Raw genomic sequence first — 115343 nt, forward strand, 5'->3', positions numbered from 1 at the left:
ATTTGCTGAGGCCTTATTGCCTCTGCTCCATGACGATGAAGCAGAAGCAATCAAGTTAGCTGAGGATGCAATCCGTGGTTTTGCCGAGCAGTATTACAGCCATTGGTTGGGAGGAATGAGGGAAAAACTGGGGATTTTTGGCGAACATGCAGAGGATGAATCCCTCATTAAGAACCTACTCAGCATAATGCAGAAATACCGCGCAGACTATACGAATACCTTCTGTTCGTTAACGATGGGTACAATGGAGGATTCAGTCCTTCAAGGCACTCCTGAATATGCCCAGTGGTATGAACAGTGGCAGGCGAGATTAGAGAAGCAAGAAGAAACAAAAGACGCCTCGCATCAGTTGATGCGCAGAAGGAATCCAGCGATTATTCCTCGCAACCATAGGGTTGAAGAGGCGCTGAAAGCAGCAGTGCAGCAAGGTGATTATAGCGTGATGGAGCGGCTTCTTTCGGTTCTTGCGAATCCTTATGCCTACTCTCCTGAACAGGCTGATTATTCTACTTTACCAGTTCCGTCTAGCCAGCCTTATCAAACATTCTGTGGTACTTGACCTGTGACAATGCAGCCATTCACAAAAAAAGTTATCGAAATTATAAGTAGCATTCCGGCTGGTTATGTCATGACCTATGGTCAAATTGCTAAGCTAGCTGGAAGTGCAAGAGGCGCAAGGCAGGTCGTACGGATTTTGCATTCAATGAGCGAATCTTATAATCTGCCGTGGCATAGAGTTGTTAATGCCAAAGGAGAAATTGCAATTAAAGATGATGAGTCTCGTTTCAAGCAGACGTTATATCTAAGCGATGAGGGTGCTATACCCGATGAGAATGGGATAATAGATCTGAATAAATACCGATATAGGCCAGATGACGTTGATCTGCAAGATGAGGAATTTTAAACGTAGCGAATAGATGAGACATGGACAACAAGTATTCATTATAAATAAACCTTAAAGCATCCATCGGATGCTTTTTTCTTGGATTAATCTAAAAATGGTTATGAAATACATAGTTAACATGTTTAACTTTACTTATAATATGAGCTTAGCGTAATGTTCTACATAGAACCCAAAAACTGCATTTAGACATTTAGTAGTAAAAGGTTGAAAGGAAGTTATCCCCTTGTTAGAGACTTTACTGTTGAATTTCTTGTTTTTACTGTTTCCGGTTGTCATATTTTTAATTTTTTTTGAAAATAAAGCATATGCCTATAATAAGAGGGTACTTGTTTTACTGTCGGCTGTGGCAATGTGCCTTTGTATGGCCAAACCCATTAAACTTGAAATTGGATTTATATTCGATTTAAGATATGTTCCTATGATCATTGTGGCTCTCTTTGGAGGATACAAGAATCTTTTTCCTTTATATTTCATCTTGAACATGTATCGATTCTACGTAGGGGGAGAGGGTACGTTCCGTTCCTTCGTTTATTCATCGGTTATCTTCATTGTAGTTCCTATTCTCAGTAAGTGGTTTCTGAGACTAAGTTCTAAAGGGCGAATTATCACTGCTTGCTTGACGTCATTACTAAATATCCTCATTTATCTATATACGTTAACCTCCTTCATGCCATTAGATCGGAAATTCTGGATGTTCACGCTTAATGCTGTGATGACATATGTTGGGGTAATGTGCGTCATTATGATATTAATTGAAAAGATCATTACGAATATTAAAAATCGTGACCGGATTCTTCAATCGGAACGACTAAATGTCGTTAGTGAACTCGCGGCAAGTGTATCCCATGAAATCAGAAACCCACTCACGGTAACAAGTGGATTTCTACAGCTATTAAATAAATCCAAAAACATCACACAATCGGAAAAAGGATTTATTGAATTATCTTTGCAGGAACTTAAACGAGCGGAGAAAATAGTCAGTGATTATCTCTCTTTTGCCAAACCACAATCCGAGAATATGGTGTATTCGAATATGAGTGAGGAAGTCGAGTATACCAAAAATATTATTATGCCATACGCCTCTATCCATAAAGTAGAGGTCATATTTAGTTTTAATAACTCGTTAAAGAAACATTATGATCGGAACCAAATCCAACAATGCCTCATTAATTTATATAAAAATGGTATTGAAGCGATGAAAGACAACGGCGGAGGCATATTGTATATTGAGATATCAGAACGAAAGCAACATATTATCATCAGTATTCGGGACACCGGAATTGGAATGACAAGGGAAGAAATATCACGTCTCGGTAAGCCGTATTACTCTACCAAAGAGGAAGGAACGGGCCTTGGCATGCTCATGGTATACAGTACAATTAATAAAGTGAAGGGAACCATTGAAGTCGATAGTGAAAAAGGTAAAGGTACCACATTTTTGATATCGATTCCGACCTAATAAAAAACAGAGCCCAAGCGATCCTATCGCTTGGGCTCTGTTTTTTACCGAAACCGTCGCTTTACCTATTTAATGAAGCAATTTGAAGCAATGTCTTAAGCAAAGATGCAGATAATCAGGTGCCGGTGCCTTTTTACCAAATGTTAACGAAATGTTATCGGAATGTTATCGGAATGTTATCGGAATGTTTAAGCTTCGTTAAAGGTTCGAGTATTAAGCTATAGAAATGGACGGCGAGAACAACCTGCACAAGCGAAAGGAGCGAGCTTATTTATGGCCATTGAAGTATTTAACCGTTATGAGAACAAGTATCTCATGGACTCGAAGGCATTCTACAATATTTACAACGATCTGATGAAATATATGGAACCGGATGAGCACAACAAGGATGACAAGTTCTATACCATTAGTAACCTTTATTACGACACAGAGCATCATTCGCTTATCCGCACCAGTTTGGCTAAGCCTAAATATAGGGAAAAGCTAAGAATCCGTTCATATGGTGTGCCGAGCAGTGAAGACAAGGTATATCTGGAGCTAAAGAAAAAGGTATTTGGACTAGTCAACAAAAGGAGAACTCCGCTGAGATTGAGTGAAGCCTACGATTTTGTCCAGACAGGTCACGCCCCTACTTACAGAAACGGAATGAACAAACAGGTCATCGATGAAATCGAGTATTTTCTGAGTCGGTATGAGCTGCAGCCGATGGTTTATCTAACATATGACCGGATCGCTTTGTTCTGTAAGGGGAACCGAGATCTACGAATTACGTTTGACACAAACATCCGATCTCGACGTCATGATCTTACATTGGAAGCCGGAACCTACGGCGAACAATTAATGGAGCGTGGGCAATGGCTGATGGAAGTGAAAGCCGAGAAGACCATTCCGGTCTGGCTATCCAAGATGCTGTCTGAGCATCAAATGTATCGCACAAGCTTCTCTAAGTATGGTAATGAATATAAAAAATCGATTCGAAATGCATCTGTCATTGAAAGGGAGAGAATTGTTCTATGATCGAAACTATTTTTAATACATCTGCTGTGGATAGCACCCTATCCTTATCACACGCGCTTTTGACTTTGGCGACCGCCATTATACTAGGAGCTATCATTAGTTTTACGTATATGAAGACACAGCCAGCTTATTCTCAAAGCTTCACACTGACTATGATCGTGCTTCCTGCGATTGTGGCGATCATTATCATGCTGATTGGTAGCAATATTGCTAGAGCATTTAGTTTGGCGGGGGCATTCTCCATTATCCGTTTCCGGAGCGCGCCGGGCGATTCTAAGGACATTTCCTACGTCTTGTTCTCCATGGCAGCCGGACTGTCCGCTGGTGTTGGTGCTTTCGGGTATGCGATTCTGTTTACGATTATCCTTTGTTTGATGATGTATGTACTCAAGCTAATAAATTTTGGCGTGAAAAAAGATGCCATGAAAACATTGAAGATAACCATCCCAGAAAATTTAGGGTATGAAGAAGCATTCGAAGAGGTATTCAACAAGCATAACGTTGATTATGAGCTGAGAAAGGTTAAGACAGCCGAACTAGGCAGCCTTTATGAAGTGGTTTATTCGGTCAGTATGAGTCCAAATACTAATCAGAAGGAATTTTTAGATGCCATTCGGACGCGTAACGGAAATCTGGATATTACACTCACAATGAATCCTGCGTTGCAGGAATATTAAGAAAAGAGGTTAGCATGATGAAGAATGTATATAAAACAAAAGTAGCCGCGCTTCTGACCGTATCTGCGATGTTGGCAGCGGGATGTAGCACCAGTACTTCAGGCTCTGTAAAGGATACAAGCAGTTCATCTACGGCTACTACAAATACGTCCTCAACCGACGCCAATAAGGCAAATGCGCAGTTAGCTGGTCTCAAACTGGATGATCTGGTGAAGTACGATGCTGATGATACGAAGGTGAATTGGGATGCGGAAAAATCGACTTCCATTACGCTGAGCGGTGCGGGAGCTAATGTTGTGAAAGGTTCAGGAGCTAAGGTGGATGGTAGTGTCATAACGATCTCATCGGCCGGCACCTACGTGCTGAGCGGCAAACTCAGCGACGGCAGTATTGTGATTGATGCGGGTGACGATGATATCGTGCACTTGGTGTTAAATGGTGCGCAGATTCAAAGTTCCACGAGCTCTGCGATTCATGTTAAGGGAGCGGGTAAAACCGTACTTACTTTATCTGAAGGTACTGAAAATGTTATATCTGATGGTAAAACGTATACTGGGCAAGAATCCGCCAAGGATGGACCGACCGCAGCCATTTATAGCAAAGATGATTTGACGATAAATGGTACGGGTAAGCTGAGCGTTCAAGGGAACTTCAAGGATGGAATCACCAGTAAAGACGATTTGAAAATTGTAAGCGGCACGCTGAATATAACGGCAGCCGACGACGGCATCGTCGGACGTGATTTGACTGCGGTTAAAGAAGGCAATATTACGATTCAAGCCGGTGGTGACGGCATCAAGTCGACAAACGATAGTGGGACAGACAAGGGGTATCTTGTTATTGGGGCAGGAGCGTTTGTCATAGATGCAGGTAGCGACGGATTACAAGCGGCTACCTCTATGCTAATTAACGGCGGCTCTTACAACTTGCGGACAGGCGGAGGGAATGCTAAGGCGGAGCCTCATAAAGAGGAACAGCCGCCGCAACGTCCTGATGCCCAAGGGCAAACAAAATCCAAGGAGAATGAGCAGGCCACGCCTTCGACAGCAAACACTTCAAAATCTACAGACTCCGCGCAAGCCGACTCTGAGGATAGTGAAACGCCAAGCACGAAGGGACTTAAAGCGGCATCTGGGATTTCTATAACAAACGGTATATTTAATATTGATTCGGCCATGATACGGTACACAGTAACGGCAGTATAAGTATTACGGGCGGACAGTTTAGATTGGCCACGGGCGATGATGGCATCCATGCCGATACATCCATTGCGATTTCAAATGGTATCATCAATATTACTAAAAGCTATGAAGGTATTGAGAGCGCAGATATCGCCATCTCTGGCGGCGAAATTCATGTCGTTTCCAGCGATGATGGCCTTAATGCCTCCGATGGAACAAGTAATACGCCTGGTGCTGGAGGTCCGGGACAGTTTGGAGGGCAAGGACAGCCTGGATCTCAGGGGAAAACAGGTGATCAAACGCAAACAGGTAATCAAATCAAGACCGGTGATCAAGTGAAGACTAGTGATCAAACACAAACTGGAGACAGTAAAACCCAATCAGAAGGAGATAAATCACAAGCAACTAATCAGGCCCAACCTCAAGGCGATGGCCAGGCACCAACCGGAGGGCCAGGAATGTCAGGAGGACAAGGTAGTTCCAGCAATGCGAAGCTGGCGATTAGCGGAGGATATATTACGGTTGATGCTGCAGGTGACGGACTCGACTCTAATGGTTCGATCGCCATGTCAGGCGGCACCGTGCTAGTGAATGGACCTACGATGGACGGTAACGGAAGCCTCGATTATGATGGAACGTTCGAACAATCTGGCGGGTTACTTGTAGCAGCCGGAAGCTCAGGCATGGCGCAGGCTCCATCCGAAACCTCCGCACAACGCGCTGTACTAATGAAGTTTCCGAGCAAGCTAGAGGCAGGAACCCTAGTTTCGCTGGTGGACAGCGCAGGCAAATCGATCGTAAATTTCACTCCTGCGAAATCTATTCAGAGTATTGTGGTTTCAACGCCGGAGCTTAAGGCGGGTGAAACGTATACCATTTACACAGGAGGAACTTCTGCAGGTACGCCGAAGGATGGCCTCTATGAAAGCGGCAAGCTGGAGGGCGGCACAAAAATCGTCAGCTTTAAGCTTGGTGATACCGTCACTTATGTAAATGAGTCGGGCGTAACAACCGGTGGTGGCGGCTTTGGCGGCGGCCGAGGACCAGGAGGTCCAGGTGAAGGTAGAGGCAAGGGAGGACCAACAGGAAATGGAGGTTCTGGTAGCCAAAGCGGTACTACAAATCAAGATGGACAAAATGCAGGAGTAGGTAACGCGAACGCGAAAAATACAGAAAAGGATACGTCTAACTGAAGGTGAGAAGGTTGGGCTAGCATCGATGGTGCCTCATAAGGTATTCGTTAAGAAAGCGATGAATTTTACACCCCAAACGAGTAATAATAAGTTATATATAACAATATATGGTACAATGAGGATCGAAACGAAAGAAATCCATTTAAGGTGGGTGGAAATGAAGAGACCTCTTGGAGTATCCTTAATTAGTTACTTTTATATGTTTGGTGCCGGCGTAATGATTCTCACTGCAATATTCTTTAATGCAAATGCAGATGAATTTGGCATCGCAGAGCGGTTTGGTATACCGAACGTTCCAGAACGAATATTTAGGATGATCGTGGCTATGGGCTCCCTTCTTATCATATATGGTTATATGCGTTTAAAAAGATGGGGATTTTGGTTGATGATTGTATACTCATTAGGATTTGGCGTCATAAGTTATGGTCTGTTATTCTCACACGATAAACAACCGTTTATAGGCAATCTTATATGGTCAGTCATCGTTTTAGTTTATACACTTTGCGTCAGAAGGTCCTTTTTCACTAGAGAAAAGAAGTATTACGAACATTAAATTCTTATCCATTAGCAAGCGAAAGCGATAGAACGAGGAACCTAACTCATTCAATCGTTTTCGCTTCTTTGCATATGCCGTTCATTCGATATCTAAAGTTGTTGTTATCAAGACATTGCCCTTGAATATGTGCTAGCTATTTTTTAAGATGTACTCTAAAATATAATTATTAAAACCCAGTTTCACTTAGTGAAACTAACGTTTGTAGAATGACTCAGTCTTTACATTTATTATTTGATAGGGAGCGTGGTTATTTATGAATAACAAAGAACGTTTTACTGATCGAGTGGAATCGTATGTAAAGTATCGCCCGAGTTATCCTGAAGAAGCTATTGATTATTTATACGACATTATTGGATTGCATTCAAATGGTTTGGTAGCCGATATCGGTGCAGGCACAGGTATTTTTTCGGAATTACTACTGGAACGAGGAAGCCTTGTTACGGCTGTTGAACCGAATCAAGAAATGCGGGAAGCTGCGGAGAAAAAGCTTGAAGGTAAAACGGGGTTTCGTGCGGTTTCTGGGTCTGCTGAGGTGACGGGATTGCCCGATCAATCCATTGATTTTATCGTTTGTGCTCAAGCGTTTCACTGGTTTAATCGTAGTGCCGCGCAAGCTGAGTTTAAACGAATTCTGAAACCAGGCGGGAAGGTTGTTTTGTTATGGAACTCCCGTCTCACTAAAGGAACACCATTTCGGGAAGAGTATGAGCAACTACTTCAGACATTCGGCACCGACTACCAACAGGTTAATCATAAAAACATTTCAGATGACATATTGGATTCTTTTTTCAAAGGTGGGAACATGCAAGAAGCGCGGTTCATGAACCAACAAGTATTTGATTTTGAAGGATTGAGTGGTCGCTTGCAGTCTTCATCATACAGTCCCGTATCTGGAGACCCTCGTTACGAAACGATGATGAATGAACTACGAAATCTATTTGAACGGAATAAAGAGGATGATAAGGTGTTTTTTGAGTATGAGACCGAAGTATATTGGGGCGAGGTTTAATATAAGGAAGTAACAATTGAACAAATGGATTGAATCACCCGGGTTTGTCTAATTGGAATTCTGTTTAATACTAGAGTGAAGACTACTTGATGCTGAGGCATAGTACACTTTTGTGCAGGATATGGATCAACAATAAACCAATGAGGTGATGACATGTTAAATACACATGAAGCAAACCAAGAGGCTATTGAAACGGTCAGAGATATTATCAAAGGTATTGATGTTGCCATGCTCACAACCATGAGCAGTGAGGGGTTAGTATCCCGTCCCATGAGTACTCAGGAAGTGGAATTCGACGGAGATCTGTGGTTTATGACTAAGAAAGAAACAAGTGTATATCAAGAAATTCTACAACAATCGAACGTGAATGTAGCATATGTACATAAATCCTATGTGTCGATTCGCGGCGAAGCTGAAATTGTGGAGGATCAAGCGAAATTAAAAGAGTTTTGGAACGATTCATATGCCAAATTCTTTGGCGGATCGTACGACGATCCGAGTCTAGTCTTGATCAAAATCAAGGCCGAGACCGCTGAGTATTGGGAAACGGGTAATAAAACGAAGATGGTCAAGAGTCTGTTTAAGAAAATGACAGGTAAAGGATCTGACGATATAGATTTGAACGAAACCGTGGATTTGAAATAGGGCACATAATGGAACAATTCATAAGTGTTAAAAGCCAGCTCCTTAAATAAGGGGCTGGCTTTTTAACGTTTAAGTTATTCTTTTGATCATTAGTTTATAGGGAATCTGCTTGTATTACTTAAAAATTTGGCGTGTGTAAAACCTTAATTCAATTGGTTTTATTTTGCGATGAGTACGATACGATTGAGAGCAGCAAGATTTTCTGAAGAATCATAGTTGGAATCTAATTTCCTAATTATGGAGTTTTATTACCATTAAATTGGGTAATTAGGTAATTAGGCCTCCACACCACTGTGGAAGCACTCTATTTATTTAGGAGGGTGAGCGAATGAACTATAGTTCAGACAAGATAGGAAGAGACACGGATCCTCGGTACGGAAGATCCTATATTGCGAGAAATTCAGCAGTGGCTACACCAAGTAACTTAGCTACTATAGCTGCCAACCAAATATTAAATAAAGGTGGCAGCGCAGTGGATGCAATGGTAGCAGCAAACTCCGTATTAAGTGTTGTTTTTCCCCACATGACAGGTGCGGGTGGAGATGCATTCTGGCTCATCTATGATGCCAAAACAGGAAAGCGACATTCTTTGAATGCTTCGGGAAGGTCAGGCTCAAAGGTATCAAAGGATTGTTACTCCAAGGAACATGGGATTGATGTTCGAGGACCCAAATCAGCTAATACCGTACCCGGTGCGGTGAGTGGTTGGACGGAAGCACACCGAAAGCTCGGCAAGCTTCCTCTTTCTGAATGTCTCCAGCCTGCCATAGATTATGCTAGAAATGGATTTCCGGTTGGCGATTCCTTAGCAAAATTCTCTGAAATTGCGATAGACCTACTGAGAACTTATCCAACAACTGCTGAGACTTTCCTCAAGAATGGCGTCGCTCCTTATATGACGGGCGATATCATGAGAAATCCAAAATTCGCTAATACGCTGGAAAGCATCGCACAAGGTGGATCTGATGCCTTTTATAAAGGTGAAATTGCCTCCGAGATTTGTAGCTTTCTTCAGGATCAGGGAGGGTTTCTAACAACTGAAGATTTCGCCAATCATCAAGCCGACTGGGGAAGTCCTTTGGAGATTGATTATCGTGAATGGAAAGTCATTGCCCCACCTCCAAACTCTGCGGGCTTTGTCACTTTACAAATTCTTGGCATGATGGAACATATGGACATTAAGAACATGGCTGGGGACGATAGTGATCTCATTGATGCGTTCACACGTGCTACAGAATTCTCCTTTATCGACCGTGACAACTACTTAGATGATCCAGCTTTTAATGAGATCCCTATGGATACGTTGTTAAGCAAGGATTATCTCCATGATCGCGTAAAAAAATTGCATGATTCCACTTTGGGCCCACCTGAGAAGGGATTTGCCAAAAAAGGAGATACCACCTTCAGTTGTGCAGTCGATGCTGAGGGAAACTCAGTTGGCGTAATCCAGAGTCTTTACTGGGAATGGGGTTCCGGATTAGTAGCTGGAGGTACAGGGATGCTTCTGCAGAACAGGGGGACTCATTTTTCTCTAGATCCAACATCGCGGGATAGGCTTGAACCCAATAAGCGTCCTGCTCATACTCTAACCTGTTCGATGGTTATGAAAGACGACAAGCCAGAGATGGTTGTTGGCGCGATGGGCGGCGACGGGGAACCGCAGACTCAGGCCATAATTATTATGCGAGTGCTTGACCAAGGATATTCCGTTCAGGAAGCAATCGACGCACCTAGATGGCTTTTAGGGAGAACTTGGGGTGATCAAATTAGAGGTCTGAGACTCGAAGGAAGATATGATGAATCCATAGCTAAAAGGTTACAAGAACTCGGTCATGAGAATGTTGAAATTATTGAGAACTTTAGTGATCTTATGGGGCACGCTCAAGCCATTCGAATTTGGCCAGATCGTCTCGAAGCGGGTGCTGATCCGCGTGCAGATGGGCTAGCTATCGGTAACTGAACCTATGTAATAAATATATGATCTACGAATAAGAAAGGAGATCTAAGATTATGAATAATACTAACCAAAAAACTAATCCACAACCAATAAAATGGGATAAAGGAGGCGAAATTTGGGGAGCTCGCAATGTACCTAGAGACCTCCAAAGTCCTGATATTCTTGTCCCGCCAGATACGGATCATGGAACCATGCCTAACCTGAAGTATGCCTTCGCTGATTCTCATATGCGTGTCGAGCACGGCGGTTGGTCTCGCGAAGTTACCATTAGAGAACTACCGGCTTCAAAGACCATTGCTGGTGTGAACATGCACTTAGAACCTGGTGGTGTACGTGAACTTCATTGGCATAAGGAAGCTGAATGGTCCTTTATGATTAAAGGTAAGGCAAGAATTACGGCCATTAATCCGGATGGAAGAGAGTTTATTGACGATGTGGAAGCTGGTGATCTATGGTATTTCCCATCGGGTATTCCTCACTCCATCAAAGGCCTCAGTGAGGGCTGTGAATTTATATTGGTATTTGATGATGGAGCCTTCTCGGAAAATAGTACATTCTCCATCACAGATTGGTTTGCTCATACCCCGAAAGACGTTTTGTCAGCGAACTTTGGTGTACCCGAAGAGAGTTTTGATTTAATACCTAAGCATGAAGTATACATGTATCAAGGAGAGGTTCCTGGTCCAATTGTTCAGGAAATGGCGACCCATCCGAATAAATCTGTAAATATTCCTTTCAGTTTCAAGCTAATGGATCAAGAGCCGATTGTAACAAGCGGCGGAAAAGTGCGTATCGTAGACTCCAATAGCTTTAAAATTTCTAGAACTATTGCTGCCGCTCTAGTTGAAGTTGAACCTGGTGGGATCCGCGAGCTGCATTGGCATCCTAACCAAGATGAGTGGCAATACTATTTAGAAGGTCAGGGAAGAATGACCGTATTTGCTTCTGGTGGAAAGGCCCGTACTTATGATTACCAAGCAGGGGATGTAGGCTATGTACCTTTTGCTATGGGACATTACGTTCAGAATACAGGTGACAAACCGCTTAGATTTCTTGAAATGTTCAGAAGCGACCATTTTGCTGACGTGTCTCTCAATCAGTGGATGTCTCAAACTCCGCCTCATCTGTTGAAGGAGCATTTACATCTAGACGATTTATTTATAGAGAAAGCTCTTCATAAGGACAAGCGGCCTAACGTGAAATTTTAGTTGAGCAATCATCCGTATTTTAGATTCAATAGAAAATAAACAATATTTAAAGGATTGAATCCTAGGTCAAATCAAATAAATTGGAGTTTAAGGTGCTGAGTCTATCAGCACCTTTTTATTATGCCATGTAATCCATGAATGGAGTCGAGCTATTCTTCATAGTGCTGTTTAAAAAATTTGAATATTTAATAAATTCATGGTGTTCGTTTGTTTTCCCTATATATCAAATATTAAGATGTAGCTATAGCATGTTTACTTGAAAATAGCAGAATAATAGTTCAATATAAAGATATATGGTATTAAAGTTTTTTGGCTTTCTAGAGGTTGATGGAGGAAGCGTCTAAATAGGAGGGACTACCCGTGGAAATTGGTATTAGTACGTTTGTAGAAACAACGCCGGATGTTCAAACAGGTGAAGTGATGAGTCACGCACAGCGTTTGCGCGAAGTGGTCGAGGAAATTGTTCTTGCCGATCAGGTGGGACTTGATGTGTTTGGTGTAGGTGAGCATCACCGAGAAGATTATGCGGCATCTTCTCCAGCACTTGTGCTGGCTGCAGCCGCATCACAGACAAAACGGATTCGGTTGACCAGTGCGGTGACGGTGCTCTCGTCTGCTGATCCAGTGCGGGTATTTCAGGATTTCGCTACGCTGGATGGTATTTCAAACGGACGTGCGGAGATTATGGCGGGTAGAGGTTCCTTTATCGAATCGTTTCCGTTGTTTGGTTATGACCTCAATGATTATGATGAACTGTTTGATGAGAAGTTGGAATTGCTCCTTAAGATACGGGAGTCTGAAAAAGTAACTTGGGAAGGTAAGCACCGCCCAGCGATTCACCATTTGGGCGTGTATCCACGTCCCGTTCAAGATCCTTTACCGGTATGGATTGGTAGCGGCGGCAATCAGGAGTCGGTGATCCGTGCAGGCTTGCTTGGACTGCCGCTGGTGCTTGCGATTATTGGTGGAAAACCGACCCAGTTTGCTCCGCTTGTAGAGCTGTATAAGAAAGCGGCAGCACACGCGGGTCATGATGTATCAAAGCTTGCGGTTGGTTCACATTCGCATGGCTTTATTGCGGAGGAAACAGAGCTTGCAGCTAATAAATTCTTCCCTTCTACTCAAGCAAGCATGAGTAAGCTTGGTAAGGAGCGGGGATGGGGACCTTATACCCGTTCTACCTTTGATGCTGCACGCAGCTTTGAAGGGGCGCTGTACGTTGGCGATCCGGAGACCGTTGCGAAGAAAATCATTCATCTTCGTAAAAATGTGGGTGTTACACGCTTTATGCTGCATGTACCGGTGGGTACGATGCCGCATGCTGATGTCATGAGAGCCGTTGAATTGCTAGGAACCGAGGTAGCTCCTAGAGTTCGTGAGGAAATTGCCAAGTGGGAAGCAGAGACCGGAGGACAGAAGTAAGAAATAAATGAAGGCGCCTGAATCAGGCGCCTTTTTATTTTACCCTTAGCGTGGTCTGGGCGATCCCATTCATAAGAGTCGCGGAATCCTTTAAAGAGCTAGTTTAGCAAAGTATTGTATAACATGTTTTTGGAAGCTTTGAGCAGCCAAAGATAAATAGTGTCGATTTGACCAGCTTAACCCAATGGTTCTTTGGCAATTAGGCTCAGTAATTTTCAGACGGGCTAACGTCGGCCTAGTACTCTGTTGTATGGAGAGAGCGGGGATAAAAGCAATGCCGAGCCCTTGTTTCACCAGTCCTCCAATGGTTTCTGGGTCATCTCCCTCAAAAGCGATATTCGGTGTGAAGCCTGCCTCCTTACAAAATTCGTCCGTTAGGTCTCTGAAGCCATAACCTGCGTTCATACCAATAAACGCTTCATCCTTCGCTTCAATTAAACGGATCGCTTCTCGTTTCGCCAAGGAATGTTCGGGGGGAGTAAGGAGGTATATCTCTTCTGTCATGAGTGACTGCCATTCGAGTTCATTCCCTTCAATAGGGAGAGAGGTGATGCAGAAATCGACCTCGCCGTTCTCGAGTAAACGTTTCATGGATGATGTAGATTCGATACGCTGATGAAAACTGACATTTGGGAATTCTCTTAGAAATGATCCGAGCAAGTCAGGGAGTAATTTAGGAATAGATACGGCTAAGGAGATACTTCCTCTATCGAGGCTAGCGAGATCCTGAAGTTCACGTCTTCCCTCCTGAAGTTCCATGAATATATGGTCTACACGCTCAAGAAAGGCCTTCCCATAGCTATTTAGTTGCAATTGCCGACCATGGCGGTCGAACAAGGGTACACCTAGATCTGCCTCCAGACGGCTAATCGTTTTACTAAGTGAGGGCTGGGAAATATGTAATTCCTCAGAGGCTTTGGTCACATGCTCTGTTCTTGCTACAGTTTGAAAATAGCGCAGTTGAAGAAGTTCCACGCGAGTGTTACCCCCTTGAATTTTTTTATATAGACCAGAGTCTATATATTTATAGATTATTATGTATTATACATTATAAGTCTCGCTCATTATAATCATTCAGTGACTTTATTATATTGTGGACAGAATGGAGCGAGCTCGTGAAAGGATTACATTTATTTTTAAAGGACTGGCTTCATATTATTAAACATAAGCAAGCCAGAATTGCCGTCATTATTCTGTTAGTGATTCCGCTTTTGTATGCGGGAATGTTTCTAATGGGTTATTGGGATCCCTATGGAAATCTAGATAAGTTATCTGTAGCGGTTGTAAATTCGGACAAAGGTGCGCAGATGAATGGGAAGCCTATTCATGTCGGGGAGGATCTAGTAGACAATTTAAGTACAAATAAAACGCTGGATTTTCATTTTGTATCATCAGACAATGCGGAGAAAGGCTTAGCGAACGGGCAGTACGCGATGCTTGTACGCATCCCTGACGATTTCTCTCAGAAAGTAACTACGCTAATGGATGAAAGTCCGAAGCCGGCTGATCTCATTTACAAGACAAATCCGGGAAACAATTTTATTGCAGGCCAAGTCGGAGCAACTGCAATTACTAAGCTGAAGGATGAGATCAGTAATGAAATTACCAAGTCATACACACAAGCGGTATTCGATAACATTGGAAGCATGTCGGACGGATTCGCTAAGGCAGGTAATGGTGCAACGGAGTTAAGTGATGGAACTAAAAAGGCAAATGCGGGTCTACATTCGGTGCAGGATGGAATTGATACGCTTGCGGATGGAGCAACGAAGTTGTCCAAAGGGGCAGCGCCTCTGGCTCATGGTGCAGAGCAGCTTGATCAAAGTATGAACCGCTTGAAAGGTGGAGCCGCAGCTTTATCAACAGGAATAGATCAGCTAAGTGCGGCACATCGACAACTGGAGCAAGGGGATAAGGCTGTAGACAAAGGCCTCGGTTCGTTGGATGCAGGATTAGACAAGATGGCTGGTATTACATCTCAGGCTCAAACCGATGCGAAGAGTCTGACCAAGCAACTGAGAACGTATTTGCAGAACCATTCAGGAGTACAGCAGCAAGAACCAAAGCAGGACCCACAGCAAGATGAACAACAAGAAAAGCAGCCACAGCAGCAACCCAAGCAGGATCAGGAGCTAAAGGCCATACTAGACAAAGCTGAAGCATTGACCAGTCAATTAAATGCAATTCATAATGGTCAAACCCAGCAAATCAAGGGCATGAATACATTGCAGTCAGCATCCAATCAGGTATCTAATGGTTTGAATCAGTTTGGTACCAAGCTCGCTCAAGCAGGTGTAGGAGCCAGTCAGCTTAAGACAGGTGCCTCACAAATGACAACGGGTATGGATACCTGGAAGAAAGGGTTTAATCAAATTCGGGTAGGGATTGATGGACTTGCTGAGGGTAGTGGACAACTACGAACAGGATCACAATCCTTAGCTGGGGGTATGCTTAAGCTAGTGGATGGCAGTGAGAAGTTATCGAATAGTCTGAGCGGGGCTGCCAAAGAGACTGCAGGCGTTCATAGCACAGACGCCACGCTAGATATGTTCTCACGCCCGGTACAAGTAGTGGAGAAACAGATTAACCCCGTATCTAATTATGGTACGGCCATGACTCCTTATTTTCTAACCTTAGGATTGTTCGTGGGAGGACTTATTGCGGCGAATATTATTCACTATAGTAGAACAGCAAAAGAGGGAGTATCCGGTTGGAATCATTTTGTAAATAAATTAATGCTGATTTTATCGATTTCCGTATTACAAGCTCTTATCGTGGATGCTGTGATTCTGTATGGATTCGATATCCACGTCTTTAGTATTCCGAAGTTCATTTTCCTTAGTCTAATCGCAGCATTTACCTATTCAACTTGTATCTTTATGCTTATCGCGGTGTTTGGATCTCTAGGTCGTCTAGCCGCCATATTCTTACTTGTTATGCAGCTGGCATCCTCTGGGGGGACGTTCCCCTTGCAAATGTCATCACCATTCATTCAATTTATTAGTAAAATCTTACCCATGACCTATGCGGTAGACGGATTCCGCAGCGTTATTTCTACAAATGATTGGAGTCAATATTGGCATAGTACGGGTGCATTAATCGGCTACATCGTTGCCTTCGTTATTGTGGCCATGGCGATTATCTTATTTAGCAATAAGAAAAACCAATCGGCAGTTCAAACACCGTCTGCTTCGATATAAGAATAAGAATATTAATATGTATAATAAAAGAGAGCCTGTACCGTATTCCAAGGTACAGGCTCTTGATTTTATTAAAAAAGCGTAAGTAATTTGAAACCGCCTTTGACCGCTGCATAGACAGTAACGCCTATGAATGTCGATGGTTTGCTGCTAAGCATCCACACTTAGTAAATGGGCGGGAGCATCTTTTGCAATACCAGCATTTGCGAATAAAATATTGAGTTTGCCGTATTTGCTTACGGTTTCAGCAATCCGAGCACAGCTTCATCACCAAATTGCAGCATGAACTGTAAGTCAAACTTATAGTTATGCTATTATACGGAAGAGTTACAAACGAAGGAGGCTGGGTAAGTTTCATGATAAAGAAGACTTTAAAGTGGTTAGGCTGGATTGTGCTCATTCCCGTGCTTATTATTGCCCTATTTCTGATCTATATTACAGTAGATGATTATAAGCCCGCCGCACAAGTAGAGCTACAAACCAGTAATAATAAAGGTGAAAACCTTAAGCAGGGGGAGCCCTTCACGGTTACTACCTTCAATATTGGTTATGCTGGGCTAGATCAGGGTCAGGATTTCTTCATGGATGGTGGAACCATGTCTCGGTCGAGTAGCAAGAAGCAAACGGAAGCGAATCTATCTTCTATTGGAGATATATTAGAGGATACGGGCTCAAATCTATATTTACTACAGGAAGTTGATGTGAATTCCTCGCGTAGCAATCATATTAACGAAGTCGAAGAACTAACGAATCGATTCCCAACATACAGCAGCACATTTGCCATTAACTATAAGGTGCCTTGGGTACCTATCCCTGTGCTGCATCCGATGGGCTCGGTACATAGCGGATTACTGACCTTATCTACGCTACATAGTGCATCAAGTACTCGATTTGATCTGCCAGGTAAGGAAAAGTGGCCTGTACAGCAGAATGAGCTTGATCGTGCATTTATTGCCAGCAGATTTCCCGTAAACAATGGCAAGGAACTGGTACTGATTAATTTACATTTGTCAGCGTTTGATAAGGGAGGTAACATTCGCAAGCAGCAGCTTGATTTTCTAGCGAGTTTCATTAAGCAGGAGATGGAAAAAGGGAGCTATCTGATTATGGGTGGGGACTGGAATCATTCTCTTCCGGGAACCGATTCTAGCCAATTCAAGACGACGCAGGGCTGGCCAGAATGGCTGCAGGCTTTTCCTGAAACCTTCACACCTAAAGGGTTCCAATGGGCCAATGATCCGTCTACGCCTAGCGTGCGGACATTAGATGTATCTTATCAGGCAGGCGTTAATTTTCGCGCTGTTATCGATGGTTTTCTTATATCTCCAAATATCGAGATTGTCAGTGTACAAGGGCATGATCTGAGCTTCAAGAACAGTGATCATAACCCTGTCACAGGTAGCTTTATTTTGAAATAAGGATGTGAGGAAATAAATAATTAGGATGGGATGAATGAGAGATGTCCACGATGATTGTTTTCATCTGTATTATTCTGGTATTCATAGTCGTAACACTTCTATTTCTGAATTTTTATCCACCATTTGGTGGCAATCCATCCAAGGAGAAGCTTCGTCAATATCGTAATTCTCCAAACTTCAGAAAGAATACGTTCTTGTATCCAGAGCCTACGAAGTCATTTGAGCCTCGGCTGAAGAACGTTACATCGTTACTGCGAGATTATATGAAAGGGAATCCAAAGGTAAAGCCTGACAAGAGCATTCCAATGGATTATTTGGATCTACATGATTTAGATGGGCAAACACGGCCCACCATCACTTGGTTTGGTCATTCGGCTTTGTTACTCCAAATCGAAGGCACAAAAATACTGCTAGACCCCATGCTTGGGCATTACGCTTCGCCCGTTCAGAAGTTTGGCAGTAAAAGATATAGCAAAGAATTGCCGTTCGAACTTGAACAGTTGTCGACTATTGATGCGGTTGTTTTGTCACATGATCATTATGATCATTTGGACTACGGAACCATTATGAAGCTGAAGGATAAGGTGACACAGTTCATCGTACCTTTAGGTGTTGGGATTCATCTGGAACGCTGGGGTATCGATCCCAAGAGGATTAGCGAGCATGACTGGTGGGATGAATATGAGTTTCAGGGGCTAAAATTTGCTTGTACGCCATCAAGGCATTTTTCGGGAAGAAGCTTGTTTAATGGCGGCTCAACGCTATGGTGCTCATGGGTCATTGAAGCTAAAGAGACAAAAGTGTTTTTTAGCGGAGATAGTGGATACGGCCCTCACTTTGAGCAAATTGGAGATAAGTATGGTCCGTTTGATCTAACGTTAATGGAATGCGGTCAATATGACGCAAGATGGTCTAATATTCATATGATGCCAGAAGAATCGGTACAGGCTCATATGGACGTCAAGGGACAAGTGATGATTCCTATCCATTGGTCTGCGTTTACCTTGGCGCTTCATGATTGGACCGATCCGATCGAGCGCGTGACCCTTGCGGCTAAGAAGCGGGATGTTCACATCTCAACGCCAAAAATCGGAGAAACCGTGTTGATCGGATCGAATGAATATCCATCATCGATTTGGTGGAAGTAAAGGAATCATCATTTGGCGGGCGACCAAGACTACGGAATCTCCGTTGGTGCTAAGAAATCAAAGATAGGAATATTCCGCAGCAGCCCAAATGCAAGGGTTACGATCAACATTACAGCCATAATTCCATTGCTCGTACGATTCATTTGCTTCTTCTGTGTAATAAAGTACATCACATACAAAGGAAGTAAGATAAACACCAAGGGATTATATCTAAATGCCTGAACCCCATCGAGTCTCAATAGCGAAAGAATGACTCTCGTCATTCCACATCCAGGGCAATAGAGCCCTGTTAACTCATGGAAAACACACGGAATACCGATGTTTGTCACGGGTAGCCATACTTTGAGATACAATAATGCCCCAACGCCAAGCGAGCCACCCCAAAATAGTTTGGGGTGGCTCTTTGAATTCCTCTTAATATTTAGCAAGTCGATTAACATCCGATTGAACTAAAGCATACGTGACAATACTCAGACCAAAGAAATTAATTACAAGGTAAAGAATTGAATTATCCGATACGATATGGCCACGTTGCCTTTGCGCCTCAGCAACTTGCTTACCTACTTGATAGGACCAGATGTAGCTCCATATGCCACATGTGACCAAGGTTAAGAGGAAATGCTTACCTCCTGTAAATGAATAATCCCCACTTGCTTGGCCGACCTCATTGGTTAACACAATAAACCAATAGATCCCATAAAATCCACATGTTACGATGGTTAAAACTATGGCTAATGCAACACTTCTCTGACTATTCATTACACACCGTCCTGTTAATCTATGTATTATTGTACTCTCTAAAGCAGTTTCTGACAGGATATGAAAAAAACCGACAATATTATCATATTAAAATATGAATATATATACAATACAAAAATTTACAATACTGAGTTTGATTGAACTTAGCCATATTTCATTCAAATTTAGTTTAATTTTCTTCATAAAATGAATAGAATTAACCTTGATATTTATATGGCGTACATTCAGAATGAAGAGAAAGCTTTTTAATAGAGGGAGTTATATGGAATGATTGATATCATTGCTCGTAATAACGTAAACGTAATAGGAGAAGGTGATCGTATCATTATGTTAGCGCATGGATTTGGATGTGACCAAAGCATGTGGCAATATATTACGCCTTCATTTGTGAATAAGTATCGTATCGTTCTTTTTGATTATGTAGGCTCTGGAAAGTCAGACTTATCAGCATATACGACAGAGAAATATAGTACATTTGGTGGCTATGTACAGGATGTTCTGGATATCATTGAGTCGCTAGAGCTCACCAATGTTATTTTTATAGGGCATTCGGTTAGTTCGATGATTGGGATGCTTGCATCTATCGAGCGGCCTGACTATTTTGATCGATTGATTATGATCGGACCTTCCCCGCGCTATTTAAATGAGGGTAAGGATTACGTCGGGGGTTTTGAGAAAAGTGATATTACAGAACTACTGGATATGATGGAGATGAATTTTGCAGGATGGGCTAGCTTTCTGGCGCCGCTTGCTATGAATAATCCAGAGCTTCCTATGCTATCGAAGGAGCTGGAACGAAGCTTTATTTCGGCAGATCCAGTGATTGCTAGAGAGTTTGCCGAAGTTACTTTTTTATCAGATCATCGGTCGTTTTTATCAAAAGCTACCATTCCTACACTCATTATGCAGTGCTCGGATGATAGTATCGTTCCAATAGAAGTAGGAGATTATCTACATACCCACCTAAAGAATAGTACGTTACGATTAATGGAGCAAAGGGTCATTACCCTCATATTAGCCATCCAGAAGAAACGGTTCGTTTAATTCATGAGTATCTTCAATAAAACGGACGAGATACTGCTGCACCTGAGAGGATATAAGAAAATGGATGAGAGACTGAATCATGCGCCATGCGGTTATATTTCCATTACACATGAAGGAATCGTTAGGGATGTGAATCAAACATTCCTGGATAAGATGGGGTATAAGCACGAAGATCTGGTAGAAAAGCATTTTGAATCGATCATGTCTACGGCCAACAAACTCATATTTCATTCATATTTTTACCCTTTTATTAATTTGAATGGACATGTGGAAGAGTTGTTCATCAATTTAAAAGATAATACAGGACAGTCGATTCCTCATATATTAAATGGAAGACGTTTTGTGCATGAAGGCGAAGAGGTTATTGATTGTGTGCTTGTACAGATGGGTAAACGTATTGATTATGAGCTAGAGCTGCGCACGGCTAAGAAACAGATAGAGGAAGCTTACTGGGAGAAGGATCAGGCCCATGCGAAGCTGAAACAAATTCATAAGGAAATTGAACATAAGCAAAAGGAACTAATGAATATGAATTCCATTCTTGTAGAACTGTCTACGACAGATAAGCTTACAGGTCTAAGGAATCGAAGATTTTTTCAAGAGAAGTTAGAAGAGCATATTATACAATTTAGCACGACATCAGAGCCTTTTTCATTACTCATCATTGATATCGATCATTTTAAACAAGTGAATGATACTTGGGGACATCAAACGGGTGATGATGTATTAGAAAATCTTGCGAGTATCTTACAGTTACATTCTCGTGCAGATGATATTGTGGCAAGGTATGGCGGGGAGGAATTTGTGCTCATTTTGCCTCATGTGGGTGTGACTGATTCGAAGATTATAGCGGAGAGGTTAAGACATGCGGTAGCCCATGCGTCTTGGAAAACAGGGAATTTAACGGTAAGTATAGGCATAGCTACAATGGACTCAAACGATTCTGATGTAACCTTATTAAAGAAGGCTGATGAGGCGCTTTACTTTGCCAAAGAACATGGCAGGAATCGCGTAATACACTGTATCGATATGAATGAATAAAGACAAAACTCGCTTCCATGCATTCACAGCATCGGGCGAGTTTTTTTATTGTTTTCCCCGATACAAATCGGCAATCGTAACAATTTCTGTTATCGTTATTTTTTTGAAATCTTTTTTGCCCATAAGCAAAATCAAAGCATGTTTTAATTCTTTCCGTGATTTGCTCGTTCTTCGATTATGTTTAATCAACAAAATCAAGAAAAAGTGGCAGTTGTAACAGGAGCAGCATCAGGCATGGGAAAGGCGATTGCTGAATTGTATGCTAAAGAAGGAGCCAAAGTCATTGTAGCCGATCTTAATATAGAAGGTGCAGAAGAAGTTGCCCAAGGAATTATAAATAACGGTGGAGTAGCCAAAGCATTGCAAGTAAATGTGGCCAAACTAGAAGACATCGAGAACATGATTGATACAGCAGTAAGTGAATACGGAACCCTTGATGTATTAGTGAATAATGCTGGTATTATGTATGGATTTGAAGCGGTTGGTGAGGTTAATGATGAGAGATGGGATCTAGTATTCGATATAAACACCAAGAGTGTCATGCGTTCTATTCGTAAAGCACTACCGATCTTTCTGGAAAAAGGTGTGGGTTCATCCGAAGAAATTGCTAAGGTTGCTTTATTCTTAGCTTCCGAAGATTCTAGTTTTGTAAACGGAACCGTGATCACTGCCGATGCTGGTTGGACTTCTGCATTTTAATAGAATGACCATAAAAACAGCCGCTACTTCCGAAGATTCGGATGAAGAGGCTGTTTTTGTGTTGCATAGATAGGATGAAACAATTCTAAAATACTCTCCGAGCAGTAACGAACCGTTTCTTCCACTGGCTGTCGAAGGTTTCCACATGCACACCAAGTTCTTTGGAATAGGTGTGCAAAATCTGATTGTTACCAGCATAGATGGCAACATGTCCTATGTCCAGTTTACGTGCACTGAAGAACAATAGATCACCTTTACGCAGTTCGCCAATTCCTACTTCCTTGCCTACTTTGGCTTGATCATAGGATACACGTGGAAGATCGATGGATAACGTATCTTGGAATACGCGCTTCACAAAAGAAGAGCAATCAAAGGTAGCTGTCTGATCAGGTGATGCACCGAATACGTATGGAGTTCCTAAATACTTTTTTCCATAAGCGAGTAACGCATCTCCTTGCTGTTCAATAAGGGCAGGGCTCGAGTAATCGGTATATTTCGGTTTCGCCGATATGTAGCCGGTTTGATGGTCTTCTGTACGCACTTCTAACCATAAAGCGTCGACCTCACGGATGACATGAACTTTTGCGCCCGCAGATAGCATCTCTATGTTTGTAGAGACACTTGTGGAGTCGGGTGAGCTCCGTAGATTAACACCCCAAAGAATAGACGTTTCATAGTTAATGGATGATGAAATTTGGACCGAATGATTGCTGGCATCCCATGTAACGGTGCTTCCGAGTGCTTCACTGACAAAACGAAGTGGAATTAAGGAATAGCCATTCGAAATTTGACCTGGAACCGATAAATTGATGGTTTGTCCATTTAGATTAGCTGTATGATCCCCAAGGCGATAGGTTAGCGTGGTTCGATCCTTAGTCGCTGTAACAGTTTTATTCGTGTTATTCCAAGTCAGCTTAGCTCCCTGAGCTTCAAACAAACCACGCATAGGAACGAGTACGGTACCCTTTACGTTGAGTGGATTTGCTTCAGGTTGAAGCTGGCGTCCGTCTAAATAGATGGTTATCGGATTAGAGGACATCTGTTTTTGTGGTGTCGTTTCAGCATGAGCAGAAGCCGAGAATAATAAGGACGTACCTAGTAGAAAAAGAAGTGCACTTTTACTTTTTGTCATACGTTATGTTCATCACCTTGTTGTTAGATTTGTTCATATCAATAGATAGAACTAGTTCACCCTATAATAGTTGGACGAAGAGGAGACAAAATGGTTTTGTACCAATTATTGGCAACTTAATTCAAGTGGTTGCGAGCAGGGATTTCTGAGTGTTCTTTAATGTATAAATAAGTCTAAAGTAACAATAAGTAACCTAGTTATATGTAAAAAGATAATCTTAATTACCCATGCATATATCCAACCATTTATTCATGTCGAAATATGTATAATTATGTTACTGTTTGAATGTAATTTGAAACTTTATAGGCAAACCTATAGAAATGTAGGGACGCAAAGCTAAAGGGACTAATGTCTTAAATGACGATGTCAGCCAGCTGCCAGAGAGTGTATATCGCTTTTTGTTATTTAAGGTTTAGTAAAAATGAAATCTTAATTTTTATGCGAACTTTATACACAACGAAGCTACTCTTTTGGGTAGTTTTTTTTACGCCTTTTTTTGGGGTATCGGTCATAAAAAATAATTGATCTGGGGGAAAAATGATGAAGAAAATGATTGCCATTGCAACATCCGCAGCCATGCTTGTCAGCTTTTCAAGTGAGGTAGGTTCTGTATTTGCAAGTGATATTCAGAATACAAATGTAGCAAAGAATGTCTTGGCAAGTCGAGCGGTGACAACAAGTACGGCGTCTGTTGCTCCGTTTGAGTTATACGGGAAGGACATTTTGAATGCGTATAACGATGTCTTTAAAATGAATCGCGTACATATTAAATCGATTACGAATAATGGCGGGAACTATTCGAGTTCTTCAATTGATAAGGCCATCGATGGTGATATGAACACGCACTGGGAAACAGGCAAACCGAATACGGCAACATTTACAAATGAAGTTATTTTTAAATTAGACCAAGCCACTACTTTAAATAGAATTGTGTATGCAGCTAGACAATCCAGTGTTACGGGTAAGGGATTTGCGCAAGAGTTCGATATTTATGGCTCAGATACAGATGATGGCGATAACTTCGCGCTCGTTTCATCTGGAGAATATAAAGGATCAACAGGTAGTATAGTTGCCATTCAGTTTGCACCAACGACATTTAAGAGAATTAAATTTGTATTTAAAAAGGCGAATCAAGATTGGGCGAGTGCAGCTGAATTTTCCTTTTATAAAGAAGACGCTGTATCCGATAAGATGAAGAATTTATTTACAGACGCTACCTTGAGTCAAGTAAGTACAGAATATAATACGTTAGACAAGCTAACTGCTTTAGAAAATGAAGTAAAGACGCACCCACTGAACGCTCAGTTTAAAGCAGATATCGAGAATGCAAAAATACTTATTGAGAATCACCAATTAACCTCATCTACTGCGAAAGTTTCTACATTAAAAGGATATGGTACCGATTATGATGCCGCTTATGGTGAAGCGTACCGGATGCCTAATTCGAATGTATCCAAAGTAACAACAAACGGCGGAAGCTATTCGGGTACGAAGCCAGAATATATGCTAGATAATCTACCTAATACACATTGGGAAACGAATAGAAACAATGATGCTAACTTTACGAATGAAGTCGTATTTGAATTAGAGCAAGCGGAAGTGCTGGATCGAGTGGCTTTTTTGGCTAGAGATAATCGAAAAGGTTTTCCTGAGTCATTTGAGATTTACGCATCTGAAATGAGTAAAGGAGACACGTTCCAACTTGTTTCTAGCGGAACCGCAAGCAGCACGAATGACTTCATGCAATTTAAATTTGAACCAACGAAGTTTAAAAGAATAAAATTCAAATTCACCAAGGCCAATATCGATCGACCTTTTGCTGCAGAGTTTAGATTTTATAAAGAAGATAAAGTCAGTGAAGCGGTAAGTGGCTTATTTACAGATGGCACGATGAGTGCGGTCGTACCGGCGTATAATAGCATATCTAAAATTAATGAACTAGAGAAACAAGCGATGACACATCCGTTATATCCGATTTTCAAAGACTCGCTAGACTTAGCAAAGAAAATTGTGAATGGCGAAGTGAACATGGAAGGGAATATTATCGAGGCTGAGCAACACGGAGATATGAAGAAGCATGCGCAGCAAAATTTGCGATTCGGCTTCGGTACGAATAATCAGCCTACAGGGCTCGTGGCTATGCCAGGACAACAGATCAATGTATACGTAGATGTCGATTCGAATGATAAGCTACCATCGTTAATCTTCTCGCAGCAAGAGGGATCTTGGTCCAGCTGGGCAAGAGGAGTACAATTACGTCCCGGGAAAAACACAATCACTGTGCCTGATATTCCTAAGGACGGAAACTACGCCCATAATGTAACCAAAGGTGGGTCCGTATATATTGTTAATCCGTACACGGCTGAAGAGCAAGGCAAGGCTCCAATAATCCGCTTTGAAGGTCTAGTAAACACGCCGCTTATGACCAAGGATACAGATCCAGCTAAATTCAAAGCTGCATTAATCGCGTACAAACAAAAGCTAGATCAAGACAAAGCGGATCATCCCAATGTTGTAGATCGACAACTGATTGATGTCGCTGAAATCGCAAGTGACCGGATTATTTTCACAGGGACAGCTACGGAAGCTTACAATCGATTTATTACGCAGGATAACAATCCGATGGATACCGTAACGGGTTATGATGTATGGATTAGTAAAGTATTTGAGCTTTATGGTCTCGATGCACACAGCATAAGCATGATCCAAAGCTCATTCGTGAGAATATAAGACTGATGCAGCCGTTTGGTGCGATGTATGCAGCGGGTGATCATACCGGGATACAAGATGGAACGGTTGGTTTGATGTTTGATGATTTCAGCAAGGCTTATCCAGGCTGGGGACTCAATCATGAGATTGGACATCGATTGGCAGTGGGTGAACGGGAATATGGTGAAGTGACGAACAACATGGTGTCCATGCTGATGTCTGTCGCTTCTCAATCGATCGATGATCGCATTCCATATGAATCGGATATTTATAAGTATGTCATTGAAGAAAATAAAGTCGTGATGGATCAACAGGGACTTTTTGCGAGATTGGGAGCATTCTGGCAACTAGAGCTAGCTCACCCGGGATATTGGACAGAGCTGAATACGCTGTATCGGGATCGGAAGGTTTCTCTAGCGAATGGTGACAACTCGAAGCAGCAATACTTGATCGATTTCTCCTCGGAAGTGCTGGGAATGGACTTGAGTAGCTTTTTCGCAAGACATGGTTTCACCGTGAATCCAGAAACCAAAGTGAAGGTAAGCAAATATCCTGCGTCCAAACCGTTATGGTACTTGAATAACTCGCTTATTAACTATAAAGGAAACGGCATAGAGGACAAGAATACCCCGGTAAAAGTTAGTGTGAGCTAATGCGACAGCGAAGTCGAATACGCTGAGTTTCAGTATAGATAACCGTTCTAAGAAGGATCTTCTAGGCTACGAAATCTATCGAAATGGTGTCCTTGTAGGCTTTACGGGTAACGACCAATTCGTGGATCAGAATGTAGATGCGGCTTCGAACTATACGTATAAAGTGGTTGCTTACGATAAGAAATTAAACACGCTGAAACCCGTGGAGTTTAAAGCGTTTAAACCGACCTTATCTGTAGAGGATCAAGTGACATTGAAGCTGGGTCAAACATTTGATCCTATGAGCTACGTGAAGGCAGCTAATTATCAAGGGAATGATATTACAAGTGAAGTTGTGATTAAATCGAATAACGTTAATACCTCGCAAAAAGGAAGCTACCAAGTCGTATATGAAGTGAAGGGCGGCGGAGTATCGGAGAGCAAAACAGCAAACGTTACGGTAACGAGTAATTTTGTGTATGTATCTGATCTGAATGCCAAGTCCGTATCAGTCGGCTGGGGTGAATTAAAGAAAGATAAAGCTCCTGCGGAAACTGCAATTACGCTAGTTAGACAAGGATTGCCTGCAACGTATGCCAAAGGAATCGGTGTTCATGCGAACTCAGAGGTTGTGTACGATATTGAGGGCAAAGGGTATGACTTCTTTGAAAGCTATATCGGAATTGATCAGGCCGTAAAGGGACAAGCATCCTCGGCCACGTTTGAAGTATATGTGGACGGAGAGAAGAAGTTTGAGAGTGATGTGTTTAAGGCAGGTACAGAGCATGAATTCGTAAATATACCGGTTACAGGGGCGAAAGAGATTAAGCTTGTGACTACAGATGCCAAGGATAATGGAATTTCGTCGGACCACACGGTCTGGGCAGATGCCAAGTTTACGAATACTTCAAGTAAGCCTACCATCACGCTACCGGAAGAAACGACATTTGTGAAGCTCAATCATGATTTCAATGTACTCCAAGATGTTGTTGCCGCGGATAAAGAAGATGGGGACTTAATTGGACAAGTTGAAATCAAGACGAACGGGTTTAATACAAGCAGAACAGGAACGTACAATGTAGAGCTTTCAGTTACAGATCGTGATGGAAATACAACCACTTCCACTAGAAAAATTGTTGTGTATAGTGCTAGTAAGTATCTGACTGATATGAACTGGCAATCGGCGAGAACCGATTATAATGTGGTTCGTAAGGACAAGTCCAGCTCGAACAATACGATTAAGTTACTCGTTAACGGTATAACGAAGGATTTTGCTAAAGGAATCGGTACGCATGCAAACTCTGAAATCGTGTATAACGTTGCGAATACGAACTACGAGTATTTCGAGACTTATGTCGGTGTCGATCGTAATATTGCTGATCAAACTAACTCTAGTGTTATTTTCAAAATTGTAGCCGATGGTAAAGAAGTGTATAACAGTGGTTTGATGAAATATGGTACAGAAGCTAAACTAGCGCGAATTCCCGTTAAAGGTGTCAGCGAGCTGAAGCTGGTTCTTGATAATGCTGGCAACGGAAATGCTTCGGATCACGGAGATTTTGCAGATGCGAAGTTCCTTATTCTGAATAATACGCCAGAACTGACGATTCCGAAGTCTGTATCCACTAAGGTGGGTCAAGAAATCGCTTTGAATGACAGCTATTCGGCTTCGGATTCGGAGGACGGTGATTTAACTGCACAGGTACAAGTCACAGGAGCAGATCGAGTTCATTTTAATAGAACTGGCAAGTACCCAATTACGTATACGGTAACGGATAGCGATGGAAATACATCGACCCAAACGAGAACGATAGCGGTTGTTGATATGAACGATTACAAGTATCTATCCGAGTATGACTGGAGTTCTACTCAAAATAGTTATACTGCACCGAGGAAGGATATTGCGATCAGTGATAAGGCTCTGCGATTAACCGATGAGAACAATCGTGAAGTGGCATATGAAAGAGGCATTGGTGCGCATTCCAACTCCACCATTGTATATGATTTAACGGATAAAAATATGGATTATTTCACTTCATTTGTAGGTGTAGATCGCCACATGTATGGTACCATCGGTTCCGTAAGCTTCGAGGTATATGTGGATGGAGAGAAGAAATACGATAGTGGACTCATGAATTCTAGAGACCCGCAGAAGTTCATCGAAGTCGATATTAACGGAGCGAAGGAACTGAAACTAGTAGTTACGGACGGCGGAAATGGTAACGGATCAGACCACGCTACATGGGGAGATGCAAAATTGCATTTTGCTAATGCGGAGAAGCTTTATAAAGGGGATCTAGAACAGGCCATTATAGAAGCTAAGGCTAAGGATCGAGAGGGGTATACATCGGAAAGCATGGCCTCTTTAACGGCTAGCATTGAGCAGGCGGAAGAACTTTTGGCTAATCCATCCGTTTCGCAGAGCGAAATAGACGCAGCTATTGGAATGATAAAAGCAGCAACAGATGGTTTAGTTGAAATTGACCTGACTCAAGTCATTACGGTCAAAGACCGTTATTTAAATGATTCCATTAAGAAAACACTTGGCATTACGGGTAATATTACGCTAGGTGATATGTATAAGCTTACAACATTAACAAGTGAAACGAGAAGGGCTAGATCGCTTGATGGTCTGGAATATGCTAAGAACTTAGTGACGCTCGATATTACTGGGAATGAAGTCACTAATTTTGCCCCCCTACAAGGACTAAAGAAATTGGAAAACCTACTGATTGATCCTCAGGTGGTTGAAGTGGGCACATTAAAAGGACCCATCGCTATTGTAGACAATCTAGTTACGGGATTAGACGGAAATAAGGTAATTCCTTATATAGCGGCGGCTAGAAATAATAAAACGCTAAAAGAGGTCACATTAGATGTAAACGCTTGGGCAGAGAACCCTAATCAGTTTACAGCAGATCTGTCGAATGAAGCGAAAGGTCTATACACACTCGTTTTAGCCTACAAGGTTAATGGTAATCTCGTGCAATTAATATATATGGTTAATAATTAATTATTCATTGAATCAATTAGAGCGTCAGCAGATAAATTAGGTTATCTGCTGACGCTCTTTATTTTTAAATATAGCATAGCAAACTAATAAAACACCTTGCGCTGAAGAAGCTCAAGTGCATGTTCGATCTCCTGTAATTCTTGCTCGGAAACTTGTGCAATTCGTTCAATAAATTGAGACTCCATATGCTTAAAGACCTCGTTCATCATCGCTTGTCCTTCTTCTGAAAGCCGGATACTTTGCTTGCGTCGGTCGTCTTCATCCGTCATTTTCTCGCATAATTTCTTCTCGCTTAACTTTCTTAACTCCCGACTCGTATTGGGCATAGACATATGCATGCAGTCACTTATTTCGCTAAGCGTAATCGGTTGACTAACTGCGATGTATTCGAGAATTTTATATTGAACAGGGGTAATCCCTTCTAATTTCACTTCTTTGGTCATCTCATTTGTAATTTGATGAACAGCGGCCGTAAAGGTCACAAATTTGTGGAACATGACATTCTTGTCCATACAATCACCTCTATTGCCACCATATCAAAGTTATTATCATTAAACAATTATCAAATTATAATTATCAATTGACAATTAAATTACGGGTATGCTACTCTTTTGTTATCAAATGATAATTAAAGGAGTTGTTTTGATGAAGATGCTCATAATCTATACCCATCCGAATCATCGGAGCTTAAGTTATTCTTTTTTGCAGGAAGTCATTAATGGAAGCAAGGAGAACGCAAATATACAAGAAGTACAAATCCTGGATCTATACGAAGAAGATTTCAATCCTGTCTTGGTTTTTAATGAACATAAGCGTAGAAGAGATATGTATACCGAGCCAGGACTTGCGAAGTACAGAGACCAGCTTACCTGGGCCGATAAAATTGTATTCGTCTATCCCATTTGGTGGGGACGACCACCGGCGATGCTGCTCGGATATATCGATCAGATGTTTGCTTCGGGATTTGCGTATAAGGATACAGGTGGACTTTTGCCAGAGGGCCTCTTACAAGGAAAATCAGTGATTTGTATTTCCACAATGAAAGGGCCTACTCACTATCCATTACTATGGTTATATAATGCTCACAAAGTATTAATGCGCAAAGCGCTATTCAATTACGTTGGGATTAAAAAAGTAAAGTTCTTCGAATTTGGTAACATGGAGAGTCCGAGTGGAAAGCATAAAGAGAAACTAAATAAGATACATCGCTACTTCCAGTCGTTGAATGGTTAGTAAGAGATAGACCAAAGTAGACCAGAATAGCGACGACAGCAATAAAACAGAGGAGTAACCAAGATGCTAGTTTCATTCGATGCTAAACCTGCCTTGATTCTTGTACTCTTCCATCTTGGTGGCTTACTTCCTTGATTAAATTCATTACTTTATTGGCTCCTCCGCCATTCTCATGCTGTTTCATTGTATCCCTGTAGGTAAACCGATTCTCATATAATTTCATAATGGCGTTGATGAAGCTTTGATCAGACATCTCTTCTTGAAGTAACATCTCAGCGTAGCCAGCTTGTTGGAAAAGCTGGGCATGGGCAAGCTGACCAGATCTGCTCCCCCCATTGGTATGTGGAATGAGTAACATCGGTTTCAGTAAAGTAAGAAGCTCCATAATGGAGTTAGAACCTGCACGTGATACGACGACGTCCGCCATGGCCAATAGATCCGGCATTTCGCTGCTTTTGACGAATTCGTAGGATTTATATTCAAGCGTAGATAGGGATGGATCCACCTTACCTTCGCCACAGATATGAACCACTTGAAATGTATTTACTAACTCATGGAGTACATTCTTCACAACTTGGTTGATGCCTTGCGCACCTAAGCTTCCACCCATAATAAGTAGAACCGGCTTAGCGTAAGTAAAACCGCAGAAGGCGAGTCCTCTTTGTTTATCGGCTAATGTAAAGCCGTCTTTCAAGATGGGTCCGACATAGATGGCTTTAGAGGGCGCATTTTTTTGGGACGTTTCTAGAAAGGTGGTACTCATACGACGGGCAAAGGGAAGTGAGATTCTATTCGCTAATCCGAGGTTCAGGTCGGGTTCATGAATAATAATCGGCACTTTATTTAGCTTTGCCCCAAGTACTACGGGTACGGAAACAAAACCACCTTTTGAGAAAATAACATTTGGTTTTATGTTTCGAATGAGTTGATAGGATTGAAAAATGCCTTTCATAACCCGAAACACGTCGGTCACATTTTTCCAGGCGAAATAGCGTCTCAGTTTGCCTGTCGAAATCGTATGGTATGTCACTTCCTTGTGGTCAGACACGAGTTTTCGTTCAATTCCTTGTTCGGACCCGATATAATGGACATCCCAGTTCTCTTCTAGAAACTTGGGTATTAATACAAGATTACCGGATACATGACCTGCGGTTCCCCCACCTGTAAATACAATGGTTGCACTCATTGCAAGAACCCACCCTTTTGCAGCATGTCCTTTATCGCTGTTTTACTCATTAATGCATGATCCGAATCGTAGCTATGGAAATCGACTGGAATGCAGGATGCATACGCTTCGTGTAACCCTTCTATGGCGTAGGGGGGTAGAATTACATAATGGTAATCATCCAGATTGAGGGAATGTACGCTCTCGAACTCGGAAATAAGGGCTTCACTCAGACTTTCACCTGGACGGATTCCTGTCTCATGGATTTGGATAGGCTCCGTGGCCAGTTCATCAATAAGTACATGCGCAAGATCCTGAATGCTACAAGCAGGCATCTTGCTAACATATACTTCGCCGCCTCTGCTTTCCTCTGTCGCTTTCAATAGAAGGGTAATTGCATCATCTATGGTTAAGAAAAATCGACTCATTCGAGTATCCGTTAGCGAAATATCGAGCCCGTTCTCAATTCTTTGTTTGAAAATGGGAACTACGCTTCCCGTGGACCCAAGCACGTTCCCACTTCTCACACACACGAATCGGGTGCTTGTTTCTCTGAGATTAGCATGAACGACTAGCTTCTCCCCGAGTGCCTTGGTCATTCCGTAGGTACTCGATGGATGAGTGGCTTTATCCGTGGATACGTATATCATTTTCTTCACATGATGTTTAATAGCTGCTTGAATGACATGTTGAGTGCCGAGTACGTTCGTTTTCATCGCGCTGTCTGGCTGTTGTTCACAGATCGGTACATGCTTTAAGGCAGCTAAATGATAGATATAATCGACCTGCTGACAAGCTTGCATAATCTCATGTTTATCTCGTATATCTCCAATAATAAAAGTTAATTTAGGGTTATGATGGAACTCTTGCTTCATTTCTACTTGAAGGGACTCATTGCGCGAAAATATACGGATTTCCTTAGGTTCTTCCTCGAGTAATCTGGCTACGAGTGCTCGCCCCCAAGATCCAGTTCCTCCGGTAATTAATATCGTTTGATTCTGCAATTTCTTTCCTCCCATGCAAATCTTCATTCTTGAACTCATGCAATGCTTTGGTACAACATCATCATAGTGTTGGTATGTTACGCCAATATGGCAAAATAAAAAAAGGATATACAACCTAGAGAAAGATGAAAGATCAAAAGAGTAGTAGATATGTATATGAGTGGAGTTCTGGATGTAGAAAATGTAAGAGATTAAGAACTAATACGGGGATACTATTGTTCCAGATAGTGGAATAAGACATTAATATATTGTCAAAAAAGAGTGGATTCGTCAATATATGATCTTTTTTTACAAGAGCGTTTGTCTACAGGAGAAGATTATGACAGTATATAAGAATCTTAATTGATGAATCAACAGAAAATTTAAACTGAATGAATGGAGCTTATAATCATGTCTAGCTTACCAAATTGCCCGAAATGTAATTCAGAATACACATACGAGGATGGAAGTCTTCTAGTCTGCCCAGAGTGTGCTCATGAATGGTCACGAGTATCGGAATCTGGCAATAGTGAAGATGAGAAGGTCATTAAAGATGCCAATGGGAATGTCCTAAATGATGGCGACTCCATAACGATCATCAAAGATCTTAAAGTAAAGGGAAGCTCATCGGTCTTAAAAATCGGAACCAAAGTAAAGAATATACGCTTGGTTGATGGAGATCATGATATTGACTGTAAAATTGATGGTTTTGGAGCTATGAAATTAAAGTCTGAATTTGTGAAGAAGATATAGAAGAGTGTTTATGTATCCTATACAAAATGCGGCAGTCCAGGTCTTGTAAATAGACCTAGACTGCCGCTGCTGTTTTATATATATCTGTACAGGATCGTTAATAGATATTAACGTTGCACAGTCTCTCCGCTAAATACTTTAAGCTCCATCGGTGCTGCCATGAAAGCTGGGGCTTCCTGCATAAAGGCAGTGAAATGAGCACTTGAGTTATGCGAAGCAGTCGCCTCAACATCTTTCCATAGTTCGATCATGGTGTAATGATGTTCAAGCTCCGTGTTTTTCATGAGATCATAGCTAATGTTGCCTTCTTCTGTTCTGGTTTGAGGAATCAACGTTTTCATAACTTCTAAAAATGCCTGTTCTTGTTCGGGTTTTACTTGAAGGTGAGCATGTATAATAATCATCGGGTTCATCATCCTTTATCATCTATTGTGTATCATTAGGATATAACGGTGGGTTATATCCTAAAATTCTTGGATGTTATGCTGCATTCGGCCAAGCATTTTGGATAAAACATCTAGTTCCTCTTTGCCGAAATCTTGTAGCATTTTATTTACAAAGGTAACTTGCTCTTTCTTGGAGGCTACTATTCGTTTGCGACCTTCCTCCGTTAAACGAACAAGGGTAACTCGGTTATCTGAAGGGATTTTGCTTCTTACGACCATTCCGTCAGATTCAAGCTGTTTCAAATGACGGGTAATGGCTGCACTATCAATTTTAACAACTTTTTGCAGAGTGGACTGATTCACTTCATCGACTTGGTATAGATGGTACAACAGTTCATATCGCGATGAGCTAATGCCTGTGCAACGTTCAAACTTAGGACTGATTTGGTTGTTCAGTGCTTTAAGTAGATGAAAAATCTGTTCTTGATCTGAAAAAGTGCATTGCATCATTGACCTCCGGAGTACTTTGATGGATATACATACGAATCGTGTGTCAGATTATTATTTCCATGTTGTGATGGTTTCAATAGGTAGTCGGTACGATGCGTACCCTTCACTAGCTGCTTTACCAATGGAAATCAACATAATAGGAATGTAACGATCTTGATCCAAGCCATAGACTTGTGCAATTTGTTCCTTTTCATATCCACCCATAGGGTTGGTGTCATAACCGTGTGCTCTAGCAACAAGCATGAGCTGCATGGAGACGAGGCCAGCATCAAGAATGATTGCTTCTCTCATCTTTGTATCCGACATGGTTTCATAGAGAGGCGTAAATGCATTCAATTGAAGGTCTTTCATTGCCTGCGGCATATATCCAAGCTCAACCGCTTTACCGAAAATTTCTTCGGCATAGTCAAAGTTCTTCATATCTGCAAAAATAGCGATGACCGCTGATGAACTCATGACCTTATCCTTATTGAATTTAGCAAGATGACTAAGTTCTTCTTTTCCTTCTTCGCTATCAATGACAACAAAACGCCAAGGCTGCATATTCACTGAAGATGGTGCGAGAGTAGCTGCGGTTAACATTTCAGTCATTTCCTCATGGCTGATTTTTACGCTTGGATCATATGTTTTAATGGAACGGCGTCCATATACAATCTCGTTGAAGTCATTGGTTTTTTGAAAATTACTCATGATGGTTACCTTCCCTCTGCCTTTATAATTGACACCTCAATAATTGATGCCTCAATTAATATAATGCATTTTAATTATGAACACAATACAGAGAAATATTTACCATTAATTAAATGAATCTAATTCTTCACGTAGTTTATACACAACGTTAGTTGTACGTCGAAAAGGCAGTCCCAACGTGGACTGCCTTGACGTACAACATGTATGTTTATGAAATTATATAATCAATCCATCTTTCATGGTAATGATGTGATCGGCATAAGGAAGCATCTCTTCATCATGAGTCACAATTAAGGTTGTAATGTTGAGCGTATTGGTGAGATCGCGGATTAACTTCATAACATCCTTGGATCGTTTCGAGTCAAGACTTGCTGTAGGCTCATCGGCAAACAAAATTTTCGGTTTGTGGATAATGGCACGAGCAATGGCAACACGCTGTTTCTCCCCACCGGATAGCGATGCGGGATAAGCATCTTTTCGATGATCCATGCCGACCAGTTTGAGAATTTTGAATACTTCTTCTTTTTGCTCATGTTTGCTCATTTTTATTTCTGAAACATCTAGCATAAGCATTAACTGCTCCGAAACCGTGAGAAAGGGAACGAGATGAGAGGATTGAAAAATAAATCCGAATTTGCTTGCCCGTACTTTTCGAATATCCTCCTGGCTCATATCCGTCATGTCTTTACCTTCGAAAATCACTTGCCCGCCAGACGCACGCTGAAGACCTGCTGCAATGGTAAGTAATGTGCTTTTACCAGATCCTGAGGCGCCAACTAGAGCTGTTATTTCTCCTTCTTGCAGGGAAAGATTGATCCCGTTTAATACTTGTTCTTCCACTTCGCCATTGGTAAAAGACTTCTTAACTCCATCAATTGTGAATGTTGTCATATTACATCTCTCCTTGTTGGATGGCTTGTAATGGTTCAACTTTTTTAATTTGAATACCAGACAGCGTAGCACCAATAAAACCGATAATGACAAATATAATGGATAGCTCAATAGTTGTTGCAAGGGTTAGGCTGAAAGGCATTCCTTTTGGTGCAATCATATTGAAGCCCTGGCTAAGTGCAATAGATAAAATAAGTGCGATGGCTGTAATAAAGATCATTTGAGACCACATCATGCGGAAGAGTGCACTTGTTTTTACACCGATGGCCTTCAAAATGCCGTATAATCCGATTTTTTGCACATTCATCATGTAGAAGAAGATGGCGAACAACATGCCGCTGATGGCGACGAGGAACCAGATAATCATATTAAGGGACAGCTGTTCTGCACTGTAACTGGCGATGGTATTCAGGAAATCCTTATTGGAGAAGGAATCTAATCCATTAATCGCTTGAGGCTGATCCTGTCCAGGTATGAAAATCAGCTGCATGTTTTTGACACCATAAATTTCTTTGTAGTTGTCCATATTAATGAAAGCTACAGGCGCATGGCTATACTTCTTTTGATCCACGAATGCTGTGACTTTAAATTCACCTTTGAACTGATTATTCGTAAGGATATCACCAACTTTAAGACCATCGTCTTCAAGGGTTTTATCTAAGACAATTTCGCCGGGAGCCACGTTCTCGAATAAATTGGAATCGGTTGAGGTTACAAAGGCAACACTATGTTGTTTGTCCTCGGCATCGTTCAGGAATCCCATTTGAATGGATAGTGCCGCAGCATCTGGATGCTCCGTCAAAATCGTGTTCTGCACACTTGCATCTATCTTCGAGAGGTTATAGGTTTCATTCGCATCGGCATTCATATAGAAATGACCTTTGGGTAAATCCTTGATTAAAGCTGCGTTGTCTTGGGATAAACCATTTGCGAGTCCGGATATAATAAATGTTAAAAAACTAACGAGAAAAATAATGGAACCTAATATCGCAAACCGCATTTTACTTTTCTTAATTTCTTTCCATGCCATATTCATCTCTACGCCTCCGTTTCTTGGTTACAGATACGAGTATAATCCTCTACTATGAACGGAGCGTGAACGACAAAGATGAATAAGATTAGTCAGAAGGCAGAGAAGGCGTCGGATCGAAGCCAGCAAATGAAATCAAGCAATACGAAGGATACGAAGGCATTTATCGAAGGTACCATTGATATTCGGATTTAAACCATGATGCACTACCCCTGAAATTAAAGCATCTTAATGAAACTACGATGGAGTAGATTTATTAAGGTGCTTTTTAATGTAAAATGATCAAAAAAGCTGATTTCGTCAATATATAACTTTCTTCGACTGAACATGCGATATAATGAAGGTCTTGCCATCCGTTACCGTTTACGCAAACGCGGGGGCAATGTATCATAATATCAGCGACTATACCTCATCAAGCATCAAGAAAGGGCATCTATGAAAAAACGCATCTTAGATATTGTTGTCATCATGATAGGGGCATTACTGTTCTCATTGGCCATTAATCTGTTTGTCATTCCAAACGACCTTGGCGAAGGTGGAGTAACGGGAATCACCATTATCCTGTATTACTTATACCATTGGTCTCCGGGGCTTGTAAGCTTAATTCTCAACGCTATATTACTGATCATAGGTTATAAATTTTTGGATAAGACCACGACTGTGTATACGATTATTGCGGTTGTCTTTAATTCGTTATTCCTACATCTGACGGAGAGCTGGCATATTGAAACCGATGAGATCATCATCAACGTTATATTTGGTGGTATTTTCACAGGGGTAGGAATCGGTATGATCATTCGGGTTGGAGGTACGACAGCAGGTTCAACCATCATTGCGAGAATATTACATAAGTATTTGGATTGGAATGTGAGCTATGCGCTTCTGCTTATTGATTTAATTGTCGTTTTCGCCTCTTATTTCATTATTGGTGCGCAAAGTCTCATGTTTACGATTGTCATCCTCTATATCGGAACGAAGGTAATGGACTTCATTATTGAAGGAGTCAACCCGAAGAAGGCGGTTATGATTGTATCCAAAGAGCAGAATAAAATAGCCGAGCAAGTCAACGTGATCATGGAAAGAGGGGTTACCATTCTCTATGGGCGGGGATTCTATACCAACTCACCTCAAGAGTTACTCTATATCGTTATTAGTAAACAGGAAGTGAGCATGCTTAAGAAGATTGTAAGATCGGTAGATAAGGAAGCGTTCATAACCATTCACGATGTAAGAGATGTGTTTGGAGAAGGGTTTGTGGATATTTAGAGGTGATATGAGGGTGCCGTTATTGCTATAGTTTTCGCAGATCCAATATTCATGAACGACATTCCTCTCTTCTCTAAATATAAAAATTCCAGTGTATGTCATGATATAAATGCCCTACTCTGGATAAACTACATAAATCTTTAGATCAGAGAAGTACGTTTTGAAGTCTTTCCCTATAAAATTATAGACTATTTTATTGTTGAGTTTAATGTAGTTGTTTTCTGCGGTTCTGTTTAGAAATGGGTACATAGTTACTTACTATTTGACAGTGAATACGTTTCGTGATATATTTATCTTAAGTTAAAGATACTTTAAATTTAGGCAATTTATAGATGATAAGTAGACGTACATCAATGACGACGTATTAGGTTTTTTTATAACCATTACACTTTGCATAGAAATCTGAAAATTAAAATGGAGGTCAATTCACATGAACGGATTAAAAGGAATTCACCACGTAACGGCAATTACAAGTAGCGCAGAAAAGAACTATGAGTTCTTCACTTATGTATTGGGTATGCGATTGGTCAAGAAGACAGTAAATCAGGATGATATTCAGACGTATCACTTGTTCTTTGCAGACGATAAGGGTAGTGCAGGAACAGACATGACTTTCTTTGATTTTCCCGGCATTCCTAAGGTATTCATGGTACGAATGAAATATCTAAAACTTCCTTCCGAGTACCAACGGATGCGGCTCTGACGTATTGGGAGCAACGCTTTGATCGTCTAGAGGTAGCGCATGATGGAATCCAAGAGATGTTTGGTAAAAAAGTGCTTTCCTTCGTGGACTTTGATGACCAGAAATACCAGCTCATCTCAGATGAGAACAACACAGGTGTAGCTTCCGGCACACCATGGCAAAAGGGACCGATTCCACTTGATTATGCGATTACCGGTCTGGGCCCAATCTTTGTTCGGATCGCCAAATTTGATTACTTTAAAGAAGTGTTAGAGAAGATTTATGAGTTCAAGGAAATTTCACAAGAGGCTGCCTTCCACTTGTTTGAAGTCGGAGAAGGTGGAAATGGTGGGCAAGTGATTGTCGAGGATAGCCCTAATCTTCATCAAGCACAGCAAGGGTTCGGTACGGTTCACCATGTGGCTTTCCGTGTGGAAGACAGTGCGGCTCTCCAAGAATGGATTGAACGTTATGATATGTTTAGACTCCCATCGTCTGGCTATGTAGACCGTCACTTCTTCGAATCTTTGTACGCTAGAGTAGCACCACAGATTCTGTTTGAACTGGCAACGGATGGACCGGGCTTCATGGGCGATGAGCCTTATGAAACGTTGGGAGAAATGCTATCGCTGCCTCCATTCCTAGAACCAAAACGTGCTCAGATTGAGAAGCTCGTTCGTCCAATCGATACCGTACGCAGTACCAATGAATTCATTAAAGAATAATGAAGGTGGTGGCCCCGCCATCATATATATCAAAGGAAAGAGCACCCTCGTAGGTGCTCTTTTTGTATGACGAAAAGCAATTAAGGATATCGAAACCTCTACAATGATCCTAAAGCGCAAACGCGAATTCGGGATACTAAAAGCGACAGGGTACACCACGTTTCAGCTTATGACCCAGATTGCAATGAGCTTTGTTCCGATTGTGATTATTGGCTATGTTCAAATGTGCATAGGTTGATAACCTATTATATTAATGGTTAAATTTATTCATGGAATATCTTCGTTAAGGGAAGATTATTCACATCAATCTACTACACACTTCCGAAGTGTACGAAGGTCGCTAGAACTTTCTCTGGCATGGCTTTTCTTTGAAAGGAGCAACACCCTAGATGGAACTTTTTATAATGATATTGGTACTTCTCGCTCTTATCGGGGTATCCAATGTCATTAATCGTCAGCTCCCCTCTGTTCCCGTGCCACTTATTCAAATTGCTTTGGGTAGTGCCATCACATTTATTCCGTCCGGTTTCCATATGGAGCTGGAGCCTGAGCTTTTCCTTGTCTTATTCATTGCGCCACTTCTCTATAATGATGGGAAGCATACACCTCGCAGCGAACTTTGGCGTCTTCGCGCACCTATCTTTCTGCTGGCTATAGGTCTTGTATTCGCGACTGTATTTATGATTGGGTATGCTATTCATTGGATGATTCCTTCCATACCGCTTCCAGTTTCATTTGCGCTCGCGGCTATATTGTCGCCTACTGATGCTGTAGCTGTAGGAGCACTCGCAGGTAGAATCGGTCTGCCTAAGAGCTTGATGCATTTGCTCGAAGGTGAAGCGCTAATGAACGATGCTTCGGGACTCGTCGCCTTTAAATTTGCGCTTGCTGCTGCTGTCACCGGATACTTCTCCTTGTCCGAGGCAAGTGTGAGTTTCCTAATTATTGCTATTGGCGGCGTGATTATTGGTGTGATCTTAGCTTCACTTATTACGGGACTACGTTTCTTATTACGTAGATCCGGTCTTGAAGATGAGACACTGCATATGCTTATACATATATTGACGCCATTTGCTTTGTATCTGATTGCAGAAGAATTCGGCTTGTCAGGCATACTCGCTGCAGTTGCAGGCGGTGTGATGCACGCGGTCGAACGTGATAAGTCCAATAAAGCTAGACCACGAACGCATGAATTATCGGATAACACATGGTCGGTTATTTTATTTCTGTTAAATGGTCTCGTGTTTGTTCTTCTAGGCTTGCAGCTCCCTGAAGTATTTAGAACTATATTCAAAAGTCCTGACTTCAATAATTTTCAGGCCATTGGATATGCCCTTATTATCTTTATTATGCTTATTGTACTTCGATTCTTATGGACATTCGCCTTCTCCAGAGGGGGCAAAGTATTTGGGGGACTAAAAATAAGGATGAAATGTCCTTTAAGGTCTTGGCCATGACTGCGATATCAGGCGTTCGCGGAGCCGTTACATTAGCGGGTGCATTCTCCATACCGCTTGTCATAGCGAATGGTGATCCTTTTCCGGAGCGCAGCTTGGTTATTTTCCTAGCAGCTGTCGTGATCTTACTATCTCTGATTACAGCAAGCATCGTGCTTCCTCTATTAGCAAAAACCGATAAAGGGAATGCCGAAGCGGAGCTTGAAGAGAAAGAGCGCCAAGGACAATACAAGATGATGAATGCAGCAATCCAAGCGATCAATCATGCTAAGAATGAAGAGAATGAGGTTGAGACCGAGGCTGTACTAAGGGATTACAATCGTTGGATTAGGCAATTCCATCCTCGTGCACGTAGACAAGGGAACCTGCGCATTCATAAAAAGGAAGCAGGTCTACGTATTGCTGCACTTGAGATTGAGCGCGAGAAAACGCGGGAAATGCTTGCGAGCGGTGACATAACCAAAGAACAGGCTGCATTATTCTTAAAAGCTTTAGAACAAATTGAACTGACCTTATCGAGGTCAACGCATCTCTGGGTCATTATTATGAAAACGGTGGCTAGAAAAATAAAAGGGGTCTTCTTCAAAAAAGAAGTGAAGCCAACGTACAAGCTATCGGGTTTTGATAGGGAAGTCATGAGGAGCATTAAACTTCAGACAAGCAGCGCTGTAATAGAAGCTCTGGAGAAGAAGAAGTCAGGTCCCAATAAGAATGAGGTCACGGATATCGTTAACCATTACCATCTCATTATAGAGAGGCTTTCGAAGCCTTTTCAGGGTAGGCATCAAGATCAAAGTGAAGGAAATGAAGAAGTACGAAGAGATCTACACTGGATCGCCATCCAAGCGGAGCGAGATGAGGTTCAGCGTTTATATGAACGCAGCGAGATTAGCCGAGACATTGCTAATGAGCTTAGACGAATCATTCGTGATCGCGAAGCATCTATTCTGGAGCAAGAATAAAGGAAAGCCCTTATGTAAGACCAAGTAATGGGTTTATCGTATGAGTCATTTCACTCCGATTAGATATGTGATACGATATATACCTATATCGAATGAGGACGTGAATAACCATTGATTAATATTACTCTTCCCAATGTGGATGTTTCGATTACCAAGCAGGCTAATCCTGTACTAAGTCATATTTATGGATTTACAGATTTTATTCAAATTCCAAGAGATTATGGCGGCATATTTATGTTCTACAACGACGATGAGGAATTGCTGTTTGTGGGTAAAGCGAGAAAGCTAAGACCCAGAATTAAAAAACATTTTGAGGATACCGTATCCCCAATGAAAATGCATCGTGATGAGGTCACTAGAATTGATGTATCGCTGATCGAGAATCCGGTTCATAGAGAAATCTATGAAACGTATATCGTGAATGAGTTCAAGGCCAAATACAATGTAGATAAAGTCTTATATAAATAAGATGGATATGAAAGAAGAAGCATCGAGTCATGAACATGTCTCGATGCTTCTTCTTTATACTTCGTTAAACTCTTTGAATTGCAAGATTAGCAGTTCCACTGCTCACATCTATAAATAGAACATAGTTAAGACCGTCTGTGCCTTGTAGCAGGAGACCCGGTTGATTCGATGAGCCTGTAGGATAAAATATTACCTGTTGAACAGAGGATGTACCCCCTGGAAGCGTTGGCTGACTCCATACACCCAACCGAAATAATGTATTCACGCCTTGTCCTGAAGTAATGGTTCCTCCTACGGCTAAATGATTGTTAACTGTTTCACTTCCGTTAACATTGAGCGACTGTGCAATAGTTTCATTACCTCCCACTTGAAGGTCCTGTTGAACCGTCGCACTCCCCGTAACTTGAATACTATCAAATGTTGGCAATTCAATCACACTCCTTTCTAGTGTTACACCTTATTCTATGTGGACAACATCAATTGGTAATGGTATATTTACACATTTTCATATAAAAGAGAGAGCCCTATTATATGACATAGGTTCATACGCAGACTTGCCACGCCTACTAATTATGGTTAAACACCTAAAGGCAAAACAAAAAAATGAAGCATATAGTAGCTTAAAGCCGACAAACCATCCTGTAATCATACAATCAGAGCAGAAAGGAGGAGGCTTATGAAGAAAACGATCAAAAAAAGATTAAACTCCAATGAACCACAAAATAAATTGATTATTAATCAAGTGAAAAGAACACTAAATGAGAAGCTAAATGAAAAGTTGAACCCCTTATTAGATGCCATATCGCTTTATCAGAGCAATGTGCAGAGTGGGATGCTGTTGATGCAAGATTTTTATAAAACGCAAGACAGGAGAAAGGTGTTCTATAAGCGATTAAACCTCTTGTTGGTTGTGCCCACCCTCAAAATAAGTAATACCTTAAATGAAATCATTCTTGAAGAGCAACTTAGGCATTTAGTTAAGAATGTACATGCCGTTAAATATGCTCATCATCTTGAAGAGTGCCTGTCCCAACAAGAGTTTGACTTGATATTGGTTCTTGGCAGTGAGGAGAAGCTTCCCACAGAGAGCTTGAATATACTGAAGCAATCTAATATTAAAAAAGCCGTGTGGTTATCAGATGAACGTGGGGTAACCGAAGTTGAGTGGCAGCTTGCTCCCTTATTTGATTATGTATTTACGCAAAGCACCGCTAATATCCCTGCCTATAAAGCGTTACAGTGCAAGCACTGTCACTATATGCCGTTTGCATCGAATACCAGCATCTATTTTCCTAAGGCAGTAGAAAGTCGGTACCAGTCTGATGTTCTACTCATTGGCGATATCCGTTTAAATACGGTTCTGCGTGCATGTATACAATCAGAAGTATTATCGGGTAAAAAGGTTGTTAGTTATGGAGAGGCTGGGAGAATATATCGTCTGTTCTTTCGGTGTCTCCAGAGGAAGATGTTGCAGACTATTATAATGGCGCCAAAATGGTCATTAATTGCAGCCCGCTGAAGCAGCGGATGCTAGATGTATCTGCTTGTGGAACGTTCCAGCTGATTCAGGAGCATCCGGATGTCGTTCCTCATGCTGAAGCTGGAGAGTTTCTAGTATCCTTTCGTGAAGTGGATGACCTATTAGAGCGGTTTAATCACTATTGGCTTAACATTGATCATCGAAGATTAGTAGCCTCCCGGGCACTAGCGGACAATAAATATAATCATTCCTTTCTCCAAAAGGGAATGGAGCTACTCGATATTGCGCTTAATTAGCATAAGTAGCAAAAGGCTATCCGGTGCTATGCTTAGCTAAGAAGGGAGATCAAGAGTTGAAGCTGATTGCCTTTTTATTACCTCAGTTCCATCGTGTTGCGGAGAATGATGCTGGTGGGGCGAAGGATTCACGGAGTGGACGAATGTAAAAAAGGCAGTTCCATTATATCCAAGTCATGTACAGCCTCGAGCGCCGATGAATCAGTATTACTATGACCTTACGGACCCGGAAGCAAGAATGTGGCAAGCTGAAACGGCCAAGGCATATGGGTTTATGGCTTTTGCTATTACCACTACTGGTTTAAAGGGAAGAAACTACTTGAAAAACCGCTTCAGGAAATTCTCAAGTATAAAACGCCCGATTTTCCCTTCTGTCTATCATGGGCGAATGAACCTTGGACGCGAAAATGGGATGGCATGGAATCAGATGTACTCATGGCGCAGGATTATGGAGATGAGAAGGATTGGAGTTTGCATTTTTATTCGCTTTTAGATGCTTTTATGGACCCCCGCTATATTCGAGTAAACGGAAAGCCCTTGTTTCTCATCTATAGACCGGTAAGCATCCCTCGTTGTGAAGAAATGATTGTTCACTGGCAAAAGCTAGCACTGACCAATGGATTAAAGGGTATTCATATGGTTCGGACACTTGGAGGCTTTTCAATAGGTGAGCAACAGGGGTTCGATGCCAGCATGGAATTTGAACCGCATTATACATTCGCTCACGGGAATTTGAAGCAACCTTGGAGTCGTTTCTCTGTTGAAGGAAGAGAGCATCTGGTCATGGATTACGATAAAGTATGGCAGTCTATTCTAGAGCGAACACCTCACAGAGATGGTGAACAAATATATCCTGGCGCGTATGTCAATTGGGACAATACACCTCGTAGAGGTTCTTCTGGTCAGAGTAGCCTGGGCATGACGCCACAGAAGTTTGGATGGTACTTATCAAAGCAAATCGCGAGAGCCAAAGAGGCGTATAAAAGCGAATTCGTGTTTATTAATGCATGGAATGAATGGGGCGAGGGCGCCTATCTAGAACCGGACATTGAGTATGGATACCAATACTTGCATGCCGTCAGGAGAGCCTTAGATCAAAATACGAAACAAAATTTGCCTTGAATGATCATCGAAGCTAACCTCATAGCTTCGATTCTTTGTTTATTTGATGTGTAAATCGATACATAGCTATCTCATTTCTGATGAAATGCTATAATATACGTGGTCATCATCGTGAAACATGTTGTGGAGGATAATATGAAATCAATCATTAGATTCTTAACCTTCGGCTGGCTCCAAGCCCGCTCATGTATTTTTCCGGCCGTTATTTTTATTACGCTGGCTATCTCGAAATATGTAACTATACCTTTTCTGTCACGTTATGATTTCATATTACTAGTATGTGTGCTTGCACAACTACTAATGATATTATTTAAACTGGAAACATGGGATGAGCTCAAAGTCATTTGTATGTTTCATGTCATCGGACTCATGTTGGAATTATACAAGGTACATATGCTCATGGAGTTACCCGGGAGAAGGCTGGAGCAAGATCGGCGGAGTTCCTCTGTACAGTGGGTTTATGTATGCTAGCGTTGCTAGTTATATATGCCAGTCATGGCGAAATATGAAGCTTCAAATTGTGGGCTGGCCTCATCCAATTCTAACCGTAGGGATTAGTCTACTTATTTATATGAATTTTTTTACTCATCATTATCTTCCCGATCTACGCTGGGTGCTGATGCTATTACTTCTTATTGTATTTATTAGAACCTTTGTTTCTTTCGAAGTACTGGGCAAAAAATATCGGATGCCAATGGTGCTGTCTTTCTTTCTGATCGGTTTCTTTATTTGGATCGCAGAGAACATCTCCACTTTTCTAGGCGCATGGCGATATCCTGATCAAGATCAGGCTTGGAGAATTGTACATATTGGCAAGATCAGCTCATGGTTTTTGCTTGTAGTCATCAGCGTTATCATTGTGGGTCAGTTGAAACGAGTGAAAAGCACAGATCAGGAAATTTCAGATAAGGATAATTCATAACTTTTTCAATAGACCACAATCGAGAACGTAACTCGATTGTGATTTTTTTAATTTCAAAAAATATATATCTGCAATTCATATTTCTTATATTAAATGTATTGCAAATGGAGTTAAAATAAGGAAAATAGGAAATTGTGGCGAATAGTATGATATAGAAGTTACTTGTATAAAACTAGGCAAGTCCATACGCCTTATAGATTTAATAATTTATTATCTAGCAGGCTTCATACAACTATGTTAAACGGAATGATAAATGGAGGGCGTGTGAAGGATGAAAGAACAAACGAGGTATTCTAGGCTCGCGAATATAACAAAATTGATCAATACAAAACTTGAGTTACGTGAGGTATTGCAGCATGTAACTACGGCTATATCGGAAGAGATCGTTCAATGTGATTCCGTAGGTATTTATCTGCCACAGGAAGATGGAACATTCAGAGGTTACGTTGGCAAGCCGGAGCTTATGAATGGAATGACTCTAGATATGCATATTATTGAGACGGAGTATGATTTATTAGCGAAAGAAGTCATCGAAACGCAAAAAACAATTTATATTCCTGATACAACCAAGGATAACCGTCCGGACCCTAGGGCTGTAGATGGTTTTCATATTAAATCTTTATTGGTACTTCCAATCTCTTATGAGAACGAGCTGTTTGGTCTTGTTTTTCTATTTGATTATGGTATTCCGATGAATTTAACAGAGTCAGAGATCCAAACGGTTGAGGCCTATGTAAATATGGCTGCGGTAGCCATTCAGAATGCAAATAATTTAACGCATAAGGAGAATCTCATTGCTGAGAAGCAGCTCTTGCTAGATGTAACACGTGATTTATCGATGTGTTCTTCGATGCAGGAGGGGATTGACCGATGCTTTCTCTATATAGCTAAAGTGCTAAACACCGATAATATCGGCGCACATTTGCTTGACCCATTAGCTGGCAGAAGAATCAAGCCCGCAAAATTAAGTAAGGATAGTGACTGGACCGAAGCAGCGTGGATGGAGACACATCACAAAGTGAAGATTGATCCTGAAAATGATGCTGTATTTCAAGAAGTTATTAGAACCAAGAAGGCTATCCTCATACCCGATGCTTTAGAAGATGACAGACCGAACCATGAAGCATGCGAGAAGTTTGGTATTAAAGGTCTCTTTATGCTTCCGCTAGTTTCGATGGGGAGCGTACTAGGCGTCATAGCGTGGTGAATCTTGAAGAACGAGGCAAAGTGTACTCGGATGTGGTTATTCAATTGGCTCAATCCATCGTAGATGCTACTGCCTCGACATTATCGAACCTGTTATATATGGAGAAGCAAGAAGTTATTATCGAGGAGAGAACATCTGAAATTACGGAGAAGAATCAAGAGCTTGAGCGAGTAGTGACCGAACTGCAGCATCTTAGCCGCGAAAAAGAGTTGATTCTTAACTCTGCTGGTGAAGGAATTTTCGGTTTGGATCTGGATGGGAATATTACATTCTGCAATCCAGCTGGGGAAGCGATGTTAGGCTATGAAATCAAAGGTGAGTTGATCGGACAACCTTACAGTTGTATTTTTAACGGAGGGGTCATGGGCGAGCCTAACGGCACCTCAGCTTCATACGAAAGGAAATGGAACCATTGTCATAATGATGAGAAATTTTACCGCAAAGATAATTCTAGTTTTCCAGTCGAATATGTCATTTCCTCAATTAAGGAAGGTGACGAGATCGTCGGGGAAGTCGTGACTTTTAAAGATATAACGCAGCGTAAACAAATGGAAGAAGAGATTAAATACCATGCTTATTTCGATAGTGTGACTGGCCTGCCAAACCGAGTTCTATTAAAAGATCGACTACAGCAAGGGATTGCACACGCCCAAATGAATGGATGCAAAATAGCGCTCCTGTATTTGGATTTAGATCGGTTTAAGTTCATTAACGATACATTGGGGCACAGCTATGGGGATCTACTTTTACATGATGTCGCTCAGCGCTTAAGTGCCTCGATCCCTAAGAACGCAACCGTTTCACGGCAAGGGGGGGATGAATTCACCATCTTCCTACCTAATATTAGAAACAAAAGAGAAGTTTTAAAAATAGTTAATCAGGTTATCCAGTCCTTCTCTAATCCTTTCTATATTAAAGATAATGAAGTGTTTATTAAAACTAGCATTGGTATTAGTTTGTTCCCGGAGAATGGAGACACAACGGAGACCTTGATTAAAAATGCAGATACCGCTATGTATAAATCCAAAGAAATATCCGGTAATAGCTATCATTTCTTTAGTACCGGAATGGATACGAGAACTTTTGAGATCGTTAAATTTGAGAATGCCTTGTATAAAGCCCTAGATAACAATGAACTGGAAATCTACTATCAGCCTCAAATAAACTATCAAACGCAAACTATTGTAGGTGTAGAAGCGTTAATAAGATGGAACCATCCCGTAGAGGCTTAGTTCCACCCGATGAATTTATTCCTCTTGCAGAAGAAACAGGATTAATTGTTCCTATCGGAGAATGGGTTCTTGAAAATGCATGTAAGCAGTTGAAAAAATGGCATGAGCAGGGATTTCCATTAATCAGTGTGTCCGTCAATTTATCGGTCCGTCAGTTTGAACAAAATAATTTGTTCTCTATGGTCAAAAACATCTTGAAGAGAGTAGGCTTATCATCTGAGTATCTACACCTAGAACTTACAGAGAATCAAATTATTAAGAACACCGATATTACTTTGAAAACAATGGAGCAGCTCAAAGGACTCGGAATCAGTATTGCCATTGATGATTTTGGTACAGGCTATTCATCGCTAGGTTATTTGAAGAACTTCCCGATCAGTACGCTTAAAATTGATAAATCATTTGTTCAAGATATAACCCAAGACGATGATGATGCGGCCATTACCAATACCATTATCACGCTCGCACAGAACCTTAACCTGAATGTCATTGCTGAAGGTGTTGAGACGAGCGAACAAGCCGAATTTTTATCCGCTAGAGATTGTTATTTGATGCAAGGGTATTTCTTCGGTCGTCCAATGAAAGCCGATGATCTTGAGAAGAAGTATCTATCTACTAAGTATGAATTATAGGGAGGATCTTATGAAAGCAGCTCGTTCAGTATTGGAATATTTAAAAGGTTATGGCGTACAACATATTTTTGGTATTCCAGCAGGTTCCGTTAATGTTATTTTTGATGAATTATATGATATGCCTGAAATTACGCCGATTATTACGAAGCATGAAGGGGCGGCTTCCTATATGGCGGCTGCTTATGCTAAGTATGCTAACCAAATGAGTGTATGTATTGGCTGTAGTGGCCTGGTGGAACGAACTTGATTACCGGTGCTGCGAATGCTATGCGTGAGCATATGCCGGTTTTGTTCATCACAGGTGCGGTTCCTGTTAGCACGGTAGGTCTAAATGCTTCTCAAGAATTAGATGCTGACCCTGTCTTCCGTTCGGTCACTAAATATAGTGTGACCGTCAAGAATTCAGAAGATTTACTACATGAAGTTGTAAAAGCCGTAGAGATTGCGATTTCGGGAGTTCCCGGACCAGTTCACGTTGCCATCCCTATTGATGTACAACAAGGCGAGATCCAAGTGCCTATTATACCGAACCCACCAACAAGAGCACCGATGGTTCCAGATCTTGATGTCATTCGAGATGTAGCATTTGAACTTACACGAAGAGAAAGCGGCTATATATTTATAGGTCAAGGTGTTCGATATTCTGTAGATCAGTGTATTGAGCTTGCAGAATTGTTAGATTGGCCAATCTTAACGTCACCACAGGCTAAAGGATTTATTCCAGAGGATCATCCCCTTCTAGCGGGTGTGTTCGGTTTCGCGGGCAGTGAAAATGCTTCAAGGCTCGTTAATGAGGGAGATGGACAGGCTCTATTGATCTTGGGTTCAAGTCTTGGTGAAACGGCAACGAATAACTGGAATGTTAATTTAACTAAAGATCGATTCACGGTACAAATGGATTTTGATCAGACCGTATTTAACCGAAAGTATAAGATCGATATCCCTGTATTAGGTGATATTAATTTAGGATTATTGTTCCTCATGGAAGAATTACAGTCGTTAGGGCTACCGAGAGATAAGAAGACAGTCGTTGAGAAGAGACAAGTGGATACGGCGAAAGCGAGGAATATAATACGAAGAATGTATTGTTGAATTTACAAAAGCACTTGCCTTCTTCAACCCGTTACACGGTTGATATTGGCGAGTTTATGTCCTATGTCATTCATCACATGAATGTACTTGATTCACATACGTTTGATATCAATGTACATTTTGGTGCAATGGGAAGCGGCATTGGATCAGCGATTGGATCGAAGCTAGCTGAACCAGAACGTCCTGTCGTATGTATTACAGGCGATGGCTGCTTTTTCATGCATGGGATGGAAATTCTAACTGCAAAGGAATACAATTTGCCCATCCTATTTGTGATTATGAATAATGCACGCTTAGGCATGGTCTATCATGGACATGAGCTTCAGTATAAACGCTCTCACCCATCGTTCGGGCAGACCGAAACTAATATTGCGGCACTTGCTGCGGCTATGGATATACCAAGTTTTAGAGTTAACGGTTTGGAAGACATGAATCAAGAAGTGATCCATAACTTCACGAATTTAAAGGGTCCAGCCGTTTTGGAAGTCGCTTTAGTAGATAATAATGTTCCCCCGATGGGAGACCGTGTTAAATTCTTGTCGTCTTTCGGAAAATAAAGTTTAAATAGCTTAACGAGTTATCCTTCTTTAGAATGATGCAGATACATATAGCAGCGGAGTCATCTAGGAAAGCAAATGCTTTCCTAGATGACTCCAAAAAGGATAACTATATTTTATAAATCAGAGTAACGTTGTTGAATGACTTGAACAATAGCCCCTATTGTTTGTCCCTTAAAGGCATCGGGAACAGCTTTGCCAGAGGGATTCGAGTAATAGTAACCTCCTACTTCTTCATCATAGGAATACCCGAGACTTGTTAAAGATTGCTGCAATTCATTGGGCAGCTCTTGAATTCCAGTCTGCTCCATGAAATATGCAGTCGGAAGAACCTTTACATCCACATCACCTGTACCTGTAAGCACAGTGATTAAATCATGTTCATTTCGAACAACCCATTGCCCTTTGGAATACAAAGAAATTTTAGCCTTCTCTAATGAGGCAACCCCGTCTAAATTCACGCCAAACTTTTGATTAATCAATTTGCGAATATCTGCTCCGGATATTGGATCTCCGTTATAACCCAGCTGAGCTGGATCTAAATTAAACCCGAAAATCTCTTCCACTACTCTACAAATCTCAGAACTATTTAGTTTTCCCTCATATGAAGCCAACTGGGTATCCATCAATTCTACTTTTGTCATTTGTACCATCCTCTGCGGTGTAATAAGAACTATATATTCTAATAGGAAGATAAGGGAAAACCCCCACAAACCAATGGCACACGCAAGCACTAGTCGTATCTTTGCTTTCTGTCTCCATTGTATCTTCTTATAAAATACGTCAACTATTAAAAAACTAAACATGACAACATTGAATACTATAAATAGAGCCACCATATGTTTACGACCTCCGATGCATCCGTTTGGGCTACTATTTCGTTATACCATGATGTCTCTGAATATCCCCTTAATTTCTACAACATATTATCATATTTACCATAATCTTTGTCATTATTAAGATATTTATAATCCCGTTCAGTGACATAGCCCATATTACGAGAACAATTGTTTATCCTATAAAGACAGACTGAAGGCCCGATCACAGTCATACTGGCTAGATCGGGCCTTCATTTATGGTGTTACAGATACACCGTAGTCACCTGATATTACTCGTTACATCGTTGTATCCATTCCCGTATTGGATCTGACTAAGATTTCATCGTAGCTAACCTGATCATCCTGATTAGCTGATTTGCGTGTAACCAGGGTACCGACGTACCCTGCAATGAATCCAAGAGGTATGGAGATAATCCCTGGTGTTGTGTATGGATATAGCGGTTCTCCGATGAACATGGCTTTGCCTGCAACAGGGCTGAATACGTTAGGACCAACAATAACAAGACCGATTGAAGTTACGAGTCCTACGACCATGGCCCAAATGGCGCCGTTTGTGTTGAATTTTTTCCAATAGATTGTGTATAGGATAACCGGCAAATTAGCACTGGCAGCAACGGCGAAAGCTAAAGATACGAGGAAAGCGACGTTCAGGTTTCTAGCGAATAAAGCCAGCACAATCGATAGCACGGAGATACCAATCGAGGCATAACGAGCCATACTGACTTGTTGCTTCTCTGTGGCTTTTCCTTTTTTCAATATATGATTGTAGAAGTCATGTGAGAATGCGGAAGCTGCCGTTAAAACAAGGCCGGCAACGACCGCTAGAATGGTTGCAAAGGCAACCGCAGAGATAAAGGCAAATAGCATATTACCGCCCAGTGCTTGGGCAAGTAAAGGCGCAGCCATATTACCTGCTTTGTCTGCTGCGATGATATCGGAATTCCCAACGAAGGCAGCTGCTCCAAACCCTAGGAAAATCGTCATAACATAGAAGATCCCAATAATCCAAGTCGCATAAACAACAGAGCTACGTGCGGTCTTGGCATCACGTACGGTAAAGAAACGAACAAGAATGTGAGGTAGACCTGCGGTACCTAGTACAAGACCCATCGTTAAGGATAGGGTATCTAAACCATTTTTGTATTTAACTCCGGGGTTTAAAAAGGCATCCTTTAGAGGTGTGGCGGTTTTCATCTGATCATACATAGCAGTGATACTAAAGTTAAATTTGTATAGAACAATAATAGAGATAACAAACGTTCCTGCCATTAGCAAGACCGCTTTAATGATCTGCACCCAACTGGTTGCGTGCATACCACCAAAGATGACGTACACGGTCATGAGAACGCCGACGATGATAACGGAGGTCGTAAAGTCGATCCCTAGCAATAGCTTAATTAGAGCACCTGCCCCGACAAGCTGAGCAATCATGTAAAAGATAGAGATGGTGATGGTATTAAATGCGGCAAAACCTCTGATCTTCTTCGCATTGAAGCGAACGGCAATCATATCTGCAAATGTATATTTACCTAAGTTTCTTAAGGGTTCAGCTACAAGGAATAGGACAACTAGGTAAGCAACGAGGAATCCGATACTGTAGAAAAATCCATCAAAGCCAGCTAGCGCAATCGTTCCAGCAATCCCGAGGAAGGAAGCCGCTGACATATAATCTCCAGCGATGGCCATTCCGTTCTGCCAACCCGTAAGTCCGCCTCCAGCTGTATAAAAGTCGCTAGCAGATTTATTTTTCTTGGAAGCCCAATACGTAATCATGAGAGTAAAAGCAACGATGACTAAGAACATTGAGAATGCTGCTGTATTCATAGTTTACCCTCTTTCTCTGCCAAGACTTGCTCAGACAGTTTATCGAATTTCGAGGCTTTTTTATAGTAGATCATACAGAATGCCCACGTCATCACAAATTGAAGGAATGCTAGAACCCATGCCCAAGTTATGCTTCCATAGAAGGGTTTATTAAGGAAGGTAGTGTAGGATGTAAGAATAGGTAGGGCAAAATAAAAACAAAAGAAGAAGATGGTAAACGGAATAATAAATCGTTTCTTTTCGCGGAGTAGTTGCTGGAAGTGAGCCGACTTTACAATTTTAGAATATTCCTCGGGTGTCCGTTTCGTCTGCGTATGTTTAGATATCTGGGGTTTACTTTCCATAATCCATCCCTCGCATTCTTATAAATGTAAGCGCTTTTAATATGAATCATCATGTATGAATTGTTCTGGCTGGCTCACCCTCCTGTTCAATGTTCATTGGCTTCCATAAAGGATGTGACTAAATTGCGTATAAATAATGCCTTAATTATATATTAAAGTTAAAAAATGTAAATCCCTTTATTTATGATAGGTAAATGCTGTTTGCACCAATGAAATATCGAAGAAAGTGTCTCATGAGAAGCGTGGATTTTATATTGTAAACAGAGAAAGCCGAAGCAATCCTTATAGAGAGGATAGTTTCGACTTTTTTTGATGTCAAACCATAGATTAATATGTTAAGATATGTTGAATAAAAGAAAATTTTACATAAAAATGGATGTTTTTTCGTTGCTTATAGTTCAAAATATTGATATGATTATCAGATAAATCTATTTTATATAGTATGAAAGTCCCCTAAATATCCACACCTCTATATTGTAATATCATATGGAATCATTATAAATAATCCCACCATTCCTACAAAATGAGCCTTTAGAACCAATTTAGGGGCGAATTTATCTCATAATATTTATTTTTTTGTGATAGAGCCCCCTTCAACTAATATAATTCCAACATCAATATTTATTCAGTAGAATGATAAATTTAAATTTGCTAATCATCGTTATTTATTTGCAGTAGGAGGTTTGATTACATGAGAATCAATATTGTAGTCCCTGTATTAAATGAAGAGTTTCGCATACAGAGGGGAATCGAACAAGCTGTACGTTATTTAGAAGACCATTTGCAGGATAAGTACCAAATAACGATTGTGGATAATGGTTCTACAGATAACACGGAGACAATAGCAAAGCATTTAGTAGAAGAACATAAACATATTTCTTATATGAAATTATCACAAAGAGGCGTTGGTTTAGCTTTAAGAGAAGCTGTAAAATTGAATGAATGCGAAATTATTGGATATATGGATGTCGATTTATCAACGGATTTGCAGCATATTAAACAGGTCTACGATTTATTTGAGAACCATGAGAACACCAAAATTGTGAATGGCTCAAGAATCAAGCAGCATTCAAACGTTAAGAATAGAAAACTAATTAGGGAAATTACTTCTAGAGGGTTAAATTTAATTCTTAAAATATTGCTCGGTGTTAAATTTACTGATGCGATGTGCGGATTTAAATTTTTTAATAGGAATGTCATTGAGGATCTAATTGATAAGAGCAGTGACAATCATGGCTGGTTCTATTGTGCTGAATTGTTGGTGAGAGCAGAATGGGAAGGCATTGAGATACAAGAGATCGCTGTGAATTGGGATGATGATCCTAACTCTAAAGTGAAGATTATGAAGTTAGTAATCACATATATGAAGGAAATTATGAAGCTTCGCAAAGAAAAAGGGGAGAGTCATACCGCATGAAGGTTGCCTTGATTGGATATGGTTACTGGGGCAAGATTATCAGAAGGTATATTGAGCGGAGTGAGGCTCTCCAGCTTGAGCTCATATATGATAGGCATCCACAAGAAGATAAAATATTTACGAATCATATGAACCATATTCTCTTAAATAACGAAATAGAGTTGGTATTCATATGCACGCCTACCCATACGCATTATGAGTACTGCAAGCTTTGCTTAACGAATCATAAACATGTCTTTTGCGAAAAGCCGTTAGTTACAGATTATAGTCAAGCTGTTGAATTAACTAGATTAGCTGAGTCCAATCAAAAAATTCTATATACTGATTATATTTATACGGTTTCAAAATCGATTCAATCGATGAAAACGTTTAAGGAACAAGTAGGGGATATTCTTGCTATAGAAGGACGAATTGAACAATTTGGCAACTTCTATAGGGATGAACATGTATACGAGATCATAGGAGTTCATTTGATATCTGCTATTTTATATATTTTAGAGGGTTATGATCGTATTACACATGTGGATTTCACCGACATGGTTACCAATGAAGCGGGTTTCTGTAACATAGGAAACATACAGATGAACATAGACCATATATCGGTTGAAGTGCATTGCAATCTATTAGCCATACGTAAGGTTCGAACACTTCGATTGATCGGCAGTAAGGGCATGCTTCACTTTGATATGATGAGGAGTCCGAATGTAGAGCTTATTCGATTTGAGCAGGAAGAGCATGCCTATCGCATGATAGAGTCGAAGCAATGGACGTTTGATGAGATGAACAATGTAGAGTATGCCATTCAGGAATGTGTACAATTCATTCTGGATGGAAATGTGAATTCCAATCATGCACTGGCTCTGGAAGTTACAAAGGTTATCCATGAAGGAAGATATATGTAAGAAGAACGGGAGAGCATCATGCATATCGTTGAACAATTTGATTATGTCATATTCGGTGCAGGCATTTATGGTATGTTCGCAGCCAAACATCTCGCTGAACGAGAATTAAGCGTTGCATTAATTGAGCTTGATGAGAAGCCGCTACAGCGTGCTAGTTATATAAACCAAGCCCGCGTTCATAATGGGTATCACTACCCGCGAAGCGTTTCAACTGCATTGAAATCAGCGAAATATTATCAGCGGTTTAATGAGGAGTTTTCATTTGCGATCAATGATCAATTTAAAAAAGTGTATGCTATTTCCTCGAATGATTCATTAACGAGCGCAGAGCACTTCTTTAAATTTTGTGAATATATTGATATTCCGATTGAGGAAATCAACAGCAGGAAATATTTTAATCAGGGTACAGTTGAAGCAACTTTCGAGACAGTAGAGTACAGTTATGATGCAGGCCGAATTAGAGAACGGTACATGACTGAACTGGCTGAATATAAGAATGTTCATATGTATTTTGCTAAGGAATTACATGATGTGGAACAAGATGAGCAAAATTTCTTCTTATCCTTTGCAGACGGGTTCAAAATCATTACACCTAAAGTATTAAATGCTACATATGCCAGCATCAATCAACTGAATACGAAGTTTAATTTTGATCTATTTAATACGAAATATGAGATCTGTGAGGTGATTCTCACTGAGGTTAGTAAGAAACTGCAGAATGTTGGGATCACCGTGATGGACGGCCCTTTTTTCTCCGTTATGCCATTTGGGATGACAGGAAATCATTCATTGACTTCAGTAGGACATACACCACATGAATCGGTTACAAATACATTGCCGAAGTTTAGCTGCCAGGAAGTGAACAGGGCGTGCACGCCAACCTTATTGCGAAACTGCAATTTATGTCCTGCTCAACCCTTTACAGCATGGACAAGCATGCATCAACTTGCTAAGAAATACCTTGTTCCTGAAATTGAGATTCAATATAAATCTTCATTATTTGCGGTAAAGGCTCTAATTAGTGCTTCAGAGTTAGATGATTCGAGACCAACCATTATCAAACAGTTTTCTGAGGAGCCCTCTTATATTTCGGTGTTCTCAGGTAAATTCAATACTATTTATGATTTGGAGGATGTACTGTGAAGGAACAAGTTTTTATTTCTGCGGCAGTATATGCGTACAATTGTGAGAGTAACATCATTCCATTTATCGAAAATTTAGATGCAACATTAAGCGGAATATATCAAGATTATGAAATTATTATCGTTAATGATTTCAGTAAAGATCAGACGCTCGCGAATGCAAGAATGGCTGCTGCTAAGGTATCGGGTGATTGCTCAATAATTAATTTATCCCGTAAGCATGGGATTGAACATGCCATGATGGCTGGACTTAACAAGTCAATGGGTGATTTCGTATATGAGATTGAGTCAGTTATTGTGGATTATCCACTAGATATATTATCTACACTATATAGGACGGCCACGATAGGGAACTATGACATTGTCGCTGCTTCTTCCGATCGCACATCGCTTTACTCTAAGGTCTTTTATAAAATATTAAATAAAATCTCTTATTTAGAAATGAGCCTGTCTACTGAATCTGCTAGAATTGTTAGTCGTAGAGCACTCAATGCGATGCTAAATTTAAAAGAAAAGGTGCGATATCGTAAAGCACTTTATGAATACACAGCTATGCCAAAGAGATTGTTTATTATGAGTCCGATAAAAGCATCCCTATTCCTAATCGAAAGATCAATCGTGAAAATATATCATTAGCGATTGATATCGTTGTGTCATTCTCTAATGGAGGGCTAAAACTGGCGCACTATTTGTCGGTTACCTTCTTCCTCTTCTCATTATTTATGGGAGGATATGCTTTATATAGTTATATATTTAGGGACTTCACCGTGCAGGGCTGGACCACACTAATGATTTTTGTCTCTATGGGATTTGCGGGATTGTTCTTTATTGTAGGGCTACTTGGCGAGTATATTTCAAGAATACTTATAGAAACTCAGAACAGACCGTTCTATAGTACAAAGACGGTGGAGTTGTATAAACCTAGCCGATCTCAGCTACAGAATGCTCAACATAACAATGACATACCTAAGAATGGGAAAACCGAAGGTCCGGAGGCTTTAACAACTTATGAGGTTGCCCATACTCGATAGAATCTACGGTGATGTAAGGGAAGTGAGCGTAAATTGATGAGAAAAAACATGGTTCTGTATATAAGCCTTGTGCTAGTCATATGCGTTGTGACAGCCTGCGAGAAAACACCAGCTAATGCATCATTAGAACCGAAAATTCTCTATGGAGATACCTTTTCGATGCAAGGAAAGCGAGAGAAATTACATCAATTTGTGATCAAAAGCTTATCGGGACCAGACGGCGTATATACCAATTATCTTGATACCGACCAGTCCGCTGACGTTGCAACAGGGCATGAGATATTGAGTGAATCTGCTGGAATAATGATGCGCTATTATGCACTGACCAAGCAGAAGGAGGCCTTTGAGGCTGAGTGGGTACGTACGAAGAAGAACTTTAATCTGAACACTGGCTTTAGTTATCGATATAGCCTAAGCAGGGGAAGAAGTATCCCCTAAATGCGGCGGTAGATGATATGCGAATAATTCGCGCGCTTCATGAGGGAGCAGCTTCATTTAAGGATTCTCGTTACACCAAGGAAGCAGATACCTTCGGCAGTCGCTTTTATCAATATAATGTTAAGAATGGGTACTTGTATGATTTCTATGATGAGAATTATAAGATAACCAATTCCTTTGTTACATTATGTTATGTAAATCTACAGTCTCTACAAGAGCTTCCAATCTCATCTACGGAAGAGCAGCAGTTGATGAAGAATATGCAAGATATTATCCGTAATGGATATCTATCAGACGACTTTCCATTTTACGAGACAAGGTATCAGTATGATACTAAATCATACAGTTCAGATCATATAAACACGGTAGAATCACTGCTTACCATATTAGAGCTAGCTGAAGTGCAGCAGCAGAATCCAGCCAGTATTCGTTACCTGAAGGAACAAGTGAAAGCAGGTACGTTATACGGCCAGTATACTAGGGATGGTAAGCCTACTAATGACATTCAATCGACAGCCATTTATGCTATTGCGGCTATGATTGGTTCAGAGCTTAAGGATAGATCACTGTATGAAGATAGCATTGGTCGAATGAATGAGTTTCAAGTAAAGGATGAATCGAGTGCATTTAAAGGCGGATTTGGTGATACCGCATCTAAGCAGGCCTATTCATTCGATAATCTAATGGCGTTGTTGGCTTACGCATACTAGCGAAATTATAGAGATCAACCGGAAGGAAGGCATACAGAATGGCAGGCATCAGATCTACATTAAACATAAAAAATAGAATGATGTTCTTAAGCCGGTATGTATCGCCAGCGATGCTTGCTGCAAGTGGAATTCTAGTGATCACGATTATTGCATTATTTGTACCTCCTTATATCGGAATGGCGGATAATGGTGACTATTATCGGATTCTATATAGTAATGGGGGTTATTTTAATACTCCAGACTACCTCAGTCATTACTTTGGATATTTCATCAAGGAATATGGGATTTTCCAATACTTTAATGAAAATAAAGATATGTTATTCTCATCCCAATCGCTATTTGTTAAATTTAGTCTTTGGGTAAACAAGCTATTTGATCAGAAGGTCTTTGATATTCGGGTGCAAGGGGCTATTTTCACAGCATTGTACACCGTAGCTATGTATCTGCTCGTAGAGAGTATTACATGGAAGGCACCACGTAAATACGGATATCCCATTGCCATCATCGCTATTTTTATTTTTGGAGATACAGGGTATACAGCCTACTTCAATTCTCTTTTTAGTGAGAGTGTCGTACTCATTATGACGGTGTTTGTGTTTGCATCGGGGCTACTACTCTATCGAAAAAGATACAATGACTACGTACTGATGTTCATATTCCTTATTAGTGGACTACTTTTAACGACAAGTAAGCAGCAGAATGCCCCGGTAGGTATTATTATCGCTGTCATGGGTGTCATTCTAGTATTTGTTCGCAAGCAAAATACTTACCGATATATGATGGCATCCTCACTTATTCTTCTCATGATAGCGGGTGTAGGAACCTATGTCTTAATCCCACAAGACTTTGTGAATATTAATAAATATCATGCGATGACCCGGGGGATATTGATGCAGTCGGATGATCCCGAAGCAGCGCTGAAGCAATTTGATATTGATAAGCAGTATGCTGTATTAAACCAAACGATTTATTTCGAGCCTTATATGACAGTTGATGTGGATTCAGAGATTTTGAAGGATAATTTTTATAATAAGTATGGCTTCGTTTCGATACTAAGCTACTATGTAACACATCCTTCACAGGCTGGTAAAATGCTTGATATCGCAGCTAAGAATGCCTTTACGATTCGGCCGCCAGCGATGGGGAATTATGAGAAATCGGCAGGCAAGCCATTTGGGACGCAGACCAAATTCTTCTCCGGATACAGCTTAGCCAAACAAGCGCTTGCTCCAAAAACCTTCGGATTTATTACCATCTGGAGCGTTCTCATCATTGGATTATATATGCCATCATTTATTGAAGCTGCAAAACGTAGGCAAATGAGACACATGGTACGTTTGCCCCTCATTGTGATGATGATCTTCATGGGACTGTCGGGCATTCTGGTATCCATTATTGGAGCGGGAGACGCTGACTTATCCAAGCATGAATTTCTATTTACCGCGGCCTTTGACATGGTAACCTTCGTAGCAGTCGGTGATGCGATTCGCCATCGCTTATGGCAGAGCGAAGAAGATCAGGGTGGTGATTAGATGTTCAGACAAATGATAGCAAGAGTCATCATGATGCTTCTAATTGTAGTGCTTGTCGTTCCGACTTCATGGGCGATGGCCGCAGAATCTGAACCGACGCATGTGTTGATAGTCTATGATAGCTTGGCTAAGGGAACTTCGAAAGAAGGCAATGTTGAGGCTCTTCAACGATTGCTTGCATCCGATGGCGTAAGAGTAACCCTCTGTAGTTTGGAAACCTATCAGAAGGGTACTTTGCAGCAATACGAGAAGGTGGTCGGCGTATTTAATACTTCCGATTTAAAGATCTCTAGTACGGATTATCTCTCTGATTTCGCAAAATATGATGGGGACTATATGCATATCGGTGCCATGCTACCTGCTAAGGTTCAATCAAGCTTGGGAATTCGTCTACAGATGAGCGAAGGAGAAACCATCCGGCTTCTGATGGGACAATTTATACAGGAGTCCATTCAAGTACAGCAATTGCCACGTATCATTGCAACGACGGGGCATACTTATGGCAACGTTACATCAACGAGTATGAACCATGCTACCCCATATGGAGTAAGAAATGATCGCTATGCTTACATTCCCTATTTTGAGAAGGGTAACCTTAGTGAATTGGCCTTATCTTATGTATTAAAGGATTGGTTTGCGATCAAGGGTGATCGTCATCAGTATATTGTTTTTAAAGACGTATATCCCTTTTCCGATCTGAAGCTGCTGGAGCATATGGCCGATAGGCTCTATGATGCAGGTATTCCGTTTATGGTGAGTGTGAATCCAGTGCTTAGTAACACAGACTATCCAGCAATGAAAAGATATCTAGAGACTCTAAAATATGTTCAATCGCGAAACGGCAGCATTCTAGTCAATGCTCCCTTTGTGGCTTCTCCCTTTAGTCATCTCAATCGTGATTTAGGGGCTCAGATGGAGACATTTATAGATGTTCTGGCAGATCATGGGCTGGCCCCTTTAGGCATTGGAGCAGAAATGTATTGGACCTATGATCAGCATTACATTGCAAAGGGGATGAAGTTCTTCGACTCTGTAGTTGAATACCCGAATGAGAAGATCATGTATAAAGAACAAACCAATACATCGCAGCCCTTTGAGTCTTCTTTATATAGCTTGCAGCCTGATTTCTTAAAGCAGTATTTGTATAAAAAAAGCAAAGTTATTGATCCATTACCCATGGATACAGCTCTGGTATTTAAGTTCTTTGCAGATGAAAAGGAGCTAGATAGGGCGGTTCAGCAGCTAGCGGATAGCTGGGTAACATTCGCTGATTACAAATACGAACAGCACAACGTAGCAACGCAGAAGAATAAGATTTCCTCAGATGGGGGATTTCTTCATATCAATGGTCAGGTCGTGGCCCTGAATGATGCGAAGAAGAGTGTAGACTCGAACTATACTTACAAGCAAGTAGAGAAGAAAAGCTTTGAGAAATGGTTCCATGTACAGGATCGAATTTTTATCGTAATTATATTATTTACGATCGTCGCCTTCGGTGTCCTCTTCATCTCAGGTTACAGGTTGTATAAGCGTAAATATTTCAAGTGAGGAGACAATCATGACAGTCGCAGATATTCTGATGTTAATCGCGGTTATATGTATCTGGTCGCTTCTACTGGTAAATGTAGTTCTTATCATAGCGGGCTATCTATATTACGTGGAGAGCGAAGGTAAGGAAGTACCCGCAATCGAAGGAGAGGCGCCATTTGTCTCCATAATGGTACCGGCGCATAACGAGGGGATGGTTATAACCCAGACTGTAGAGTCGTTATTGAAGCTGGATTACCCGCATGACCGATATGAGATTATTGTGATTAATGACAATTCTTCTGATGATAGCAGTGTGCTGCTAGGTCAGGTACAGAATAGATATCCCGGTCGTAATTTAATCGTAATTAATACGGATTCGATCACGGGAGGAAAAGGGAAGTCGAATGCGTTAAACATCGGTTTTGAACAGAGCCGAGGAGAGTTAATTGCCATTTATGATGCAGATAATACGCCAGAGAAGAAAGCTCTACGTTATCTAGTAGGGGAAATTATGAATGATAAGTCTCTCGGAGCGGTTATTGGTAAATTCCGAACTCGAAATCGTAATGCGGGCTTGTTAACGAGATTTATTAATATTGAAACCTTATCGTTCCAGTGGATGGCGCAAGCGGGCCGATGGAAATTGTTTAAGCTATGTACGATTCCTGGTACCAACTTCATTATGAGGCGTGAAATCGTTGAACAAATTGGTGGCTGGGATGTGAAGGCCATTGCAGAGGACACCGAAATCAGCTTTCGCATCTATATGATGGGCTACCGGATTAAATTTCAGCCCAAAGCGGTTACGTGGGAGCAGGAGCCGCAGACGCTTAAGGTATGGTTTAAGCAAAGAACACGCTGGGCGAAGGGTAATATTTATGTCATCGTGAAGAACGTCCCCTTACTATTTGATCGTTCAGCGAAAAGGATTCACTTTGATATCATTTATTTCTTATCCATCTATTTTCTCTTGTTGACCTCTCTAGTGATGTCAGACCTACTTCTTATTCTGCATGCACTAGGTTACGTACATACCACCATAGCCGGCTTTAGCCTATTCTTGTGGGTGCTGGCCATTATTCTGTTTATCTTAGGAACCTTCATTACACTTATTACGGAGAAAGGCGAAATGAGGTTCTCTAATCTATGGATTATCATGCTGATGTATATTTCGTACTGTCAATTATGGATGGTCGTAGCTGCCTATGGACTATACAACTATGTTAAAGACGTAATCTTCAAACGGGAAGCGAAATGGTATAAAACGGAACGTTATTAAGATTGGGGAGAAGAAAGTGAATACAAGATTCATTGCGATAGGCATGCTCTGCTTGTCCTTGCTGCTCGGTCCACTTGGACAGGTTTCTGCTGAAGTATCGAACACGAGTAGTGTACAGACATATGAGACCTTGTTTACGAATACAGATACTTCGTTATCGGGTGTCATGACTTCGAAGCAGTTCTTTTTTCAGAAGGAAGAGTATTGGAATGTAAGTAATGTGACAATCAACCTAGACTATCAGGTGACGCCTCTTGTATGGGGTGATCGTTCGAGTATTACTCTAGTGGTGAACGGAACGAAGTTCTATTCATTCAGACCTTCCGAGAATGAGCTTGATCAACAGCATCTAAAGATATCGGTGCCTAAAGGATTGTTAGTTAACGGAAATAATTCAATTTCTATTGAAGGATATATCCAAACGACCATTGATGATCAGGTCTGTGTCCCATTGGATCGACGGGATAATTGGCTTCAACTGTTTAAAACATCAGGCGTAGTTCTTAGCTACACCAATGGCATGTTAGATGGAAGCATTAGCGACTTTAACCGTCATTTTATTGGCCTAGACACGGTGAATAAGCGTAAAAATGCAATCGTAGTGCCCAAGAAGAGTCAAGCTGCAGAACTAGAAGCATCGGCGTACGCGTTATCAGGTTTCGCTAAGGCAAATCAGGTAAAGAGTCAGACGATACCGATGATTTCTTATGATGATACGAGTAGCTTGAGGGCTAAGAAGTTCGTTGTAGCTGTAGCTTTACTAGATCAGTTGCCTGCTGAGATGAAGAGTCTCTTGGCTGAACAGGATTTGAGCAGCAAAGCGATTATTCAAGTTGTCAATATGAACAAACAGCCAACCCTTGTGATTACGTCCCAAGATCCTAAATTGTTGATTAAGGCTGGACGTTTGGTAGCCAACCAAGAACTGGTTGGGCAGCTAAATGGAAACGTCAAAATAGTGGACGGCAGCACGAATGTGGAGACACCCATTGTTAATGTGAGTAAGAACGTGACGTTAACGGAGACGGGTGATCAGCTAAAGGGAATTAACCATCATGAGCAAACCTATTTCGTTTCCCTACCTGCCAATCGATCCATTGCTGATGCAAGCAAAATCAGTCTTGATATTCGTTATGCGAAGAATCTCGACTTCGATCGCTCCATGGTCACGGTGCTACTTAATAACACACCGATTGGTAGTAAGAAGTTAACACCGGAGCTTGCGAATGGAGATACCGTTACACTGCCTATTCCTAAAAATGCGGAGATAACCGGCAGCTTTTCAGTAACCGTAGCCTTCGATCTTGAACTAAAGAATGCCGGATGTATACAGCCTCAGGACCAGATGCCTTGGGCTTACATTACCAAGGATTCGAAAATGCAATTGAACACGAAGGACCGGAATGATTTATTATTTAATAACTATCCGAATCCCTTCCTAAGATGGTAGCTTTAACCAAGTGGCGGTCGTCGTACCGCAGGATTTGGACCATTATACGTATCTAGCGATTGCGAACGTATTTAACATGCTGGGTCAATATGCAGAAGGTAACACAGGCGATATCCAGTTCTATGAAGATCAAGTAGCTGCAACGGATCTACAGAAGCATAATGTTATTGCTGTTGGAACCTTTAAGAATAATAAGGTCATCCGAGATAAGAATGACAAGCTTTATTTTCAATATCGGCCGGATGGCACAGGGTTTATATCTAATGAAAAAATGAGCATTGAAGAAGATTATGGGAAGCGGATTGGGTCGCTACAGTTAATTGATTCTCCTTATGAATCTGGACATGGACTTCTTGCTGTAACAGGTGCGAGCTCGGAATATTTATATATTGCTTCCAAGCTGATTGCCAGTGACAGTACGAAGTGGAAGGTTTCTGGGGACGGTGTGGTTACAGATAAAGATGGTAATATCAATGCCTATCGTTTCAAAAAACAAACAGGAGAGAACCAATCTTCGGTAATTAGCGATGTGGTCCAGAGAAGTGACGTATTAGGCTTTATGGTAGCCATCGTATTGATCCTGGTTCTGGTTCTAATATCTCTGATCCTGATCATTCGTAAATACAGAAAGAAGCGGGGCGAGAGCGATGAAACGTAATCAAAGCAGCCTTTTATCAGACGGCGCCTTTCTGCTATTGTTTGTTATTTGTTTTATATGTATCGTCTTCACTTCAGGCGATCCTAATCGGTATATCCAAAATATCATTTTATTAAATGTGGCCTTTTTAATTTCAATTGTGACTTATTTTACGACCGTGACAACGGGCCTGATTCTGAACATTGTGTTTATTTTCGGATACGGAACATTCACCCTCTATCAAACGGTCGTTCAAGGTGGAGTCGTGGGCAGTCAGAATTATTTTTGGCTGATTATGATTCCTGTGTTTACTTTAGTGACTTGGATGCTAACCTCCGCTAATAAGCAGTTGCAGATGGAGAAGGAAGAATTGCAGAAGAAGAACACATCATTGGCTACAATGGATGAACGCACGAATTTAAAGAATAGTCGCTTATTTCAGAAGGATGCTAATGTATTTATGGCTCTTTCAACTCGCTATCAAATTCCGCTGACGCTCATGGTAGTGACCGTGAAGTATTGGGATGAACTCAGTGGGATGATTAGCGAAGAACAAATGACATCGATGATTTATGATATCTCTAAATTAAGTGAGACGAGTATACGGATGAATGACTCTCTATATATGCTCAATACAGAGAATCCAACATGGGGAATGCTGCTCTTTACAGATCAAGAAGGAGCTGGTGTGGTCATTCATCGTTTGAAGGAGAAGGTAGCTTCCTTCAATACGATTGAGTTTGCCGACAAGTATAAGATTGAGCTTAATCTTACGATCGGGGCGGTTGAATATCAGCCAGATATCATCCCGACGCCGCTCGATTTCATCGCACAGGCACGGAAACAATTGGAGTATGATGTATAGTTTAAGAGTTGTGAATTGCAGAAGACCGGAAATCTCCTCATAGGAGTTTCCGGTCTTTCTATTCCCACGTGTTACACCGATGGCAAATTGGGGTTAAGTACTTTTGTATAATCTATGGCTTCATATCTGATTAGGAGGTACTACCATGCAGTGGAAGGGTAGAAGAGAAAGCTCAAATGTTGAAGACCGACGTGGCAGGGGTGGTAAAACCATTGTCGGAGGCGGTATTGGTGGTATCGTAATCTTACTAATCGTAACTTTACTTGGTGGAGGCAGTCCAGGAGACATATTGAACAGTATTACAGGTTCGGGCTCAAGTTCGAACTCTAGCACCCCATATCAAGAAACAGCACAGGAGAAGGAGCTGTCGGAGTTTGTATCCGTTGTTCTTGCAGATACAGAAGATGTATGGACAGATGAATTCAAAAAGAGAGGGTTAACATATACAGACCCAACCCTCGTACTCTATACAGATAGTGTACAGTCGGCATGCGGGACAGCGGGTTCTTCCGTAGGTCCATTTTATTGCCCAGGAGACAGTAAGCTTTACATCGATTTAAGTTTCTACGATGAGCTTAAGCAGAAGTTTCAAGCCCCAGGTGACTTTGCGATGGCGTATGTCGTTGCTCATGAAGTCGGGCACCACGTTCAAACCTTACTAGGGACTTCAGACAAGTTGAATAAACTTCGCAGTTCGTTAAGTGAGAAGGAGTACAACACCTATCAAGTAAGGTTTGAACTACAAGCCGATTATTTGGCCGGCGTGTGGGCGAACCATGCTCAAGGTAAGAACCTACTGGAAAAAGGTGATCTCGAGGAGGCCCTTACTGCGGCAAGTGCTGTAGGTGATGATACCATTCAGAAAAAAGCTCAAGGTTATGCAGTCCCCGAAAGCTTTACGCACGGGACTTCGGAGCAGAGGATGAATTGGTTCAATAAGGGATTCAAGTCAGGTAAAATTGAAGATGGAGATACCTTTAGCGCAAGTAAGCTGTAGGCTGCAGTTTGGGGATTGTAATATGCTAAAAAGCGGACATTCTAATTTAAAGAATGTCCGCTTTTATTTTCGTGAAGAGTTTTAGAAATTGAAGTTATCCGGATCGGGACCAACACGCACATTTTCGTTCAATGCGTCAATTTGTTCTACGTCTTCAGGCGTAAGCTCGAAATCGAAGATCGAGGCATTCTCGATGATACGGTGCTCCTTCGTTGACTTCGGAATGGTAACGACTCCAACCTGCAAGTCCCAGCGAAGAATAATTTGGGCTACCGATTTATGATGCTTATCGGCAATTCCCTTCAGAACTGAATTATCCAGCAGTTGTCCCTGCATTAATGGAGACCAAGCTTCTAATTGAATGTCGTGCTTTTTCGTGAAGCTTAGTAGTTCTTTTTGTGTCAGCTTCGGATGCATTTCAACTTGGTTGACCATAGGTTTAATGGTAGAGTCCTTCATTAGATCCTCAAGGTGATGAATTTGGAAGTTGCTGACGCCAATCGCTTTAATGCGACCTTGGTTATAGAGCGTCTCTAATGCTCTCCAAGCGTCTTTATATTTGCCAGCCACTGGCCAGTGAATAAGATACAAATCTAAATATTCCAGTCCGAGTTTCTCTAGGCTCGTCTCATATGCAGCTAGTGTAGAGTCATATCCTAAATCTGCATTCCACACTTTAGAAGTGATGAAGAGGTCTTCTCTGGAGAGATTATTCTCAGAAAGGGCTTCGCGAATACCTTGACCAACACTACTCTCATTACCATAAATAGCTGCGGTATCGATGCTGCGATAGCCATGTTTAATGGCTGCTTTTACAGAGTCTATCGCATCTGCACCCTCTTCTACTTTAAATACACCAAGTCCAAACCAAGGCATTTGTACACCATTGTGCAGAGTTGTTGTACTTTTTACATTTTCGATCATCATTGTTGCCTCCAGTGTGAGTAATATGAATATACTATTGTATACCCATAGATGAGTAGTATGCACAATTTTAGCTTATAAACCGTTATGCAACTCTTTACCCAGCAACTGCGTCTGTAGCTAGAGGTGAACCCATGTGAACCATAAAATAGTCAGTCTACTAATCGTTCTTGGTTTATTACTTACAGGATGTAACACTAACCAAAATGAAATAAAAGATAATAAAAACAATCTTTCGCCGCATATTAAATCTGTAGATCCTCCAGCGGTAAAAGATATTGGAGTGCCTGATCAAATAACCATCAGCCGTGGAAATACATTTGGTCATGTGAATGATAAAATCTATGGCATTCTGACAAAGAAAGGGCAGGAAGAGGCTTTCACTGAAGCAATACAGACGGCGCAGAAGCTATTAGGGGAGCTGAATGTAATAGAACCAGACTATGATGTAGTCATAAGGATGAACAGCTCACAGCAAATGATTCATCTATGGCTAGGTGAGGCAGCGGAGAACGGGATGTTTGCCTATATTTCGGATACGGGTACAGGATATCGGTTAACTAAGGAGTCAACAGTGGAGCTACGTAGGATAATCAAAGGTATCATATACGATTCTAAATTAGCTGAGAAGAATGGGGATATCATACCCAACGTCGATAACGTACTGAATAAGAACAGGTGGGAGGCTTTTCTTCAAAATGTGAAGATAGGTCAGAATGATTCCGTTCAGGTGACGAGGTATTCAATTGAAGGGAATCCTATTTTTTATAATCTGGATTTCGATGGGAAGCAAGTTCATTATCAATTTGATGCTACACATGATGCTTTTGGTACTCAAGAGAGACATTTTGATGTCTGTAAAGAGATCAATTCTAAGCAGGCCGAACATGGAACAGCATACCATTTAACCGGATGTAGTAGTAACAACAACCAAGATAATAAGACGTTTAGTTTGCTTATTCCTAATTCATAGCTATGTATATACAAAAGGTTGATCTATCCCTAGTGGATTAATCAACCTTTTATTGATTCTGAATTAATGGAGATTACACCTTGATTTGTTGGACAGACTCCCGTAAATGATGTGTCATATCCCTTAAGGTTACCGCGGATTCGGCGAGATAACGTACAATCTGAAGCTGTTGATCTGTTAATTCATCAATTTGGAGTGTTTGATCGGAGGTGGTCTTGGCAATATTAGCGATATCGATCACGGTTGCGGAGACTTCCTCCGAGTTAGCCGTCATTTGCTCCGTAGCGGCAGAAATATCGTGAATTTGTCCCGTAACCAATCTGAACATCTCGACTACATTAGAGAACGATGTTCTGGCCCCCTCAGACAAGGACGTGCCGCTGCGTACTTCCTGAGAGCTATTCCCCATCGCTTCGCTAATGCGAAGTGATTCATGCTGAATATTATGCAGCAGGGCTCCAATTTGCTCGGTAGAACGGGAAGTGCCCTCCGCCAGCTTTCTGACTTCACCAGCGACAACAGCAAATCCAGCGCCATGCTCACCGGCGTGTGCTGCCTCAATGGATGCATTTAACGCAAGCAGCTTCGTTTGATTTGAAATTTCAAATATAACGGCTAGAGCGCTTTCGATGTCTTGTGAGTATTCGCGCAAGGTGGATACGCGCTTAACCGTCTCCTCTGTAGTCGAAGAGATGGTATGAATCTGATGATTCATCTGCTTTAGCGTATCTATTCCCATGTCCGCGCTATGTAGCGCTCTCATCGAAGCATCTGAAACGGTTGAAAAGGATTCGGAAATACGCTGGATTGTGTGTGAAATCTCTTCCATAGATCCCTTTTATCTATGCGTAGTTACTCTATTATTCGATAGATTTCGACATTATTTTCCAAGTTCCTCCTTAGATTTGTGATAGTGTGTTGAATATTCTCCGAATTCCTTCGGAGATTCGATTTTCTGTCAAATTTCCAAATCCAAGAATGATTTGTTGCCGATGTTTGTCTTTATGGAGAGCGTGAATATCTACAGGATGAACCTTTACGCCACTCAGCTCTAGCTGATGTAACAAGTCCGGAGTGAATGTTATACCTGCAAATTCAGCAACGAGATGAAGTCCCGTAGAATCACCGATTATCGTTACTTGCTCCCCGAAGCTTTGAGACAGGGCATGCATCAGGAAATCGCGCCTTTTGCGATAGAGCTTTCGCATTTGTTTAATATGGCGATCTAAATATCCCTCCTCCATAAAGCGGGCAAGTGTAAGCTGTTCCAATGCTGGTGTGTGTAGGTCGGTTAGCCATTTCAAACTGCGAGCAGCCTCAATATGAGCACGGGGCAAGATGATATAACCCATACGAAGCGCAGGCGATAGAATTTTGCTGAAGGTTCCGATGTAGATCACCCGATCCGGGTTTAATCCCTGTAATGAGCTTACAGGAGGACCCTCATACCGAAATTCACTATCATAATCATCCTCCACAATATAACTGCCATGGGCTGCAGCATATTGAATTAACTGGACACGGCGCTGGATGGGCAGGACTCCCCCAAGTGGAAACTGATGAGAAGGTGTTACATAAATAAATTTTGGTTTTATATTCTCAGGCATAAGCTCTGTTAGCAAGCCATGTCGATCGACTGGAACAGGATGAATAGTTGTGTCAGGGAGAGAGAATATATTGTGGATTTCCATGGTAATGGGGTCTTCTAAAATCACATCAGATATCTCAGACAATAGCAGCTTAGCAATTAAAGATAGAGCCTGCGTGGCACCTGTTGTAATGAGCAGTTGATCGGGATCGCAAATGACACCTCTTGTGCGGTGTAAGTACTGAGCTATGATTGTTCTTAGTTCCAAACGTCCTTCCGGTTTACCATATCCAAACGCCTCATTCGGTGCTTCCATACAAGCGCGCTTTGACAGTTCAGACCATTGTTTTCTAGGAAAATGATCCAGCGCAGGGATGCCGTGACGAAAATCAATCAGATCATGGGTAGCTTGTACTGCTTCTTCTCTAGATGCTGTAGATGCTGCAGATGGAGTGAACTGTGGAACATGTTTGCCTTTATTTATGTTCATAAGCGTACCCTCGGCAACGAAGGTACCAGAGCCATGACGGCCTTCAATATAGCCTTCCGCGAGCAATTGTTCATAAGCCTCAACAATGACTGTTCTAGATACTTGTAGGCTAGCTGCAAGGTCGCGGGTGCTGGGCAACTGCTCTCCAATCTGGAGCTTACCCTTCAATATTTGATTGCGAAATTCGGTGTAGATCTGCCGGAATAAAGGAATGCCAGCGTCTCGATTAATGGGAATCCATGTCATACAATCCATCCTCATTCCAAAAGTGGTCTGCTCATTTTAATGAATAGTGATCCTTTAACTCACCACTTTAACACGGTAGATTTAATGTTGGAAGCTCATTATTAGTTGAATTTGGGGGCGAAAGAGATGATTGTTGAAGATCTTCATGGTTTGGCTACGAATGCGTTGAAAATGATTGCGCGTAATGGACAAATGAAACAGTATATAAAGAACACAGACCCTTTGTATTCTGTATTATTAGGTGCGGCCCAGCGATTTGTGGCAGGGGAAACGAGGGAAGCTGCAGTATCCCAGGCCTTAGACCTTCATACTAAGGGGTACTCGGTGTCTATTGAATGCATTGGCGAAAATTTCAGTACAGAGCGAAAGTGCATTGAGGCGAAAGATGAATTTATACAACTGATTCAAACGAGTGGAAAAGCTGGGTTAGACACCACGGTGTCACTGGACTTATCCCATATTGGCTTGACGGTGAGCGAAGAGTTAGCTTATCAGCATCTTATTGAACTCGCACGCGAGGCGGCTCATTTTGGGATAAACATCATGATTGGAGCGGAGGAGTCTTCAAAGACGAACATGATTCATGCAATTTATAAAAGAGTCCATGAGCGCTATACCAACGTAGGCATTACCATTCAAGCTTATTTGCATCGTACCGAGCTTGATTTGGCAGAGCTGAAACATTATGGTGGCCGAATTCGAATGGTGAAGGGGGCCTATCAGGAGCCAGAGGAACAGGCTCTACCACGTTCGGAGCAGCTACGGGAGAAGTATATTCAAATGATGGGTTTCCTCATATCTGAAGGACGAAGTATATCGATTGCGACACATGATGAGCTTGTAATTGAGGAACTTCGTCAACGAAGATATCTGAAGCAATCCAATGTGGAGCTTGAGATGTTATATGGTATTCGTCCAGAACTGGCTATAAAAAATAAAAACGACGGATATCGTACAAGAGTATATGTGACCTATGGAACAGAGTGGCATCTTTATTTCTTTCATCGTCTGGCGGAGTATCCGCCGAATGTATATCAGGCGCTTGCAGATATGGTAACGCCATCAGCGAAGGCAGAACTCTATTAAGTGAGAATGTAGATTACACGGGGCGCCCTCCTTAGCATGGGTTACTTGCTGGGTTTATGAAGTGATGGGAACCAAAAAGGCTCCGTAGATGCGCATCTACGGAGCCTTTTTAATATCCATGCAAATGAAGTTACTCCAGTTATTCTAGATTTCGTACCACTTGATCTCATTTGCTTCCATGTTCAGTGGGAAGCTTGATCCGTCACCGCGGTAGATGATGGTTTCCTGCGGCTCATACGTATTGTTAACGACACAGTACTTACCATTTTTGACATAGGCATGGACCTCAACGTTATAGTTATCGCTGAACCAGTGGTTTAGATCTTGCTCACTGTGGGCACTCCACAGGATGGCACGGTACAGCAGGCGACTGTTCTCGAAGCTGTATGGAAGACCACTAATATATACACTACGACCCTTGCCAAAGCTGTTGACGGCAAGCTGGACCTCTTTGTCGATCTGTCTCAAGATGGTTGTTCCCTCAAGTGCAAAAATATTCTTCTTGCCCTCACCGAAGTCGATTTCCTTATGACCGTCCGCGTCCGTTTTGCAGTCCGCAGTAATAAAGTGGTCATGCTCATCCCAGTTGTACTTATCATAACCGAGGGTAAAGCCGCGCTCCTCTTCCACACCAAGGATGCTGGCAAGCTGGAAGTATCGACCATTGGCCTGATGTGCAGCAGGTTCGCCAACACCGATAAAGCCGCCACCTTCATGAACAAATTTCTTCACTGCGGCAATGATATCTAAATCTAGCCACCATTCTCCGCCTGTATAAGCGGTATCCGCATCACCAACATTGAGAATAACATCGATTCCATCCAGAATCGTTGGATCCTGCTTGATGTCATCAAAGCTTATAAATTTTACATCAAAAGGGGCACCAGATAGAGACTCAATAATGCCGGAATAGCTATAATTTTGTTTGTAGTACAGTGCATGATGCACCATATGGTTCCCCCATGCACGCATCTTGCCCCAGCAATTGAGCACGGCTACCGTCTTGACGCAGTAAGGTGTTGTCCCATGAACATTGTCATACAATGTACGGAATTCATCACATACACTCTCGATATAATCGATGAAGTCTGGGAAATCAAGTGCCAGCTTCAAGTATCCGCCATAACCAATCCGATCAATTGGCTTGCGTAGAATCGCACGTCTTGCGGTCACCCAGTTCACCTTTGCTTCGCGGACGGGGTCGCCGCCTTCATGGAACGTATCGGGGAAGAAATAAGGAAGGAAGCGTCCTTCAGTGTATTTTACCCCAGGGATATCACTGATGAGTCGAAGTGTAGAGCCATTACCCACACTGCCTACGACAGCATCGAGCCCAATGGTTGTGAATTCTTCCATAAAAGGTTCCGTACCGATCCAGTGATCACCAAGGAACATCATCGCTTCTTTTCCACATTCGTGGGTGATATCGACCATTTCCTTCGCAAGCTTAGCGACTTCACGCCGCTGAAAAGCCTGGAAATCACGGAACTCCTTGGTCGGTATACGATAGTTATTGTTGTAATAGCCTTGGTCTATGATGAATTCAGGCCGGAAGGTGTAACCCACTTCCTGTTCGAATTGCTCAAGAATATAGGGGCTAACGGAAGCGGAATAGCCGTACCAATCTACATATTTCTCACGAGCGAGTTCATCAAAGATAAGGGTGAATTGATGGAAAAAGGTCGTATAGCGAATGACATTCACATAAGGATGTTCTTCGATGAACTTACGAATCCGCTCCATCGTGAAAGCACGCGTTTTCGGCTGGCGAACGTCAAACGTAATCTGGTGCTCAACATCCTTCCAACCATTCACGACCGCATTATACATATGAACGGGGTCCCACATGATATAAGCTAGAAAGCTAACGGTGTAGTCATGAAATGGAATGGAGGTAATGCTTACATCACCAGTCTGTTCGTTATAGCTCCATTGCTCAGTGGGTACAACTTCGCCTGTGGAGCGGTCTATAATCTCCCACCAGCGCTTGATATCATCATGGCTATTCACCTTAAGCATGTCGGGGTATAGCCCCTTCATCAAGTGAATGGACAAGCTAGTACTCTCTGCCGTATAGAACGGTGTCATCAGATACAACTGTTGAATCTCTTCTGGATTAGCACTCGCCCATACATTGTCCTTACGGGTTGTATAGTAAGTGGAATATACTTTAGCATCAATATCGCGCAGTTCGTTGGGGAAGTCCGTTCCATCGCAGTCGCGCACGGCGTCAGCACCCCAGCGTTTCATGACTTCATGGGTTTGAGAGATCACATCCAGATCTGTTGGAATAGTGACCCGTCCTGTATTCTTGCTCATGATTATCTCCTCTTTATCTGTATTTACGGTTATAGAACCATAGCAATCCTATGAGAGCAGCCAGACCCAGCAGCATAAGCCCAAGTCCGGGTGCACCTATATGTTTCTGTCCAATGACAACCATCGCAACACCTGCGATGAGTACAATCCACATCAGCAAATTGCGTAGAAAATTTGAATTTGAATCGTTCATCATATCACCTTTAACCTTTCAGCCCGCCGAGGTCATACCTTGGGTGAGCTTCTTTTGTACCAGAATATACAGAATGAGCGTCGGTAGCATGACAAGCACAAGACCTGCGTACATCTGTCCGTACTCAACGGAGGATTTCTGAGCAGCCATCAGGTTCATTAGACCGACGGGTAGCGTTTTGAGACCCGGCTTGGTTAATAGCGTCATCGAAATGATATATTCGTTCCAGAAGGATAGGAAGTTGAATAGAATGACCGTCACAATGCTAGGCTTTGCCATGGGCATAATGACCTGAACCATAGTGCGGAAATAGCTAGCACCATCCACAGAGGCTGCTTCTTCGTATTCCTTCGGCAGGGATTTGAAGTAGCCTGATAGTAAATAAATCGTAAAGGGTAGCGCCATAGCAGCATAGACCAGCGCAAGAATAAAAAGATTATTAAGTAGAAATGGATGTCCAAACCAGCTGCGGATTACCTTATCGCCGTTGTTCAACATCAGGAAGATGGGAACAATGATATAGTTTACGTTAATGAACAAACCAGCCATGAACATCAAATTAAAGATCATATTTCCTCTGAATTTATACCGTGCAAGGACGTAGGCCGCTGGTAAAGCGATAAGTAATAAAAGGCCAATCCCTAGAATAGTCACAATCGCGGAGTTAAGCATGTAGTGGCCCATTTGAGCCTTTTCCCATGCGTCAGTAAAGTTTTGTAGGTGGAATCCCTTTGGTAGAGCCCAAGGACTACCGTAAAACTCAGCATCTTGTTTAATGGAGCAAGAAACGCCCAAGCCACTGGAACAATGATGACGATCGAAAGGACAATAAGCGCAATATAGATTAGCCCGATAAAGAACTTTTGGCTGCGGCTGCTTTCGTTTAATTTATCTTTATTCATGTTGTTCCCTCCTTTAATATTCCAGATTGTCCCGTTTGGTAACTGCGTTTAGAATGGCAGCTAGAGCAAAGGAGAATAGGAATACAACAACACCAATCGCCATGCCATAACCATACGAGGAGTTGGTGTAAGCTTCTTTGTACATATAACTCAGGAACACCTCAGTGGCACCGTCTGGACCACCGCTCGTCATGGCCATAACAAACAAGAAGCTCATGTTAATGGTGCTGATGATGAAGAAGGTGAGAGTGGTTCGAATATTTACCCAAATGAGCGGGATGGTAATGCTGAAAAATTGTGTTGTTCGACTTGCGCCTTCAAGATCAGCCGATTCATAGAGACTGTCTGGAATGTTAGCCATACTGGCCATGTACATGACCATGTAATAGCCGATGGCTTGCCAGATCATAGCGCCAGCGAGACTGAAAATAACAATCTTCTGATCGCCGAGCCACAGCGTAGGTGTTTCCGTTGCTGAGCGGAACAAATTCGTGAAACTATTCAATAGCCCACTGTTTGGGTCATAAATAGCGGAGAAAATGGCACTAATAACAACGATTGAAAGAATGTTCGGGATGTAGAAGATGATACGAAATAGATTTTGGCCTTTTAGCTTCTCGCGGGTAAGCACGGATGCAAATAGCAGTGAGAATGCAAAGGTTACGATCGTGACGATGACGATAAGCAGCACACTATTTTGAAACGTCTGATAGAATTTGTCGCTATGAAACAGCTTGGTGAAGTTTTGAAACCCTACAAATGTTTTGTCATCGGTATATCCGCCCCACTTGTACATGGACATGCGGAACACGTCTATAGTTGGGATAATCAAAAATATAATGAATAAAATTACAGCGGGTGTGAGACAGAAGAAAATAAAACGGCCTCTCCCTTTTGTGGTTTCCATTGACCCATCTCCTTCCAAAGGTAAAAATAACGGTGGGCAGCTTTCGCTGACCACCATCATCCTCAGACTTTATCGGGGTCTTTACGATTTAACGTTATGCCCTGAGCAAATCTGTCTTATTTTTTTAGAGCTCCGCGCAATGCGTCGCTTGCTTTCGTAATTGCATCAATCCATTGTTGTTCCGTCTTAGCTCCAGTTACTAGGGAGTCTACTGTACCAAATGTAGTATCGGAAATGTTCACACCTTCAACAGAATCCGTTGTTGCAAATGCGCCCATAGATGCTTTTGCACCGTTGTCATAGATACTGTAGAAGAGCTTGTTATCGCCATCCAACTTCTCAGACATGCCCTTAATAGGTTGAATTGCACCTACTTTTGCAAAAATGGCAGCAGCTTCATCAGAGTATAAGAAACTAATGAATTGCTTCGCTAGATCAGCATTTTGTGCTTTAGCAGGCACCCACATTTGCTCGAAGAACGTGTAGGAGTAACGATCGCCGCCTTCCTTCACAGCAGGAAGAGAGGTGAATCCCCATTTAAAACCATCTGCGCGAGGAGCTTTGGCCATTTCGCCAACGACCCAAGTTCCGTTTGGCATAAAGAGTGCTTTGTTATCCAGAATAAGCTGTTGATTCTTCTGGAAGTTATCTTTATTTGCATTCGCAGGAACCGTTTTCTCCGTGTAGCTAGCAAGTTTAGTAATCAGGTCAAATGCTTGAGTTGCTTCCGGAGTCTGCCATACGCCTTCAGAGTAATTCATCGCTTTCGTGAAGAATTCTGGTCCGCCTACTTCGTTCAATAATGCATAGAAGAATGCATCGAAGTAACCTGTAGTTGGGTAGGAGAATAGCGAGATGCCTTCAGCTTTAGCTTTGTCGCCAAGAGCCCACATTTCATCCCAAGTGGTCGGAACCTTCCATCCTTTTTGCTCGAATAGCCCGGCGTTATAGAAAAGTCCACATGGACTGTAGAACATCGGCATAAGGTAGGTCTTTCCATCGCTATATGGATTGGTAATTGTAGTGTCCGTGAATCCTGGAATAAGTTTGTCTTTTACGGTAACGCTTTCGCCAGGGATCTTCATGGAGAGTACATCGGTGAGATCCGTAAGGTTGTTATCCTTGATGAAGGTCTCCGTTAAGCCTTTCTTCTGCCCTACAGCCAGATGAATGACATCAGGGAAATCACCAGACTTCATAGTCGGACCAATGACATCTTCAATGTTCTTATCGATTGTCATTTCGACCTTCACATTAGGAGTTGCTTTTTCAAACGCAGCACCAATCTCTTTCCAGACATCTGCGCCGTAAGCGGTTTCAAGAGCTGCAAATTTTAAAGTGCGTGTTTCAGCTGTAGGGGTAGTCGTAGTTGTAGAAGATGAATCCGTAGATGCTGGCGTGCTAGAATTGCTTGAGCAGGCAGTTAGGCCTAGTGTCATGGTTGCTGCAAGTGCAAGATTAATAATTTTTCTCATCGTAAACCTCCCTAATTCATGCTTTACCTTTGATTTGTCTTTGGGTCACTTTCGTGGTAACCATCTATATGTATTGCTCTTTACACTCATTACATTATCTCAATAGCTCTTAAATGATCAACAGAGATGTTGCTATGGATTTTATGTATCTTGCTTTTTATTATATATTTTGATTCTGAGCTAATATGTTGCTATACTGCGGTTATATAATGGAAATTCGGCAGGACAACAGATCATGTTGGAGAATGGTATTTGTGCATTAAGTTTACTTATGTTCAGTTCAGATATTCCGGGAAGGGATGGAGCTACTGTGGGAAATGTTCGACACCAACTGCCGGGAAAAAGTCGAAGGGAAAGTCTTGCTCGGCTTCTCTATGTAAGTTCTTCTATTTATGAAGGTGATTGGTTTAGCATTCGGCATACGCATTATTTCTCCGAGCTGTTCTATGTTCGCAGCGGACGGGGCGAATTCATTGTGGAGGACAAAACCTTTCCAGTGGGGAAGGACGATCTTGTGATTGTGAATCCTAATGTGGAGCATACTGAGGTATCCGTCACTAGCGACCCTTTGGAGTATGTTGTGCTGGGTGTCGAGGGACTGAGCTTTGATTTTGGTGATGAAATGAACCAGCGAAATTATGGCGTTAGCAACTATCAAGATCATCGGGATGAGCTGTTATTCTACTTCAACGCTATGCTTCGTGAGACCGAAAGAAAAGAAGCGGATTACGAGGTGGTATGTCAGAATTTGCTTGAGGTGCTTTTGATTAGCCTGATGCGTAGTTCGGGTCGCCCTTTTTCGGTCGTTGCGACTCAAAAAGCGAATAAGGAATGCGTTCGCGTGAAGAGGTATATTGACTCCAATTTTGCGGATGAGATTTCATTGGATAAACTAGCGGATATGGCTCATATCAGCAAGTATTATTTAGCACATACTTTCGCAAAGAGTTATGGGATGTCACCGATCAGCTATTTAAATGAAATTCGGATTCGCGCTTGCAAAGAGCTGCTGGAGTCTACGGACCTTTCGATTTCTGAGATTGCGCAGACGGCGGGCTTTTCTTCTCAGAGCTATTTCTCCCAGAGCTTCCGTCGAAACAGTGGGTTAACTCCAAATGATTATAGACGTCAGATTAAGAATCGCACTGTCGATGATACGGAGCTTGCTACAAAGGATGCCGAGACATAATTAGGGAAATCCCTTAAAAATCAGTTGATTTTTGCTGAGAATGTAGTAAAATAGTAATTACGGACTTACATCCGTTCCTGATGCGCGCGTATGGCGGAATTGGCAGACGCACTAGACTTAGGATCTAGCGGGGAACCGTGGGGGTTCAAGTCCCTCTACGCGCATTACAATGAAAGAAGCCATCTCAATACGTTGAGATGGCTTCTTTTTGTACACAACAGCAGCAATATAAACGAAATAGGGTTGTACACTTGGAATATATCCAAATGCACGGGCCCTATTTTTTCATAAATCTCTATTTTCTCATTTAGTATATGATCTCTATTTTTTAAGTAACAAATACATAAAGTAAGGTGCACCAATGATCGCAACCATAATGCCTGCGGCGATACCATCGGGATCCACTAAATTGCGACCCACGGTATCGGCAAGTAAGAGCAGCCATCCACCAATGAGGATCGAGACCGGAATGAATAATTGATTCCTTGGCCCAACCAGAGCCTTAGCCATATGCGGAGCCATCAGTCCGACAAACGCGATTCCGCCTGTGACAGAGACCGCTGCCGCAGCAAGGGCCACAGCTGTTAGAAGCATAATGATCCGTTCTTTTTCCACAGATACGCCAACGCCGATGGCTACAGGTTCATTCAGTCCGAGTAGATTGAGACGGTTGGCTCTGTACAGCGTAAAAGGAATGAGCACAATAAGCCACGGTAGAATCGCCCAGATAAAAGGCCAGTCCGTTCCCCAAATATTCCCGGCTAACCATTTGGAAATGAAATCGACCTTCTCCCGTTCCGTGGAAGAGATAATGACAATCATGACTCCAGACAGGGCCATAGAGAACCCGACCCCGGTTAGTACTAAGCGCACAGGTTGAAGTCCGTTTGTTTTGCTGTATGAGAACAGATAAATCAGACCTGCTGTAATTAAAGCACCTATGAATGCAATGATCGGAAGCATATAAGCAAACGAACCTGCATCGATGGGGAAAAATAAGAAGAACACGGCAATAGCAACGCCGGCGCCTGAATTTATACCGATAATGCCTGGATCTGCTAGATCATTACGCGTGATTCCCTGTAAAATAGCTCCTGATAGAGCAAGCGCCATTCCAGCTAAGAGCGTAATAATCATTCGTGGCAGACGAACGGAGAATAGTACGAAATGCTCTTTGAAATCACCGTGTCCCAGCAAGGTAGGAAGCAGTCTGCTGTAAGATAAGGATGAATAACCAATGCCCATGCCGATAATGACGGTTACGATAATGAGTGCCAGCAAGACGACTAGAACAATCCGTTGTTTACGGATGATAGACGGATGAATCATGAGAAGGCTTTTCCTCCTTTACGAACAATAATCAGGAAGAAAGGTAATCCAACCATAGCCACAATCGCAGCCACAGGCGTTTCATATGGCGCATTGATGGTTCGTCCAAGCGTATCAGCTAGCATCATGAATGCACCGCCAACGATGGCCGACATCGGAATAATAAAGCGATAATCGGTACCTACGATGGCCCGAACAATATGTGGAATCATAAGGCCGATAAAGGCCATATTCCCAACTAGAGCAACTGAAGCTCCTGCCAGCAAAATAATCACGACAAACAGAATCGCCTTAACCCGGCCCGTTTTCTGTCCGAGTCCTACCGCTACCTCTTCACTTAAGCTTAGAATGGTCAATTGTTTAGATAGAATAAGAGAAATAATGGTCCCTATGATGATAAAAGGAATAATGATTTTGAGCTGGCTCCAGGATGTGCCAATAATCCCTCCTGAGGTCCACATGGACACATCTTTGGAGATTTTGAAGTAGAGGCAGTACCTTCAGCTATCGCATGTAGGAACGCCGATACTGCTGCACCAGCTAATACGATACGAAGCGGGGAGAAGCCCCCTCTACGCATCGAACCGAGCCCAAATACCATCGCTGCACCAACCGCTGCTCCAATGAAGCAGGCAATCATAATACCGAAGTATCCTGCTGAGGGAATAAAAGCAATCGCAATCGCCAGAGCCGCGTTGGCTCCAGCCGTTAGGCCAAGGAGTCCCGGATCAGCTAAAGGATTACGAGTCATGCCCTGCATAATCGCCCCGGAGACTGCTAATGAAGCTCCGACGAAGATAGCTGCGACTTCACGTGGGAAACGGATTTCACGAATAATAGACAGTATATCTCCGGTATCATGAGATGTGAGGGCGAGCCACACATCTTTAACGGTAGTATCGGCTGCACCGAAGATCATTGCGAGAATGAAGATACCTATAAATAAGACAATGCCAGTGACGAGTTTATAACCGAATGGAATAACACGTTTATCTTGGGCACTCATTTACTCACCGAGAAAGCTTTTAATAAAGAAGTCTAGTTGGTAATCTAACGTCATGGCATCGTTGAAATAGAATTCTTTGGAATTCGCTTCAAATACATGATTATTCTTCACGGCTGGGATGTTCTTATACGTTTGCGTTTGCTGGAATGAATTATCGGTATCAGAGCTCTTGCTGAAGACCAAATAATCGCCTGCATATTGCGGAAGAACTTCCAGTGATAGTGCATAGTATCCTTCCTTCGAAGTCATTTCTTTGACCTTCTTAGGCATAGCCAGCTTCATTTCTTGATAGAGAATTTCGGTACCACGGCCCCAGTTATCACCAAAGACATACATTTGTTTGTCGAAGTTTTCAATAACAGAAACCGTTGCGTTCTCACCAATTTTAGCTTTAATATCTTCGCCAGCCTTGTGTGCGCGTTTCTTAAAGTCATCAATCCACGCTTGTGCTGCTTTCTCTTTGTTCAATAGCTTGCCGATTTCCAAGTGCTGCGTTAAATAATCAACTTTTCCGTACGTATATGTAACCGTAGGAGCAATTTGTTTCAATTTGTCTACGTTCTTGCTATTGGATAGGCCAATAATAAGATCTGGTTTAAGTTCAATAATCTTCTCCAAGCTCTCGTCAGATACCTCTTGCACATCCTTCAATGCCGTAAAGCGAGGATTGCTCTTAGCCCAAGAGTCTACGCCGACTATGGGAACACCTAGCGATAGAACGTCACCTGCATAAGTACCAAGCACAACTACACGTTTAGGATCTGCTGGCACCACGACAGGGCCATTCTCAGATTGATAGGTAATGGTGGTAGGTTTGCTTTCTGTTGCCTTAGCAGGAGTAGTGGCTTCTTTATCTTTCTCAGCGGTGTTTCCGCTATTACAGCCACTGATGGTTAGTACGATAAGTAGCATAAGTGGAATCATTCGTTTTAACATTTAATTAGTTCGCCCCTTAATAGGTTGTATGTAACACACATCGGTTTATTGGTTCGTGGATCGAGGCCGATCTCAGCATCAATATTGAATACCTCTTTAAGTACATCATGTGTAATGACCTCTTCACAGCTACCGGCTTTAACCACTTCGCCATCTTTCATGGCAATAATGTAGTCGGCGAAACGTGCGGCTTGATTCAGATCATGCAGTACCATCACGATGGTGCGTTCTTGTTCTCGATTCAGCTTTTGCAAAAGTTCCAGTACCTCTAATTGATGCGCTAGATCCAAATAGGTCGTTGGCTCATCTAAGAAAATGATTTCGGTCTCTTGCGCGAGAGCCATTGCAATCCATACCCGTTGTCTCTGTCCACCCGATAGGCATCGACAGGCCGATATTTAAAATCTTTCGTTCCGGTTACTTCGAGAGCCCAGTCGATGACTTCGAAATCCTTTTTGGATAAGCGCCCAAATCCCTTTTGGTAGGGGAAACGGCCATAGGATACAAGTTCACCAACGGTTAAACCGCTTGCACTTTCAGGCGTCTGTGGAAGAATAGCCATTTTCCGAGCAAGAAGCTTCGTGCTTGCTTTCGATATATCTGAACCATCGAGAATGATGGAACCGGATTGATGCGAAATAATTCGAGTGGTTGCTTTGAGCAGAGTGGACTTCCCGCAACCATTGGCTCCGATGATGGTGGTGATTTGTTTGTCAGGAATCTCAGCGCTGAGATTTTTCACAATTAAGCGTTCACCATACCCAATGTTAAGATCATCTGTATATAAGCGAGCCATAGGTAACCTCCAATGTATATATTTTTCTTAATTAACTGATAATGATTATCAGTTTCAGTACTTTACAACTTTAAATCCAAGTAAAGAAGTTGTCAATCCCAATTTAAAGATTGTAAGATAAAGCAAAACGTCGTATATTTAATTGAGAATGATAATCAATCACAGTTGATTGCAGGGAGTGAATGTACAATGAATGAACTGGAATGTTATGACGTGACGGTAATTGGAGGAGGTCCGGCAGGACTGTACTCTGCTTTTTATAGTGGACTTCGTGAAATGAAGACGAAGATTATTGAGTATCAACCACAGCTCGGCGGCAAGATTCATGTATACCCGGAGAAGATGATTTGGGATGTAGGCGGACATACGCCACTTCCGGGAGAGCAACTTATTGAGAAGCTTGTGGAGCAAGGATTAACCTTTAATCCAGAAGTTGTCTTGAATGAGAAAGTTGAATCCATTACTCGGAATGCAGAAGGTATCTTTATATTAGAAGGATCTTCAGGTCAGAAGCATTACTCTAAAACAGTCATTGTAGCCGTAGGCGGGGGCATACTAAATCCTCAAAAGCTCAAGATCGAAGGCGCAGAACGCTATGAAGTATCTAATTTAAATTACACCGTGAAATCCCTGAAACGTTTCAAGGATAAGACGGTTATTATATCGGGCGGCGGCAACTCAGCGATTGATTGGGCCAATGAATTAGAGTCCATTGCTGGGACAGTGTATCTTACATATAGAAAAGACGACTTGGCTGGGCATGAAGCTCAGGCGACACAGCTGAAGAATAGCTCGGTGGTCTGTTATTTCAACACCTCAATTACCAAGCTGATTGCTTCTGCGAGCCATGATGCAATTGAGCATGTGGCCCTGACGAATCATGAAACTGGCGAGGTTACATATCTACCTATTGATGAGGTGATCATTAATCACGGATATGAACGCGACATGACATTACTTGCAAATAGTGAGCTGGATATCCAGGTTGCAGACGATTATTATATTGCGGGTAGCGCAGCTAGTGAATCGTCCATCGAGGGTCTGTATGCGGCAGGAGATATCCTAAATCACGAGGGCAAGGTACATCTCATCGCAGGTGCCTTCCAGGATGCAGCCAATGCCGTAAACAAAGCCAAGCTGTACATTCAGCCTGAAGCGAGTAAGGTCGCTATGGTGTCCTCGCATAATGAGTTATTCAAGAATCGTAATCGCGAGCTTGTGAAACAACTCATGCGATAAAGAATTTAGATACGCAATAAACCCTGTACGCCATGTACGGGGTTTATTTTTCGTTGGATGAATGAATGGTGACTGTGAAATAACTTCAAAAGATTATATAGTGAATGGAAATACGAATACGAATACGAATAAGAATAAGATTGTTTATGTTTTGAGCCTATGTTATGGAGGTTATTATGTCTTTATCACTTGTTGTACTACAAGGTCCTAGTGCCTCAGGAAAGAGCTGGGTGCAATCTGAGCTAGGCATACCCCGAATTATTACATGCACTTCACGCACGCCTCGTACGGGCGAGATGGATGGAGTAGATTATTATTTTAAGACAAGAGCTGAACTCCAGCAGATGTATGAACAAGGCGACATGATTGAAATGACGGAATATCACGGAAATCTATATGGAACTTCCACACAGATTATCCAAGATGTCATTGATAAATCAGAAATACGGTCGATTATTATGGATGATGCGGGCGCCAGAAAAATCAAGCATCTATTCCGCGATCGGGTGCTATGGATTGGTGTTAAGGCCAGCAGGAAGGATTGTGAGGACCGTTTATTAGCTCGCGCACAACGTGCTGAGGAAGTAGAAGAGCGCCTGAGCTCATTTGAAGTGGAAATCGAGGCATTATCCGACTGCGACATCATTATGAATAATACAGATGAGAACCGTGGAAATATGGACACCATTGTGGAATTCCTCCGAGAGGGGCTCACGAATAGGAAAGGGTAGGTCACAACATGAAATCTCTTTTTAAAAATGAAGCTGCAAAAGATGAATATGACAGACAGTATGACCAGACGCTAGTGCTTTTTGGTATGGCTGGAGAGTCAAGGCGAATTCATACATCCTTTGGAGAGACCCACGTGTTAATCTATGGGGACCGAGATAAACCACCCCTAGTACTATTACATGGGATGACGATGAGCTCGACGATGTGGTATCCGAATATGAAGGCATTGTGCGGGCAGCGCTGTGTGTATGCTATTGATTCGGTCGGTGACTTTGGCAAAAGCAAATCGGAGCATCACATCAAGACGAGGGAAGAAGCTAACAAATGGTTATATGAAGTGCTGTATGCTTTAGAGATTGAAAAGACCGATATGGCGGGACACTCCATGGGCGGGTTCATGGCCATGAATTTTGCACTCGCTTATCCAGAAAGGATATCTAAGCTACTGCTCTACGCCCCAGCAGGAGCATTTACGCGAGTGAGTCTACGTTTCATCATGAAAATATACCCTGCACTTCTATTTCATACCGATCAATCCATTGACAAAGCATTTCTGTGGTTTTCGGGAAATAATCAGCCGCTGCATCCTGTGTTTCGAAACCAAATACTGGCCGGTTATAAGACAGCTAAACCACTTCAACGTCTGATGCCTTCTGTTATTTCTGAGGATGAATTTGCGAACTTTCATGTGCCAACTCTTTTACTTGTTGGTGGTCGGGAGGTCATTTATTCTCCGAATAAAGCTATTCTCGCTGCTAAGAGTAGAATAAGCCATCTGAAGAGTTACCTGATTCCAGAAGCAAGTCATGCGCTAACGATAGAGCAGGCGGATCGTGTGAACGAACTTTCACTACAATTTCTAGGTGAGACATAGTAAAATCATAAGCATGAAAGTACGAAACGCCGGTGATGGCGTTTTTATTTTGCAGAAAATGTCGGAAGACAAATAACGGAAGCAGATGCCCCCTTGTTTTAATAAAAAAACTTTGGGACAATAATAGTTGGAGCTTTGGCTTAGTAAGTAGACTTGAACTGTATTTTATAGTTTTGAAAAGAGGATAAATGAATGAATAAACAATCTATATATGGACTAACGTTTGAACAATTGACGGCTTGGCTGCTCCCTTATGGGCACAAGAAATTCCGCGCATCACAGGTTTGGGATTGGCTGTATACGAAGCGGGTGAAGTCGTTCTCTGAGATGAATGATGTTAATCCAGAATGTGTACAGCTATTAGCCGATCACTTTATCATGCATACTTTACAGGAGCATGTGAAGCAGGAATCTGCTGATGGAACGATTAAATATCTGTTTAAGCTGAAGGATGACAGTTTAATTGAGACTGTACTGATGAGACAGAAATATGGCTTGTCCGTATGTGTAACGACACAAGTTGGCTGTAATATTGGTTGCAGCTTCTGCGCAAGTGGGCTAATTGCCAAGAGCCGCGATCTATCGGCTGGCGAAATTGTGGAGCAAATTATGGAGGTTCAGCATGACTTAGATCTAGCTGGCAAGGGCGAGCATGTCAGTCACGTCGTGGTTATGGGAATTGGTGAGCCTTTCGATAACTTCACTAACATGGTCGATTTCTTAGAAGTGATTAAGGATCGCAAAGGACTTGCGATTGCGGGAAGACATATTACCGTGTCCACGAGTGGGCTAGCGCCTAAAATTATAGAGTTTGCAGATCGCGAGTTAAAGGTAAACTTGGCGATTTCATTGCATGCTCCTAATAATGAGCTTCGAACCCAAATTATGAAAATAAATCGTGCGTACCCGTTAGAGAAGTTGATGCCTGCGATTGATTATTATTTAGAGAAATCGAATCGCCGGATTACGATTGAATATATTCTCCTGAGAGATGTCAATGACCGTATTGAACATGCACTTGAACTTGCAGAGCTGATGCAGAGTCGCCGTAACCTCGTGAACGTGAACCTGATTCCGTATAACCCGGTGGATGAGCATAGCCAGTATCAGAGAAGCGCAAATGAATCGGTACGAGCGTTCTATGATATTTTGAAGAAGCAGGGTATAAGTGTTAGTAAGCGTCTTGAGCATGGAACGGATATTGACGCAGCTTGTGGACAATTGCGAAGCAAACAGATTAAAAAGTCTGCCGAGGATGAGCTTAGTCCAGCAGTAAACTAAATGGAGTATCTAGCCCCCTAGAATGTTATGTTTTAGGGGTTTTTGTTGTCTCGTTAGGCTCATTACGACGATCCTTATCATTCAGACGATTTAGCACCAATTTAACCGCGATGGTGTCATCTAAATAACTAGTGGGAATACATAGTCGGTTATTATTTGACGTGAATTGTACATGAGTATGCCTGTAATTAAATTACAAAAAATGGTTGACAACTCAATATGACTGTTGGTATTATTTGGCACAAGATGATGATAAAGACCTTCCAAAGTGTTTTCATATTCGAATCGACTGGATATCCGGAGATTCAATGTACAGCTACCTTGCTGAACGTTGGATCTTTTTTTGTACCTATTTTATGAGAAAAAGGGGGTTGGCTTGCGTTAAATCCGATTATACAGGTCTGTTAAGTTAGTTATTATAACGAATTATTCATGAAAAGGGAGATGAATCATGATGTCACAAGTAGCCACTTATTTATCACGTAGTTATATTCCCAAGAGAGAGCATAAAGTAGGAGCGCATCTACTTCAAAGATTGCCGGAGGGCGTTCAGGATCGCCCTTACACCTTGTTTAGATTAAAGCCATTAAGTCCGATTATTGGAGCGGAAATTGATGGAGTCGATTTAGGTAAGCCGATTCCTCCAGAGCTGAAAGAGGAGCTACACCGAGCATTTCTCGAATGGAAGGTCATCTTCTTCCGGAATCAGAATATCAGTAGTGCGGAACAGCTTGCGTTTGCCCGCCTATGGGGTGGCATTGAGAGACATCCATTCCTGCCGCAAGGAAGTGTGGAGGAAGTGACGCGTTTTGAGAAAAATGAGAAGGCCATTGGCATGGAGAATACGTGGCATACCGATGTGACATGGCGGTTGAAGCCTGCTCTGGGTTCCGTACTTCGATTATCTGAGGTTCCACCGCAAGGGGGAGATACCCTGTGGGCGGATATGGCAGCGGCATATGATAATTTGCCAGAAGAGGTGAAGGTGCAAATTGATGGCCTGACGGCAATACATGATTTCACGGGTAGTTTCGGACGGGGACTAACTCCGGAGCAGTTAGTAGCGAAGCAAGAAGAGTACCCTGCTGCGGAGCATCCCGTTGTACGTATACATCCAGAGACAGGCCGAAAAACACTCTTTGTTAACGCTGCTTTTACTGTACGCATTATTGGCCTTGAGGCGGAGGAAAGTGAGAAGCTGCTGCAATATTTGTTCAAGCAGGCACATGTACCCGAATACCAAGTGAGATTTCACTGGGAAAAGAATTCAGTCGCGTTTTGGGATAATAGAGCAACTCAGCATTATGCAGTATCTGATTATTATCCTAATCGCCGCATCGCGGAACGAATTTCAATTGAGGGAGATTTGCCAGAGTAACCCAAATCCACTTGCTGAGGGGCTATAAATATGAGTAAACCAACACGTAATTCGGTAAATAAACGAAGAATGGTGCTGTTTAGCATATTGCTGGCAGCAGTCATATTGCTGATTGTAGGATGCAGTAATCAAGGTAATGATTCGAAGTCGAACACGGCATCGGGCGGAGATAAAGCAGCTGCATCAGGTGCACCGGTTAAAGTGAATATCGCCATTAACGGCAAGATAAGCCCGCTGAGTATCGCTAAGGAGAAAGGCTGGTTTGAGGAAGAATTCAAGAAGCAGAATGCAGAAGTGAAGTGGAGCGAATTTCCAAGTGGCCCGCCGCTACTCGAAGCGTTATCCGCGGGAAGAGTGGATTTATCATTCCTTGGGGATGGGGCTGTCATTTCGGGTATAGCTAACCATTTACCTTTTGAGGTTATTTCGTTGATCTCAGAAGGCAAGGGTTCCGTCTCCATACTGGTTCCTCCGAATAGTCCAATTCAAAAGATAGAGGATCTCAAAGGAAAAACAGTGGGTGCAACGAAGGGAACCGTCGGCCACGTGTACTTAATTAAAGTACTTAAAAGTAGGGGGCTGACTCTTGCTGATGTGAATGTAATCAACTTACAACCCGATGATGGGCAGGCTGCTTTTGACAGTGGGAAGCTCGACGCATGGGTGGTATGGGATCCCTACGCCACGATAAATGTAGCAGCAAAGAAGGCAAGGGTGTTACCAATTGATCATCCCATTCTTGCACCAAATTCAATGATTGCTCATACGGAGTTTGCCAAAGAGCATCCCGAACTTGTCATTACATATCTGCGAGTGTTCAAAAAGGCAACAGACTGGGAAACTGCCCATTTGGATGAGTCAGCTCAAATTTTTAGCGAAAAGACCAAGGTACCTGTGGATACGATTAAGACGATTGTCGGGAAGAATAAGCCTATATTATCTCCTTATACACAAGATGCGCTAGATGAACAGCAGTTAACAAGTGAAGTTCTGTTAGAGAATGGATTTATAAAGAATAAGATTACATTTAAGGATGCAGTCAACGACACGTTTATCAAAGAGGCGCTGAAATAAGAAACACTAATGAATTAAAATTCAAGGGAGGAATAGAAAATGAGTAAAGCACTTAAAATTGCACCTGTGGCTGGACGCATTGGGGCCGTCATTAAGGATATTCATTTATCGGGAGACCTTGACTTGGGTACGATCCAAGCGATTGAAGAGGCGCTGCTGAAATATAAAGTATTATTCTTCAGAGGACAGCAGCATCTTGACGATGCTTCTCAGGAAGCGTTCGCTAAACGTCTTGGGCAATTGTATTCACATCCAACGGTACCCGTGAAGAGCGGAACCAGTGCTGTATTGGAGCTAGATTCCGAGCATGGCGGACGTGCTAACTCGTGGCATACGGATATCTCATTCGTTGCGGCCTATCCGAAGGCTTCTGTGTTACGTTCAGTGGTCATTCCAGCGGCTGGAGGAGACACCGTATGGGCAAATACGGCATCGGCTTATCTTGATTTACCCGAGGAGCTGCGAGAATTAGTAGATAAGCTACGTGCTGAACATACGAATGCTTTTGATTATGCGAGTTTTGCTTATAATCAGAAGCTTAGAAATGACCCAGCGTTTCTGAAATACCGGAAGCAGTTTGAATCTACGGTCTATGAGACGGAGCATCCGCTGGTTCGAGTCCACCCAGAGACAGGAGAGAAGAATCTACTGCTTGGAAGCTTTGTAAAGCGTATTGTCGGGTTCAAACCGGATGATTCAGCACGATTGTTATCCATTTTGCAGGATCATGTGACTCGTCTTGAGAATACAGTTCGCTGGAGCTGGAAGGTAGGCGATGTCGTTATTTGGGATAACCGTGCAACACAGCATTATGCGATTAACGACTACGGAAGTGAGCATCGTGTTGTGCGCCGGGTTACGATTGCTGGTGATATTCCATTCGGCGTTGATGGACGTCAAAGTGTGACGATTAAGCCTGAGCCCGCGCAAGCGGAGGATACACCAGAGGCTATATAAAAGTTGTTCTTTTCAAAATTTCAAAATGAAGAAAGAAAAAGGACTGATGGCTAAACCGCCGTCAGTCCTTTTCTTATGAAATATGTAGCTAAACTGCGGCAACGACGACGAGTACCCAACCAACTAAGAACATAACGCCTCCAAGAGGGGTTATGGCACCCAGTTTGCGAATACCTGTGAGACTTAAAGCGTATAAACTACCTGAGAACAGAATAATGCCAGCAAACAGAAACCACCCAGCAAGAATGACAAGCGAGCTGTTGTCTAGCTGTTTGGAAATCAAACCTAGAATTAGCAATCCTAGCCCGTGCGCCATATGATACTGGATGCCCGTCTGATATACCTTTAATTGATCCTCTGATAGTTTATTCTTAAGTGCGTGAGCCCCGAAGGCCCCCAATGCGACCGCAAGGAACATCATAATTCCCCCGAGCAGTAGTAACGTATTCATGTTTATCGCCTCCACAGCAATACTACCGATTGCAGGTAGTAACGTCAATTGATGGGTATATTTTTTGAAAAAAATGGTATAAGTTTGCTAGAATAGAAGCATTCATTGCAAGCGCTTCAATTAATATATTACTAAAATGCTGCGGCAGAAGAGGTAGGGGAACCCATATGCAAAGCGTTCGAGCGTTAACGTTGAAACTGAAAGAAAATATCGGCAAGGTTATCGTAGGCAAGGATGATGAAGTAGAACTGCTGCTAACAGCGCTACTTGCTTCGGGACATGTACTGCTTGAAGATGTGCCAGGTACAGGCAAGACCATGCTTGCAAAAAGTTTGGCTGCATCCCTAAGCCTGAGTTTCCAGCGGATACAATTTACCCCGGATTTGCTACCTTCAGATCTGACGGGTATCCATTTTTATAATCAAAAGGATGGCGAATTTCACTTTCGTCCAGGCCCCCTATTCTCACGTTTGATTCTGGCCGATGAGATTAACCGTGCAACTCCGCGTACCCAATCGAGTTTGCTTGAATGTATGGAAGAACGGCAGATTAGTATAGATGGAGAAACGATGGCATTGGAAAAACATTTCATGGTCATGGCGACGCAGAATCCAGTTGATCATCAGGGCACATTTCCGCTACCAGAAGCCCAGATGGATCGGTTCATGATCCGTATGAAACTTGGTTATCCATCCGCTATAGAGGGCAAGGAGATACTTATGCGGACAGCGGGAGCGGGTGGCTTACATTCAGGGCGGGCTGAATCTGTGGCAACGCCGGAGGAAGTGCTTGAAGCGCAGCATTTGTGCTCGCAGGTGCAAATTAGCGAGGATCTTCTTGTGTATATCGTTGCTCTAGCTGAAGCTACACGGAAGCATTCAGATATCACACTGGGCATTAGTCCAAGGGGAACGCAGGCATTGCTTCGAGCTGCCCAGTCCTATGCTGCGATACAGGGCAGGGAATACGTATTACCTGATGATATTAAGCATTTATTTATCCCTGTATGCGCTCACCGACTCGTTTTGAAGAAGCGTTATGAAACGTTAGGTAGTCCCGCTGAACGTATGTTGCATGAGGTGCTGGAACAAATTCCTGTTCCAAGTGAAGAGGGACTGGAAAGTAGCGTGAAATAATGGCTATCCTGTGGCTGCTTCTTGCCTGCGGAGCTGTTATAACATTGCAGGGATATGTGCTGGGTAAAGGATCTCTTAAGAAAATAACATATGAGCGTCATTTTAATAGCGAATCCTGCTATGTGGGGGACCGAATTGAGATGGTCGAGGTCATTGAGAACGCTAAGCCGATACCCGTACCATGGCTGCGTTTGGAGGCGATGATGCCCTCATCCCTATCTTTTAAGCGAAGTAAAGAGACCTGGATTAGCAAAGGCGATATCTATCAGAATCATACGAGTTTGTTCACACTCCCTCCCCGGAGCCGGATCACTCGTACGCATCAGATTCAGTGCAGAGGACGTGGAATCTACCAAATGGATTCCGCCACAATGACTAGTGGCGATCTGTTTGCATTATATTTTCAGACTCGACAAATAAAGCTTAGCAAAAGACTTGTCGTATATCCGGCGCTGCTAGGAGAAGATGAACTTCCTGCGTCTTGGAGGACTTGGCAAGGTGAACTTGCGGTGCGGCGTTGGATTGTAGAAGATCCTTTTCTCATTACAGGTATAAGAAATTATGCTCCAGGTGATTCGATGAACCGCATTCATTGGAATGCGAGTGCAAGAGCTGGGGAGCTTCAGGTGCACCAGAATGGATATTCGGCTGACCCACGTGCGATGATCTGTCTGAATATTGAAGTATCTGAGCAGATGTGGAACGTTGTGACAAGACCGGAGATCGTTGAATCGGCATTATCCTACGCAGCTACTTGTGCTGCATCGCTGATCCATCAGGGCATGGCTATAGGCTTTGGTCATAATGCTCATTCCTTGTTAGATCAGGAGCAGTTGGCAAGAGTTGAACCAGACTATGGTACTCCTCATTTGGAGGCAGTACTAGAAGCAATGTCTGCTCTAGAGATGAAATCAAGATTATCATTCCATGAATTTTTACGTATTGAAGCGGAGCGTGAACATGCTCAGAAGATGGACTACTTGCTTGTTACCGCCCATGTATCTGATCTGATGAAACAGTCCATTGTGCAGTTGGAAATGCAAGGACATCGTGTCATGATTGCCGATATGGCTGCTTGGAAGGAGGAGAAATATGCGCAACAAGGATGAATTACATGATATTAGCCGGACATGGCCAACCGTGATCGGATTCTCTCTACTTGAAGTCGCTGCCGTCTATCCTTTTGTACTTTTACTCTCCCTCTATGTGCTACATACTCAGCCGTTGATACTGTTAGTATTGCTGTGGATATATCATATCTGTGGGACGCTGATTGGTATAAGACAAGTGCGTGGGGACAGAACAAGAATTGCAGCTGTGTCGCTGATTATCTTGGCAATCATTCTCCCAGCCGTCTTATTTGGATTTCAGATCCTGTCTATATTTTTCGTAGTCTTGTTACTTGCTGTAGCTGCCAGAGGGCTTCTCGCTGGGCGCAAGCAATTATGGCAGTTGATTTCATGGCCATTACCTATGATTAGTATGGGGGCGGCACTTGTACTATATATCGCTGCTTCTAAGGTAGGAGCCCTTCATCCCTATCGGTTCACGCTATACGGATTTTCTATGATTACCTTATTTACCTTTCTACTTCGTCTGAACAGCGGACATGTACGAAATGCTTCATATCAGGAACAGACCGACCGCATGCTCTTAGGTCGCATTCTATTTGCAAATCGCTGGATGACATGGCTTGTTATTCTTGTGATTGCGCTACTTAGCACTTGGAGCAAGCTTGGAGTGGTGCTTGTTGCCCTTAGGGGGCTTATACTCCGCATACTTCAATATATGGGTGGCCAATTTGACGCAGTCCCCAAAGCTGCTCCAGAGCAATCAGACATGCTGGATTGGGGCGATATGGGACAAGATGCAGGGCAGCCGCTTTGGCTGCGCATCATCACCGATGCTCTTGCAGGCATAGTGATTTTGGCAGTGGCAGTCATTATTGTTATACTTTTGTACAAACTCATTAGACGGTGGCTTCCAAGTCGTCTTCAACAATGGATTCAGCGAATATCACAACGAATTGGACTGCTTCGCTCTATAAGGCAAAACAGCGACAATATGGAGTCGGATCTATTTGTAGATGAAATAGAGCGGATTTCTCCGAAGCCTAGGAAATCAAGGATAAAGCGGAGGGAACCTGAGTATAACGGAAACGATCCGCGCCGCGCCTATGAGTCCATGATCCGCCGCGCTATACAGCGGGGGTATGCATACCGAGCGAGTAGGACTCCGGCGGAGAATGGGGCCAGACTCGTTACGGGTGAGAGCTATACAGAGCTGTCTCCTGAAAAGGTAGAGAGGCTAATTAAAAACTACAATGATGCCCGTTATGGCAGGTAGAAGGGTTAACATGGGAGGTAACATGTAGTGAAGATTGACAGGATACTGGCTATGACGGTGCTACTGCTAAACCGGGGACGGGTTAGTGCACGGGAGCTTGCAGAGCGATTCGAGGTATCGACCAAAACGGTTTATCGGGATATTGAGACCCTATGCCAAGCGGGAATTCCGATTGCAGCATATCAGGGAACCGCAGGCGGGTTTGAGATTATGGATCATTACACGATGAACCGTCAACTTTTGACGCTAGGTGAGATCTCTACTATTTTTGCGGCAGTGAAGGGTATCAGTACAGCTCTGGACGATCAGACATTTGCCAGTTTATTAGAGAAGGTCCAAGCTCTATTAAGTAAATCCGATCGTACCCACTGGGAAGAACAAGGGGAAGGGATGATGTTCGACTTCAATCCCTGGGGACTTAGTCCGTCAGCGAAGGGCAAAGTAAGCTTACTAAAGAATGCGATCGAGCAGAGGCAGAAAGTGAGTATCTCTTATACAAATATGAACGGAACGGAAAGTGAACGCACGGTTGAACCCGCCGTTTTAATTTTGAAGGGGAATCAGTGGTATTTGCAGGCTTTTTGCACGCTGAGGGAGGATTTTCGCGTCTTCCGTTTGTCACGAATTCAAGTTATTAAGATCACGCCTCAATCATTCGAGAGGCGAAATACACCCACACTGAATGGATATGCTTGGGAATCCGTGTGGTCTAAGCAGAGTTTAACGATGATGACGCTTCGATTCTCGCAAGAGGTGCGCCACCGAGTTCGCGATTCTTTTCACCCCGATCAAATAACCTCGCTAGAGGATGGTTGTCTTCGAGTTCAGGGTCAATTTACAAAGGATGAGTGGTTCTTTGGCATGATTATGAGCTACGGTGAACATGTGAAGATTGAGGAGCCAAATTGGGCAGCAGAAGAAGTGGTCAAGCGCGCAAAACAAATTATTTATCTCTATAACAACTAGACAGACAGATGTCCATGTTACCCCTTTATACTAAGGTTACATATTAAGGAAATGGGGAGTTAACGATGAATAATACCTTTGTTAAGCGATCAGGACTAGAGCTTGTAGGTCTCGGAGCAAGAACGACAAACGCAGAGGAAGCTGGTCCAAACGGAAAAATGGGGTCTCTATGGGAGGCATATTTTCAGCGTAATCTCTCTTCTGAAATGGAGTTTCATAATCCTCATTTAATCTATTGTCTGTATACAGATTACGAGAGTGATGCATCTGGGGCGTATACCGTTCTTATTGGACATGAAAGACCAAGTAACTCGAGTGTATTGCCGGAGGAACTGATTCAAGCTGTTGTACCGGATGCGAAGTATATGATGTTTAAGACAAAAAGAGGACCCGTGTTTGAGGTTGTTGTGGAAGCGTGGCAGGAGATATGGGCGTTTTTCGAAACCTCAGATGTGGAGCGTGCATATACGGGTGATTTTGAATTATATGATGCTCGTTATTTTGATCCACAGGATGCAGAGGTTCAGATTTATATAGCTGTAAAAGAATAAATACTAGCGAATATACGAGATGTCTGCCGAAAATCCTGCCGAAATTCTCCGAAGTATGTTATGGTCATTTTATGATCCTATTACGAGTGGGAAGTTAGGTGAAATGATGAATTATGAGGTATTGTACGAAGGCGCTTTTGCCATGCTAAAGGTTCAATTGAACCGCGGAGAAATGGTCAAAGCAGAGATGGGTGCTATGGTTTCGATGTCTCCGACCATCGATTTAAAAGGAACCATTGATGGCGGAGTTATGCGTGGACTCGGACGGATGCTGAGCGGCGAAAAGTTCTTTTTCCAAGAATTAAATGCGGTCCGAGGGCCTGCTGAGGTGTTGCTTGCTCCGGCTAGCATCGGCGATGTACAAGCTGTTGAATTGGACGGTTCGTACCGATTATTTGTGCAAAAAGATGGTTTCCTAGCAGCTACGGATGGCATTGAGGTCAACACCAAGATGCAGAATCTGATGAAGGGTTTATTCTCGGGCGAAGGTTTCTTTATTATTGAAATTAGTGGTAAAGGGACTGTATTTCTTTCCTCCTATGGATCGATCCATGCTATTAACTTGGCGGCTGGAGAAGAAAGAATTATTGATAATGCTCACTTGGTGGCGTGGCCTGATTATGTTGATTACTCCATCGAGAAAGCCTCCAAGGGATGGTTGTCCAGTGTCACGAGTGGAGAAGGTCTGGTATGCAGGTTCCGAGGCGAAGGCGTCGTGCTTATACAGAGCCGTAATCCAGGCAGCTTTGCAAATTGGATTAAACAATTTATACCTGCAGGTCGTTAACATAGAGTAAAGGCTTTTCTCATGGGTATGAGAAGAGCCTTTTTTAATAGAGAATTATAGGAAATGAGCTTCTGTGCAACGATAATAGGAGGATAAGCTTATTCTCCTCTATTTCACCTTTATGTTCACTTTATGTTTAATCGGCTCAGAAGCAGGAGTAGAACCTGGGCCTAACTGCGCTGCGGCCTGTTTGACGGTGTTGGCAACGGAATGGAGTGCTTCGCTACATCATGTGCGGATTCAATAATGGGATTAACTGCTTTCATTTTGCCTTTGACATCGGCCGTAATTTGCGTAGCACTATGAACAAGTCCAGTCGCTTCATACGATAAATTATGTACGGCAGACCGAACTTCAGCTAGTGTCTTATTGGTCTCGTCCAACGAGCCCATTGTTTTACGTAAGGCCATAATTCCGTAGAAGGCAAGACAAGCAAAAGCTATCGCTATTAATGTAACACTTAGTTGAATGGACATGGGATACCCCTCCTTTTGTAACCATCATATGTACAAGTTATCTGAATATGCCTTGGAGGTAAGAAAATCGATGCTGATCAGCAACAACCTCTTCAGTAAATACGCACCAGCAATGAAATCATTGCCATCTAATCGGGAATTAATGAAGACAGACCTGCTTGTAGACTCATTTGTGGTGGAACGTAATGAACAACTAACTATGTATTACGCGCCCCATAATGAATATATCAATCCGTCGGCAGAGGTCGTAATCATCGGGATAACGCCGGGGTGGACACAAATGCGGATTGCTATGGAGGAGGCAATAGAGGGGCTGTCACAGGGACGATCTGTGGAGGAAATTTGCAGACGGACTAAGGAAAAGGCGCGATTCGCTGGTTCCATGCAGTCCAATTTAATTCAGATGTTAGATGAACTGGGACTTCCCCAATATCTTCAAATCCGTAACAGTAAAGAGCTGTTCAATGAAGGTCAGCAATTGCTGCACACCACCTCGCTATTGAAATATCCCGTCTTCTTAGGAAGTCAGAATTATTCTGGTGCCCATCCCTCGCTAATGAATAATTCCTTCCTTCGTAGCACTGCCCTCACTTCTATAGAGGAAGAGCTACAATATTTCCACAATCCACTCATTGTTCCACTTGGCAAAACCGTGGAGGCACTGCTGAGAAGTATACCTATGAATGAGCATGGGCAGCTTACATCAGCTACATGTCTATGGGGATTTCCACATCCATCGGGTGCGAATGGACATCGACATAAGCAGTTTGCAGATCACAAGACCGATATGCAGCAAATCCTCAAACAGAAATATAGAAAACATTGAATTTTATAAGGAAAACGTTCCCATCTATCATCACAAATCGCCTATAATAAGGGCAGTGAAAATTTGCTATTCGTTCACTACACGTGGCCTTAAGTTGAAACTGTCCGCTTTCGATGTTCGTAGGTGGCCTTTCGTCATAACCAATCAAAAATAGGTGGGGGAATATGAGAATGAAGGTGCAATTCGAAGGAGATCTGACATCTGTACGAGCAGGTATTTTAGAACTTATGAACGACCTTAGAATCACTGAAGCAACAGAAGAAAAGGATCTAATTATTCATGTAGAGCAACATGCGAATCAAGGTGAGACGGATCTAGTAGTAACATTAGAAGCAGGTCAACAAGGAGAGCGTAATGCTTACATACGTTATACTCAAAAGCATCAGTTTTTTCGTGGAATAGGGCTACTTGTACAACATGTGCAGAGTGCTCGCGGCACGCAAGCGTTTGAAATTAGAGAAAAACAACAGTTTGATACGATTGGACCGATGTTTGATTTATCACGTAATGCTGTTCTAACTGTAAGTAGCTTCCAAGAAATGCTTCGTAAGATGGCCCTTATGGGTCTGAATACGGTAATGCTGTATTTAGAAGAAACCTATGAAATCAGTGGAGAGCCGTACTTTGGATACATGCGAGGTCGTTATACACAGGCGGAATTGAAATCCATTGATGATTATGCAGATCAATTCGGAATTGAAGCTTTTCCAAGTATTCAGACGCTTGCACATCTGGAGGAATTCCTGAAATGGGAACCGGTGAAACATTATAAGGATACGAAGGGTGCTCTGCTTGTTGGAGATGAACGGACAGATCGACTTGTGGAGCAAATGATTCAGTCCATAAGTGCGCCGTTTCGCAGTCGCAAGATTCATATCGGTATGGATGAGGCTGAAGAGCTGGGTCGCGGTAAGTATCTAGATCAGAACGGGTACGTAAGTCGGTTTGATATTATGACTGCGCATCTGGATAAAGTGCTCGCGATTACGCGCCGCATGGGGCTGAAGGCCATGATGTGGAGCGATATGTTTTTGAAGCTTGCTTCTGAAAGTGGCAGCGAGCATTATGATGCAGATACGGAAATTCCAGAGGATATGGCTGCCCGTATCCCAAAAGATGTGGATATGGTGTATTGGGATTATGTCCATATGGAGGAACGAGAATATGAGAGTCTGATTCAGAAGCATAGGCCGCTCGGCTGTAATCTGGTGTTCGCTGGCGCTGTTTGGGTGTTCAACACGTTTGGTGTGAACTATGGATTGTCGCTTCATGCAACGGATGCAGCACTAAAAGTATGCAAAAGGGAAGGTATCCGCGAGGTATACGCGACCATGTGGGGCGACGATGGTATGGAGAGTAATCCATATATTGCGTTGCTTGGGCTGCAGTTCTATGCAGAGCATGCTTACGCAGTGGATACGCCAAGTCAGGAATGGCTGGCTGAGCGGGTTAAGTTCTGCACAGGCATTGAGGCAGAGGCCTTCCTTCAGCTTAAATATTTAGATGAAACACCGGGAAGCGAACTAAATAATCAGAAGCAAAGTAATCCTTCTAAATTTCTTTTGTATCAGGATGTATTGTTAGGACTCTTCGACAAACAGACGGAAGAACTCGGCATGAATGCGCATTATGCCAAATTAGAAGAGCAGATTCGCAGTAGACGTGATCACGAAGCTGAACTGGATTATGTCTTTGAAGTTCCTGAGAAACTATGTGCCGTACTTAAATCCAAGAGTGAACTAGGTATCCAGCTTAAACAGGCGTATGATGCTAACGACATAACCACCTTAAAACGCATCGCTATAGAAGAACTACCCATAATATCAGGGTCAGTGAAGGAGCTTAGAGCAGCTCACCGCAGACAGTGGTTACGGATGTTTAAGCCATTTGGCTGGGAGGTCATTGATATCCGTTATGGCGGTGTCGTGAGTCGTTTAGACACAGCATCCGAACGCATACTCGATTTTGTTGAGGGACGCATCGGACATATTGAAGAGTTGGAACAAGAGCGTCTTCTATATAGTACGAGCAACCGATTCGCGAATAAGGGTGCAGGCTGGTGCAGTTATTATTACCGAATGGCATCACCTAACGTATTTTTCCACGTAATCAACCCGTTCTGATAACAAACAAAGGGAAGAATCGTTCATGCGACTCTTCCCTTTTTGTGTACATTCGTTATATCTATATGATATAGATGGAATTCGTTTATCTTTATAATTCTTAAGAATTAATCCACTTCTTTTTAAACAATGTCGTTTATCCTTATGCTACGAGGTGTTGAGGAGGATATGGGACATGAAGAAGTGGTTTTTTTTGTTTATCATCCTATTGTTATTAGGATTAAAGGTATTCCACAATCAGGATGGAGATTCAAACTCAAAAGATGAAAGAATAAAGAAAGAGACTTCGAATGTAGAAGATATAGATAGCTCTAAAGGCATAATTAAATGGTCAAAGAATCAGGTGCATCAAGGAAATCTGCTTCTGATCAGCCCGGACTATCCCGTCCAAGATGAAGCTATTCAATCTGACATTGTGAAATTATTTAATCATAAAGAGCTGGTACAGGGCTATGGACTACTCGATGCAAGTATTCAGTTATCGGAGGATATTGCACGTAAATGGTTACAGGTCGTGGATGCCGCGAAGCAGGATGGAGTAGACCATTTTCTAATTAGTAGTGGATACCGTGATCATGATAAGCAGAATGAACTTTTTCTTGAAAAGGGTAAGGATATTGCTATGCCCGCTGGGGCTAGTGAACATAATTTAGGGTTATCCATGGATATCGGTTCCAGTCTAATGAAGATGAGCAAAGCGCCAGAAGGCGAGTGGCTCAAAGAACATGCATGGGAGTATGGTTTTGTCGTGCGATATCCAGAGGATAAGGTACAGATAACAGGCATTAAGTATGAGCTTGGCATCTCAGATATGTTGGCTTACCGCATAGTGTAATGATGCATGAACGTAATTTATCGCTGGAGGAGTACTTGGAAGATGTGAAGCAGCAAAGCCATCAAACCATGGAGTGGAATGGTACAGCATATGAAATTACGTATTATCCGAATAAAGGAAGCCATTCGGTTAAGGTGCCGAAGAATAAACATTATACGATTTCAGGAGATAACATGGACGGCATCATTCTAACCGTATCGGATTAAAGGAGGCAACCGCAAATGAAAGCGACAAAAATGATTAAACCAGCAGTGGTGGGTATGCTTTTAATCATGTATTTATATATTGTAATCAAAATTATTTTATTTAAGTTCGGACATGTGGATGCGGGGTTCATGTTCAGTCAGTTGATGATGAACTTGGATAGTCCAGGTCATATCTTGAGGCAGCTACAGGATCGAGCGAATTTGGTTCCTTTCCATGAAATTTCAGATGGATTCTCCAATATGACTCGTACTAGAATGGTTAATTTAGTCGGAAATATTGCTATATTTATGCCACTTGGTATACTGCTACCTCTCCTTTTTGGAAATAGAAAGATGTTTTTCAACGTGATGCTGGTCGCTGTGCTCTTCAGTCTCAGTTTGGAAACTGCTCAGCTCGTGCTATCTATGGGAACCTTTGATGTGGATGATTTAATCTTGAATACATCGGGTGCTCTGCTGGGGTATGTTTTGTATACCATATTTAGTTTCGGACGTAGTGAGGTGCGGGTTGCGAAGACCAAAGAGAAGAGAGAACCACAAGTTGGGCATTAAAATTACTAAATATGGTCTAATGAAATACTTATTAATCCTGAAGAGTAACAGCAAATAGACGAGAATAGTCAACGGCAATCATGTTGGCCACACTCGTCTGTTTTCATTATGAACTAAAGCGTTTGCACGTAAGCGAGCAATTTCTTTAACCAGTCCAGTTCGAGCCTCTTCTGATTTAGGACATGTTCTTGAATGAGATGAGCCGATTGGGGTGCTTCGTGTTGTATGACTTCCCATTCCAGGAGATTTCGTTCAAGTTGTCCTTGGAACTTCTCAATACCCTCTTCAATAAGGAAGGCTACCTTGTTCTTATCAACATATTTCAGGAAGATCGTGGGGGAGTAAAGGGACGGGATATCTTTGAGCTGTTTGAAGCTGTTATAAATGCCCTGCTGCAACGTTTCACGGCCCTTATCGGTTATGCCGTATGTTGTCTTCTCGGGACGGTTTACATCACGAGTGACAGAAATCTTCTCGATGCACTCTTTCTTGAGCAACACGTCAAAATTGTAGTACAGGGTACCATCGGTAATAGTATGAATATCTTCTAGATTATCTTTCTTGAACATCTTCTTGATGTCGTATGGATGGTGGTTTCCGCTGTATAGGACTCCTAAAATAAAGATTTGAAGTGACATGGAATCGGCCCTCCTGAGATCATGATAAAAGCCTGCCAACTCCACATGGAATTGGCGGGCTTTTTATACATGTATTGCTACGTTCTAAATAAAGTGATTAAGCTGTTTGTTTTAGAGCTCTATCCTCTTTAGGGGATACGAAAGCAAATGACAGTGCGACAATTACAGTGAAAGCTAATGCCAGAATAATTAAACCGGTCAAATGTTCACCAAGCTTACCGCCTCCGAAGAAGAGACTCAAGTCGGTCTGAACAGTATAGAACATAATGGAGACATGACTTAGTGCTCTGTAGAAGCCAGGCATTACGCTTTGTGACATGACAGCGCCACTGCTGATCGTTTGAATAAGCATGAGTGTAATATTAGCAAAAATAGCTTTGTCTTTTAATAATAAACTGAAAATGGACATAAACTCAATGGCTGCAAATAATTCAAGTGAATGAGTTAACCATACTTTTACAAAAATGGCTGGCCCATAACCGCCCTGAACCAAGAAATAGATGCCAAGTCCAACGAGTGGAGCAAGCAAAGCTACGATTGCAGTTGTAGCATGAGATGCCCAGAAAGCTTGCCATAGTCCCATTTTACCTTTGAGAGCATTCATAGCACCAACCATCATCATGGAGAAAATCATAGCACCTACATAGCTGACCATGGATAGGAAGAAAGGCGCCATCTGATTATGCATACCTGGTGGTGTTGGGTTGCTGTCTACAATATTAGCATCAAGTTTCGCTGGAATGCTTGCAGCCAGTTGTTTCGCTTGATCATCTGGAACATGAGCTCCTTTTAGAATACCTTCTGCGGTTTGAACGGCAAACTGCTGATTCATGTTCGTTGTAATTTGTGTGATAACGGATTGCATGGTGCTTGTGACCATTGCAGGGTTAGATTGATTGACGAAGAAATCCATCTTTCCTTTACCATCTTGCTTAGACAACTGCTGTGTGAAGTCTTGTGGAATATGAATAATCATGTGAATTTCGCGATCATCCAGATCCTTCTTAGCTTGGTCTAATGAAGTTGGCGTTGAGATATGAAAAGGAAGCTGCTTCTGAAGCGATGCTGAAATTTCTTTACCTGATGTTTGATCCTCATTAACAATAGCAATGGATAATTCATTCATATTTTTAGGGATAGCACTATATCCTGTCATGAAAATTAATATAAATACGACTTGGTAAAATAGCACCATCGTGATACCGCCGATGACTGACTTGTTTTTTAGAAATGTAACAATATTTTTCACTTGGATTCCCCTCGGTGTAATATAATTTGCTTAAATTACTCTAATTAAAGTAATTGGCTTTTAGAAATATACACCTGAGAAAAATACATGTCAATATGTTTAGAGATAAATGTGATTTAATTCACAGAAAATTAGGCAGAAATGTGTCTTGAGATTTTGAATATATTTTAAATAATATTTTGTTTTACACTTGTAATAGTTAAATGTATAGATTATATTACAAGTGTAATAATTAATATTTTTTTATAAAGGAGACTTATCCATTGAAATACATTCCAAAAATATCAGAGTCTGAATGGGAGATCATGAAAGTGATTTGGGGCAACCATCCCATTCCAGCAGAGCGAATTTTAAGTGAGCTGCCTGACACCATTGTATGGAGTGATCAGACGGTAAGGACGTTTATAAACAGGCTTTTGAAGAAAAAAGCGATCAGTTATGAGAAATCTGGCCGAAGTTATTTATATTATCCGCTGGTATCTGAGAAAGAATGCGTTCAGGCGGAGAGCCAGTCTTTTTTAAAAAGAGTGTTTGGCGGCGCAGAGGCCATTCTGGTGACCAATTTCTTGGAAGAGGCACATTTATCGGAACAAGAAATCGAGCGGTTAGAGCAAATTTTATTAGAAAAGAAAGAAAAGAAGAACGAACTTTAGTGAGGTAATCCATGACAATTCTAAGTAATGTATTTATGTGGTTTTGTTACTCCAGCTTTATGGCTGGGGCAGTAGCATTACTTGTGATGCTCGTGCAAACATTGTTAAAACGTCGTTTAAGTCCGCGTATTCGCTATTTATTATGGTTCGTTGTTGTGTTGCGATTAGTAATGCCTATTCTGCCTAGCAGTCATTTGAGTATGTTTAATGTGCTGGATTGGATGAAAGGGGCTGCTTCGACTACCTCGATCACACAGGACGTCCCAAATCCTCCTATGATAAAAAATTATAATCTAGAACCGTTACCTAAGACTCCTTCATCGGGTGGAGATGTGCATGCACAGATCTCCGAGGAACGTGCAATCGCTAAGGTGGGTTCTAAAGAGAATCTATATCCTTGGTATATCCAATTCGCAGCGTTGATTTGGATTACTGGTGTACTCGCTATTCTGTTATATTTAGCGGCTTATCGCGTGGTTATGCAGCGAAATTTTCGAACTTTTCATCGGGTAACCGATCCAAGACTAATGGAAATATTGGATTCCTGTAGAGGACAATTTAGCATTCGAAGAACCATTCGATTATACAGCGGAAGATATGTGAAGAGTCCTTATATTGCAGGGATAATCCGCCCTTGGATTTATGTTCCTGAAGGCATGGACAAGCATTTGAGTGCAGCACAGCTTCATCATATTTTTGCTCACGAGCTGGCTCATTATAAGCGAAGAGACGTCGCATGGAACTTGCTCGGTAGCTTGCTACTCGCCGTTCATTGGATGAACCCAGTGATGTGGATTGTTGTGAAACGAATGAAGGCCGACCGAGAGCTAGCTTGCGATGCCTACACATTAGAGAGACTCGGGGAGTCTGAGGCGCTAGCATACGGCATGACGATGATTACGTTTATTAAGCTATTTTCAGGCAAAAGAGATCGTCCAAATCTCCTGTATTTTCAAGGTGATCGTCCTGAACAGCAAATGGTAAGGAGGATGAAGATGATTAGATCATTCCGCAAGGGATCGTATAAGTTATCGGCCATTGCGATTATATGTTTAGTATTAATTGGTACGGTCACGTTGACGAATGCGGTGAATACTGAAGCGCAGAGTGCTGTGAAGAAGCAAGAGGGTAAGCCATTTTGGTCTTCATCAGAAAATGTATTACTTGGTAATCAATCAACCTGGACCTACGATAATCTTGCCAAGGCTGTGGAAGTAACTAACTTTAAGTTTAAGGTGCCAAGTATGTTGCCACCAGGATTTACGTTTGAAAATGTGTATTTAACTGATGGTATGCTTCGTGGACAGACTGGCGATCAAGTAATGATTAAATTTACGAGATGGACGAGTATGAATAGTAGTGATGCAAGCTTCAGTTTGAGGGCTTTTCATAACGGTAAGAAACTAGAAGATGCAGTTTTAGACATTGAACAATTGGAAAGCAAAGACTTGAAAGATATCACAACTTATGATTTGAAAAAAGAGTCCATTATTATAAAGGGACACGAGGTGCTAAAGCTCACTTTATCTTTCCCTAAATGGAATCTTAAGCGATATTATTATCTTTGGATGGATGAAGAACAGCAGTATCAAGTTAAAGGAGACAATACGTTAAGCGATAGCGAATTAGAAGATGTAATTGCATCGATGACATACCCTGATCAGAAACTACAAGATCGCTATGTAGATAATAATCATAATTGGCAGGCGTATATATATGATACGGGTGACTTGGAGTATGCTACTAAAAGTATAGGATTCACACCGAAATATCCACAGAAACTTCCAAGTTCTCTGAAGATAGATCTTGCATCTGTAACTTTAAAGGGAAATTTTAATGCACCTTCAGACGAAAGGGATTATCAGCGAAGATTACTATACATAGACTATTCCAGCGAAGGTTTCAATGCAAAGGATAATAAGTCCATATCTTTCATGCAAATACAAGATCAAGGTATGTACGAGGAAATGAAGAGGACAGGGCAAGTCGTTTTCTCACAATTTCCAAAATTTAATGTGAACAAGCACATCGTTAAGCTTAGTCCATTACAAATTGACGGACAAGTAGTTCTACAAACGGCGAAATATAAAATTGACGGCTCAGCTAGTCTACCAAGTGATTCTGATATGGTAAGTTACTTTTGGAAAGAACATAGCGTCTGCTATCAAGTCATTGTAAAAGCAAATCAATTTCAAGGTAAGGAAATGGAGAATATTTTATCTTTCCTAATGAAACAGAGCCCCGTCTCAATCAAAGATTTGAAATGATAGAGGTTGTATATGCCGCTAGCAGATATTTTGCTAGCGGTCTTTTAATGTAAACAAGAGTTTACATTTATTATGAATGATTTACATAGTCATGCTTGTAGGCTAACCGTAAGTTAACAATTCTTCGCTACACTAATGTATATAAGAAATTAAATACAGGCGAGGGAGATATCATATGACTCTTTTATTTAAAAAGGCTGCAAGGCCCGTTCTATCATTAATCATGGCCGTAGGCTTAATGGGTTCGGGTGTACCTGCTTTTGCAGAAGGGGATTTACCTACAGTGCCTCCTTCCAGCAATGAAACAACTAATCCTACAGTAACACCGCCAGTAGATAATGAAGCGGGTAATAATCAAGCGACTGTACCTACAGAAGGCGAAGCTGGTGAAGCTCCAGTAACAATCCCAACAGAGCCAATGGGCGGAGCTAAAGATGTTGCTATGAATGAACCTGTTGCTCTGGCAGCTAGCTCTCCTATAACAAAAGTAACGGTGACCTTTAATGGAGATACCAAAACGGCCAAAGGATTTACTTGGTATACCTCTCTAGAATCAGAAAAGAGTGATGTACAAGTCGTTGAGCAGAAGGGATCACCTGATTTCACGAATGCACAACGCTTTGAAGGCCGATCATCGGTCGCTAAAAACTCCAATAAGGAGAGACTACATAAGGCAGAAGCCACAGGATTGGCACCGGATACTTCATATTATTTCCGTGTAGGAGACGCGGATTTGAATATCTGGAGCGAAGTGGGAACGTTTCGTACAGCTCCCGTGAGCGGTGCGTTTACATTCATTGATCTGACGGACACGCAGGCTAAAGAGGAAGATGAGGCTGACTTGTCAGCACAAACGATAAAAAAGGCAATGGCTACGATACCCAATGCTAATTTTATTCTCCATAGCGGTGATATTGTGGATACTGGCACAAAGGAAGAGCAATGGAACTGGCTGTTAGGCCATTCACAGGACAGCCTGATGAACATCACGTTAGCGCCAGCTGCTGGTAATCATGAAGATAAGAATTATGGCTATTATGAACATTTTAATGTATCGGAAGCAGTATACTCGCCAACGGAGAAAGGTGCTTATTACTCTTATGACTACAGTAATGCTCACTTTATCATCATGAACTCAAATGAAAACTCAGAGGAATATGCAAACTTCACGCCAGCCCAAGTTTCTTGGCTGAAAGCGGATGTGGAGGCTGCCCGTAAGGCAGGTGCAAAGTGGATTATTGTAAACTTCCATAAAGGACCGTACACGACTTCAAACCATGCTACAGATACTGATATCATGGGTGCAAACGGTGTTAGAAATAAAATCGCTCCGATAATGGCTGAACTGGCTATCGATTTTGTTGTCCAAGGTCATGACCACATTTATGCACGCAGTAAGCCAATTAATAAAGAAGGAAAGGCTACTACAGCCGAGACGATTACGGAAACATTAAATGGAAAAGAAATTAAATATACCGTAAATCCAGATGGCGCAATCTACATGATCCCAGCGACTGCTGGACCGAAAGTGTATTATAAGAATACGAAAATTGATCCTACCTACTATGATCTTTTTGATGTAGCGGATGAGAATCATGCAGCTAAATATGGACCAGACCCAAGTGATAGCTCACGTCCGAAGCGTAGCCAAGTTCAGAACTTCGTCGGTATTACCATTGATGGCGATAAGCTGACGGCAGTTTCATATGAAATTGATCAGAATGTGGATGGCGCTAAGCCTTATATTATTGATCAATTCGGTATTGTTAAACAGACAGCACCGAAACCGGTACCTATTAGTAAAGTGACGGTAACTTTTAATGGAGACACCAAGACAGCTAAGGGTTTTACTTGGTACACGCCACTTGCTTCAAGTGGTAACGATCTTCAAGTTATAGAGAAAACGAGCAGCAAAGCGGACTTCAATCAAGCTACTCATTTCTCAGGACGGTCTTCCATCTCTACGAATTCCAAAGAAGAACGTCTGCATAAGGCAGAGGCAACCGGATTGAAACCTGATACGTCTTATTATTTCCGAGTGGGTGATGAAGCGCTGAATAGCTGGAGTGAAGTGGGTACATTCCGCACAGCACCGGTAAGTGGTGCATTCACATTCATTGATTTAACGGACACGCAGGCCAAAGAAGAGGATGAGGCTGACTTGTCAGCACAAACCATTGAAAAAGCAATGGCAACAATCCCTAATGCAAATTTCATTTTGCATAGCGGAGATATCGTTGATACAGGAACCAAAGAAGAACAGTGGAACTGGCTTCTAGGTCATTCACAACAAAGTTTGCTGAATATTACCATGGCTCCTGCTGCTGGTAATCATGAAGATAAGAAATATGGCTATTATGAACATTTTAACGTAAAAGAAGCAACGAACTCCGCTACGGAGACAGGTGCGTACTATTCATATGATTACAGCAATGCTCACTTTATCATCATGAACTCAAATGAAAACTCAGAGGAATATGCAAACTTCACTCCTGCCCAAGTCGCTTGGCTGAAAGCGGATGTGGAAGCTGCTCGTAAGGCTGGTGCGAAGTGGATTATTGTGAACTTCCACAAGGGACCTTACACAACATCAAATCATGCAACGGATACCGATATTATGGGTGCGAATGGTGTAAGAAACAAGATCGCTCCAATCATGGCTCAGCTTGGTATCGACTTCGTTGTCCAAGGTCATGACCACATCTATGCACGCAGTAAGCCTATTAATAAAGAAGGTAAAGCAACGGTAGCTGAGACCATTACCGAAACATTAAATGGGAAAGAAATTAAATACACCGTAAACCCAGATGGCGCCATCTACATGATTCCAGCAACTGCCGGAGCAAAGGTGTATTATAAGAACACGAAAATTGATCCTACCTATTACGACCTTTTTAATGTAGCGGATGAGAACCATGCAGCTAAGTATGGAGCAGATCCAAGTGATAGTTCACGTCCGAAGCGGGGTCAAGTACAGAACTTTGTTGGTATTACCATTGATGGTGATAAGCTGACGGCGGTATCGTATGAAATTGATCAAAATGTAAACGATGCTAAGCCGTACATCATCGATCAATTCGGCATTAAGAAGCAATCCAAGGATGGTGGCACAGTAACTAACCCAGGTAGTGGATCTGGTACTGGGTCAGGATCTGGAAGTGGAAGTGGCTCTAGCTCTGGATCAGGGAGTAATTCGAATAGCAAACCAAGTGGTACAACAGGTTCGAATACTAACGGTACGACAACAGGAACAACGGGAGGTTCAACTTCCAGCGGAAGTACAGGTACGAATGGTACGGGAACAACAATACCGACCAATCCAACGGCTCCACAACCAACAAAAGTAAACTTCTCAGATATTGCGAAACATTGGGCGGCAGATGTAATTACACAAGCAGCAAGTCGCGGTTTTATTAGCGGCTATGCTGATGGAACATTCCGTCCTGATCAGAAAGTAAACCGTGTAGAGTTTACAACGATGCTGGCTAAAGCACTGAACCTAACAGGTACGGGTAAATCGTTAAGCTTTAAAGATAATAACAACATTCCTGCTTGGGCTAAGACTTATGTCGCTCAGGCCGTCCAAGCGGGTATCGTAAGCGGATATGCGGATCAACAATTCCGTCCGAGTCAAGAGATTAGTCGGGCAGAAATGGCTGCACTAATCAGCAAAGCTATGGGCATTCAGGTTAACCATGCTGCGAAACTTCCTTTTGCAGATGCAAGTAAGGCGCCGAAATGGGCTGTTCCTTATATCGCTGCTGTAACAGAAGCAGGTCTTGTAAATGGAGTGGGCGGCAATCGCTTCGCGCCGAACCAAAGTGCAACAAGGGCAGAAGCAGCAACATGGATTATGGCTTTATTACAGCATAAGTAAGATTATGAGCCAATCTATTTATTAGAAATATCAATGTATAGAGCCAAGACTTTCCTTTGGGGAGTAGTCTTGGCTTTTTATTTTAAAGAGAGTAAGTTCTTTCCATCCTCAACAGCCTGTTTTGTGTATAATGAAGTTATAAAACGTTATAAAGGATGTCACCTTCAGATGATCAGAGTTTTCAAAGGTAACACAATGAATTTGGTTGTTTCTGTACTTCTTATGTTTGTCATTTTTACCCGGATTGCTGTTCAGTGGACCTCAGCGAATTCAAGTGGGCAGGCGTTCGTGAACATGATTTTCATTGGTTTATCCGTCATCGCTTCCATCCGTTTTTATTACGTATACATGCGCTATGTAATGGTATCGGACGAGCAGATTATCATTGTGAATATTATAAAGACTCGTAGGGTATGGTTAAGTGATATCACAAGCCTAGAGGTAGACCCGCGTGGAGTGACGATTATAAATCGTGAAGGTAAGCCTGCACGTATTGGAATTAAAGATGTACGCACGAGAGATCGAAAGGTGTTCCTCTCATTCGTAAATAAGCTTCAGCAATCATAAATTTCAGCATAAGAAGAGGTAAAGAACATGGATGAGCGTCAGTTTAAGGATTATGCATTAAGTGAAGATATTGTGAGGGCATTAGATAGTCTGGGTTACAAGAATCCAACGCCTGTACAAAGTGAAGTCATTCCAGTCGCACTGGAGCAAATAGACTTGGTCGTGAAATCGCAAACAGGTAGCGGAAAGACGGCAGCCTATGGTATTCCGGTGTGCGATCTAGTGGATTGGAACGAGAATAAGCCACAGGCGTTAATTTTGACTCCTACCCGTGAACTTGCGATGCAGGTTAAAGAGGATATCACGAATATTGGACGTTATAAGCGGATTAAAGCCGTAGCTGTGTATGGTAAGCAGCCCTTTAGTGTCCAGAAAACAGAGTTGAAGCAGAAAGCTCACGTGGTTGTAGGGACACCTGGGCGAGTGCTGGATCATATCCAGAGAGGAACGATTGCGTTAGAACGTCTGAAATATCTCGTACTTGATGAAGCAGATGAGATGCTGAACATGGGTTTTATTGAACAGGTGCAAGCGATCATTCAGGCGATACCGGAGGATCGTATGACGATGTTATTCTCGGCTACCTTGCCGGAAGATGTGGAGAAGTTAAGCCGTAAATATATGGACAATCCGATGCACATCGAAATTAAGGGTACAGGAATAACAACAGAACAAATTGAGCATTCACTATATGAAGTGAAGAATAACGATAAATTCGCTTTACTACGGAATTTGACCATTGTGAAGAACCCGGATAGCTGTATTATTTTCTGCCGGACGCAGGAACAGGTTAATGATGTGTATAAGAAGCTATCGGATCTCGATTATCCTTGTGAAAAATCCATGGTGGGATGGAGCAGGATGAGCGGTTTGAGGTGATGAATGCTTTTAGAAGAGGCCAATTCCGCTATCTCGTCGCTACAGATGTAGCCGCAAGAGGGATTGATATTGATAACATCTCACATGTTATTAATTATGATATTCCGATGGAAAAGGAAAGCTACGTGCACCGTACCGGAAGAACGGGACGTGCTGGAAATGCGGGTAAAGCGATCACGTTCGTAACCCCAAATGAAGGGAAATTTCTAGCTGAAATTGAGGGATACATTGGTTTTCAAATTCCTAAAATGAATGCTCCATCGCAGGAAGCTGTCGATAGAGGTACGGAGACATTTAACAAGAAGATCAATGTACAAACGAAGCTGAAGAAGGACAAGAATGAGCTATTAAATCAAGAAATTCTGAAGCTATACTTCAACGGCGGTAAGAAAAAGAAGCTGCGTGCTGTAGACTTCGTAGGTACAATTGCCAAAATTGAAGGGATTAGTGTAGAGGATATTGGTATCATTTCAATTCAGGATAATGTTACCTATGTTGATATATTGAATGGTAAAGGTCCGCGTGTGCTGGAAGTCATGAAGGATACGAAGATTAAAGGTAAATTGCTCAAAGTATACAAAGCCAACAAGTAACACTTGTGGCTTTTTTTTATCCATAGCAGACTGCTGGAATAACCTCAGTGGTTTGACTTCAGTATAGGAGAGGAATACAATAGTTTTATGACTATCGAACAATTGATTGTAAAAGATGATGAGAAACGGGCTAAGATTTTCAAAGCATTATCCGAAGTGAAACGAATTGAAATGATTCGATACCTTCATCATAATCGGGATAACAACACATGTGGAGCTATCGTTAAATCGATGGGCATGGACAAATCCAATGTGTCATATCATCTCAAGATTCTATACGAGGCGGATCTAGTAAGTATCATACGTAATGGTCAAAACAAAAATGGTCAGCTTCGAGAAGATACGTTTACCGAATTTTTACCGGGTTTCCTGGACAGTTTATAAAATGTCCGGAAGCCCTTCATTTTGGGATAATAATTTGAAAGTTTTAAAACTATTTAATATTAATGTTGCGATAGTCACAGAAAGTAATCTTAACTTTAGGGTAATACTCTGTATAGAGATATCAAAATAAAAAAATATTGGAGTTGTGATCATATGAATCAGCAATTAAAGAATAGACAAATCCTTTTAAAAACACGCCCTGTAGGCTTGCCAACAGATCAAGATTTTGAGTTTAAAGAAATTCCTGTAGCTGAAGCGCAAGATGGACAAGTTGTTGTGCGTACATTGTATTTATCCGTTGACCCATATATGCGGGGCCGGATGAGCGATGCCAAATCGTATATTCCACCATTTAATCTTAATGAAGCAATTGCTGGCGGCATTGT

100 protein-coding genes, 1 tRNA gene, 11 pseudogenes and 1 riboswitch (2 of these 113 running past the window's edge) are annotated in these 115343 nt (G+C 42.1%); of the genes and pseudogenes, 78 read left to right on the plus strand and 34 right to left on the minus strand.

Annotated features, from left to right (window positions below; translation table 11 throughout):
• The 13 genes from JCM16418_RS10880 to JCM16418_RS10935 all read left to right on the plus strand — a co-directional run.
• A protein-coding gene (locus JCM16418_RS10880) for a protein adenylyltransferase SelO (protein WP_036648656.1) crosses the window boundary here: on the plus strand, positions 1–559 show its 3' portion. The gene continues 917 nt to the left of window position 1, outside the view; the window shows 559 of its 1476 coding nt (coding positions 918–1476); its start codon lies off the left edge, out of view; its stop codon occupies positions 557–559.
• Positions 560–568: 9 nt separating this feature from the next.
• Positions 569–904, plus strand: a complete 336-nt coding sequence (locus JCM16418_RS10885) for an MGMT family protein (protein WP_036648898.1) — start codon at positions 569–571, stop codon at positions 902–904.
• A 250-nt stretch (positions 905–1154) separates the two neighbouring features.
• Complete coding sequence (locus JCM16418_RS10890; protein WP_373280707.1) at positions 1155–2363, plus strand: ATP-binding protein; 1209 nt, start codon at positions 1155–1157, stop codon at positions 2361–2363.
• A gap of 273 nt (positions 2364–2636) precedes the next feature.
• Positions 2637–3380 carry a polyphosphate polymerase domain-containing protein gene (locus JCM16418_RS10895; RefSeq protein WP_036648662.1) on the plus strand — a complete coding sequence of 248 codons (744 nt, stop codon included), beginning with the start codon at positions 2637–2639 and terminating at the stop codon, positions 3378–3380.
• Positions 3377–4057 carry a DUF4956 domain-containing protein gene (locus JCM16418_RS10900; protein WP_036648665.1) on the plus strand — a complete coding sequence of 227 codons (681 nt, stop codon included), beginning with the start codon at positions 3377–3379 and terminating at the stop codon, positions 4055–4057. The genes JCM16418_RS10895 and JCM16418_RS10900 overlap by 4 nt, the downstream gene beginning before the upstream one ends.
• A gap of 14 nt (positions 4058–4071) precedes the next feature.
• Positions 4072–5262 carry a carbohydrate-binding domain-containing protein gene (locus tag JCM16418_RS23710; protein WP_081765401.1) on the plus strand — a complete coding sequence of 397 codons (1191 nt, stop codon included), beginning with the start codon at positions 4072–4074 and terminating at the stop codon, positions 5260–5262.
• Between the two features lie 23 nt (positions 5263–5285).
• Complete coding sequence (locus tag JCM16418_RS23715; RefSeq protein ID WP_052020204.1) at positions 5286–6431, plus strand: carbohydrate-binding domain-containing protein; 1146 nt, start codon at positions 5286–5288, stop codon at positions 6429–6431.
• A 157-nt stretch (positions 6432–6588) separates the two neighbouring features.
• Positions 6589–6984 (plus strand): hypothetical protein, encoded by a 396-nt coding sequence (locus JCM16418_RS10910; protein WP_036648901.1) that lies wholly within the window; start codon positions 6589–6591, stop codon positions 6982–6984.
• A gap of 256 nt (positions 6985–7240) precedes the next feature.
• The gene (locus tag JCM16418_RS10915) at positions 7241–7996 is read left to right on the plus strand and encodes a class I SAM-dependent methyltransferase (RefSeq protein ID WP_036648668.1); all 756 of its coding nucleotides are present in this window, start codon (positions 7241–7243) and stop codon (positions 7994–7996) included.
• Between the two features lie 153 nt (positions 7997–8149).
• Entirely contained in the window at positions 8150–8641 is a 492-nt protein-coding gene (locus tag JCM16418_RS10920; protein ID WP_036648671.1) for a pyridoxamine 5'-phosphate oxidase family protein, read from the plus strand.
• 328 nt (positions 8642–8969) lie between these two features.
• Positions 8970–10601, plus strand: coding sequence for a gamma-glutamyltransferase (ggt, locus tag JCM16418_RS10925; protein WP_052020205.1), 1632 nt, complete (start codon positions 8970–8972; stop codon positions 10599–10601).
• A gap of 50 nt (positions 10602–10651) precedes the next feature.
• Positions 10652–11806, plus strand: a complete 1155-nt coding sequence (locus tag JCM16418_RS10930; RefSeq protein WP_036648673.1) for an oxalate decarboxylase family bicupin — start codon at positions 10652–10654, stop codon at positions 11804–11806.
• A gap of 360 nt (positions 11807–12166) precedes the next feature.
• Entirely contained in the window at positions 12167–13228 is a 1062-nt protein-coding gene (locus tag JCM16418_RS10935) for an LLM class flavin-dependent oxidoreductase (RefSeq protein ID WP_036648675.1), read from the plus strand.
• Between the two features lie 90 nt (positions 13229–13318).
• Here the strand turns inward: JCM16418_RS10935 and JCM16418_RS10940 are convergent, their stop codons facing one another.
• Complete coding sequence (locus JCM16418_RS10940; protein ID WP_036648678.1) at positions 13319–14203, minus strand: LysR family transcriptional regulator; 885 nt, start codon at positions 14201–14203, stop codon at positions 13319–13321.
• A 140-nt stretch (positions 14204–14343) separates the two neighbouring features.
• Here JCM16418_RS10940 and JCM16418_RS10945 point away from each other — a divergent pair, with 140 nt between their 5' ends.
• Entirely contained in the window at positions 14344–16428 is a 2085-nt protein-coding gene (locus JCM16418_RS10945; RefSeq protein WP_036648680.1) for a YhgE/Pip domain-containing protein, read from the plus strand.
• 156 nt (positions 16429–16584) lie between these two features.
• Here the strand turns inward: JCM16418_RS10945 and JCM16418_RS25835 are convergent.
• A pseudogene (locus JCM16418_RS25835) lies at positions 16585–16680 on the minus strand (SDR family NAD(P)-dependent oxidoreductase); the annotation flags it as partial.
• Positions 16681–16784: 104 nt separating this feature from the next.
• Here JCM16418_RS25835 and JCM16418_RS10950 point away from each other — a divergent pair.
• Together JCM16418_RS10950 and JCM16418_RS10955 are read left to right on the plus strand one after the other, a co-directional pair.
• Positions 16785–17846 carry an endonuclease/exonuclease/phosphatase family protein gene (locus JCM16418_RS10950; RefSeq protein WP_036648682.1) on the plus strand — a complete coding sequence of 354 codons (1062 nt, stop codon included), beginning with the start codon at positions 16785–16787 and terminating at the stop codon, positions 17844–17846.
• 41 nt (positions 17847–17887) lie between these two features.
• Complete coding sequence (locus JCM16418_RS10955; RefSeq protein WP_306304769.1) at positions 17888–18994, plus strand: MBL fold metallo-hydrolase; 1107 nt, start codon at positions 17888–17890, stop codon at positions 18992–18994.
• 29 nt (positions 18995–19023) lie between these two features.
• Here the strand turns inward: JCM16418_RS10955 and JCM16418_RS10960 are convergent, their stop codons facing one another.
• Both JCM16418_RS10960 and JCM16418_RS10965 read right to left on the minus strand, forming a co-directional pair.
• Positions 19024–19422, minus strand: a complete 399-nt coding sequence (locus JCM16418_RS10960; protein WP_242403791.1) for a DUF2752 domain-containing protein — start codon at positions 19420–19422, stop codon at positions 19024–19026.
• Positions 19409–19753 (minus strand): DUF4234 domain-containing protein, encoded by a 345-nt coding sequence (locus JCM16418_RS10965; RefSeq protein WP_036648685.1) that lies wholly within the window; start codon positions 19751–19753, stop codon positions 19409–19411. Before JCM16418_RS10965 ends, JCM16418_RS10960 begins: the two co-directional genes overlap by 14 nt.
• Positions 19754–20020: 267 nt before the next feature.
• On the opposite strand from JCM16418_RS10965, the pseudogene JCM16418_RS10970 reads away from it, so the two are divergent.
• From JCM16418_RS10970 to JCM16418_RS10980, 3 genes and pseudogenes are all read left to right on the plus strand, one after another.
• Positions 20021–20817 (plus strand): annotated as a pseudogene (locus JCM16418_RS10970) (alpha/beta fold hydrolase).
• Positions 20801–21838: a sensor domain-containing diguanylate cyclase gene (locus tag JCM16418_RS10975; RefSeq protein WP_306304770.1), complete on the plus strand. Its 1038-nt coding sequence runs from the start codon at positions 20801–20803 to the stop codon at positions 21836–21838. The pseudogene JCM16418_RS10970 and the gene JCM16418_RS10975 overlap by 17 nt, the downstream one beginning before the upstream one ends.
• Positions 21839–22015: 177 nt before the next feature.
• A complete protein-coding gene (locus tag JCM16418_RS10980; protein ID WP_036648689.1) occupies positions 22016–22537 on the plus strand; it encodes an SDR family oxidoreductase in 522 nt (173 codons plus the stop codon).
• Positions 22538–22622: 85 nt separating this feature from the next.
• Here JCM16418_RS10980 and JCM16418_RS10985 read toward each other — a convergent pair whose 3' ends face one another.
• Positions 22623–23669, minus strand: a complete 1047-nt coding sequence (locus tag JCM16418_RS10985) for a stalk domain-containing protein (protein ID WP_036648691.1) — start codon at positions 23667–23669, stop codon at positions 22623–22625.
• 295 nt (positions 23670–23964) lie between these two features.
• A riboswitch (cyclic di-GMP riboswitch) is annotated at positions 23965–24051 on the plus strand.
• Between the two features lie 155 nt (positions 24052–24206).
• Here JCM16418_RS10985 and JCM16418_RS10990 point away from each other — a divergent pair.
• The 3 genes from JCM16418_RS10990 to JCM16418_RS11000 all read left to right on the plus strand — a co-directional run bounded on the left by JCM16418_RS10990 (position 24207) and on the right by JCM16418_RS11000 (position 30023).
• On the plus strand, positions 24207–26399 hold the full coding sequence (locus tag JCM16418_RS10990; protein ID WP_081765404.1) for a discoidin domain-containing protein: 2193 nt from the start codon (positions 24207–24209) through the stop codon (positions 26397–26399).
• A 5-nt stretch (positions 26400–26404) separates the two neighbouring features.
• A complete protein-coding gene (locus tag JCM16418_RS10995; RefSeq protein WP_036648693.1) occupies positions 26405–27031 on the plus strand; it encodes a M60 family metallopeptidase in 627 nt (208 codons plus the stop codon).
• Positions 27032–27152: 121 nt separating this feature from the next.
• On the plus strand, positions 27153–30023 hold the full coding sequence (locus tag JCM16418_RS11000) for an NPCBM/NEW2 domain-containing protein (protein WP_036648696.1): 2871 nt from the start codon (positions 27153–27155) through the stop codon (positions 30021–30023).
• Positions 30024–30106: 83 nt separating this feature from the next.
• Here the strand turns inward: JCM16418_RS11000 and JCM16418_RS11005 are convergent, their stop codons facing one another.
• Entirely contained in the window at positions 30107–30535 is a 429-nt protein-coding gene (locus JCM16418_RS11005) for a MarR family winged helix-turn-helix transcriptional regulator (protein ID WP_036648699.1), read from the minus strand.
• Positions 30536–30668: 133 nt separating this feature from the next.
• On the opposite strand from JCM16418_RS11005, the gene JCM16418_RS11010 reads away from it, so the two are divergent.
• Positions 30669–31256: an NAD(P)H-dependent oxidoreductase gene (locus tag JCM16418_RS11010; protein WP_036648701.1), complete on the plus strand. Its 588-nt coding sequence runs from the start codon at positions 30669–30671 to the stop codon at positions 31254–31256.
• A gap of 82 nt (positions 31257–31338) precedes the next feature.
• Here JCM16418_RS11010 and murG read toward each other — a convergent pair whose 3' ends face one another.
• Complete coding sequence (murG, locus tag JCM16418_RS11015) at positions 31339–32442, minus strand: undecaprenyldiphospho-muramoylpentapeptide beta-N-acetylglucosaminyltransferase (protein WP_036648704.1); 1104 nt, start codon at positions 32440–32442, stop codon at positions 31339–31341.
• Positions 32439–33425, minus strand: coding sequence for an SDR family NAD(P)-dependent oxidoreductase (locus JCM16418_RS11020; protein WP_036648707.1), 987 nt, complete (start codon positions 33423–33425; stop codon positions 32439–32441). Before JCM16418_RS11020 ends, murG begins: the two co-directional genes overlap by 4 nt.
• Positions 33426–33815: 390 nt before the next feature.
• Between JCM16418_RS11020 and JCM16418_RS11025 the strand changes: the two genes are divergently transcribed.
• Positions 33816–34157 (plus strand): zinc ribbon domain-containing protein YjdM, encoded by a 342-nt coding sequence (locus JCM16418_RS11025; protein ID WP_036648710.1) that lies wholly within the window; start codon positions 33816–33818, stop codon positions 34155–34157.
• A gap of 107 nt (positions 34158–34264) precedes the next feature.
• Here JCM16418_RS11025 and JCM16418_RS11030 read toward each other — a convergent pair whose 3' ends face one another.
• The 5 genes from JCM16418_RS11030 to JCM16418_RS11050 form a co-directional block, all read right to left on the minus strand.
• A complete protein-coding gene (locus tag JCM16418_RS11030) occupies positions 34265–34561 on the minus strand; it encodes a putative quinol monooxygenase (protein ID WP_036648712.1) in 297 nt (98 codons plus the stop codon).
• A 60-nt stretch (positions 34562–34621) separates the two neighbouring features.
• Positions 34622–35050, minus strand: a complete 429-nt coding sequence (locus tag JCM16418_RS11035) for a MarR family winged helix-turn-helix transcriptional regulator (RefSeq protein WP_036648714.1) — start codon at positions 35048–35050, stop codon at positions 34622–34624.
• Between the two features lie 54 nt (positions 35051–35104).
• Positions 35105–35743, minus strand: coding sequence for a nitroreductase family protein (locus JCM16418_RS11040; protein WP_036648716.1), 639 nt, complete (start codon positions 35741–35743; stop codon positions 35105–35107).
• Between the two features lie 216 nt (positions 35744–35959).
• Positions 35960–36634, minus strand: a complete 675-nt coding sequence (locus tag JCM16418_RS11045; RefSeq protein ID WP_036648717.1) for an ABC transporter ATP-binding protein — start codon at positions 36632–36634, stop codon at positions 35960–35962.
• A gap of 1 nt (position 36635) precedes the next feature.
• Complete coding sequence (locus JCM16418_RS11050) at positions 36636–37670, minus strand: ABC transporter permease (RefSeq protein WP_036648719.1); 1035 nt, start codon at positions 37668–37670, stop codon at positions 36636–36638.
• 429 nt (positions 37671–38099) lie between these two features.
• Here JCM16418_RS11050 and JCM16418_RS11055 point away from each other — a divergent pair, with 429 nt between their 5' ends.
• From JCM16418_RS11055 to JCM16418_RS11070, 6 genes and pseudogenes are all read left to right on the plus strand, one after another.
• Positions 38100–38930 carry a YitT family protein gene (locus JCM16418_RS11055; RefSeq protein WP_036648721.1) on the plus strand — a complete coding sequence of 277 codons (831 nt, stop codon included), beginning with the start codon at positions 38100–38102 and terminating at the stop codon, positions 38928–38930.
• Between the two features lie 430 nt (positions 38931–39360).
• Positions 39361–40337: pseudogene (locus tag JCM16418_RS11060) on the plus strand (ring-cleaving dioxygenase).
• A 103-nt stretch (positions 40338–40440) separates the two neighbouring features.
• Entirely contained in the window at positions 40441–40575 is a 135-nt protein-coding gene (locus JCM16418_RS26900; protein WP_081765405.1) for an FtsX-like permease family protein, read from the plus strand.
• A 151-nt stretch (positions 40576–40726) separates the two neighbouring features.
• The gene (locus tag JCM16418_RS25840; protein WP_242403792.1) at positions 40727–41794 is read left to right on the plus strand and encodes a cation:proton antiporter; all 1068 of its coding nucleotides are present in this window, start codon (positions 40727–40729) and stop codon (positions 41792–41794) included.
• The gene (locus JCM16418_RS25845) at positions 41770–42756 is read left to right on the plus strand and encodes a cation:proton antiporter (protein WP_242403793.1); all 987 of its coding nucleotides are present in this window, start codon (positions 41770–41772) and stop codon (positions 42754–42756) included. The genes JCM16418_RS25840 and JCM16418_RS25845 overlap by 25 nt, the downstream gene beginning before the upstream one ends.
• A 111-nt stretch (positions 42757–42867) precedes the next feature.
• Positions 42868–43224, plus strand: a complete 357-nt coding sequence (locus JCM16418_RS11070) for a nucleotide excision repair endonuclease (protein ID WP_036648723.1) — start codon at positions 42868–42870, stop codon at positions 43222–43224.
• Positions 43225–43288: 64 nt separating this feature from the next.
• Here JCM16418_RS11070 and JCM16418_RS11075 read toward each other — a convergent pair whose 3' ends face one another.
• The gene (locus tag JCM16418_RS11075) at positions 43289–43660 is read right to left on the minus strand and encodes a hypothetical protein (RefSeq protein ID WP_242403794.1); all 372 of its coding nucleotides are present in this window, start codon (positions 43658–43660) and stop codon (positions 43289–43291) included.
• Between the two features lie 240 nt (positions 43661–43900).
• On the opposite strand from JCM16418_RS11075, the gene JCM16418_RS11080 reads away from it, so the two are divergent.
• From JCM16418_RS11080 to JCM16418_RS11100, 6 genes and pseudogenes are all read left to right on the plus strand, one after another.
• A complete protein-coding gene (locus tag JCM16418_RS11080) occupies positions 43901–44743 on the plus strand; it encodes a CgeB family protein (RefSeq protein ID WP_052020208.1) in 843 nt (280 codons plus the stop codon).
• Positions 44674–45000 carry a glycosyltransferase family protein gene (locus tag JCM16418_RS23720; protein WP_444543854.1) on the plus strand — a complete coding sequence of 109 codons (327 nt, stop codon included), beginning with the start codon at positions 44674–44676 and terminating at the stop codon, positions 44998–45000. The genes JCM16418_RS11080 and JCM16418_RS23720 overlap by 70 nt, the downstream gene beginning before the upstream one ends.
• A 56-nt stretch (positions 45001–45056) precedes the next feature.
• A pseudogene (locus JCM16418_RS11085) lies at positions 45057–46122 on the plus strand (glycosyltransferase WbsX family protein).
• 135 nt (positions 46123–46257) lie between these two features.
• Positions 46258–47044, plus strand: a pseudogene (locus JCM16418_RS11090) (DUF817 domain-containing protein).
• A gap of 271 nt (positions 47045–47315) precedes the next feature.
• A pseudogene (locus JCM16418_RS11095) lies at positions 47316–50115 on the plus strand (sensor domain-containing phosphodiesterase).
• Between the two features lie 10 nt (positions 50116–50125).
• Positions 50126–51764 (plus strand): annotated as a pseudogene (locus JCM16418_RS11100) (thiamine pyrophosphate-binding protein).
• A 116-nt stretch (positions 51765–51880) separates the two neighbouring features.
• Here JCM16418_RS11100 and JCM16418_RS11105 read toward each other — a convergent pair.
• The 3 genes from JCM16418_RS11105 to JCM16418_RS11115 form a co-directional block, all read right to left on the minus strand.
• On the minus strand, positions 51881–52408 hold the full coding sequence (locus JCM16418_RS11105; RefSeq protein ID WP_036648913.1) for a hypothetical protein: 528 nt from the start codon (positions 52406–52408) through the stop codon (positions 51881–51883).
• A 471-nt stretch (positions 52409–52879) separates the two neighbouring features.
• Positions 52880–54427, minus strand: coding sequence for a solute symporter family protein (locus JCM16418_RS11110; protein ID WP_036648731.1), 1548 nt, complete (start codon positions 54425–54427; stop codon positions 52880–52882).
• Complete coding sequence (locus JCM16418_RS11115) at positions 54424–54771, minus strand: DUF485 domain-containing protein (RefSeq protein WP_052020210.1); 348 nt, start codon at positions 54769–54771, stop codon at positions 54424–54426. The genes JCM16418_RS11110 and JCM16418_RS11115 overlap by 4 nt, the downstream gene beginning before the upstream one ends.
• Positions 54772–55462: 691 nt before the next feature.
• Here JCM16418_RS11115 and JCM16418_RS11120 point away from each other — a divergent pair.
• The 14 genes from JCM16418_RS11120 to ypfJ all read left to right on the plus strand — a co-directional run bounded on the left by JCM16418_RS11120 (position 55463) and on the right by ypfJ (position 68701).
• Entirely contained in the window at positions 55463–56188 is a 726-nt protein-coding gene (locus tag JCM16418_RS11120) for a glycosyltransferase (protein WP_036648733.1), read from the plus strand.
• A complete protein-coding gene (locus JCM16418_RS11125; RefSeq protein WP_036648735.1) occupies positions 56185–57090 on the plus strand; it encodes a Gfo/Idh/MocA family protein in 906 nt (301 codons plus the stop codon). The genes JCM16418_RS11120 and JCM16418_RS11125 overlap by 4 nt, the downstream gene beginning before the upstream one ends.
• 18 nt (positions 57091–57108) lie before the next feature.
• Positions 57109–58233, plus strand: a complete 1125-nt coding sequence (locus tag JCM16418_RS11130; protein WP_036648737.1) for an FAD-dependent oxidoreductase — start codon at positions 57109–57111, stop codon at positions 58231–58233.
• On the plus strand, positions 58230–58868 hold the full coding sequence (locus JCM16418_RS11135; RefSeq protein ID WP_036648739.1) for a glycosyltransferase: 639 nt from the start codon (positions 58230–58232) through the stop codon (positions 58866–58868). Before JCM16418_RS11130 ends, JCM16418_RS11135 begins: the two co-directional genes overlap by 4 nt.
• Before the next feature lie 152 nt (positions 58869–59020).
• On the plus strand, positions 59021–59263 hold the full coding sequence (locus JCM16418_RS11140) for a hypothetical protein (protein WP_148298784.1): 243 nt from the start codon (positions 59021–59023) through the stop codon (positions 59261–59263).
• A 48-nt stretch (positions 59264–59311) separates the two neighbouring features.
• Positions 59312–59701 carry a hypothetical protein gene (locus JCM16418_RS25850; RefSeq protein WP_242403795.1) on the plus strand — a complete coding sequence of 130 codons (390 nt, stop codon included), beginning with the start codon at positions 59312–59314 and terminating at the stop codon, positions 59699–59701.
• Positions 59702–59718: 17 nt separating this feature from the next.
• Positions 59719–60411, plus strand: coding sequence for a hypothetical protein (locus JCM16418_RS25855; RefSeq protein WP_242403796.1), 693 nt, complete (start codon positions 59719–59721; stop codon positions 60409–60411).
• A 38-nt stretch (positions 60412–60449) separates the two neighbouring features.
• Entirely contained in the window at positions 60450–61943 is a 1494-nt protein-coding gene (gene wsfD, locus JCM16418_RS11150) for a glycan biosynthesis hexose transferase WsfD (RefSeq protein WP_174890025.1), read from the plus strand.
• A complete protein-coding gene (locus tag JCM16418_RS11155) occupies positions 61944–63491 on the plus strand; it encodes a DUF2334 domain-containing protein (protein WP_036648743.1) in 1548 nt (515 codons plus the stop codon).
• Between the two features lie 10 nt (positions 63492–63501).
• Positions 63502–64752: a glycosyltransferase family 2 protein gene (locus tag JCM16418_RS11160; RefSeq protein WP_036648746.1), complete on the plus strand. Its 1251-nt coding sequence runs from the start codon at positions 63502–63504 to the stop codon at positions 64750–64752.
• 16 nt (positions 64753–64768) lie between these two features.
• Positions 64769–66202, plus strand: coding sequence for a cellulose biosynthesis cyclic di-GMP-binding regulatory protein BcsB (locus JCM16418_RS11165; protein WP_242403797.1), 1434 nt, complete (start codon positions 64769–64771; stop codon positions 66200–66202).
• Between the two features lie 10 nt (positions 66203–66212).
• On the plus strand, positions 66213–66860 hold the full coding sequence (locus tag JCM16418_RS25860) for a hypothetical protein (RefSeq protein WP_242403798.1): 648 nt from the start codon (positions 66213–66215) through the stop codon (positions 66858–66860).
• Positions 66850–67704: a GGDEF domain-containing protein gene (locus JCM16418_RS11170; protein WP_036648748.1), complete on the plus strand. Its 855-nt coding sequence runs from the start codon at positions 66850–66852 to the stop codon at positions 67702–67704. Before JCM16418_RS25860 ends, JCM16418_RS11170 begins: the two co-directional genes overlap by 11 nt.
• 145 nt (positions 67705–67849) lie before the next feature.
• A complete protein-coding gene (ypfJ, locus tag JCM16418_RS11175) occupies positions 67850–68701 on the plus strand; it encodes a KPN_02809 family neutral zinc metallopeptidase (protein ID WP_036648750.1) in 852 nt (283 codons plus the stop codon).
• An 81-nt stretch (positions 68702–68782) separates the two neighbouring features.
• On the opposite strand, the gene pgoN is transcribed toward ypfJ, so the two are convergent.
• Positions 68783–69625, minus strand: a complete 843-nt coding sequence (pgoN, locus tag JCM16418_RS11180) for a glyoxal/methylglyoxal reductase (RefSeq protein ID WP_036648752.1) — start codon at positions 69623–69625, stop codon at positions 68783–68785.
• Between the two features lie 136 nt (positions 69626–69761).
• On the opposite strand from pgoN, the gene JCM16418_RS11185 reads away from it, so the two are divergent.
• A complete protein-coding gene (locus tag JCM16418_RS11185) occupies positions 69762–70598 on the plus strand; it encodes a DUF4362 domain-containing protein (RefSeq protein WP_036648755.1) in 837 nt (278 codons plus the stop codon).
• A gap of 73 nt (positions 70599–70671) precedes the next feature.
• Here JCM16418_RS11185 and JCM16418_RS11190 read toward each other — a convergent pair whose 3' ends face one another.
• Positions 70672–71427, minus strand: coding sequence for a methyl-accepting chemotaxis protein (locus tag JCM16418_RS11190; RefSeq protein WP_052020211.1), 756 nt, complete (start codon positions 71425–71427; stop codon positions 70672–70674).
• Positions 71428–71497: 70 nt separating this feature from the next.
• Entirely contained in the window at positions 71498–72922 is a 1425-nt protein-coding gene (pdxR, locus tag JCM16418_RS11195; protein WP_036648758.1) for a MocR-like pyridoxine biosynthesis transcription factor PdxR, read from the minus strand.
• A 126-nt stretch (positions 72923–73048) separates the two neighbouring features.
• Between pdxR and JCM16418_RS11200 the strand changes: the two genes are divergently transcribed.
• A complete protein-coding gene (locus JCM16418_RS11200; RefSeq protein WP_036648761.1) occupies positions 73049–74008 on the plus strand; it encodes a proline dehydrogenase family protein in 960 nt (319 codons plus the stop codon).
• A gap of 144 nt (positions 74009–74152) precedes the next feature.
• Here the strand turns inward: JCM16418_RS11200 and gnpA are convergent, their stop codons facing one another.
• The 6 genes from gnpA to JCM16418_RS11230 all read right to left on the minus strand — a co-directional run bounded on the left by gnpA (position 74153) and on the right by JCM16418_RS11230 (position 79804).
• Positions 74153–76327 (minus strand): 1,3-beta-galactosyl-N-acetylhexosamine phosphorylase, encoded by a 2175-nt coding sequence (gnpA, locus tag JCM16418_RS11205; RefSeq protein WP_036648764.1) that lies wholly within the window; start codon positions 76325–76327, stop codon positions 74153–74155.
• 13 nt (positions 76328–76340) lie between these two features.
• Positions 76341–76523: a DUF6903 family protein gene (locus tag JCM16418_RS11210; RefSeq protein WP_148298785.1), complete on the minus strand. Its 183-nt coding sequence runs from the start codon at positions 76521–76523 to the stop codon at positions 76341–76343.
• A gap of 15 nt (positions 76524–76538) precedes the next feature.
• Positions 76539–77192, minus strand: a complete 654-nt coding sequence (locus JCM16418_RS11215; RefSeq protein WP_036648769.1) for a carbohydrate ABC transporter permease — start codon at positions 77190–77192, stop codon at positions 76539–76541.
• Positions 77171–77422, minus strand: a complete 252-nt coding sequence (locus JCM16418_RS25865; RefSeq protein ID WP_036648772.1) for a hypothetical protein — start codon at positions 77420–77422, stop codon at positions 77171–77173. The genes JCM16418_RS11215 and JCM16418_RS25865 overlap by 22 nt, the downstream gene beginning before the upstream one ends.
• A 13-nt stretch (positions 77423–77435) precedes the next feature.
• A complete protein-coding gene (locus tag JCM16418_RS11225; RefSeq protein ID WP_036648774.1) occupies positions 77436–78329 on the minus strand; it encodes a carbohydrate ABC transporter permease in 894 nt (297 codons plus the stop codon).
• A gap of 116 nt (positions 78330–78445) precedes the next feature.
• Positions 78446–79804 (minus strand): carbohydrate ABC transporter substrate-binding protein, encoded by a 1359-nt coding sequence (locus JCM16418_RS11230; protein ID WP_036648776.1) that lies wholly within the window; start codon positions 79802–79804, stop codon positions 78446–78448.
• A 235-nt stretch (positions 79805–80039) separates the two neighbouring features.
• Here JCM16418_RS11230 and JCM16418_RS11235 point away from each other — a divergent pair, with 235 nt between their 5' ends.
• Positions 80040–80993 carry an AraC family transcriptional regulator gene (locus JCM16418_RS11235; RefSeq protein ID WP_201769754.1) on the plus strand — a complete coding sequence of 318 codons (954 nt, stop codon included), beginning with the start codon at positions 80040–80042 and terminating at the stop codon, positions 80991–80993.
• Between the two features lie 84 nt (positions 80994–81077).
• Positions 81078–81157: transfer RNA gene (locus JCM16418_RS11240), tRNA-Leu, on the plus strand.
• 157 nt (positions 81158–81314) lie between these two features.
• On the opposite strand, the gene JCM16418_RS11245 is transcribed toward JCM16418_RS11240, so the two are convergent.
• From JCM16418_RS11245 to JCM16418_RS11260, 4 genes and pseudogenes are all read right to left on the minus strand, one after another.
• On the minus strand, positions 81315–82322 hold the full coding sequence (locus JCM16418_RS11245) for a FecCD family ABC transporter permease (protein ID WP_036648779.1): 1008 nt from the start codon (positions 82320–82322) through the stop codon (positions 81315–81317).
• Positions 82319–83328: pseudogene (locus JCM16418_RS11250) on the minus strand (FecCD family ABC transporter permease). The gene JCM16418_RS11245 and the pseudogene JCM16418_RS11250 overlap by 4 nt, the downstream one beginning before the upstream one ends.
• Complete coding sequence (locus JCM16418_RS11255; RefSeq protein WP_036648782.1) at positions 83329–84264, minus strand: iron-hydroxamate ABC transporter substrate-binding protein; 936 nt, start codon at positions 84262–84264, stop codon at positions 83329–83331.
• A pseudogene (locus JCM16418_RS11260) lies at positions 84258–85060 on the minus strand (ABC transporter ATP-binding protein). Before JCM16418_RS11260 ends, JCM16418_RS11255 begins: the two are co-directional and overlap by 7 nt.
• Before the next feature lie 189 nt (positions 85061–85249).
• On the opposite strand from JCM16418_RS11260, the gene JCM16418_RS11265 reads away from it, so the two are divergent.
• The 7 genes from JCM16418_RS11265 to JCM16418_RS11295 all read left to right on the plus strand — a co-directional run bounded on the left by JCM16418_RS11265 (position 85250) and on the right by JCM16418_RS11295 (position 92595).
• A complete protein-coding gene (locus JCM16418_RS11265; protein WP_036648784.1) occupies positions 85250–86299 on the plus strand; it encodes an NAD(P)/FAD-dependent oxidoreductase in 1050 nt (349 codons plus the stop codon).
• Between the two features lie 176 nt (positions 86300–86475).
• Positions 86476–87030, plus strand: coding sequence for a guanylate kinase (locus tag JCM16418_RS11270; protein WP_036648786.1), 555 nt, complete (start codon positions 86476–86478; stop codon positions 87028–87030).
• Positions 87031–87038: 8 nt separating this feature from the next.
• Positions 87039–87905, plus strand: a complete 867-nt coding sequence (locus tag JCM16418_RS11275) for an alpha/beta fold hydrolase (protein WP_036648790.1) — start codon at positions 87039–87041, stop codon at positions 87903–87905.
• 192 nt (positions 87906–88097) lie between these two features.
• Positions 88098–89186 (plus strand): dual-specificity RNA methyltransferase RlmN, encoded by a 1089-nt coding sequence (gene rlmN / locus JCM16418_RS11280; RefSeq protein WP_036648792.1) that lies wholly within the window; start codon positions 88098–88100, stop codon positions 89184–89186.
• 454 nt (positions 89187–89640) lie between these two features.
• Positions 89641–90564, plus strand: a complete 924-nt coding sequence (locus JCM16418_RS11285) for a TauD/TfdA dioxygenase family protein (protein WP_036648794.1) — start codon at positions 89641–89643, stop codon at positions 90562–90564.
• A gap of 30 nt (positions 90565–90594) precedes the next feature.
• A complete protein-coding gene (locus tag JCM16418_RS11290) occupies positions 90595–91638 on the plus strand; it encodes an aliphatic sulfonate ABC transporter substrate-binding protein (RefSeq protein WP_052020212.1) in 1044 nt (347 codons plus the stop codon).
• 39 nt (positions 91639–91677) lie between these two features.
• On the plus strand, positions 91678–92595 hold the full coding sequence (locus JCM16418_RS11295) for a TauD/TfdA dioxygenase family protein (protein WP_036648799.1): 918 nt from the start codon (positions 91678–91680) through the stop codon (positions 92593–92595).
• Between the two features lie 88 nt (positions 92596–92683).
• Here the strand turns inward: JCM16418_RS11295 and JCM16418_RS11300 are convergent, their stop codons facing one another.
• A complete protein-coding gene (locus tag JCM16418_RS11300) occupies positions 92684–93046 on the minus strand; it encodes a DUF423 domain-containing protein (RefSeq protein WP_036648801.1) in 363 nt (120 codons plus the stop codon).
• 167 nt (positions 93047–93213) lie between these two features.
• Between JCM16418_RS11300 and JCM16418_RS11305 the strand changes: the two genes are divergently transcribed.
• The 6 genes from JCM16418_RS11305 to JCM16418_RS11330 all read left to right on the plus strand — a co-directional run bounded on the left by JCM16418_RS11305 (position 93214) and on the right by JCM16418_RS11330 (position 98832).
• Positions 93214–94182, plus strand: coding sequence for an AAA family ATPase (locus JCM16418_RS11305; RefSeq protein ID WP_036648803.1), 969 nt, complete (start codon positions 93214–93216; stop codon positions 94180–94182).
• Positions 94182–95291, plus strand: coding sequence for a DUF58 domain-containing protein (locus JCM16418_RS11310; protein ID WP_036648805.1), 1110 nt, complete (start codon positions 94182–94184; stop codon positions 95289–95291). Before JCM16418_RS11305 ends, JCM16418_RS11310 begins: the two co-directional genes overlap by 1 nt.
• Positions 95275–96528: a hypothetical protein gene (locus JCM16418_RS11315; RefSeq protein ID WP_036648807.1), complete on the plus strand. Its 1254-nt coding sequence runs from the start codon at positions 95275–95277 to the stop codon at positions 96526–96528. Before JCM16418_RS11310 ends, JCM16418_RS11315 begins: the two co-directional genes overlap by 17 nt.
• Before the next feature lie 27 nt (positions 96529–96555).
• Positions 96556–97494: a helix-turn-helix transcriptional regulator gene (locus tag JCM16418_RS11320; protein WP_036648809.1), complete on the plus strand. Its 939-nt coding sequence runs from the start codon at positions 96556–96558 to the stop codon at positions 97492–97494.
• A 65-nt stretch (positions 97495–97559) separates the two neighbouring features.
• Positions 97560–98045: a GyrI-like domain-containing protein gene (locus tag JCM16418_RS11325; RefSeq protein WP_036648811.1), complete on the plus strand. Its 486-nt coding sequence runs from the start codon at positions 97560–97562 to the stop codon at positions 98043–98045.
• 106 nt (positions 98046–98151) lie between these two features.
• Positions 98152–98832 (plus strand): TIGR00266 family protein, encoded by a 681-nt coding sequence (locus JCM16418_RS11330; RefSeq protein WP_036648925.1) that lies wholly within the window; start codon positions 98152–98154, stop codon positions 98830–98832.
• Between the two features lie 170 nt (positions 98833–99002).
• Here JCM16418_RS11330 and JCM16418_RS11335 read toward each other — a convergent pair whose 3' ends face one another.
• Positions 99003–99308 carry a DUF948 domain-containing protein gene (locus tag JCM16418_RS11335; RefSeq protein ID WP_036648813.1) on the minus strand — a complete coding sequence of 102 codons (306 nt, stop codon included), beginning with the start codon at positions 99306–99308 and terminating at the stop codon, positions 99003–99005.
• A 70-nt stretch (positions 99309–99378) separates the two neighbouring features.
• Here JCM16418_RS11335 and JCM16418_RS11340 point away from each other — a divergent pair, with 70 nt between their 5' ends.
• The 4 genes and pseudogenes from JCM16418_RS11340 (at position 99379) to JCM16418_RS11355 (ending at position 103850) form a co-directional block, all read left to right on the plus strand.
• A complete protein-coding gene (locus JCM16418_RS11340) occupies positions 99379–100134 on the plus strand; it encodes a uracil-DNA glycosylase family protein (protein ID WP_036648815.1) in 756 nt (251 codons plus the stop codon).
• A gap of 170 nt (positions 100135–100304) precedes the next feature.
• Positions 100305–102257 carry a beta-N-acetylhexosaminidase gene (locus JCM16418_RS11345; protein WP_036648928.1) on the plus strand — a complete coding sequence of 651 codons (1953 nt, stop codon included), beginning with the start codon at positions 100305–100307 and terminating at the stop codon, positions 102255–102257.
• A 175-nt stretch (positions 102258–102432) separates the two neighbouring features.
• Positions 102433–103298: pseudogene (locus JCM16418_RS11350) on the plus strand (M15 family metallopeptidase).
• Between the two features lie 15 nt (positions 103299–103313).
• Positions 103314–103850 (plus strand): VanZ family protein, encoded by a 537-nt coding sequence (locus JCM16418_RS11355; protein WP_052020213.1) that lies wholly within the window; start codon positions 103314–103316, stop codon positions 103848–103850.
• Positions 103851–103963: 113 nt separating this feature from the next.
• Here the strand turns inward: JCM16418_RS11355 and JCM16418_RS11360 are convergent, their stop codons facing one another.
• Positions 103964–104488 (minus strand): PadR family transcriptional regulator, encoded by a 525-nt coding sequence (locus tag JCM16418_RS11360; RefSeq protein ID WP_036648817.1) that lies wholly within the window; start codon positions 104486–104488, stop codon positions 103964–103966.
• Positions 104489–104585: 97 nt separating this feature from the next.
• A complete protein-coding gene (locus JCM16418_RS11365) occupies positions 104586–105737 on the minus strand; it encodes a YhgE/Pip domain-containing protein (protein ID WP_052020214.1) in 1152 nt (383 codons plus the stop codon).
• A gap of 263 nt (positions 105738–106000) precedes the next feature.
• On the opposite strand from JCM16418_RS11365, the gene JCM16418_RS11370 reads away from it, so the two are divergent.
• The 7 genes and pseudogenes from JCM16418_RS11370 to JCM16418_RS11405 all read left to right on the plus strand — a co-directional run.
• A complete protein-coding gene (locus JCM16418_RS11370) occupies positions 106001–106390 on the plus strand; it encodes a BlaI/MecI/CopY family transcriptional regulator (protein WP_036648820.1) in 390 nt (129 codons plus the stop codon).
• Positions 106391–106401: 11 nt separating this feature from the next.
• Positions 106402–108657 carry a M56 family metallopeptidase gene (locus JCM16418_RS11375; protein ID WP_036648822.1) on the plus strand — a complete coding sequence of 752 codons (2256 nt, stop codon included), beginning with the start codon at positions 106402–106404 and terminating at the stop codon, positions 108655–108657.
• Positions 108658–108832: 175 nt separating this feature from the next.
• Positions 108833–112534 carry an S-layer homology domain-containing protein gene (locus JCM16418_RS24285; protein WP_242403800.1) on the plus strand — a complete coding sequence of 1234 codons (3702 nt, stop codon included), beginning with the start codon at positions 108833–108835 and terminating at the stop codon, positions 112532–112534.
• 168 nt (positions 112535–112702) lie between these two features.
• Entirely contained in the window at positions 112703–113101 is a 399-nt protein-coding gene (locus JCM16418_RS11390; protein ID WP_036648825.1) for a hypothetical protein, read from the plus strand.
• Between the two features lie 27 nt (positions 113102–113128).
• A pseudogene (locus tag JCM16418_RS11395) lies at positions 113129–114573 on the plus strand (DEAD/DEAH box helicase).
• 87 nt (positions 114574–114660) lie between these two features.
• The gene (locus tag JCM16418_RS11400; protein ID WP_036648827.1) at positions 114661–114957 is read left to right on the plus strand and encodes an ArsR/SmtB family transcription factor; all 297 of its coding nucleotides are present in this window, start codon (positions 114661–114663) and stop codon (positions 114955–114957) included.
• 153 nt (positions 114958–115110) lie between these two features.
• Positions 115111–115343, plus strand: the start of a protein-coding gene (locus tag JCM16418_RS11405) for an NADP-dependent oxidoreductase (RefSeq protein WP_036648829.1). It continues 793 nt past the right edge of the window; the window shows 233 of its 1026 coding nt (coding positions 1–233); its start codon is at positions 115111–115113; the stop codon falls past the right edge of the window.

This window comes from Paenibacillus pini JCM 16418 (assembly GCF_000576305.1).
Taxonomy (GTDB): domain Bacteria; phylum Bacillota; class Bacilli; order Paenibacillales; family Paenibacillaceae; genus Paenibacillus_AQ; species Paenibacillus_AQ pini.

Excerpts from the sequence above, each read along its gene's own strand:
- JCM16418_RS10895 (WP_036648662.1), top strand. The coding sequence starts at position 2,637 with ATGGCCATTGAAGTATTTAACCGTTATGAGAACAAGTATCTCATGGAC.
- JCM16418_RS25845 (WP_242403793.1), top strand. The coding sequence starts at position 41,770 with ATGTCCTTTAAGGTCTTGGCCATGACTGCGATATCAGGCGTTCGCGGA.
- JCM16418_RS11215 (WP_036648769.1), bottom strand. The coding sequence starts at position 77,192 with ATGCTTAACTCCGCGATTGTGACTATTCTAGGGATTGGCCTTTTATTA.
- JCM16418_RS10965 (WP_036648685.1), bottom strand. The coding sequence starts at position 19,753 with ATGAATAGTCAGAGAAGTGTTGCATTAGCCATAGTTTTAACCATCGTA.
- JCM16418_RS11290 (WP_052020212.1), top strand. The coding sequence starts at position 90,595 with ATGAGTAAACCAACACGTAATTCGGTAAATAAACGAAGAATGGTGCTG.
- ypfJ (WP_036648750.1), top strand. The coding sequence starts at position 67,850 with ATGCAGTGGAAGGGTAGAAGAGAAAGCTCAAATGTTGAAGACCGACGT.
- JCM16418_RS11310 (WP_036648805.1), top strand. The coding sequence starts at position 94,182 with ATGGCTATCCTGTGGCTGCTTCTTGCCTGCGGAGCTGTTATAACATTG.
- JCM16418_RS10980 (WP_036648689.1), top strand. The coding sequence starts at position 22,016 with ATGTTTAATCAACAAAATCAAGAAAAAGTGGCAGTTGTAACAGGAGCA.
- JCM16418_RS11105 (WP_036648913.1), bottom strand. The coding sequence starts at position 52,408 with ATGACAAAAGTAGAATTGATGGATACCCAGTTGGCTTCATATGAGGGA.
- JCM16418_RS11035 (WP_036648714.1), bottom strand. The coding sequence starts at position 35,050 with ATGCAATGCACTTTTTCAGATCAAGAACAGATTTTTCATCTACTTAAA.
- pdxR (WP_036648758.1), bottom strand. The coding sequence starts at position 72,922 with ATGACATGGATTCCCATTAATCGAGACGCTGGCATTCCTTTATTCCGG.
- JCM16418_RS11270 (WP_036648786.1), top strand. The coding sequence starts at position 86,476 with ATGTCTTTATCACTTGTTGTACTACAAGGTCCTAGTGCCTCAGGAAAG.
- JCM16418_RS11330 (WP_036648925.1), top strand. The coding sequence starts at position 98,152 with ATGAATTATGAGGTATTGTACGAAGGCGCTTTTGCCATGCTAAAGGTT.
- JCM16418_RS11010 (WP_036648701.1), top strand. The coding sequence starts at position 30,669 with ATGAAGATGCTCATAATCTATACCCATCCGAATCATCGGAGCTTAAGT.
- JCM16418_RS24285 (WP_242403800.1), top strand. The coding sequence starts at position 108,833 with ATGACTCTTTTATTTAAAAAGGCTGCAAGGCCCGTTCTATCATTAATC.
- JCM16418_RS11190 (WP_052020211.1), bottom strand. The coding sequence starts at position 71,427 with ATGGAAGAGATTTCACACACAATCCAGCGTATTTCCGAATCCTTTTCA.
- JCM16418_RS11160 (WP_036648746.1), top strand. The coding sequence starts at position 63,502 with ATGACAGTCGCAGATATTCTGATGTTAATCGCGGTTATATGTATCTGG.
- JCM16418_RS11325 (WP_036648811.1), top strand. The coding sequence starts at position 97,560 with ATGAATAATACCTTTGTTAAGCGATCAGGACTAGAGCTTGTAGGTCTC.
- JCM16418_RS10920 (WP_036648671.1), top strand. The coding sequence starts at position 8,150 with ATGTTAAATACACATGAAGCAAACCAAGAGGCTATTGAAACGGTCAGA.
- JCM16418_RS11025 (WP_036648710.1), top strand. The coding sequence starts at position 33,816 with ATGTCTAGCTTACCAAATTGCCCGAAATGTAATTCAGAATACACATAC.
- JCM16418_RS11210 (WP_148298785.1), bottom strand. The coding sequence starts at position 76,523 with ATGATGAACGATTCAAATTCAAATTTTCTACGCAATTTGCTGATGTGG.
- JCM16418_RS10900 (WP_036648665.1), top strand. The coding sequence starts at position 3,377 with ATGATCGAAACTATTTTTAATACATCTGCTGTGGATAGCACCCTATCC.
- JCM16418_RS11155 (WP_036648743.1), top strand. The coding sequence starts at position 61,944 with ATGTTCAGACAAATGATAGCAAGAGTCATCATGATGCTTCTAATTGTA.
- JCM16418_RS11390 (WP_036648825.1), top strand. The coding sequence starts at position 112,703 with ATGATCAGAGTTTTCAAAGGTAACACAATGAATTTGGTTGTTTCTGTA.
- JCM16418_RS11235 (WP_201769754.1), top strand. The coding sequence starts at position 80,040 with ATGTTGGAGAATGGTATTTGTGCATTAAGTTTACTTATGTTCAGTTCA.
- JCM16418_RS11285 (WP_036648794.1), top strand. The coding sequence starts at position 89,641 with ATGTCACAAGTAGCCACTTATTTATCACGTAGTTATATTCCCAAGAGA.
- JCM16418_RS25840 (WP_242403792.1), top strand. The coding sequence starts at position 40,727 with ATGGAACTTTTTATAATGATATTGGTACTTCTCGCTCTTATCGGGGTA.
- JCM16418_RS10885 (WP_036648898.1), top strand. The coding sequence starts at position 569 with ATGCAGCCATTCACAAAAAAAGTTATCGAAATTATAAGTAGCATTCCG.
- JCM16418_RS10915 (WP_036648668.1), top strand. The coding sequence starts at position 7,241 with ATGAATAACAAAGAACGTTTTACTGATCGAGTGGAATCGTATGTAAAG.
- JCM16418_RS11375 (WP_036648822.1), top strand. The coding sequence starts at position 106,402 with ATGACAATTCTAAGTAATGTATTTATGTGGTTTTGTTACTCCAGCTTT.
- JCM16418_RS11110 (WP_036648731.1), bottom strand. The coding sequence starts at position 54,427 with ATGAATACAGCAGCATTCTCAATGTTCTTAGTCATCGTTGCTTTTACT.
- JCM16418_RS23710 (WP_081765401.1), top strand. The coding sequence starts at position 4,072 with ATGATGAAGAATGTATATAAAACAAAAGTAGCCGCGCTTCTGACCGTA.
- JCM16418_RS11300 (WP_036648801.1), bottom strand. The coding sequence starts at position 93,046 with ATGAATACGTTACTACTGCTCGGGGGAATTATGATGTTCCTTGCGGTC.
- JCM16418_RS11265 (WP_036648784.1), top strand. The coding sequence starts at position 85,250 with ATGAATGAACTGGAATGTTATGACGTGACGGTAATTGGAGGAGGTCCG.
- JCM16418_RS10985 (WP_036648691.1), bottom strand. The coding sequence starts at position 23,669 with ATGACAAAAAGTAAAAGTGCACTTCTTTTTCTACTAGGTACGTCCTTA.
- pgoN (WP_036648752.1), bottom strand. The coding sequence starts at position 69,625 with ATGATCGAAAATGTAAAAAGTACAACAACTCTGCACAATGGTGTACAA.
- JCM16418_RS11335 (WP_036648813.1), bottom strand. The coding sequence starts at position 99,308 with ATGTCCATTCAACTAAGTGTTACATTAATAGCGATAGCTTTTGCTTGT.
- JCM16418_RS11130 (WP_036648737.1), top strand. The coding sequence starts at position 57,109 with ATGCATATCGTTGAACAATTTGATTATGTCATATTCGGTGCAGGCATT.
- JCM16418_RS11200 (WP_036648761.1), top strand. The coding sequence starts at position 73,049 with ATGATTGTTGAAGATCTTCATGGTTTGGCTACGAATGCGTTGAAAATG.
- JCM16418_RS11245 (WP_036648779.1), bottom strand. The coding sequence starts at position 82,322 with ATGATTCATCCGTCTATCATCCGTAAACAACGGATTGTTCTAGTCGTC.
- ggt (WP_052020205.1), top strand. The coding sequence starts at position 8,970 with ATGAACTATAGTTCAGACAAGATAGGAAGAGACACGGATCCTCGGTAC.
- JCM16418_RS11315 (WP_036648807.1), top strand. The coding sequence starts at position 95,275 with ATGCGCAACAAGGATGAATTACATGATATTAGCCGGACATGGCCAACC.
- JCM16418_RS11120 (WP_036648733.1), top strand. The coding sequence starts at position 55,463 with ATGAGAATCAATATTGTAGTCCCTGTATTAAATGAAGAGTTTCGCATA.
- JCM16418_RS11050 (WP_036648719.1), bottom strand. The coding sequence starts at position 37,670 with ATGAATATGGCATGGAAAGAAATTAAGAAAAGTAAAATGCGGTTTGCG.
- murG (WP_036648704.1), bottom strand. The coding sequence starts at position 32,442 with ATGAGTGCAACCATTGTATTTACAGGTGGGGGAACCGCAGGTCATGTA.
- JCM16418_RS11005 (WP_036648699.1), bottom strand. The coding sequence starts at position 30,535 with ATGGACAAGAATGTCATGTTCCACAAATTTGTGACCTTTACGGCCGCT.
- JCM16418_RS11305 (WP_036648803.1), top strand. The coding sequence starts at position 93,214 with ATGCAAAGCGTTCGAGCGTTAACGTTGAAACTGAAAGAAAATATCGGC.
- gnpA (WP_036648764.1), bottom strand. The coding sequence starts at position 76,327 with ATGAGCAAGAATACAGGACGGGTCACTATTCCAACAGATCTGGATGTG.
- JCM16418_RS25865 (WP_036648772.1), bottom strand. The coding sequence starts at position 77,422 with ATGAATAAAGATAAATTAAACGAAAGCAGCCGCAGCCAAAAGTTCTTT.
- JCM16418_RS11040 (WP_036648716.1), bottom strand. The coding sequence starts at position 35,743 with ATGAGTAATTTTCAAAAAACCAATGACTTCAACGAGATTGTATATGGA.
- JCM16418_RS11045 (WP_036648717.1), bottom strand. The coding sequence starts at position 36,634 with ATGACAACATTCACAATTGATGGAGTTAAGAAGTCTTTTACCAATGGC.
- JCM16418_RS11080 (WP_052020208.1), top strand. The coding sequence starts at position 43,901 with ATGAAGAAAACGATCAAAAAAAGATTAAACTCCAATGAACCACAAAAT.
- JCM16418_RS11295 (WP_036648799.1), top strand. The coding sequence starts at position 91,678 with ATGAGTAAAGCACTTAAAATTGCACCTGTGGCTGGACGCATTGGGGCC.
- wsfD (WP_174890025.1), top strand. The coding sequence starts at position 60,450 with ATGGCAGGCATCAGATCTACATTAAACATAAAAAATAGAATGATGTTC.
- JCM16418_RS11355 (WP_052020213.1), top strand. The coding sequence starts at position 103,314 with ATGAAAGCGACAAAAATGATTAAACCAGCAGTGGTGGGTATGCTTTTA.
- JCM16418_RS11030 (WP_036648712.1), bottom strand. The coding sequence starts at position 34,561 with ATGATTATTATACATGCTCACCTTCAAGTAAAACCCGAACAAGAACAG.
- JCM16418_RS11230 (WP_036648776.1), bottom strand. The coding sequence starts at position 79,804 with ATGAGAAAAATTATTAATCTTGCACTTGCAGCAACCATGACACTAGGC.
- JCM16418_RS11170 (WP_036648748.1), top strand. The coding sequence starts at position 66,850 with ATGAAACGTAATCAAAGCAGCCTTTTATCAGACGGCGCCTTTCTGCTA.
- JCM16418_RS10910 (WP_036648901.1), top strand. The coding sequence starts at position 6,589 with ATGAAGAGACCTCTTGGAGTATCCTTAATTAGTTACTTTTATATGTTT.
- JCM16418_RS11360 (WP_036648817.1), bottom strand. The coding sequence starts at position 104,488 with ATGTCACTTCAAATCTTTATTTTAGGAGTCCTATACAGCGGAAACCAC.
- JCM16418_RS11140 (WP_148298784.1), top strand. The coding sequence starts at position 59,021 with ATGATTTTTGTCTCTATGGGATTTGCGGGATTGTTCTTTATTGTAGGG.
- JCM16418_RS11255 (WP_036648782.1), bottom strand. The coding sequence starts at position 84,264 with ATGTTAAAACGAATGATTCCACTTATGCTACTTATCGTACTAACCATC.
- JCM16418_RS11225 (WP_036648774.1), bottom strand. The coding sequence starts at position 78,329 with ATGGAAACCACAAAAGGGAGAGGCCGTTTTATTTTCTTCTGTCTCACA.
- JCM16418_RS26900 (WP_081765405.1), top strand. The coding sequence starts at position 40,441 with ATGATCCTAAAGCGCAAACGCGAATTCGGGATACTAAAAGCGACAGGG.
- JCM16418_RS10930 (WP_036648673.1), top strand. The coding sequence starts at position 10,652 with ATGAATAATACTAACCAAAAAACTAATCCACAACCAATAAAATGGGAT.
- JCM16418_RS10955 (WP_306304769.1), top strand. The coding sequence starts at position 17,888 with ATGTCCACGATGATTGTTTTCATCTGTATTATTCTGGTATTCATAGTC.
- JCM16418_RS11275 (WP_036648790.1), top strand. The coding sequence starts at position 87,039 with ATGAAATCTCTTTTTAAAAATGAAGCTGCAAAAGATGAATATGACAGA.
- JCM16418_RS11345 (WP_036648928.1), top strand. The coding sequence starts at position 100,305 with ATGAAGGTGCAATTCGAAGGAGATCTGACATCTGTACGAGCAGGTATT.
- JCM16418_RS11340 (WP_036648815.1), top strand. The coding sequence starts at position 99,379 with ATGCTGATCAGCAACAACCTCTTCAGTAAATACGCACCAGCAATGAAA.
- JCM16418_RS25855 (WP_242403796.1), top strand. The coding sequence starts at position 59,719 with ATGCGAATAATTCGCGCGCTTCATGAGGGAGCAGCTTCATTTAAGGAT.
- JCM16418_RS11125 (WP_036648735.1), top strand. The coding sequence starts at position 56,185 with ATGAAGGTTGCCTTGATTGGATATGGTTACTGGGGCAAGATTATCAGA.
- JCM16418_RS11400 (WP_036648827.1), top strand. The coding sequence starts at position 114,661 with ATGACTATCGAACAATTGATTGTAAAAGATGATGAGAAACGGGCTAAG.
- JCM16418_RS10990 (WP_081765404.1), top strand. The coding sequence starts at position 24,207 with ATGATGAAGAAAATGATTGCCATTGCAACATCCGCAGCCATGCTTGTC.
- JCM16418_RS25850 (WP_242403795.1), top strand. The coding sequence starts at position 59,312 with ATGGTTCTGTATATAAGCCTTGTGCTAGTCATATGCGTTGTGACAGCC.
- rlmN (WP_036648792.1), top strand. The coding sequence starts at position 88,098 with ATGAATAAACAATCTATATATGGACTAACGTTTGAACAATTGACGGCT.
- JCM16418_RS11055 (WP_036648721.1), top strand. The coding sequence starts at position 38,100 with ATGAAAAAACGCATCTTAGATATTGTTGTCATCATGATAGGGGCATTA.
- JCM16418_RS11115 (WP_052020210.1), bottom strand. The coding sequence starts at position 54,771 with ATGGAAAGTAAACCCCAGATATCTAAACATACGCAGACGAAACGGACA.
- JCM16418_RS10950 (WP_036648682.1), top strand. The coding sequence starts at position 16,785 with ATGATAAAGAAGACTTTAAAGTGGTTAGGCTGGATTGTGCTCATTCCC.
- JCM16418_RS10975 (WP_306304770.1), top strand. The coding sequence starts at position 20,801 with ATGAGTATCTTCAATAAAACGGACGAGATACTGCTGCACCTGAGAGGA.
- JCM16418_RS10995 (WP_036648693.1), top strand. The coding sequence starts at position 26,405 with ATGCAGCCGTTTGGTGCGATGTATGCAGCGGGTGATCATACCGGGATA.